The 115343-nt window shown below is 63.5% G+C and carries 100 protein-coding genes and 1 pseudogene (2 of these 101 cut by a window edge); 71 read left to right on the top strand and 30 right to left on the bottom strand.

Annotated features, from left to right (window positions below):
- From AB3X95_RS03555 to AB3X95_RS03535, 5 genes are all read left to right on the top strand, one after another.
- A protein-coding gene (locus AB3X95_RS03555) for a zinc-dependent alcohol dehydrogenase family protein (RefSeq protein ID WP_368620686.1) crosses the window boundary here: on the top strand, positions 1 to 331 show its 3' portion. The gene continues 710 nt to the left of window position 1, outside the view; 331 of the gene's 1041 nt are visible here — the last part of the coding sequence; its start codon lies off the left edge, out of view; its stop codon occupies positions 329 to 331.
- A gap of 164 nt (positions 332 to 495) precedes the next feature.
- A complete protein-coding gene (gene chrA / locus AB3X95_RS03550) occupies positions 496 to 1737 on the top strand; it encodes a chromate efflux transporter (RefSeq protein WP_368620685.1) in 1242 nt (413 codons plus the stop codon).
- Positions 1738 to 1995: 258 nt separating this feature from the next.
- Positions 1996 to 2271 (top strand): DUF1488 domain-containing protein, encoded by a 276-nt coding sequence (locus AB3X95_RS03545; RefSeq protein WP_176108444.1) that lies wholly within the window; start codon positions 1996 to 1998, stop codon positions 2269 to 2271.
- A 394-nt stretch (positions 2272 to 2665) separates the two neighbouring features.
- Positions 2666 to 3766, top strand: coding sequence for an NAD(P)H-dependent flavin oxidoreductase (locus AB3X95_RS03540; RefSeq protein WP_368620684.1), 1101 nt, complete (start codon positions 2666 to 2668; stop codon positions 3764 to 3766).
- A 79-nt stretch (positions 3767 to 3845) separates the two neighbouring features.
- Complete coding sequence (locus AB3X95_RS03535) at positions 3846 to 4799, top strand: LysR family transcriptional regulator (protein WP_176126037.1); 954 nt, start codon at positions 3846 to 3848, stop codon at positions 4797 to 4799.
- A 31-nt stretch (positions 4800 to 4830) separates the two neighbouring features.
- Here the strand turns inward: AB3X95_RS03535 and AB3X95_RS03530 are convergent, their stop codons facing one another.
- A complete protein-coding gene (locus AB3X95_RS03530; protein ID WP_368620683.1) occupies positions 4831 to 5541 on the bottom strand; it encodes an SDR family NAD(P)-dependent oxidoreductase in 711 nt (236 codons plus the stop codon).
- Positions 5542 to 5838: 297 nt separating this feature from the next.
- On the opposite strand from AB3X95_RS03530, the gene AB3X95_RS03525 reads away from it, so the two are divergent.
- The 6 genes from AB3X95_RS03525 to AB3X95_RS03500 all read left to right on the top strand — a co-directional run bounded on the left by AB3X95_RS03525 (position 5839) and on the right by AB3X95_RS03500 (position 11751).
- Entirely contained in the window at positions 5839 to 6276 is a 438-nt protein-coding gene (locus AB3X95_RS03525; protein WP_368620682.1) for a MarR family winged helix-turn-helix transcriptional regulator, read from the top strand.
- Between the two features lie 79 nt (positions 6277 to 6355).
- Positions 6356 to 7918, top strand: coding sequence for a DHA2 family efflux MFS transporter permease subunit (locus AB3X95_RS03520; RefSeq protein WP_368620681.1), 1563 nt, complete (start codon positions 6356 to 6358; stop codon positions 7916 to 7918).
- Between the two features lie 106 nt (positions 7919 to 8024).
- Positions 8025 to 8462: a MarR family winged helix-turn-helix transcriptional regulator gene (locus tag AB3X95_RS03515; protein ID WP_176369334.1), complete on the top strand. Its 438-nt coding sequence runs from the start codon at positions 8025 to 8027 to the stop codon at positions 8460 to 8462.
- A gap of 54 nt (positions 8463 to 8516) precedes the next feature.
- Positions 8517 to 10037, top strand: a complete 1521-nt coding sequence (locus AB3X95_RS03510) for an efflux transporter outer membrane subunit (protein WP_368620680.1) — start codon at positions 8517 to 8519, stop codon at positions 10035 to 10037.
- Between the two features lie 33 nt (positions 10038 to 10070).
- Positions 10071 to 11375 carry an HlyD family efflux transporter periplasmic adaptor subunit gene (locus AB3X95_RS03505; protein ID WP_368620679.1) on the top strand — a complete coding sequence of 435 codons (1305 nt, stop codon included), beginning with the start codon at positions 10071 to 10073 and terminating at the stop codon, positions 11373 to 11375.
- Between the two features lie 187 nt (positions 11376 to 11562).
- Positions 11563 to 11751 (top strand): copper chaperone, encoded by a 189-nt coding sequence (locus AB3X95_RS03500; protein WP_217709927.1) that lies wholly within the window; start codon positions 11563 to 11565, stop codon positions 11749 to 11751.
- A gap of 65 nt (positions 11752 to 11816) precedes the next feature.
- On the opposite strand, the gene AB3X95_RS03495 is transcribed toward AB3X95_RS03500, so the two are convergent.
- The 3 genes from AB3X95_RS03495 to AB3X95_RS03485 all read right to left on the bottom strand — a co-directional run bounded on the left by AB3X95_RS03495 (position 11817) and on the right by AB3X95_RS03485 (position 13513).
- Positions 11817 to 12281, bottom strand: a complete 465-nt coding sequence (locus AB3X95_RS03495; RefSeq protein WP_368620678.1) for a RidA family protein — start codon at positions 12279 to 12281, stop codon at positions 11817 to 11819.
- A gap of 47 nt (positions 12282 to 12328) precedes the next feature.
- Entirely contained in the window at positions 12329 to 12673 is a 345-nt protein-coding gene (locus tag AB3X95_RS03490; RefSeq protein WP_368620677.1) for an SDR family oxidoreductase, read from the bottom strand.
- Between the two features lie 153 nt (positions 12674 to 12826).
- On the bottom strand, positions 12827 to 13513 hold the full coding sequence (locus AB3X95_RS03485) for an NnrU family protein (RefSeq protein WP_184227125.1): 687 nt from the start codon (positions 13511 to 13513) through the stop codon (positions 12827 to 12829).
- A gap of 466 nt (positions 13514 to 13979) precedes the next feature.
- On the opposite strand from AB3X95_RS03485, the gene AB3X95_RS03480 reads away from it, so the two are divergent.
- The 5 genes from AB3X95_RS03480 to AB3X95_RS03460 all read left to right on the top strand — a co-directional run bounded on the left by AB3X95_RS03480 (position 13980) and on the right by AB3X95_RS03460 (position 20179).
- A complete protein-coding gene (locus tag AB3X95_RS03480) occupies positions 13980 to 14699 on the top strand; it encodes a response regulator (protein WP_368620676.1) in 720 nt (239 codons plus the stop codon).
- Between the two features lie 497 nt (positions 14700 to 15196).
- Positions 15197 to 15871: a response regulator gene (locus tag AB3X95_RS03475; RefSeq protein ID WP_368620775.1), complete on the top strand. Its 675-nt coding sequence runs from the start codon at positions 15197 to 15199 to the stop codon at positions 15869 to 15871.
- A gap of 373 nt (positions 15872 to 16244) precedes the next feature.
- Positions 16245 to 17630: a spinster family MFS transporter gene (locus AB3X95_RS03470; protein ID WP_368620675.1), complete on the top strand. Its 1386-nt coding sequence runs from the start codon at positions 16245 to 16247 to the stop codon at positions 17628 to 17630.
- Positions 17631 to 17785: 155 nt separating this feature from the next.
- Positions 17786 to 18508, top strand: coding sequence for a GntR family transcriptional regulator (locus AB3X95_RS03465; protein ID WP_176369315.1), 723 nt, complete (start codon positions 17786 to 17788; stop codon positions 18506 to 18508).
- Between the two features lie 510 nt (positions 18509 to 19018).
- Entirely contained in the window at positions 19019 to 20179 is a 1161-nt protein-coding gene (locus AB3X95_RS03460; protein WP_368620674.1) for a porin, read from the top strand.
- 269 nt (positions 20180 to 20448) lie between these two features.
- Here the strand turns inward: AB3X95_RS03460 and AB3X95_RS03455 are convergent, their stop codons facing one another.
- The 7 genes from AB3X95_RS03455 to AB3X95_RS03425 form a co-directional block, all read right to left on the bottom strand.
- Positions 20449 to 21774, bottom strand: a complete 1326-nt coding sequence (locus tag AB3X95_RS03455) for a 3-hydroxyacyl-CoA dehydrogenase NAD-binding domain-containing protein (RefSeq protein ID WP_368620673.1) — start codon at positions 21772 to 21774, stop codon at positions 20449 to 20451.
- Between the two features lie 7 nt (positions 21775 to 21781).
- Positions 21782 to 22564 (bottom strand): crotonase/enoyl-CoA hydratase family protein, encoded by a 783-nt coding sequence (locus AB3X95_RS03450; RefSeq protein ID WP_176369318.1) that lies wholly within the window; start codon positions 22562 to 22564, stop codon positions 21782 to 21784.
- A gap of 54 nt (positions 22565 to 22618) precedes the next feature.
- On the bottom strand, positions 22619 to 23602 hold the full coding sequence (locus AB3X95_RS03445; RefSeq protein WP_368620672.1) for a 2Fe-2S iron-sulfur cluster-binding protein: 984 nt from the start codon (positions 23600 to 23602) through the stop codon (positions 22619 to 22621).
- An 82-nt stretch (positions 23603 to 23684) separates the two neighbouring features.
- Positions 23685 to 24923: an aromatic ring-hydroxylating dioxygenase subunit alpha gene (locus AB3X95_RS03440; RefSeq protein ID WP_176108463.1), complete on the bottom strand. Its 1239-nt coding sequence runs from the start codon at positions 24921 to 24923 to the stop codon at positions 23685 to 23687.
- 33 nt (positions 24924 to 24956) lie between these two features.
- Complete coding sequence (locus AB3X95_RS03435; RefSeq protein ID WP_176108464.1) at positions 24957 to 25958, bottom strand: amidohydrolase family protein; 1002 nt, start codon at positions 25956 to 25958, stop codon at positions 24957 to 24959.
- Positions 25959 to 26033: 75 nt separating this feature from the next.
- Complete coding sequence (locus tag AB3X95_RS03430; protein WP_368620671.1) at positions 26034 to 26411, bottom strand: RidA family protein; 378 nt, start codon at positions 26409 to 26411, stop codon at positions 26034 to 26036.
- 36 nt (positions 26412 to 26447) lie between these two features.
- Positions 26448 to 27302 (bottom strand): GntR family transcriptional regulator, encoded by an 855-nt coding sequence (locus tag AB3X95_RS03425; protein ID WP_368620670.1) that lies wholly within the window; start codon positions 27300 to 27302, stop codon positions 26448 to 26450.
- Positions 27303 to 27506: 204 nt separating this feature from the next.
- Here AB3X95_RS03425 and AB3X95_RS03420 point away from each other — a divergent pair, with 204 nt between their 5' ends.
- The 14 genes from AB3X95_RS03420 (at position 27507) to AB3X95_RS03355 (ending at position 41280) form a co-directional block, all read left to right on the top strand.
- The gene (locus AB3X95_RS03420; protein WP_368620669.1) at positions 27507 to 29660 is read left to right on the top strand and encodes an acetate--CoA ligase family protein; all 2154 of its coding nucleotides are present in this window, start codon (positions 27507 to 27509) and stop codon (positions 29658 to 29660) included.
- 26 nt (positions 29661 to 29686) lie between these two features.
- Positions 29687 to 30880, top strand: a complete 1194-nt coding sequence (locus tag AB3X95_RS03415; RefSeq protein WP_176377694.1) for an acyl-CoA dehydrogenase family protein — start codon at positions 29687 to 29689, stop codon at positions 30878 to 30880.
- 14 nt (positions 30881 to 30894) lie between these two features.
- Entirely contained in the window at positions 30895 to 32040 is a 1146-nt protein-coding gene (locus AB3X95_RS03410) for an acyl-CoA dehydrogenase family protein (RefSeq protein WP_368620668.1), read from the top strand.
- Positions 32037 to 33200 (top strand): thiolase domain-containing protein, encoded by a 1164-nt coding sequence (locus tag AB3X95_RS03405; protein ID WP_176369325.1) that lies wholly within the window; start codon positions 32037 to 32039, stop codon positions 33198 to 33200. Before AB3X95_RS03410 ends, AB3X95_RS03405 begins: the two co-directional genes overlap by 4 nt.
- Positions 33201 to 33202: 2 nt before the next feature.
- Positions 33203 to 33664: a Zn-ribbon domain-containing OB-fold protein gene (locus AB3X95_RS03400; protein WP_176126015.1), complete on the top strand. Its 462-nt coding sequence runs from the start codon at positions 33203 to 33205 to the stop codon at positions 33662 to 33664.
- Positions 33665 to 33689: 25 nt separating this feature from the next.
- On the top strand, positions 33690 to 34919 hold the full coding sequence (locus AB3X95_RS03395) for a CaiB/BaiF CoA-transferase family protein (RefSeq protein ID WP_184227114.1): 1230 nt from the start codon (positions 33690 to 33692) through the stop codon (positions 34917 to 34919).
- Between the two features lie 38 nt (positions 34920 to 34957).
- Positions 34958 to 35956 carry a protocatechuate 3,4-dioxygenase gene (locus AB3X95_RS03390; RefSeq protein WP_184227113.1) on the top strand — a complete coding sequence of 333 codons (999 nt, stop codon included), beginning with the start codon at positions 34958 to 34960 and terminating at the stop codon, positions 35954 to 35956.
- Between the two features lie 75 nt (positions 35957 to 36031).
- Positions 36032 to 36685 (top strand): RraA family protein, encoded by a 654-nt coding sequence (locus AB3X95_RS03385; protein WP_176369328.1) that lies wholly within the window; start codon positions 36032 to 36034, stop codon positions 36683 to 36685.
- Positions 36686 to 36728: 43 nt separating this feature from the next.
- Complete coding sequence (locus AB3X95_RS03380; protein ID WP_368620667.1) at positions 36729 to 37388, top strand: RraA family protein; 660 nt, start codon at positions 36729 to 36731, stop codon at positions 37386 to 37388.
- The gene (locus AB3X95_RS03375; RefSeq protein WP_368620666.1) at positions 37388 to 38068 is read left to right on the top strand and encodes a 4-carboxy-4-hydroxy-2-oxoadipate aldolase/oxaloacetate decarboxylase; all 681 of its coding nucleotides are present in this window, start codon (positions 37388 to 37390) and stop codon (positions 38066 to 38068) included. The genes AB3X95_RS03380 and AB3X95_RS03375 overlap by 1 nt, the downstream gene beginning before the upstream one ends.
- Positions 38069 to 38092: 24 nt before the next feature.
- Entirely contained in the window at positions 38093 to 38860 is a 768-nt protein-coding gene (locus AB3X95_RS03370; RefSeq protein WP_368620665.1) for an enoyl-CoA hydratase/isomerase family protein, read from the top strand.
- A 31-nt stretch (positions 38861 to 38891) separates the two neighbouring features.
- Entirely contained in the window at positions 38892 to 39347 is a 456-nt protein-coding gene (locus AB3X95_RS03365) for a PaaI family thioesterase (protein ID WP_176126008.1), read from the top strand.
- Positions 39348 to 39551: 204 nt separating this feature from the next.
- Positions 39552 to 40301: an electron transfer flavoprotein subunit beta/FixA family protein gene (locus tag AB3X95_RS03360; protein ID WP_368620664.1), complete on the top strand. Its 750-nt coding sequence runs from the start codon at positions 39552 to 39554 to the stop codon at positions 40299 to 40301.
- Positions 40302 to 40323: 22 nt separating this feature from the next.
- Positions 40324 to 41280: an electron transfer flavoprotein subunit alpha/FixB family protein gene (locus tag AB3X95_RS03355; protein WP_368620774.1), complete on the top strand. Its 957-nt coding sequence runs from the start codon at positions 40324 to 40326 to the stop codon at positions 41278 to 41280.
- A 334-nt stretch (positions 41281 to 41614) separates the two neighbouring features.
- On the opposite strand, the gene AB3X95_RS03350 is transcribed toward AB3X95_RS03355, so the two are convergent.
- On the bottom strand, positions 41615 to 42904 hold the full coding sequence (locus AB3X95_RS03350) for a Rieske 2Fe-2S domain-containing protein (protein WP_368620663.1): 1290 nt from the start codon (positions 42902 to 42904) through the stop codon (positions 41615 to 41617).
- A gap of 39 nt (positions 42905 to 42943) precedes the next feature.
- Entirely contained in the window at positions 42944 to 44527 is a 1584-nt protein-coding gene (locus tag AB3X95_RS03345; RefSeq protein WP_368620662.1) for a spinster family MFS transporter, read from the bottom strand.
- Here AB3X95_RS03345 and AB3X95_RS03340 point away from each other — a divergent pair.
- A pseudogene (locus AB3X95_RS03340) lies at positions 44526 to 44684 on the top strand (helix-turn-helix domain-containing protein); the annotation flags it as partial. The gene AB3X95_RS03345 and the pseudogene AB3X95_RS03340 overlap by 2 nt on opposite strands.
- A gap of 90 nt (positions 44685 to 44774) precedes the next feature.
- Positions 44775 to 45284, top strand: a complete 510-nt coding sequence (locus AB3X95_RS03335; protein WP_368597537.1) for an IclR family transcriptional regulator C-terminal domain-containing protein — start codon at positions 44775 to 44777, stop codon at positions 45282 to 45284.
- 115 nt (positions 45285 to 45399) lie between these two features.
- On the opposite strand, the gene AB3X95_RS03330 is transcribed toward AB3X95_RS03335, so the two are convergent.
- On the bottom strand, positions 45400 to 45873 hold the full coding sequence (locus AB3X95_RS03330) for a hypothetical protein (protein WP_176367246.1): 474 nt from the start codon (positions 45871 to 45873) through the stop codon (positions 45400 to 45402).
- A 778-nt stretch (positions 45874 to 46651) separates the two neighbouring features.
- Here AB3X95_RS03330 and AB3X95_RS03325 point away from each other — a divergent pair.
- The 7 genes from AB3X95_RS03325 to AB3X95_RS03295 all read left to right on the top strand — a co-directional run bounded on the left by AB3X95_RS03325 (position 46652) and on the right by AB3X95_RS03295 (position 61776).
- Positions 46652 to 48214 carry a multicopper oxidase family protein gene (locus AB3X95_RS03325; RefSeq protein ID WP_176367247.1) on the top strand — a complete coding sequence of 521 codons (1563 nt, stop codon included), beginning with the start codon at positions 46652 to 46654 and terminating at the stop codon, positions 48212 to 48214.
- 64 nt (positions 48215 to 48278) lie between these two features.
- Positions 48279 to 49850, top strand: a complete 1572-nt coding sequence (locus tag AB3X95_RS03320; protein WP_176120107.1) for a multicopper oxidase family protein — start codon at positions 48279 to 48281, stop codon at positions 49848 to 49850.
- Positions 49851 to 49867: 17 nt separating this feature from the next.
- Entirely contained in the window at positions 49868 to 57955 is an 8088-nt protein-coding gene (locus tag AB3X95_RS03315) for an Ig-like domain-containing protein (RefSeq protein ID WP_368620661.1), read from the top strand.
- Complete coding sequence (locus AB3X95_RS03310) at positions 57952 to 58455, top strand: hypothetical protein (protein ID WP_176367249.1); 504 nt, start codon at positions 57952 to 57954, stop codon at positions 58453 to 58455. Before AB3X95_RS03315 ends, AB3X95_RS03310 begins: the two co-directional genes overlap by 4 nt.
- 38 nt (positions 58456 to 58493) lie before the next feature.
- Complete coding sequence (locus tag AB3X95_RS03305) at positions 58494 to 59276, top strand: outer membrane lipoprotein-sorting protein (protein ID WP_368620660.1); 783 nt, start codon at positions 58494 to 58496, stop codon at positions 59274 to 59276.
- A 26-nt stretch (positions 59277 to 59302) separates the two neighbouring features.
- Positions 59303 to 60139 (top strand): hypothetical protein, encoded by an 837-nt coding sequence (locus AB3X95_RS03300; protein ID WP_368620659.1) that lies wholly within the window; start codon positions 59303 to 59305, stop codon positions 60137 to 60139.
- A 2-nt stretch (positions 60140 to 60141) separates the two neighbouring features.
- Entirely contained in the window at positions 60142 to 61776 is a 1635-nt protein-coding gene (locus tag AB3X95_RS03295) for a c-type cytochrome (protein ID WP_176367252.1), read from the top strand.
- Positions 61777 to 61815: 39 nt separating this feature from the next.
- Here the strand turns inward: AB3X95_RS03295 and AB3X95_RS03290 are convergent, their stop codons facing one another.
- A complete protein-coding gene (locus tag AB3X95_RS03290) occupies positions 61816 to 62361 on the bottom strand; it encodes a lytic transglycosylase domain-containing protein (RefSeq protein WP_309235070.1) in 546 nt (181 codons plus the stop codon).
- 650 nt (positions 62362 to 63011) lie between these two features.
- On the opposite strand from AB3X95_RS03290, the gene AB3X95_RS03285 reads away from it, so the two are divergent.
- The gene (locus AB3X95_RS03285; RefSeq protein ID WP_176119760.1) at positions 63012 to 63800 is read left to right on the top strand and encodes a response regulator transcription factor; all 789 of its coding nucleotides are present in this window, start codon (positions 63012 to 63014) and stop codon (positions 63798 to 63800) included.
- Between the two features lie 33 nt (positions 63801 to 63833).
- Here the strand turns inward: AB3X95_RS03285 and AB3X95_RS03280 are convergent, their stop codons facing one another.
- The gene (locus AB3X95_RS03280; protein ID WP_368620658.1) at positions 63834 to 64985 is read right to left on the bottom strand and encodes a histidine kinase; all 1152 of its coding nucleotides are present in this window, start codon (positions 64983 to 64985) and stop codon (positions 63834 to 63836) included.
- A gap of 304 nt (positions 64986 to 65289) precedes the next feature.
- Between AB3X95_RS03280 and AB3X95_RS03275 the strand changes: the two genes are divergently transcribed.
- From AB3X95_RS03275 to AB3X95_RS03205, 15 genes are all read left to right on the top strand, one after another.
- Positions 65290 to 65991 (top strand): SCO family protein, encoded by a 702-nt coding sequence (locus AB3X95_RS03275; RefSeq protein ID WP_368620657.1) that lies wholly within the window; start codon positions 65290 to 65292, stop codon positions 65989 to 65991.
- A 28-nt stretch (positions 65992 to 66019) separates the two neighbouring features.
- The gene (locus AB3X95_RS03270) at positions 66020 to 66709 is read left to right on the top strand and encodes a response regulator transcription factor (RefSeq protein WP_176367255.1); all 690 of its coding nucleotides are present in this window, start codon (positions 66020 to 66022) and stop codon (positions 66707 to 66709) included.
- A 170-nt stretch (positions 66710 to 66879) separates the two neighbouring features.
- Positions 66880 to 67329 carry a type II secretion system major pseudopilin GspG gene (gspG, locus tag AB3X95_RS03265; RefSeq protein WP_176120108.1) on the top strand — a complete coding sequence of 150 codons (450 nt, stop codon included), beginning with the start codon at positions 66880 to 66882 and terminating at the stop codon, positions 67327 to 67329.
- Between the two features lie 26 nt (positions 67330 to 67355).
- Positions 67356 to 68555: a type II secretion system F family protein gene (locus tag AB3X95_RS03260; RefSeq protein ID WP_368620656.1), complete on the top strand. Its 1200-nt coding sequence runs from the start codon at positions 67356 to 67358 to the stop codon at positions 68553 to 68555.
- A 20-nt stretch (positions 68556 to 68575) separates the two neighbouring features.
- Entirely contained in the window at positions 68576 to 70288 is a 1713-nt protein-coding gene (locus AB3X95_RS03255) for a GspE/PulE family protein (RefSeq protein ID WP_368620655.1), read from the top strand.
- A gap of 37 nt (positions 70289 to 70325) precedes the next feature.
- Positions 70326 to 71141, top strand: coding sequence for a hypothetical protein (locus tag AB3X95_RS03250; RefSeq protein ID WP_368620654.1), 816 nt, complete (start codon positions 70326 to 70328; stop codon positions 71139 to 71141).
- The gene (locus tag AB3X95_RS03245) at positions 71138 to 71668 is read left to right on the top strand and encodes a PilN domain-containing protein (protein WP_368620653.1); all 531 of its coding nucleotides are present in this window, start codon (positions 71138 to 71140) and stop codon (positions 71666 to 71668) included. Before AB3X95_RS03250 ends, AB3X95_RS03245 begins: the two co-directional genes overlap by 4 nt.
- Positions 71665 to 72237 (top strand): hypothetical protein, encoded by a 573-nt coding sequence (locus tag AB3X95_RS03240; protein ID WP_176119768.1) that lies wholly within the window; start codon positions 71665 to 71667, stop codon positions 72235 to 72237. Before AB3X95_RS03245 ends, AB3X95_RS03240 begins: the two co-directional genes overlap by 4 nt.
- A complete protein-coding gene (locus AB3X95_RS03235; RefSeq protein ID WP_368620652.1) occupies positions 72234 to 72968 on the top strand; it encodes a hypothetical protein in 735 nt (244 codons plus the stop codon). The genes AB3X95_RS03240 and AB3X95_RS03235 overlap by 4 nt, the downstream gene beginning before the upstream one ends.
- Positions 72965 to 75253, top strand: a complete 2289-nt coding sequence (locus AB3X95_RS03230; RefSeq protein WP_368620651.1) for a secretin N-terminal domain-containing protein — start codon at positions 72965 to 72967, stop codon at positions 75251 to 75253. The genes AB3X95_RS03235 and AB3X95_RS03230 overlap by 4 nt, the downstream gene beginning before the upstream one ends.
- Before the next feature lie 3 nt (positions 75254 to 75256).
- Entirely contained in the window at positions 75257 to 75814 is a 558-nt protein-coding gene (locus AB3X95_RS03225; RefSeq protein WP_176108502.1) for a type II secretion system protein, read from the top strand.
- An 8-nt stretch (positions 75815 to 75822) separates the two neighbouring features.
- Entirely contained in the window at positions 75823 to 76212 is a 390-nt protein-coding gene (locus AB3X95_RS03220) for a type IV pilin protein (RefSeq protein WP_176119772.1), read from the top strand.
- The gene (locus tag AB3X95_RS03215; protein WP_368588837.1) at positions 76209 to 76802 is read left to right on the top strand and encodes a type II secretion system protein; all 594 of its coding nucleotides are present in this window, start codon (positions 76209 to 76211) and stop codon (positions 76800 to 76802) included. Before AB3X95_RS03220 ends, AB3X95_RS03215 begins: the two co-directional genes overlap by 4 nt.
- Positions 76803 to 77173: 371 nt before the next feature.
- Complete coding sequence (locus tag AB3X95_RS03210; RefSeq protein ID WP_368620650.1) at positions 77174 to 79051, top strand: sulfatase-like hydrolase/transferase; 1878 nt, start codon at positions 77174 to 77176, stop codon at positions 79049 to 79051.
- Between the two features lie 299 nt (positions 79052 to 79350).
- Entirely contained in the window at positions 79351 to 80643 is a 1293-nt protein-coding gene (locus AB3X95_RS03205; RefSeq protein ID WP_368620649.1) for an acyl-CoA dehydrogenase family protein, read from the top strand.
- A gap of 64 nt (positions 80644 to 80707) precedes the next feature.
- Here the strand turns inward: AB3X95_RS03205 and AB3X95_RS03200 are convergent, their stop codons facing one another.
- Entirely contained in the window at positions 80708 to 81835 is a 1128-nt protein-coding gene (locus tag AB3X95_RS03200) for a sigma-54-dependent Fis family transcriptional regulator (protein ID WP_176108507.1), read from the bottom strand.
- Complete coding sequence (locus AB3X95_RS03195; protein WP_368620648.1) at positions 81832 to 83073, bottom strand: acyl-CoA dehydrogenase family protein; 1242 nt, start codon at positions 83071 to 83073, stop codon at positions 81832 to 81834. The genes AB3X95_RS03200 and AB3X95_RS03195 overlap by 4 nt, the downstream gene beginning before the upstream one ends.
- A gap of 631 nt (positions 83074 to 83704) precedes the next feature.
- On the opposite strand from AB3X95_RS03195, the gene msuE reads away from it, so the two are divergent.
- From msuE to AB3X95_RS03145, 10 genes are all read left to right on the top strand, one after another.
- Complete coding sequence (gene msuE / locus AB3X95_RS03190) at positions 83705 to 84289, top strand: FMN reductase (protein WP_368620773.1); 585 nt, start codon at positions 83705 to 83707, stop codon at positions 84287 to 84289.
- Between the two features lie 45 nt (positions 84290 to 84334).
- Positions 84335 to 85441, top strand: a complete 1107-nt coding sequence (gene sfnG / locus AB3X95_RS03185) for a dimethylsulfone monooxygenase SfnG (RefSeq protein WP_176108509.1) — start codon at positions 84335 to 84337, stop codon at positions 85439 to 85441.
- Entirely contained in the window at positions 85438 to 86250 is an 813-nt protein-coding gene (locus AB3X95_RS03180) for an ABC transporter ATP-binding protein (protein ID WP_368620647.1), read from the top strand. The genes sfnG and AB3X95_RS03180 overlap by 4 nt, the downstream gene beginning before the upstream one ends.
- 11 nt (positions 86251 to 86261) lie before the next feature.
- A complete protein-coding gene (locus tag AB3X95_RS03175; RefSeq protein ID WP_176108511.1) occupies positions 86262 to 87143 on the top strand; it encodes a branched-chain amino acid ABC transporter permease in 882 nt (293 codons plus the stop codon).
- Between the two features lie 10 nt (positions 87144 to 87153).
- Entirely contained in the window at positions 87154 to 88197 is a 1044-nt protein-coding gene (locus tag AB3X95_RS03170) for a branched-chain amino acid ABC transporter permease (RefSeq protein ID WP_176119779.1), read from the top strand.
- Between the two features lie 59 nt (positions 88198 to 88256).
- Positions 88257 to 89621, top strand: coding sequence for an ABC transporter substrate-binding protein (locus AB3X95_RS03165; protein ID WP_176119780.1), 1365 nt, complete (start codon positions 88257 to 88259; stop codon positions 89619 to 89621).
- Positions 89622 to 89624: 3 nt separating this feature from the next.
- Entirely contained in the window at positions 89625 to 90413 is a 789-nt protein-coding gene (locus tag AB3X95_RS03160; RefSeq protein WP_368620646.1) for an ABC transporter ATP-binding protein, read from the top strand.
- 379 nt (positions 90414 to 90792) lie between these two features.
- Complete coding sequence (locus tag AB3X95_RS03155; protein ID WP_368620645.1) at positions 90793 to 91863, top strand: DNA-binding protein; 1071 nt, start codon at positions 90793 to 90795, stop codon at positions 91861 to 91863.
- Positions 91864 to 91979: 116 nt separating this feature from the next.
- Complete coding sequence (locus AB3X95_RS03150; protein ID WP_368620644.1) at positions 91980 to 92663, top strand: FMN-dependent NADH-azoreductase; 684 nt, start codon at positions 91980 to 91982, stop codon at positions 92661 to 92663.
- Positions 92664 to 92667: 4 nt separating this feature from the next.
- Entirely contained in the window at positions 92668 to 93114 is a 447-nt protein-coding gene (locus AB3X95_RS03145; protein WP_368620643.1) for a cupin domain-containing protein, read from the top strand.
- Positions 93115 to 93186: 72 nt separating this feature from the next.
- On the opposite strand, the gene AB3X95_RS03140 is transcribed toward AB3X95_RS03145, so the two are convergent.
- Positions 93187 to 93594, bottom strand: coding sequence for a hypothetical protein (locus tag AB3X95_RS03140; RefSeq protein ID WP_368620642.1), 408 nt, complete (start codon positions 93592 to 93594; stop codon positions 93187 to 93189).
- Between the two features lie 295 nt (positions 93595 to 93889).
- On the opposite strand from AB3X95_RS03140, the gene AB3X95_RS03135 reads away from it, so the two are divergent.
- Positions 93890 to 95242: an MFS transporter gene (locus AB3X95_RS03135; protein WP_368620641.1), complete on the top strand. Its 1353-nt coding sequence runs from the start codon at positions 93890 to 93892 to the stop codon at positions 95240 to 95242.
- A gap of 53 nt (positions 95243 to 95295) precedes the next feature.
- On the opposite strand, the gene AB3X95_RS03130 is transcribed toward AB3X95_RS03135, so the two are convergent.
- Complete coding sequence (locus AB3X95_RS03130; RefSeq protein WP_368620640.1) at positions 95296 to 97827, bottom strand: penicillin-binding protein 1A; 2532 nt, start codon at positions 97825 to 97827, stop codon at positions 95296 to 95298.
- Between the two features lie 134 nt (positions 97828 to 97961).
- On the opposite strand from AB3X95_RS03130, the gene fabV reads away from it, so the two are divergent.
- Positions 97962 to 99158: an enoyl-ACP reductase FabV gene (fabV, locus tag AB3X95_RS03125; protein WP_176367274.1), complete on the top strand. Its 1197-nt coding sequence runs from the start codon at positions 97962 to 97964 to the stop codon at positions 99156 to 99158.
- Between the two features lie 86 nt (positions 99159 to 99244).
- Here fabV and AB3X95_RS03120 read toward each other — a convergent pair whose 3' ends face one another.
- From AB3X95_RS03120 to AB3X95_RS03110, 3 genes are all read right to left on the bottom strand, one after another.
- The gene (locus tag AB3X95_RS03120) at positions 99245 to 99523 is read right to left on the bottom strand and encodes a hypothetical protein (RefSeq protein ID WP_246392042.1); all 279 of its coding nucleotides are present in this window, start codon (positions 99521 to 99523) and stop codon (positions 99245 to 99247) included.
- A gap of 223 nt (positions 99524 to 99746) precedes the next feature.
- Positions 99747 to 100370 (bottom strand): glutathione S-transferase family protein, encoded by a 624-nt coding sequence (locus AB3X95_RS03115; protein WP_368620639.1) that lies wholly within the window; start codon positions 100368 to 100370, stop codon positions 99747 to 99749.
- 84 nt (positions 100371 to 100454) lie between these two features.
- Positions 100455 to 101354 (bottom strand): LysR substrate-binding domain-containing protein, encoded by a 900-nt coding sequence (locus AB3X95_RS03110; RefSeq protein ID WP_368620638.1) that lies wholly within the window; start codon positions 101352 to 101354, stop codon positions 100455 to 100457.
- A gap of 94 nt (positions 101355 to 101448) precedes the next feature.
- Between AB3X95_RS03110 and tam the strand changes: the two genes are divergently transcribed.
- Positions 101449 to 102246: a trans-aconitate 2-methyltransferase gene (tam, locus tag AB3X95_RS03105; protein WP_368620637.1), complete on the top strand. Its 798-nt coding sequence runs from the start codon at positions 101449 to 101451 to the stop codon at positions 102244 to 102246.
- 250 nt (positions 102247 to 102496) lie between these two features.
- On the top strand, positions 102497 to 102862 hold the full coding sequence (locus tag AB3X95_RS03100) for a hypothetical protein (protein WP_176108526.1): 366 nt from the start codon (positions 102497 to 102499) through the stop codon (positions 102860 to 102862).
- 176 nt (positions 102863 to 103038) lie between these two features.
- Here AB3X95_RS03100 and AB3X95_RS03095 read toward each other — a convergent pair whose 3' ends face one another.
- From AB3X95_RS03095 to nirB, 6 genes are all read right to left on the bottom strand, one after another.
- Complete coding sequence (locus AB3X95_RS03095) at positions 103039 to 103404, bottom strand: helix-turn-helix transcriptional regulator (protein WP_176367277.1); 366 nt, start codon at positions 103402 to 103404, stop codon at positions 103039 to 103041.
- Positions 103388 to 103849 (bottom strand): SRPBCC family protein, encoded by a 462-nt coding sequence (locus AB3X95_RS03090; RefSeq protein WP_176367278.1) that lies wholly within the window; start codon positions 103847 to 103849, stop codon positions 103388 to 103390. The genes AB3X95_RS03095 and AB3X95_RS03090 overlap by 17 nt, the downstream gene beginning before the upstream one ends.
- 79 nt (positions 103850 to 103928) lie before the next feature.
- A complete protein-coding gene (locus tag AB3X95_RS03085) occupies positions 103929 to 105296 on the bottom strand; it encodes an MFS transporter (RefSeq protein WP_368620636.1) in 1368 nt (455 codons plus the stop codon).
- Between the two features lie 170 nt (positions 105297 to 105466).
- A complete protein-coding gene (locus AB3X95_RS03080; protein ID WP_368620635.1) occupies positions 105467 to 109648 on the bottom strand; it encodes a molybdopterin-dependent oxidoreductase in 4182 nt (1393 codons plus the stop codon).
- Positions 109649 to 109697: 49 nt separating this feature from the next.
- Positions 109698 to 110063, bottom strand: a complete 366-nt coding sequence (nirD, locus tag AB3X95_RS03075; RefSeq protein WP_176119797.1) for a nitrite reductase small subunit NirD — start codon at positions 110061 to 110063, stop codon at positions 109698 to 109700.
- A 39-nt stretch (positions 110064 to 110102) separates the two neighbouring features.
- Entirely contained in the window at positions 110103 to 112643 is a 2541-nt protein-coding gene (gene nirB / locus AB3X95_RS03070) for a nitrite reductase large subunit NirB (RefSeq protein ID WP_368620634.1), read from the bottom strand.
- Between the two features lie 590 nt (positions 112644 to 113233).
- Here nirB and cobA point away from each other — a divergent pair.
- Positions 113234 to 114037 (top strand): uroporphyrinogen-III C-methyltransferase, encoded by an 804-nt coding sequence (gene cobA, locus AB3X95_RS03065; protein ID WP_368620633.1) that lies wholly within the window; start codon positions 113234 to 113236, stop codon positions 114035 to 114037.
- 38 nt (positions 114038 to 114075) lie between these two features.
- On the opposite strand, the gene AB3X95_RS03060 is transcribed toward cobA, so the two are convergent.
- The gene (locus tag AB3X95_RS03060) at positions 114076 to 114957 is read right to left on the bottom strand and encodes an MOSC domain-containing protein (protein WP_368620632.1); all 882 of its coding nucleotides are present in this window, start codon (positions 114955 to 114957) and stop codon (positions 114076 to 114078) included.
- Positions 114958 to 115217: 260 nt separating this feature from the next.
- Between AB3X95_RS03060 and AB3X95_RS03055 the strand changes: the two genes are divergently transcribed.
- A protein-coding gene (locus AB3X95_RS03055) for a heme-binding protein (protein WP_176108535.1) crosses the window boundary here: on the top strand, positions 115218 to 115343 show its start. Its footprint extends 279 nt past the window's final position; the window shows 126 of its 405 coding nt (coding positions 1-126); its start codon is at positions 115218 to 115220; its stop codon lies beyond the right edge, outside the window.

Raw genomic sequence — 115343 nt, 5'->3', positions numbered from 1 at the left:
CTGCGTGATCGAAGCGGTCGGCATTCCGCCGACGTTCGAGCTTTGCCAGCAACTGGTCGCGCCTGGCGGGACGATCGCGAACATCGGCGTGCACGGCGTAAAGTGCGATCTGCATCTGGAACAGCTGTGGGATCGCAACATCGCGATTACGACGCGTCTCGTCGATACCGTCAGTACCCCGATGCTGATGAAGACGGTCAAGGCGGGGCGGATCGATCCGACGCGTCTGATCACGCATCGGTTCCGGCTCGACGATATTCTTTCGGCTTACGAGACGTTCTCCAGCGCGTCGAGCACGCGCGCGCTGAAGGTGTTGATCGAAGCGTCTTAGGCGGGGCGCGGCGAGCCGGAGCGGTGGTGCGTGGCGCGCGTGCGCCGCGCCGCAGACCTCTATACTGTGCGTCGTCAAAACACGAGGCCCTGTCGCACGACGCCCTGTCGCCGACCCGTGGTTCCGTCACCTCGCTAAATCGGCATCGCTCGACCCGCCCATCCATGGATACTGTTTTGTCGTCGCCGCGCCGCTCGCGGCTCACGCGCGTTATCGAGGTTTTCAGCGCATTTCTGAAGCTCGGGCTGACCAGTTTCGGCGGCCCAATTGCTCATATCGGCTACTTCCGACGCGAGTTCGTCGAGCGGCGCCGCTGGCTCGACGACGAAGCCTTCACCGACCTGATCGGCCTATGCCAGTTTCTGCCGGGACCCGCGAGCAGCCAGGCGGGATTTTCGATCGGGCTGCTGCGCGCCGGGTGGGCCGGAGGCCTAGCCGCCTGGTGCGGCTTCACACTGCCGTCGGTACTCGTGATGCTCGCCTTCGCCGCGATCGCGCCGGACCTGGGCGGCGCGTTCGGCACGGGTGTTATTCACGGGCTGAAACTCGTCGCGGTGGCCGTCGTCGCGCAGGCCGTTTGGGACATGGCGCGGCGTTTGTGTCCCGACCGCCGACGCGCGGCGATCGCGCTCGCATCGCTCGTATTGCTGAGTGTGCTTGGCACCGTCTACGCCCAACTGATCGTGATCGGCGCCGGCGCCGTGCTCGGTGTCGCGCTGTGCCGGACCACGGCGGCGCAAGCGCCACGCGCCACTCCTCTGCGGGCCGGCGATTTTCAGGTGTCGCGCACGGCAGGCATCGCCGCGCTGATGGTGTTTTTCACATTGCTGTTCGCGCTGCCGCTATGGGCGGCAAGCGGAACCTCGCAAGGCCTGCGCGTATTCGACGCGTTCTATCGCTCGGGCGCGCTCGTGTTCGGCGGCGGGCACGTGGTGCTGCCGCTGTTGCAGCGCGAAACCGTCGCGACCGGATGGGTCGCGCCCAACGACTTCCTGGCCGGCTATGGGGCGGCCCAGGCGGTACCCGGACCGCTGTTCACGTTCGCGGCGTTTCTCGGCTGGATGATGGCACTGCCACCCAGACACTGGAGCGGCGCACTGCTCGCGACAGTGGGCATCTTTCTGCCGGGTCTGCTGCTCGTGCTCGCCGCATTGCCGTGGTGGCAGGCGCTGCGCGCGCGTGCGGCGATGGCGGCGGCGCTTGCCGGCGTCAATGCGGCGGTGGTCGGCCTGCTGGCCGCCGCGCTCTATTCGCCGGTGTGGACGAGCGCGGTGTTGTCGGCGACGGATTTCGCCGTCGCGTGTATCGGCTTTTTGCTGTTGCTGCGCTGGAAAGTGCCGCCGCTTGCAGTCGTCGCGCTGTGTGTGGCGGCCGGCGTTGCTCAAACGGTGTGGCACCCGCTCTGACAGCGCTAATCGCGCACGGACGATCACGCGGCCTCGGTGCGTTTGCCGCACCACGACGCGACGCCGCCGCGCGACGCAACGACACCGATGCGGGTTCGGTGACGCGCACGGGCGAATGACCTTCGTACCGACACGGCCGCGGCAAACGACGCCACCGCTGATGACGCGGAACGCTGCCTTGACGTACGTCAAATCCGCGGTGGATTGCGTGATTAAGCTGGAGACGTCGCGGCACTTCATGCGCTTGGGGGCGTCACCATGCATATTTCCTTTCCATCCTGCATGCCCGAATACTGCGCCCGCGATCTGGTGCTGGCGTTTCCGGCGCACGTCGACGATCGGTCCGTGCAGTGCGCGATTACCGCCGAGGCGCTCGAAGATCACTTCGGCGCGCGCTCGCTGCGCGAAGACGATCTGGTCCAGGCGTTCCTCGCGCACCGCTATCAGATCGAGCAGGCCGCCAAACAGCTGCTCGAGGAGGTCGGCGCGAAGCCCGTGCTGCTGCACAGCGGGTTCTTCAGGTTCTCCGCGTGACCGGCGGCAATTATCCGGTGCTCTACGCGATTGGCGCGGTGGCGCTCCTTCTCGCACTCGCCGTCGATCCGTTTGCCGCGCGCAGCGCGAAATGAATGCGACGGTTTCGTCTGTACCGGCGATCGGTATGGTCTGGCGCTGCCGTTGATCGGCGTGGCGCACAATGTTGACGAGCTGGTCGCGCTGGGTCCGATCGCCGGTCTGGTAGGCGGCTATGCATCTGCTCGCCAACCTGTCGATCGAGCCGATCATCACCGTGTATTCTTCGTGACCGGCGCGCGGCTGATCGCCTGCGGTGGCCTCGCGCGCCGGGCGCACGGCCGCGCTGGAGCCTGACAGGCAGGCAAGCCGGCAGGTACATTGAACCTTTTAACGCATCCGGTGGGAAGGGAACATGAGCACTCAAGCGGACAATCGCGCGTTACTGCGCACGCTCGGCATCCACAAGCCGATCATTCAGGCGCCGATGGCCGGCGTCACCACGCCGGCGCTCGCGGCCGCGGTGTCGAACGCGGGCGGTCTGGGCTCGCTCGGCGTTGCCGCGATGAACGCGGAGAACGCGCGCCGCGCGATCCACCAGACCCGCGAGCTAACGACGAAACCGTTCAACATCAACGTGTTCTGCCATCGCCCGGCAACACCCGATGCGGCCGTCGAGCGTGCATGGCTCGCCTGGCTCGAACCGGTGTTCCGGCAATACTCCGCGACGCCGCCGCAAGCGCTCTCGGAGATCTACACGAGCTTCGTCGTCGACACCGCGATGCAGGCGATGCTGCTCGCGGAGAAGCCGGCCGTCGTCAGCTTCCATTTCGGCTTGCCGCCCGATGCGGTGATCGCGCAACTGAAGCACGCGGGCATCCGTTTGCTCGCGAGCGCGACCAATCTCGACGAAGCGGCGGCGGCCGTCGAAGCAGGCGTCGATGCGATCGTCGCGCAGGGCATCGAGGCGGGCGGTCATCGCGGCATATTCGACACGACCTCGCGCGACGAGCGCCTCGGCACGTTCGCATTGACGCGTCTGCTGGCGAGCGAGTTCGACCTGCCCGTGATCGCGGCGGGCGGCATCATGGACGGCGCCGGCATCGCGGCCGCGCTTGCGCTGGGCGCGCAGGCGGCGCAAATGGGCACGGCCTTCGTCGCATGCCCGGAAACCTCGATCGACGACGCCTATCGCAGCGCGTTGCTCAGCGATGCGGCGCGCTCGACGACATTCACGTCGGCCATTTCGGGGCGCCTCGCGCGCTGCATCGTCAATCGCTTCACGGCGCTCGGCGAGGACCCGCAGGCCCCGCAAACGCCTTCCTATCCGATCACCTACGACGCCGGCAAGGCACTCAATGCAGCCGCCAAGGCCAAGGGTGAGTTCGGCTACGGCGCGCAATGGGCGGGGCAGGCCGCGCCGCTTGCGCGTTCGATGCCCGCCGGCGAACTGATCGCGCAACTCGAACGCGAAACGCGTGAAAGTATCGAGCGGCTGCAATCGGTGTGGAACTGAGCAGTCTGATTTTCATGCCTCGCATCGATCGAAAACATCGGCACGCATCCTCGAAACAAAAAAACAAAGGGAGACAGGCATGCAACGCAAATTCGACGATCTGCTGCTGGGCAGCATCGAACTCTTCTGTTTCGCGGCGGAGCTCGGAAGCTTTACGCTCGCGGCCAACGCCGCGAGTGTCACGCCGGCGGCGGTGAGCCGCTCGGTGGCGCGGCTCGAGGAACGGCTCGGCGTGCGCCTGTTCGTGCGCACGACGCGCCAGATCCGTCTGACCGACGCGGGGCGGCGCTACTTCGAGCAGTGCCGTCAGGCGTTGTCGCAACTGATGGACGCCGAGCGCGAAGTGACGGGCGAGCAGACCACACCGGCAGGCGTGCTGCGCATCAGCATGCCGACGCCGTATGGGCACTATCGCGTGTTGCCGCTGCTGCCGGCGTTTCGCGAGCGCTATCCGCAAGTCCAGGTCGAGACGCACCTGAGCAACCGCAACATCGACTTCGCGGACGAAGGTTTCGATCTGGCGATACGTGGACGCGCACCGGCCGATTCAAACCTCGTCGCGCGCAAGCTCGAAGATGCGGAAATGGTCGTGGTGGCGAGCCCCGCCTACCTGAAACGCGCGGGGGTGCCGAACACCGTCGAGGACCTGCAGACCCACGAGTGCATCCAGTTCGAAATGCCGAGCAGCGGGCGTCATCTCGCGTGGACCTTCGAGGGCTCCGCTGAAAATGGCGACGTGCTGACCCGGGGAAGCTATGGAACCTCGGGCGATGCGCTCGCCGGCGTGACGCTCGCGCGTGCCGGCGCGGGTCTCTTTCAGACTTATCGCTTCGTCGTGGCCGACGACCTGCGCGAAGGTCGGCTCGTGGAAGTGCTGCGCGAAGCGGGCGGGCGTACGCGGCCATTCATCCTGCTTTATCCGCACGCGCGCTATCTGACTTCGCGCGTGCGGGTTTTCGTCGAATTTCTGATCGAGCAGTTGGCCACGCCCACGACACCCCCGGTGCCCGCGCCACGCACGCGCGCGCACTGAGCGGCGCGCGCGTCTTCATCGCATGGCCCGCTCAGTGGCCCGCGCTCTGGCCGCCGTCCACATGCAGGATCTCGCCGGTCACGAACGGCGCCGAGTCGAGGTAGAGGATCGCATTCACGATGTCGCTCATCTCGCCCATATGACCCACCGGATGCAATGCGCCGAGCGCCGCATGGGTTTCGGGCGCATGCATCGGTGACTTGATGATGCCGGGCGAAACTGCATTGGCGCGAATGCCGCGCTTCGCATACTCGATCGCGAGCGAGCGGGTCGCGGCGGCGAGGCCGCCCTTGGTCAGCGAGGCCAGCACGGACGGCACACCGTCGATCGCGCGATCGACGAGGGTCGTCGTGATGCTGAGCACATGGCCGCGCTCATGCTTCTCCATCTCGGCGATCGCCAACTGCGTGATGTGGAAGAAGCCCGCGAGATTGATGCCGGTGATCGTCGCGTAATCTTCGGCCGTGTACTGCGTGAACGGCTTGGCCACGAAAATGCCCGCATTGTTCACGAGCGTATCGACACGACCGAAACGTGCCACCGCTGTGTCGATCACGCGTCGGGCGGTGGCCGGATCGGCGATGTCACCAGCTACCGTGACGAGGTTGGGATCGTCGGACGGCTTGATGCTGCGCGATGTCGCGACCACGTTATGGCCAAGGTTGAGAAATGCCTTGACAGTTTCGGCGCCGATGCCTTGCGATGCACCGGTGACCACGATGACTTTGGGAGACTGACTCATAGTGAACCTCGAAGTTGGTTGGATCAGCAATCTGTGATCGGACTGTTGGCTCCGATGGCTACTAATTTATGCAGTCGTGCTGCGCTTTTGCACACAGGGCGCGGACAAACAGTTGTGAGCCGCAGGAACAAGCGGTGAGTGATGACACGTGTCGGCAGTGGTCCTGTCGGTGCCGGTCGCGATTGTCGCCGGTAGATCAATTCAGTTTTGCACCGCGTAGCGCATACGGCGAGGAAGAGCGCTTGCACAAATCTGTACAGTCAAATATATTGAAGTCAGATATCGAAGAGGCGATCGATGGACGATTCGATCAACGAAGACTTCGAGCGGACGCAGAAGCTGGCGTCCGTGCTGGGTCAGGCGCGTCAGCTGATTGCAAGCGAACTCAGGGCAGGGCTCGCGGATGCAGGACTCAATCTGCAGCAGCGCGGCGTTCTGCTCACGCTGGCGCGCGGGAGCGCGAAAACACCGGCCGCCCTGTCGAAATTGGCTGGCGTCCACCCGACCCGGATGACCCGCGTGCTGGACAGGCTCGAAGACAGCGGATTGATCGAGCGCGCCCGCAACGGCAGGGATCGTCGACTCGTCAATGTTTCATTGACGCAGAAAGGGCGGGCCATCGCCGCGCGCCACACACGGGTTGTCCAGCGAGCATGGAGCGAGCGGCTTTCGCATTTCTCGAAGTCGGACTTCGACGCGTTGAGCCTGCTTCTTTCAAGACTGCTCGACCGCTAAGGCGGCTTTTTTTAACCACTTATCTGACAATGCAGATAATCGCCCGGCACTGAAGGGCGCTCCGAACCGAGACGAGGACATGAATCCACCGACCAACCCGGGCGCGCCGGCCCAGCTGACTGGCGCCAAGTTCGCACTCGGCACGTTTGCCGTAGCGCTCGCCACCTTCATGAACGTGCTCGATTCGTCGATCGCCAACGTCGCGATTCCGACGCTGTCGGGCAACCTCGGCGTGTCGATCGACGAAGGCACATGGGTCATTACGCTGTTTGCCGCGGCCAACGCGGTGTCGATTCCGTTGACGGGGTGGCTCACGCAGCGCATCGGCCAGGTCAAGCTGTTTGTCTGGGCGATCCTGCTGTTCGTGCTGTCATCGGCGGCGTGCGGACTCGCTCCGAACCTGCTGGTACTGCTCGTCGCCCGCGTCGTGCAGGGTGCGGTGGCGGGGCCGCTGGTGCCGTTGTCGCAGGCCATGCTGCTCGCGTCGTTTCCGAAGGAAAGAAGTTCGAACGCGCTGGCGTTGTGGGCGATGACCGCGACGGTCGGGCCGATCGCGGGTCCGGCGCTCGGCGGCTGGATCACCGACAGCTACAGCTGGTCGTGGATCTTCTACATCAACGTGCCGGTCGGCCTGTTTGCCGCGGGCGCGATCTGGGCGATCTACCGCGATCGCGAGACGCCGGCCCGCAAACTCCCGATCGACAAGGTCGGCCTGATCTCGCTGATCGCATGGGTCGCACCGCTGCAGATCATGCTCGACAAGGGCCGCGACCTCGACTGGTTCAGCTCGCCGGTGATCTGGGCGCTGATGATCGCCGCCGCGGTCAGCTTCCTGTTCTTCCTGATCTGGGAGTTGACCGAGGAAAAGCCGATCGTCAACCTGCGGCTTTTCGCCAGACGTAACTTCCTCGGCGGCACGATCGCTATTTCGGTTGCCTACGCGATCTTCTTCGCCAACCTCGTGATCCTGCCGCAGTGGATTCAGGGCTTCCTCGGCTACCGGGCCGTCGACGCCGGGCTCGTGACCGCGCCGCTCGGCATCTTTGCCGTGATCCTCGCGCCGGTGATGGGCAAGATCATGCCGCGCTCGGACATGCGGGTGCTCGCCACGCTTGCGTTCGTCGGATTCGCCGGGGTGTTCTTCATGCGTTCCAGCTACACGACCGGCATCGACGCGTGGACGCTCGTGCTGCCCACTTTGCTGCAAGGCATTCCGACCGCGCTGTTCTTCACGCCGCTGACCGCGATCATCCTGTCGGGTCTGAAGCCTGAGGAGATTCCGGCGGCGGCGGGTCTGTCCAACTTCGTGCGCATTTTTGCGGGAGCCGTGGGCACGTCGCTGCTGAGCAACGCATGGAGCGACCGTACGATCCTGCACCATGCGCGACTTGCCGAGCAAAGCAGCGTGGAGGACCCTGGTTTTTCCGGCGCGATCGCGCACCTGCAGGCGGCGCTGGACGCGGGCATTCCCAAGGCCACGGCGTTTTACGAAGCCTCGCTGAACGCGCAGGCGACGATGCTGGGCCTGAACGACATCTTCTGGATCTCGGCGGTGATCTTTGTGGTCATCATCCCGCTGATCTGGGTGACGAAGCCGACCAAAGGTGGTGCCGCGGGCGCGGCAGCCGCCGGCGGACATTGATTCCGATTGGGCAACCCGGTTCGGACGGAAAATGAAACACACAGTCCTCTTCTTGACATTATCTGATAGTGCAGATATTGTGAAAATCAACAAGGAGGACGCCGCGATGGACCACTACACGACGAAGAACTTCATGCTTACAGAGAGTATCGGCTTCAGGCTCGTCAAGGCCCGCAACGTCGTCGTCGCGGAAATGGACGCGGCGCTCAAGGACCTCGACATCAACGGGCAGCAGATGGGCATCCTGCTTTCGCTGAAGCAGGGGGTGGCAACTACGCCTTTCGAGCTGTCGAAGCTGCTCGGAATCGACACCGGCCTGATGACGCGGATGCTCGACAAGCTGGAATCGAAAGGGCTGCTGGAACGTTCGCGCGACCCGCAAGATCGCCGCGTGGTCAATCTGACGTTGACCGCGGAAGGGCAGAAAACCGCCGCGCGGATTCCGGAAGTCGCACCGCATGTGTTGAACGCGCGCTTGCGCAAATTCACGAAGGCTGAGTTTGCCGAGCTGGATCGCCTGCTTCGCAAGTTCACAGGCGATTGAGCGGCGCGGCCGCGGGCCGCGTTTTTTTCACCCATTAATCTGATTTGTCAGAAAATGAATGCGCAGACTTCTAGGGCAAACACCGTCGCCCGTACGCTGAAGCTCGGTGTTTCGGTGATCTCTTTCGCAGTGCTGGCAGCCTGTGCAAACTATGCGGGCATCCACAGCGACAAGCAGATCGAACAACTCCAACAGCTGGAAACGTCGCGGAGCCTCCCGCAAGAGCAGGGGCACTGGCCATCCGCCGACTGGGTCGACCAGTTCGGCGACGCGCAACTAAAGGCTTTGATCGCCGAGGCGCTGCAAGGCAGCCCGACGCTCGAGCAGGCGCGCGCCCGAGTCGCGCAGGCGCAAGCCTATAGCGAAACGGCGAAGGCGGGCACGTTGCCGCGCGTCGACGCGTCCTACACGCTGACGCGCCAGCAATTCAGCAGTACCGCGTTGATTCCGCCGCCGTACGCCGGCTCCTGGCAGACCGAGAACAAGGGGCTGCTCACCGCTTCCTACGATCTCGACCTCTGGGGCAAGAACCGCGAGGCGCTGCGCGCGGCTGTCTCGGAGGCGTCCGCGAGCGAGGCCGACGCGGAAGTCGTCCGGCTCACGCTCGACACCTCGATTGCCCGTACTTACAACGAGCTGGCGCGGCTCTACGCATTGCGCGACATCGCGCAGCAGGAAGTCGCGCGACGCGAGCAGATCGAGCGCATCACCGCCGGCCGCATCGCAAACGGACTCGATACCGAAGTGGAGCGCAAGACCGCCGACGCGAATCTGTCGACGAGCCGTGCCCGCGTCAGCGCGCTCGACGGCAGCATCCTGAGCACTCGCTATCAACTGGCGGCGCTGCTTGGCAAGGGTCCCGACCGCGGACTCGCGATCACGCGGCCGACGCTCGGCGTCGGCGACGACGTGCGTCTGCCTGACAACCTGCCGGCCGATCTGCTGAGCCGGCGGCCCGACATCGTCGCGGCGCGCTGGCGCGTCGACGCGATCACGCACGAAGTGAAGGAAGCGAAGGCCGAGTTCTATCCCGACATCAACCTGAGCGCTGCGATCGGTCTCGACGCGTTCGGCTTCGGCCGCTTCCTGAGCGCCGCGAGCCGCACCGCGTCGGTGGGCCCGGCGATCCACTTGCCGATCTTCGATGCGGGCGAGCTGCGCGCGCAGTTGAAGGGCCGCTACGCCGAGTTCGACTATGCGGTGGCGACCTATAACCAGACGCTGATCGGCGCGCTGAGCGGCGTGGCCACGCAAATCGCGCAGATCCGCTCGAGCGACGCGCAGCTCGGCGATGCGCTGGCCGCGCAGCAGGCCGCGAGCGATGCCGATCGCCTCGCGACCACGCAATACAAGGTCGGCCTGACCAACCAGCTGACCGTGCTCAATGCCGACGTCACCGCGCTGAACGCCGACGAGGCGATCGCCAATCTGAAGATGAACCGTCGCGACCAGCAGATCGAGCTCGCGTCGGCGTTGGGCGGCGGCTATGTCGATACGTCGGCACAAACCGATCATCACGCGGATGTCGCTGCCGCACCCGCCAGTCAAGTCAAATCCGCGGTCGCCGCGCGTTGAACGGCGCGTCGGAAACCTATCAGGAGAACTGCAATGAGCGATTCGATCACGACCGACCGCGAACTGGCGGATCAGGAAGACGAACACAAGCGCGGCGCGCAAGCGCCCGCCACGCCCGAAGGCGACAACAAGGCCACGCCGCCCGCACGCCGCAAGCGCCTGATCGCGCTGCTCGGAGCCGCGGTGTTGCTCGGGAGCGCCGCGTACGGCGCGTACTACTTCACCGAGGGCCGCTATCACGAAGAGACCGACGACGCGTACGTCAGCGGCAATCTCGTGCAACTGACGCCGCAGGTTACCGGCACGGTGATCGCCGTCAACACCGACGACACGCAAATCGTGAAGCAAGGCGACCCCGTCGTCACGCTCGATCCGGCCGATGCAAAACTCGCGCTCGCCGATGCCGAAGCGCAACTCGGCCAGACCGTGCGGCGCGTCTCCGGCCTGTATGTCAACAATGACTTCTACGCGGCGAACGTCGCGCAGCGCCAAGCCGATCTGAGCCGCGCCCGCGACGACCTGCACCGCCGCCAGGCCGTCGCCGATACGGGCGCCGTGTCCGCCGAAGACATCGCGCACGCCCGCGATGCCGTCAGCGTCGCGCAGGCCGCGCTCGACGCCGCGCGCCAGCAGGGCGAAGCCAATCACGCGCTGACCGACCGCACGACGGTCGAGCAGCATCCGGACGTGCAGGCCGCCGCCGCGAAAGTGCGAACCGCGTGGCTCGCCTATGCGCGCGATACCTTGCCGGCGCCGGTGACCGGCTACGTCGCGCAACGCCGGGTTCAGGTCGGCCAGCGCGTCGCGCCGGGCACGCCGCTGATGGCGATCGTGCCGCTCGACGGCGTGTGGGTCGACGCGAACTTCAAGGAAGTGCAGCTCAAGCACATGCGGGTAGGCCAGCAGGTCACGCTGAGCTCGGACGTCTACGGCAGAGGCGCGAGGTATCACGGGCGTATCGAGGGCTTCTCAGCCGGCACGGGCAGCGCGTTCGCGACGCTGCCGGCGCAGAACGCCACCGGCAACTGGATCAAGATCGTGCAGCGGCTGCCGGTGCGCATCGCGCTCGACCCGGCCGAGCTGGCCGCGCATCCGCTGCGTATCGGCCTGTCGATGACGGTCGATGCCGACACGCGCGACGAATCCGGTTCGCAGCTCGGCGCGGCGCGGAACACGCGCTACAGCACCGATGTTTTCGCGCAGTACGATGCGCAGGCCGACGCCGAGATCGACAAGATCATCAAGCAAAACGAAATGGTCTCGCGCGCGATGGCGGCGCAACCTCAACCGCAATTGCAGCGTGTGGCGACGCATCAGCGCAAGGCGAACGCGGGTTGATCCGATTCAGGGCGAGCTTGCCGCGACAGAGCAGGAAACGGCAGGCGGCGCTAGTATCGGCATCGTCATTCGACGGTGCGATCGGTGCGAGGTCAGCGGCTGGTTGATGACACGCCATGTCTGGACGGGCATCGTCCCGTTCGGTATCCAACGTTGCTGACTGAGGAGGGGAAACGTGAAGTTCTCGATGAAAACCGAAATCCGCGCAGACGATGTTTCGATGATCGAGCATGCAATGAAGTCGGTGGACCCCGACGCGAAAGTCGCGGTCGACGTCGGCACGCAAAGCGTGAGCGTCGACTCGTGGCTGATGCCCGAAGAGTTTCTGGTCGCGTTTTACGACGAGGACTACGACGTGGCCATCAAGGAGTGGTGACATGAACGACGCTCGCGCGGATGTGGTCGGCGGGCAGCGCATGCGTCGCGCGTCGCACGCGTCGGTCAGGCGGGCAGGATCTCAGCAATGACGACGACCACGACAGCGGCGTTGGCGGGCCCCTGGCTATGCGAGAACGCCGAGCGCGCATGTCCCGCCTTGTCACCCAGCACGGCGGCGAATAGATCCGAAGCTCCGTCGACCACGGCGGGCTGATCGTAGAAGCCATCGGCGGAACTGACGTGCCCCTCAACGCGAACGATGTGATGCAGGCGCTCGAAGCCGCCGAGATGCTGCGATATCTGCGCGAGCGCGTTGAGAGCGGCGAGTTGGGCCGCCTTGCGGCCCTGTTCGAGCGTCAGGGTCTCGCCGACGCGGCCCGTGTAGATCATTTTGCCGGCGGACAGCGGCACCTGCCCGGAGATGAAGAGCAGGTTGCCGGCTTCGCTGACAGCCGTATAGCTGCCCAGCGGTTGCGGCGGGGTAGGCAGTTCGAGACCGAGTTCGGCGAGTTTCTGCTGGACTGACATGATGGGCTCCTTGAGTGTGGTGGCGAGCATGGGCGGCGCTGGACCATTTACTGGCCTGCGCTCTGGCCGCCGTCCACATGCAGGATTTCGCCGGTCACGAACGGTGCCGAGTCGTGATAGAGGATCGCGTTGACGACGTCGCTCATCTCGCCCATGCGCCCGACCGGATGCATCCCGGCGAGCATCGCGAGCGATTCGGCGGGATGCATCGGCGACTTGACGATGCCGGGCGACACCGCGTTGGCGCGGATACCGGCGTCGGCCTCGACGGCCGGTGCGATGGAACGAGCCGTGGCGACGACGCGATGACCCTGCGCGCGGAAAGCTTTGACGGTTTCAGCGACGACGCCTTGCGAGGCGCCGGTGACGATGACGGCCCTGGAAGTGCTCATGGTTTGTCTCACAGTGTGATTGATTCGGCCTGCTGGCCGTTCGAATCGATGGACCCGATGCAGCGCACTGTAGGCTCATCCGCCGCGAATTCGAACCCACACCGTGGACAAAGAGTCTTGCGCCAGGAGAACAAATCTCGTGGAATCGGCCGGCTAGAGCCAGCGCCAGATGCCCGCGGGCCAGCCGGAGAGCGGGATATGCGCCCAGGTCGCCACGAGCCAGAACACCACGCCGCCAATCAGCGCGTGCATGCCGAACCCGCCCAGCCGCGCGCGGCCGGCGGCGATCGCCGCGAACGGCAGATAGCTCGTTTGCGACTCCCATGCGGGCCACAGATCCGGTTGCAGACGCCGCTTCTTGCGGTCCTGCAACGCGGCACCGACCAGCGCGAGAATGATGATCGCCCCGGCAAGCACGATGTTCCGGGTGACCGGGAGCACGGCGATATGGCACAGCCCCCAAAGCGCGAACGACCACATCATCGGGTGACGTGTCACCGCGTACACGCCGTGCGCCGCGTCGGGAAGAGCGGCAGGGCGGCCAACGGTGGGCAACGCCGGGTTGCGGATCAGCGAGCCCATCAGAAGGATCGATGCGATCAGCATGACCACGGTCACAATCGCCCACAGCACGTTGCCTGCCGGCCATAGCGGCTCGGAGACGGGCGTCCGGTCGTAAGCCATGACCATCCAGCCGAACGTCAGTATCGCGATCAGCGAATAGACGCCCATGGCGGCCCGTTCGCCGATTGCCCGGACCATACCGGCCCGCAGCGGATGGGACAGGAGAAAGTGGCTACCGACAAAAGCGAATGCCGCCACGACAAGTGTGCTTTCCATGGGCTCGGCTCCTCGAGTCAGATGATCGGTCGAACGTGTGCACTGGAGAATACTACTTCGTGTGCCGCAATGAGCGCGGCGGGCGTTTCGCGAGTTCGATTGCCGCGCGCGGGCATCCGGCGCGGGTCACAAGCCTTTACACGGTCCGTCGACGGGACGAGGGCGGCCCCTCGCTAAAGAGAGTAGGTGATCGAACGATCGCCGAAGCCAACTTTGCAAGGCAGAGAGATCATGTTCAGCAAGCGCTGCCTGGCGACCGCGGCAGGTCGCTGGTTGAGGCGCCGGGAAGCGCGCTCCCTGGAGATTTAGACTCGAATACGGGAGTGAACGATGACGAGGATGGACTGCGGCGACCTTCCACGCAATAAATTAAGCGCCTCAGGTGTCTGGCTGCGAAGAAACCAACGATCGCAAAACGTGAAGGTAAACCCGCAGAGCAAACATCCCGCCGCTGACTATCATACAAATGTCCTATCTCGACGATATTGACAATATGGATGCGTTCGCCATTCGGGTCGTCCTTGCCGATGACCACCCCGTCATGCTCAGCGGTATTTCGCATGAGCTCGCAGAGGTGAAGACAATCCAGCTGGTAGGGACAGCGAGGAATTCGACTGAGCTGATCGCGCTTCTAACGAGCACACAGTGCGACGTTCTCGTATCCGATTACGCAATGCCTGCGGGCGACTACGGTGACGGAATCGCGCTGTTCTCTCTCATCAAACGTCGCTATCCCGAGATCAAGATCGTCGTTCTAACCATGCTCGACAACCCGGCGGTGATACGTGCGCTCGTTACACAAGGTGTAACGTGCATCGTCAGCAAATCCGATGCTGGCGCCCACCTTATCCCCGCCGTTCATGCCGTCCATAGCGGCGGCAAATACTATTCGCCAACGATCAATCAGATCGTCCAGTCGATCGACTGGAACCGTCGGGGCAGGGGCTCATCGGACGTGCTGAGTCAGCGCGAGTCCGAAGTTGTGCGTCTTTTTGCATCCGGGCTGACTGTGAACGAGATTGCCGAGAAATTGAGTCGCAGCAAGAAAACCATCAGCACACAGAAATCGAAGGCGATGGAAAAACTCGGCATTGAACGCGAAGTCGATCTCTTTCGGTATGCGATGGAAAATGGACTGGTGACTTCATCGCAGAAGATGCCGGACGGTTCTTCCTCCACAGAATAAATGCAGTAAGCGATTCGCCCTTGCAAATAACATTGAGAAGGTAAAGCCGTGACGGGATGCTTGCATTCTTGCGGATTTGCATTCCGTCGTTGACCGGATAGTCGCACTGAAGAACGCATACGTGGCAAGTGCAGGTCCGCGATCCTGGCTCTCGAAGTGGCATAGGCGCGTCCGTCGTCACGCGTTACATGCGCCATCGGGACGAAAAACTACGCATTGCACGAAACATCTGGATTGAGTCACCGTCACTGCGCGGGAACATGGTCGCGACCGCACGCAGACTGCTCAAGACCGGGAACGTACGCCTGTCCTATTTTCTGATATTTCTCATTTATAAGACTAAGCCTATTACTGATCCGATGCGGCGTAGATAAAGTCTTGCCCGTTCATTGTCAATAGGACACGACACGAGAAGCGTGGAAATGCAACTTGAATTCCGCCCCTCACTTTTAATGGCGTCTCTAACGCCTCAAATTACATTGCGACTGAAGTCGACTATGACCACATCAAGAATTCGCGTAATACTCGCAGACGATCATCCAGTGATTCTCGAAGGCGTGCGATACGAACTCGAAAGAAGCAGCACGATCTCGGTTGTTGGCACGGCGAAAAATTCGACCGAACTGATGGCCGCGCTGACCAACTCGCCTTGCGACGTGGTTGTCTCGGACTACGTGATGCCCGGCGGACGTTATGGCGACGGACTGGCGCTTTTCGCTGCCATTCGCCAGCACTCTCCGAACGTGCGGGTGGTTGTGCTGAGCATGATGGAAAATCCGGCGGTTGTGCGGCTGCTGATGCAGGGAGGCCACTGCTGTATTTTCAGCAAGGCTGATCCGATCAGTAGCCTGACGATCGCGGTACATGCCGCCTACGCGAATGGTCGCTATCTGTCGCCGCGCGTGGCGGCGATCTCAGACACGATCAACCCGGGTGCGCGCGGCAACACGGCCGGAGCCCCATTGACGCGATGTGAACTGGAGGTCGTACGCCTGTTTGTTTCCGGGATGACTGTGACGGAAATTGGCGAGCTTTTGCGTCGCAGTAAAAAAACGATCAGTACGCAAAAGAGCTCGGCAATGCTCAAACTGAGTATCGAGCGAGACGCGGACCTGGTGCGTTATGGAATGGAAAGCGGCTTGGTGCCGTCCGCGGAGCCGGCCAATTCGTAGCAGAGCCCGACGCGTGAGTTTTTGGCCTCAGGCCTGAATCAGCGTGAGCGTGGCCCGGGTGCCGGCTTCCCTGGCGACGCTCCCGATGTTCGACTGCGCGACTGCTGCCGGTGAGGGCGCTCCATACCAGCAAACAATCTGTAGCGCGTGGTCCATTGTGATGGCTGCCCAAAGGCAACGCGTTCGCAAGTTGGGCTAGGTGAAAACGATGACGCTTCAAGGTCATGTTCCGATTGCGCCACCACCAGTTATGCATCAAAATCGATTTGAAATTCCACGATCCGCATCGTGGCATACAAGAAGATTTTGATACGAGGTAGGGTGAGTTGACTTGCTTGGCCGCCCGAGCCCCGAATGAGTGGAGACGCGCAATATGGAAGAACTGACCGCCCAGAATGTGGGCACGAGATCGAGCAGCAGCTGGTATCGCGGATGGTTTTTGCTGATCCTGGTGCTGATCTATGCGTCGAGCTTCGTCGATCGCATCATCGTCGCGGTTGTTGGTCAGGCCGTGAAGTTGGACATGGGCCTCAGTGATTATCAGGTCGGGCTGCTCGGCGGCCTCGCGTTTTCGATTTTCTATTCGGTGCTTGGTCTGCCGATTGCGCGTTTGGCTGACAAATTCAACCGTGTCGTGCTGATCTCGGTCTCGATCGTCGCCTGGTCGGCGATGACCGCGCTTTGCGGCACGGCAGGCAGCTTCTGGCAACTGATGCTGTATCGCCTTGGCGTGGGTATCGGCGAAGCCGGCAGCACGCCGACCTCGCACTCGCTGATCGCCGACGAGTTCGGTCCGCGCCGCCGGGCGAGCGCGCTCGCCGTCTATGCGCTGGGACCGCCGATCGGCGTGCTGGCCGGCGCGTTCGGAGGCGGCTGGCTCGTGGAGCATCTGGGCTGGCGTCCAGTGTTCTTTGTGGTGGGCCTGCCGGGGCTCGTGTTTGGCCTGCTGGCATGGCTGACACTGCGTGAGCCCAAGCGCGGCGGCGCCGATGGTGTCGCAGCAGGCACCAGCGCCAGTGCTCCGCCTCTGAGCGTGGTGTTCAAGCGGCTGACCTCGAGCCGCGCCTTCGTGCAGATGCTGCTCGGCACGGTGATCGGTGCGTTTGGCCAGTACGGTATCAACCTGTTCATCCCGATGTATTTCATCCGCGTCTACAGCATGAGCTTTGCCCAGGCCGGCGTGATTTTCGGTCTGGTGCTCGGCGTCGGCGGCATCATCGGCACTACGCTCGGCGGCGTGTGTGCGGACCGGGTCGGCGTCAACGATCGCCGCTGGTATGCGCGAATCCCGGCGCTGGGTACTGGACTTGGTTTCCCGCTGCTGGCACTAGCCTTCATCGCAGATCAGTGGCAGCTGAGCGTCGCGCTGCTGTTCATGGGCACGATCCTGCTGAACGTGTGGAACGGCCCGACCTTCGCGGTGGTGCAGAGCATCGTCGAGCCGCGCATGCGTGCTACCGCGTCGGCCATTGTGTTCCTGCTGATGAACCTGATCGGTCAGGGCCTCGGTACGCCGACGGTGGGTTTTCTCAGTGATCGTTTCGCATCGCACCTGTTCACCCAAGGTGATTTCCACGCGGTGTGTACCGTGCCGAAAGGGCCGCATGGTGCCGCGGCCGTGTTGCAGGCTCCATTTGCATCGGCATGTCACGACGCCTCGGCCAATGGTGTGCGCTACGCGATGCTGACGGCGAGTGTGGTGCTGATCTGGTCGGCCTTCCATTACCTCCGTGCGACGCGTCATCTGAAGAATTCGTAAGACCTGTTTGGCGAGCATTGTCCCGACGGCGCCGTATGCAAATACGGCGCCGTTTCCCATTATCGCTAGTCGGGAAACGCATATCTGGTATACCTCTGCGGTATCATAGGAATTCATGTTTTCTGCTAAACCTTTTATTCAGTCATTCTCGTTCGATGAGCCAGATCCCAAAAATAAGCCGGTCGGTTGAAATCAAGGCCCTTCTCGAAGCGGAAATCGAGCGAGGTGAGCTGGTCCCGGGCGCAACGTTGGACGAGCGAGCACTGGCGACGCGCTTCAATGTCTCGCGCACGCCGATCCGCGAGGCGCTTCAGCAGCTCGCCGCGCAGCGGTATGTACAGATCGTGCCGCGGCAGGGCGTATTCGTGAGCAAGATGTCGGTGCCGCAACTGCGTGACGTGCTTGAACTGCTCAGCGAGCTTGAGGTGGTGTCGGCCCGCCTCGCCGCGCGGCGAATGAACGACCAACAGCGAGCGGCGCTCCAAAAGGCGATCGACGAAGGCGTCGCCGCCTTGCAGGAAAACGATCCGCGCGGTTTCGCCCGCGCCAATGTGGCATTCCACGAAGTGCTCTGCAACGCCTGCCACAACGATTATCTGGCTGATCAGATTCGTTCCATCCGCCGCCTGATCTCGCGTTACCGGCCCAAGCCATTCCTCGCGCCGAGCCGCCGCGAGAAGGCCATCGCCGATCACAAGAAGCTCGCTCAGGCGTTGCTTTCCGGCGACGAAGCCGCCGCCGAAGCCGCCATGGCCGAGCACTCGCCGGGCTTTTCGGAGTTCCTCGCCACTTTGCCGGAAGAATACTTCGCGAGTGCGCCCACGCCTGGGCGTGACGGTGGTTCTTCCTCAACGGAACCGCCTTACGACGATCGTTGATGCGCCGTATTGGCGTCTTTCGGGATGGTCGAGTCCCGCTCCCCTGCCGTTCGTTGCCCCCTGGTTTTTTGAGCTGAGCTCCCTGGGGGCATTTCTTTTCGTTGCCAAACTGAACTGACGGCCAGACGCAATAGGTATACCTACACTCTGTTGTACGCATACATCGCTGCACCCCGCGATTTACGGCTTCCCATTCTGCAGTTCCCACCTTCATTCCGCCATCCCCTCCAACGCCCAATCTGGCAAGCCTTTGCGCGCTGCGTAGCCTGCTCGCAGGACCGGTGAGGGAAAACGATAGGTCGATATCCTAATTGTATTCTTGCGCGCTGCGACAGGTATGCATCAAAATCGAAATTAGTATTCCACGAATCGGTCAGTGGAATATTAAAGCCGATGGCGAGTGTAGCGGGCGGGGTTTGGTCACCGGAACCGGGATGGTTCGGGCTCCGGTGCGAAGTGACCAGCAAATTTCGTTTGATCTGAAAAAATGAGATAGGTGGAGACGTGGACATGAGGAAGAAACTATTGGCAGGGGCGATTGCAGCGCTGGCTTCGGTAGGTGTGCATGCACAAAGCAGCGTCACGCTGTACGGCATTATCGACAACGGCCTGACCTACGTGAACAACGTAAAAGGCAGCTCGCAGTTCAAGCTCGACGACGGCATCAATCAGGCGTCGCGCTGGGGTCTGCGTGGCGTCGAAGACCTGGGCGGCGGTCTGAAGGCAATCTTCACGCTCGAGAACGGTTTCTCGCTGAATACCGGTACGGCGAGTCACGGCGGCGCGCTGTTCGGCCGCCGCGCTTTTGTCGGTCTGACGAGCGACAGGTTCGGTACCCTGATTGCCGGTTACGACTACGACTTCATCTACGATTACATTTCGTACTACACGAACGTTGCCCAGTTCGCCCCGTCGTATGCGTTCCACGGTTCGTATGACGTCGACCGCCTGGCGGGTGAGCCGGTCAGCAACATGGTGCGCTATGAAACGCCGATCTGGCATGGCTTCGGTGCTGGCGTGATGTATGGTTTCAGCAATACGCCGGGACGTCTCGGCGGAACGTTCAACGGTGCCGCAAGCGTATTCAGTGCTGGCCTGAAGTACAGCCCGACCGGTTCGTTGAAGGCGCCGTACTCGTTGGCCGCAAGCTTTACCCGCACGCAAGGCGGTGCCGTCGGTGCAACTGGTGGACCGGGCGCAGGTACGATGGCGCAATACGCCCTACAGGCCGATGCGATTTACACGGCAGCGTTGGCTGGTCAAGTGCGTCTCGGTGATCGTTTCGCCTTGAACGGTGTCTACACGTACACGAGTGCGAATAGCCGGACGCTTGGCACCGTTGTGTCAAGCGGCTATGAAGCAGGCCTAACCTATGAGGCTTCGCCGTTTATGACATTCGGTGCTGGTTTTACCTATATGGATCAGCGTCGGCTCGGCAAATTCAATCTGTATAGCTTCGGTGCCGACTATCGCCTGTCCAAGCGTACGGACGTGTATGCCTTTGGCACCCTGCAGCATGCATTTGCTGGTCGCCAATTTGCTGACAACTTCCTGATCTCGACGCCGATGTCATACGGCGCCAGCGTCGGTACGAATGCAATCTTTGGGAACGGGCGTTCGAGCACCGCCAACCAGCTCGCCGTGCAAGTCGGTATTCGTCATCTGTTCTGACCGGTCGGGAATAAGCCGTACAGGTATGCATGGGGTTTCCCGGCATGCCATGCCTCGGACGCCACGCTTATGCGTGGCGTTTGCACGGCCTGCAGACCGGATCACGCCCGGTTGCCTCGTTGTGCATGTGCGAGAGCTTTCGCGCCAACAACGCAACACCTGGGTTGTGCTTCGTCAAGAAAGAAGGCCAGATACTCATTCACATGAGGTCTGGCCTTTCTATTCGAGCCATGCTGCCGCGTGAAGGGCAGCATGCTTGATGGCGGAGATCAGAGATCGGCAAACCTGCCGTTGCCGGCCGCGAGCTTTTCGAGCAGCGGCGCAGGCCTCCACCAGTAGCCGTACTCTTCGTACAGGCGCTTGATGTCCTGATAGACATTGGCGAGGCCGATCTGGTCGGCGTAGTACATCGGGCCGCCGAGCTTGGCTGGGAAGCCGTAGCCTGTGACGTACACGACGTCGATATCGCTCGCGCGCAGCGCGATACCCTGTTCAAGCAGCTTCGCGCCTTCGTTGATCATGCCGTACATGCAGCGCTTGATGATCTCTTCCTTCGGGATCGAACGGCGCGTGATACCCAGGCGTGCCGATTCCTCGACGATGTACTGCTCGATCTCCGGGTCGCGATGCGGCGTGCGGTCGCCCGCTTCATAGCGGTACCAGCCCTTGCCGTTCTTCTGCCCGAGGCGGCCCATCTCGACCAGTTTCATGATCAGGTCGTTCCAGCGGCGATCGTTCGGACGCGTGGCCATCTGTGCCTTGCGCGTCTGGTAACCGACATCGTTGCCGGCCATGTCGTGCACCGCGAAAATACCCATCGCATAGCCAAAATCCTTGAGCGCGGCATCGACTTCGTGCGGCAGCGCGCCGTCTTCGACGAGGAAGTGGGCTTCGCGATTGTAGTTGCGGAACAGCGCATTGCCGATGAAACCGGGGTACACGAGCGAGTACACCGCCACCTTGCCCATGCGGCGGCCGAGTTCCATCAGCGTGACGACCGCCTCGTCGGAGGTGTTGTCGGCGCGCACGACCTCGAGCAGACGCATCACGTGCGCCGGGCTGAAGAAGTGCGCGCCCACCACGTCCTGCGCGCGCGTCGTGACAGCCGCGATCTCGTTGATGTCGAGGCCCGACGTGTTGGTGGCGAGGATCGCGCCAGTCTTCGCGTGGCGATCGAGTTCGCGGAAGATGCCTTGCTTGAGGCCGAGATCTTCGAACACCGCCTCGATGACGATGTCCGCGTCCTTGACGTCGGCGATCGCGGTCGAGCCCGTGATCAGCGCGAGCCGGGCATCGCGCGTGGCGTCGTCCAGCTTGCCGCGCTTGATGCTCTGGTTATAGTTGTCGCTGATGCGTGCGAGGCCGCGCTGCAGACCTTCGTCGTTCGCGTCGATCAGCGTGACCGGGATGCCGGCCGCCACGAGCGCCATGGCGATACCGCCGCCCATTGTGCCCGCGCCGATCACGGCTGCGCGCCCGATCTCGCGCGGCTTGACACCGGCGGCAACCGGGATTTGCGCAGCGAGCTTTTCGGCGGCCTTCACATGGGCCAGTGCCGCAGCTTCCAGCGGCGTGAGTTCTGCGGGTGCATTCATCGTTGCTTTACTCCGGCTTGACGAGTTTGGCGTTTCCGTCCACGAAACTCTGCAGACGTGCGGCGGTTTCGGGAGAACGCATCATGTTCGAGCTCATGTACTCGAGGAACAGGCCGTCCTCATGCGAGAGATCGTTCACGCGCGGCAGCAGGTTGGTGATGCGCCAGTTGGTGTCGGGCACGTTCTGCGCGATTTTTGCGGCGATTTCCCTGGCTTTGTCGAGTGCGCCGCCGATCGGCGTCAGATAGGTGATGATGTGCTCGCGCTGGCCTTCCTCGGCGGTCAGCAGACGCCCCGTCAGCATCATGTCGGCCATGACGGTATAGCCGACCACACGCTGGATGCGCACCGTGCCGCCGCCGCCCACGAAAATGCCGCGCTGGCCTTCGGGAAGCCCGAAGAAGCATGAGTTGTCGCCGACGCGCACGTGTGCCGCCGTCGCGAGTTCGAGACCGCCGCCGACCACGGCGCCGTGCAGCGCCGCGACGAACGGAATAGGGCCGCGCGCGATCAGGTCGAACACTTCGTGCCACGAATGACGGCGGCGCTTCTTCGGCGGGACGGTCTGGCCGGTGGCGCGCGACAGCGCCTCGCGCAGGTCGAGACCAGCGGAGAAGTTGCCGCCATGGCCGTAGATCACGCCGCACATGGCTTCGTCGCCGGCGCGGTTGACGGCATCACGCAGTTGCGCAATCACTTCCTCGTTGATCGCGTTGCGCTTCTCGGGACGATTCAGCCCGATCAGCGCAACGGCGCCGTCGAGTTCATAGGTAACCTGGGTTTCGCTCATGCGGCGCTCCGTTGGATGTTTGTCTGGTGATGTTCAGGATGACCGGGCGACAGGTCATAGGTCGAGCACGAGGCGTTCGCTCTTGCAGCGCGACACGCACACCTGCATGACTTTCCCCCCCGCCTTGTCCGTATCGGAGAGGTAGGTGTCGCGATGCTCGATGTCGCCGCTCGCCACAGGGGTCGAGCACAGACCGCAGTAACCGGCACGGCAGTCGTACATGACGTCGACGCCGTTATCGAGCAGGGTGTCGAGCACCGACTTGTCGGCGGGCACGGTCAGCACCTTGCCCGAGGACTTGAGTTCGATTTCAAACGTCCTGTCGCCGTCCTGCGGTGCAACTTCGCTGAACAGTTCGTAATGCAGGTCGCACTCGTGCCAACCGCGCTGGCGTGCCGCCGCGAGCACCGCGTCGATCATGCCGGACGGCCCGCACACGTAGATCGGCTGGTTGACCTCGGCGCCGTCGAGCAGCGCGTCGATCGACAGGCGCGTCGCGTTGTCGTCGTCGGCGTGCAGCACGAGGCGCTTGCCCGCGACGGCACGCAGTTCTTCGACGAACGGCAGCGCATCGCGCGTGCGGCCCGAGAAGTGCAGCGAGTAGTCGCGGTTCTGCCTGCTCAGTTCCGCCGCCATAGCCGCCATCGGCGTGATGCCGATGCCGCCCGCGATCAGGATGACCGAGGGCGGTGCGGCGAGCGGGAAGTGGTTGACGGGTGCGCGCACCGTGAGTGTGGCGCCCGCCTGCAGCGTGTGCATGAAGCGCGAACCGCCGCGGCCTTCGTCCTCGCGCCGGACGCCGAGGCGGTAGGCACGCACACCCGCGCGCGTATCGACTTGCGGATCAGTGTTGATCAGCGAATACGAGCGCCATTGCGCGACGCCGCCATCGGCCGCAGGGATCTCAACCTGAATGTGTGCGCCCGGCTCGTAGCCGGGCAGCAGCGCATCGTCCTCAGCTTCGAGCGTGAGGGACTTGATCAGCGAGGTCGGCGCGCTGACTGACGCGACACGCAGTTTGAGAGTAGGCGCGAGCATGGTGGTCTTTCCGTGGATATTGCATCGGTCTCACCGCGCGGGAACGCCGCGCGGTTTTACTGCAGGGTTTTATTTCGCGGTGCTACTTCGAATCCGCAAGCGAGCGCCAATCGGCGCCGGCCTGAATCACGCCGCCGACCGAGACGGCCTTCGAGTAATCGAGTTCCGGGCTCTCGGCGAGGGTCGGCGTCTTGCCGGCCATGAACTCGCGCGCAGCCTTCAGCAGCAATGCGCGCACGCGCAGCACGGCGCCGTCGGCCGAGCACAGCTGTTCCTGGGTGCGGTCGTAGATCGCGCCCTGGCCGAGGAACATCGCGAAGTCTTCCGTGCCGAGGTGCTGGTAGAAGCCCGTCGCGTGGCCGCGCTTCATGAGGTCGCGGTTCTGGCCGAACGATTCCTCGCGCGTGCCCGGCGGCAGTGGCGGGAAATTCCAGACGTCCGGCGTGGCCGACATGATCGTCATGCCGAGCGGGCGGTGCGGGTTGTACTGCACGAACCAGGCACGGTGCGTCACGTCGTCCACCGGGGTCGAGAAAAACACCGTGGTCGGGCCTTTCGCATCAGGCGGGCAGATGATGCCGTACCACGGCATCACGAAGTTGTTCACGCGTGCGTAGACCTTCTCGTCAGGCATGTCGCGCAGCGCGGCATAGCGATAACCATACGGACGATCTTCGAACTCGAAGCGCGGCGCGAGCGCCTTCGACATGAGCATGCGTTCGTTTCCGCCGCCCGCGGTGATCTGCGTGGTCGATTCGTGCAGTACGCCGACGTGCGACGAATCCATCGAGGCTTCGACGGCCTGCACCCAGTTGGTCGGCACTTCGACGCTCGTCACCGAGCGGTGTTCGGGCGGCAGATCCATGAACGGCAGCTCGGGGAACACCGGTGACGTGTCGCCCTTGCCGAGCCACACCCACACGAGGCCGCCTCGCTCTTGAACCCGGTACTGGCCGGTCTTCACGCGCTTGCAGAACTGCGCCTGATCCCCGACCTGGTTCGGCGCTTCGACGACGGCACCGGTCGCATCGATCTTCCAGCCGTGGAAGATGCAGCGCAGGCCGTTGTCCTCGTTGCGTGCCATCATCAGCGACGTGCGGCGATGCGGGCACAGTTCGTCCACCACGCCGACGTGGCCGTCAGTCGCGCGGAACGCCACGTAGTTCGTGCCGAGCAAGCGCACCAGCACCGGTGCGCCGTCGGCTTCGAGCTTCGCCGACGGCACGGCCGGAATCCAGTAGTGCTGGCGGATCATGTCGCCCATCGGCGCGCCGTTCTCGACGCGCGTCAGCAGCTCATTGTCCTCACGAGTCATTGCCATGATCTCTCCTCTGCGGGCTTCGCGGTTTGCGCGTCAGTCCTTGTAGTGGCGGAAGGCACGCGTGTAGACGCGCGTGCAGTTGCATTCGAAGATGTTCTTGCGCTGCTCGTCGGTCAGCCACTCGATGCTTTCGATCACCGGCTTCATGTCGTCGTAGTCACGGCCCGAGATCGGATCGCGCGCGCTGCCCGTGCCCGGTTTTTCGGTGCCGAACATCACGTTGTCGGTGCCGGCGACCTTCAGCAGCAGTTCGATCGAATCCTTCGAGTAGTTGCAGGTGTCGAAGTAGAGCTTCCTGAGCTGCTCGTCGAAGGTTTGCGGGCTGTTGCGGCGTGCGGCCCACGAACGGAAGCGGCCCATCTGGTAGGGGATTGCGCCGCCGCCGTGCGCGACGATGATCTTCAGGTTCGGATACTTCTCGAACACCGTCGATTCGAGCAGCGAGATCACGGCGATGTTCTCTTCGTTGATGAACTTCAGCGTGTACGACTCGCGCGGGTTGCAGCTGCCTGCGGAGTGGATCAGCGCCGGCACGTCGAGTTCGGTCATCGCGTCATAGAGGGGGTACCAGAACGGATCGCCGAGACCGGCCGGCGCCGGGCCGTGGCCTTCGGTCGGGTCCGGGTTCAGCAGCGTGCCGACGAAGCCGAGTTCGTTCACACAGCGCTTGAGCTCGGCCACGCAATGCTCCGCCGGCGAGTCGTTCATGGACTGCGGCAGGCCGGCCACGCCACGGAAGCGGTCAGGGAACATGTCGACGAAACGCTTGATCAGATCGTTGCAGTGGCGCGTCCACAGCTGCGTCACCCGCGCGGGCTTGATTGAGTGCATCTGCAGGTAGGGGCGCGGCGAAATGAACTGGATGTCGGTGCCGACCGAATCCATGCTGCGCACGAGTTCCTCGGCCTGCTTGCGCACGGCTTCGTCGGGGATGTTCGGCGCGCTCGACGGGTTCGCGCGTCCACCGACCAGTTCGGCCATGTAGCGAAAACTTTGCGGGGGCATGACGACGTGGGCGTGGGAATCGATGATCATGGATGAGCCTCGGTTGGGTTCGGAGTGTTCAGCAAAAGACTGCGATGACTTGGGTACGGCGCGCTTTTGCAGCGCTCAAGCGACTACCGCAAGGGTTTCGAGCTGGATGACCATGCCGTGCTGGAGGTCGTGCACGGTCACATGGCGTGCCGGGCGATGCGCGGCATCGGGCCAGAAGGCCAGCCAGTGCGGGTCGATGTGTGCGCGCACCGAGTCGTCCTTGACGTAGACGGCGAGCTTCACCACCTGGTCCAGCGTGGCGCCGCCCGCGTCGAGGAAGCGCTTGAGGTTTTCGAAGGCGAGGCGAACCTGGTCGGCCGGCGTCTCGGCGAGCTTGCCGGTGCCGGGATCCTTGCCCGCAATCGCCGACGAGCACAGCAGGTTGCCGGCGCGCGCACCGAGCGGGATCGGCACCTTGTGCCCGAGGCCGGGAACGTCGATGGATTGGGGCATGTCTCCTCCGTGTCTAGTCGTGTTGGAGGGCGCGTGTCAGTCCGCGCCCAAATCGAAGAAATGGCGCGGCACCGCCGCGAGGAACTCCGAGAAACCGGTGGTGCCGGCCGGCACGTGTTTCATCATGGCTTCGGCGGCTTTGGTTTCGTCGCCGCTCTGGATCGCACGCGCGATGCCGAAGTGCTCTTGCAGCGAACGCGCGATCTGGCCGCGGCTGCGCAGGTCGGACATGCGATAGCGCGCCGAGCGGCGGCGCGCCGTGCGGATCTGCTCGGCCAGGTATTGGTTGCGGCTGCCTTCGTAGATCAGCTCGTGGAACCGCGCGTTGGCGATCGCGTACTGGTCGGCGTCGTCTTCCACGGCTGCTTGCTGGCATGCCAGAAGCGCATGATCCAGTTGCTCGCGCAGTTCGTCACTCGCACGGCGCGCGGCGAAACGCGCGCACAGTGTCTCGAGCTCGCCGATGTATTCGAGCATGGCGCGCACCTTGCCAATCGACAGGCGGGCCACCGTAATGCCCTGGCGCGGAGAGATCACGACCAGATCGCGCGCGGCCAGATGTTGCAGCGCCTCGCGAACCGGCGTGCGCGACACATTGAAGCGCGTCGCGAGTGCACGCTCGTCGACCAACATGCCCGGTGCGAGCTTGCCCTGTTCGATTTCGGCCTGCAGGGTCGCCCGAATCTCGCTCGCGAGACTGGCCCTACCGCGGGCGGGCGGCTCGGGCGCTTCGCCCGCCGCGCCGCTACGCTCAAGAGTGGGGTCTGCTGCAAGTTTCATTGAGTTGCGATGCTCGGTATGTTGGAAATTGCGAGAAATATACCAACACAAGCTTGTGGCATGCAACACGGGGTTTGCCCCGGCGTGTCCCAGTCGTCCCTTGGCAATCATCGGTGCTGGCCATAAAGTCCTTGTGTTTCAACGGGATGCGTCGATCCGGTGGACGCATTCCGCCGCCGCCTAGGGAAAGTACCAGGGTGGGTTTTGAGTGTCTGGTGTATTGAGAAGGCGGCTCTGGTATGCCAGAATGCACCACATCACAGCCGATTCTGGTATGCCAGATCTGCATTCATTCAACATCACAGGTCAGATCAGATGAGCAAGAGCCTTATAGATGTCGCAGGCGTGCACCCTGTCGAGCGTGTGCTCAAGCCGAAGTCGATCGCGATCGTCGGTGCATCCGCCGATCCGCGCGCTTTCGGTCATTTCGTGTTGCAGAACCTCGAGCGCTTCGGATATGCGGGCGATATCCATCTCGTGTCGCGCAGCAGCCAGGAAATCAATGGTCGCGCCTGTATCAGCAGCGTCGAGGCGCTGCCGCAAGGTATCGATCTGGCCGTGCTGTGCATTCCGGAGTTGGGCGTGCTCGACACGGTGCGCACGCTCGGCACGCTGAAGGCCGGCGCTGCCGTGATCTTTGCGTCGGGTTATGCCGAGGCGGGCGACGAAGGCCGCGCGAAGCAGGAAGAGCTGGCGCGTGTGGCAGCCGATGGCGGCGTGGCGCTGATCGGCCCGAACTGCATGGGTTTCACGAACTTCGAGGCCGGCGTGCCGGTGACCTTCGAAGCCGTGGCGCCGTACCCGAGTGGCGGCCGCCGTGGCGTGGGCGTGGTGGCGCAAAGCGGCGCGATGGCTGCGAACCTGCGCGACGCGTTCATCGGCCGTGGCCAACCGATGACGGCAACCGTTTCGACCGGTAACGAAGCCACCCTCGGTATCGAAGACTACCTGGCCTGGTTCATCGCCGATCCGCAGACGAGCGCAATCGCGGTCTACGCCGAGCAGATCCGTCGTCCGCAGACCTTTCTGCTGCTCGCCCGCGAAGCACGCGCCGCAGGCAAGCCGATCGTGATGCTGATGCCGGGCAAGAGCGCCCGCGCCCGTGAGGCGGCGCAGTCTCACACAGGCGCACTGGCAGGCGATCACGCGACGGCGAGTGTCCTGCTGCAGCGCGAAGGCGTGGTGGTCGTCGATTCGCTCGACGAACTGTTCGATACGACGACGATCCTGGCCCGCTTCCCGGTGCCCCCGGCGGCCGGTACGGCCGTGATGACGGCCTCGGGCGCGGTCAAGAACATCACGCTCGATTTCGCCGAGGACATCGGCCTGACGCTGCCACGCCTGACCGACGCAACCGTCAGGAAGCTGACTGAACTGCTGCCCGACTACGCCGTGGCCGACAACCCGCTCGACTACACGACGATCGGCGTACGCAACCCGGGCCTGATAGGCGAACTGATCGATACGGTGCTGACCGATCCGAACATCGGTTCGCTCATGCTCGCGATCATGGGCGGTCCGTCGATCGCTCAGCGCGACAAGGCCGATTACCTCGTGCCGGCGCTGGCGCGTGCAACGAAGCCCGCCGTGCTCGCGGTAATGGGCGATAACAACCAGCTTGAAGAATTCTTCACGGAAGCGATCGCCGCGAGCGGCGTGCCGTTCTTCCGCTCACCGGATCGTGCGCTGCGTGCTTGCGCCCGCGTGGCTGCATATGGTGAATCGCTAGCGCGCGCCGAGCGTGCCAGGACCGAAGCGCCGAAGGTGATCCCGCTGCCGGGCGCCGTGCCGCCCAACGGCATCTTCGCCGAATACCAGGGCAAGGGCTGGCTTGCCGCGGCCGGTCTGCCCGTGCCGAAGGGAGGTCTCGCGAAGTCGCTCGACGAAGCGCTCGAGATCGCCGATGAAATCGGCTACCCGGTCGTGCTGAAGGCCCAGGCAAGCGAACTGCCGCACAAGAGCGACGTCGGCGGCGTGGCGGTCGGCCTCGCTGATGCCACCGCGCTGCGCGCCGGCTGGGACAAGCTGCATGCGAGCGTGAAGTCGCATCGTCCGGAACTCGTGCTCGACGGCGCGCTGGTCGAAGCGATGGGCCCGCGCGGTCTGGAACTGGTCGTGGGTGCGAAACGCGACGCGGATTGGGGGCCGGTCGTGCTCGTGGGACTCGGCGGTATTTTCATTGAGGTGCTCAAGGATGTGCGTCTCGTGCCGGCCGACCTGTCGGAAGACGACATCGTGGTCGAGCTGGGCCGACTGAAGGGTGCCGCGATGCTCGAAGGCGTGCGCGGCGCGGCAGGCGTCGACGTGCGTGCGGTCGCGAAGGCCGTGGCGGCGATTGCTGACCAGATGCGCGCGAACCCCGACATCACCGAAATCGACGTCAACCCGCTGGTGGCCTACCCGGACCGTGTGCTCGCGCTCGACGCGCTCGTCGTGTGCGGCGCTCAGGGCGCCTCGACCCATCACTGAGCCCTGGATCTGAGGAGACACATCGAATGAAACTGGAATTCTCCGCCGAGGACCAGGCATTTCGCAGCGAAGTGCGCGAGTTCGTGAAGAACAATCTGTCACCGCGTCTGAAGCGCAAGGCCGAGCTCGGCCTGCGCATCGAGCGCGAGGATTATGTCGAGTGGTACACGTTGCTGTACGAGAAGGGCTGGATCGCGCCGTCGTGGAAGAAAGAACATGGTGGACCGGGCTGGACGCACGTGCAGCGCTACATCTTCGACGAAGAAACGCTGCTGGGCGGCGCGCCTCGGATCGTGGCGAGCGGCATCAACATGCTCGGTCCGGTGCTCAACGAATTTGGCACACCCGAGCAAAAAGCGAAGTACATCCCGAAGATCCTGCGCAGCGAAACCTGGTGGGCGCAGGGCTTCTCGGAGCCGGGCGCGGGCTCGGACCTCGCGGCGGTGCGCACCACGGCCGTGCTTGCCACGGACGATGAAGGCGAGCACTTCATCGTCAACGGCCACAAGGTCTGGACCTCGTACGCTCACTGGTGCGACATGATGTTCGCGCTCGTGCGGACCGATCCGAGCGCGAAGCCCCAGGAAGGCATCTCGTTTCTGCTGATCGACATGCATGCGCCGGGCGTCCAGGTTCGCCCGATCAAGATGCTCGAAGGCGGTACCGACCTCAACGAGGTCTACCTCGACAATGTGCGTGTGCCAAAGGAAAACCTCGTCGGCGAACTGAACAAGGGATGGACCTACGGCAAGTTTCTGCTCGGCCATGAGCGCACCGGTATCGCTGGCATCGGCTCGTGCAAGCAGCAGCTGGCCCGAGCCAGGTATCTCGCGAAGCGGATGGGCCTCGAAGACGATCCGCTGCTCCAGTCGCGCATCAGCCGTTTCGAAGTCGAGCTGATGGCGCTCGAATTCACGGGCCTGCGCATGCTGAGCGCGAATCAGTCGAGCCGCGTGCCTACGGTTGAGGCGCCGATGCTCAAGGTTCGCGGCACGGAGCTGCGTCAGGGCATCTACGCACTGCTGACAGAAATCGCCGGTCCTTTTGCAGTGCCGTTCGACGAGCAGGCCATGCTCGATGCAGCCGGCTACGACGGCCCGAGCCCGGACGAACTGATCGCGGTCGCGGCGAACTACTTCGACGCTCGCAAAGCGTCGATCTACGGCGGGACCAACGAAGTGCAGCGCAATCTGATTAGCCGCGCGTTCTTCAATGCTTGAGGCGGAATACGAACATGGATTTTTCTCTGACTGAAGATCACGTCACGCTGCAAGACGCCGTGCGCCGCTTCTGCGATGGCGAATATCCCGCGCATCTGCGTGGCAACGCCGAGGACCGCGAACTTGCCGCCAGGCGTCGCCGTGGGCTGGCCGAGATGGGCGTGACCGGCCTCGTGATCGACGCCGATCATGGCGGCAGCGGATGCGGTGCGGTGGAAACGATGCTGGTCGCGCAGCAATTGGGCCGCGTGCTCGGCGGAGCGGGCTGGTTAGCGAGCGGGCTGCCGGCTGCCACGCTGATCGGCTCGGCCGGCAGCGACGAACAGAAGGTCACATGGCTCGAAGCCGTGGCAAGAGGCGAAGAGGTGCTGGCGTTCGCCGTTAGCGAGGCCGAGTCGCGTTACGACGTCACGCGTCTGGCGGTGCCAGCAACCGAAACTGGCGACGGCTGGAAGATCAACGGCACGAAGACCATTGTGTTCGACGCCGCAATCGCTGGCGCCTTCGTGGTGGCCGTGCGTACCTCGGGCCAGCGCGGCGACAGGCAAGGCCTGACTCTGTTCCTCGTGGACGCGAAGGCGCCCGGCATCAGCCTGCGCAACTTCGAGACAATCGACGCACGTGAAGCCGCGCACGTCACGTTCGCCAATGTGTCGGTGACCAAGGCCGATCTGATCGGTTCGCCCGGTGCGGCCCACGACCTCATCGAAGCTGCCCTCGACCGCGCGAACGCCGCGCTGGTGGCGGAGTCGGTCGGCGTGCTCGAAGCACTGCTCGAACACACGTCCGAACACCTGAGCACACGCACACAGTTCGGCGCGCCACTCGCGAAGTTCCAGGCGCTTCAACACCGGGTGGCCGACATGCTGATCTCGCTCGAACAGAGCAAGTCGATGGCCTGCGCCGCCGCGATGGCCGTGGATGGGAACGATCCTGACCGGCGCCGCCGTTTCGTGTCGGCGGCGAAGGCCTATGTCGGCGACGCATGCCGAACAGCGGGCGAATGGGGCATCCAGCTGCACGGCGGCATGGGCATGACCGAAGAGTGCCGCGTCGGCCATTACGCGAAGCGCATGTTCGCGATCAACATGACCTATGGCGACGCGAGCTGGCATCTGCAGCGCTTCACTTCGCAGCGTCTTGCCCAGGGGGAAGCATGAGCCTGAACGGAGCAGCTTATATCGTCGGGGCTTACGAGCACCCGACGCGCAAGGCCGACGAACTGTCGGTGCTGCGCCTGCACGCCGATGTGGCAAAGGGCGCACTCGACGACGCGGGCCTGACCAAGGACGACATTGACGGCTACTTCTGCGCCGGTGACGCGCCAGGCCTCGGCACCACGACAGTCGCCGAATACCTCGGCCTCAAGCTTCGCCACGTCGATTCGACCGAATGCGGCGGCTCCGCGCCGATCCTTCACGTCGCGCATGCGGCCGAAGCGATCAAGGCCGGCCGTTGCAACGTGGCGCTGATCACGCTAGCGGGCCGGCCGCGCGCAGCAGGCGCCGCGCTGTCGCTGAAGGCGCCGGACCCGGACGCGCCGGAAGTGCAGTTCGAGCTGCCGTTCGGACCGGCTACGCAGAACCTGTACGGCATGGTCGCGAAGCGTCACATGTACGAATTCGGCACCACGAGCGAACAACTTGCATGGATCAAGGTGGCGGCCTCGCACCACGCGCAGCACAACCCGAACGCGATGCTGCGCAATGTCGTGACCGTCGAGGACGTCGTCAATTCGCCGATGGTGTCCGATCCGCTGCATCGACTGGACTGCTGCGTGATGAGCGACGGCGGCGGTGCGTTGATCGTCGCGCGTCCGGAGATCGCGAAGAAGCTCAACCGTCCGCTCGTCAAGGTACGGGGCACGGGCGAGGCGCCCAAGCACGCGGCCGGCGGCAAGATCGACCTGAGCTGGTCGGCGGCGAAGTGGTCGGGCGCGGCCGCGTTCGCCGAGGCTGGCCTCACGCCGGAGGACATTAAGTACGCGTCGCTGTACGACAGCTTCACGATCACAGTGCTCATGCAGCTCGAAGACCTCGGCTTTTGCAAGAAGGGGGAGGGCGGCAAGTTCGTGATGGACGGCAACCTGATTTCGGGCGTCGGCAAGCTGCCGTTCAACACCGATGGCGGTGGTCTGTGCAACAACCATCCCGCGAACCGCGGTGGCGTCACGAAGGTGATCGAGGCCGTGCGCCAACTGCGCGGCGAGGCTCATCCGGCCGTGCAGGTCAAAGATTGCGATATCGCGCTCGCGAACGGTATCGGCGGCGCGCTGGCGTCGCGTCACACCGCGGGCACGCTGATCATGGAACGGGAGTAATCATGAGCACAACCCAATCGACCACCGGCACACCGGCTCAGGGCGCGGCGCCTGCTGCCAGACCCGCCGCGAAGCCCGCTGGCCCGCGCCGCATCCACGCGCCGCGCGTGCTACCCGAGGCCATGCCGTTCTGGGTCGCCGCGAAGGAAGGGCGCCTGCTTATCAAGCGCTGCCAGGACTGCGGTGAAACGCATTACTACCCGCGCGACATCTGCCCGCACTGCATGAGCTCGAACACCGAATGGTTCGATACGAAGGGGCTGGGCGCGGTCTATTCGTTCAGTACGATGGGCAAGGACGAGGCGCGCTACACGCTCGCCTACGTGACGCTCGACGAAGGCGTGACGATGCTGACCAATCTGGTCGACTGCGATCCCGCGGCGCTCTCGGTTGGCCAGCGCGTAAAGCTCGTCTTCAAGCCGAGCGAAGGCGAATATCCAGTGCCGATGTTCACGCCGGCCTGAACGAAATCCAGAGAGGAGACACGGCATGTCAGCCGATTTCAAGGAACAGCACGGCCGCCACGATCCGCACAAAGGTCCGCTGTCGCGTTTCACGATCATCGACGCCTCGCGCGTACGCGCGGGCCCCACGGCCGTGCGCGTGTTCGCGGACATGGGTGCGCGCGTGATCAAGCTGGAGATTCCGCGAGGCGCGCCGGGCGGCGACGACATGATCGGCGGCCGTGACCATAACCGCGCCGACTACGAGAATCTGCACCGCAACAAGGAAAGCCTGACGCTGAACATGAAGGACCCGGCCGGCCTCGAGATTCTTCGCGAGCTGGTCAAGCGTGCGGACGTCTTCATCGAGAACTTCCGCCCCGACGTCAAGGATCGCCTCGGCATCGGCTACGAAACGCTGCGCGCCATCAATCCGCGCCTCGTTTATGCAAGCATTTCGGGCTTCGGTCAGGATGGCCCCTATGCGAAGTGGCCCGGCTTCGACTCCATCGCACAGGGCATGGGCGGCTTGATGAGCCTCACCGGCAAGCCGGGCGAAGGCCCGATGCGCGTCGGCATCCCGATTGCAGACCTGTGCTCGGGGCACTTCTGCGCGCAGGCGATCATGACCGCGCTGCTCGAGCGCGAAGCTTCGGGCGAGGGCCAGTGGGTGCAGACCTCGCTGCTCGAAGCACAGATCGCGATGCTCGACTTCCAGGCCGCGCAGTGGCTGGTGGACAAAAAGGTGCCGCAGCAGGTCGGCAACGAGCATCCGCTCACGGTGCCGACCGGCGTGTTCCCGACCAGCGATGGCTTCCTGAACCTGGCCGCGATCGGCAATGCGATGTTCGGGCGCCTGTGCGAGGCGCTCGGCTTGCAGCAGCTGGTCGGCCAGCCTGGCTACGAATCGGATCCTGCCCGCGTCGAGAACCGCGATGCGGTCAACAAGGCGGTCGGCGATGTGTTCCTCACGCGCACCACGCGGGAGTGGACCGAGCTGCTGATCAAGGTCGGCGTGCCGTGCGGCCCGATCTACAAGGTCAACGAAGTATTCGACGATCCGCAGGTCAAGCATCTGGGCGTCGCGTGGCCGGCCGATGTGCCGGGCAAGGGCGAAGTGTCGTTCGTCGGCACGCCGTTCCGTCTGTCGCGCTACCCGCGCGCGCAGACGCCGCGCCTCGCGCCAGAGCAGGGCGAGCATACGCAGGCGATCCTGAACGAGCTTGGCTACGACGATCAACAGATAGAGCAGTGGCGCTCGGCCTTCGTGGTCTGACGCACGCTCACGGCAGGTATTGAAGAGAGGGAGACGAAATGGCACGACTGGTCGCCGGATTCGGTTCATCGCACAGCATCATGCTGGTTTGCCAGCGCGAAGACTGGCAGCATGGTTTCAAGCAGGTCGATCCGAAGAATCCGCATTACTTCGATCGCCTCGGCAACCCCACGACCTATGAAGCCTTGCTCGAGATCGCCCCGACGGATTCCGAGGCGATGGTGTCGGCCGAGAGGATGGGCGAGCGCTACGATCAGGCCGAAGCCGCCATGGACGAAGTGCGCGATCGTATCCGCGCGGCGAAACTCGACGTGCTGCTCGTGGTCGGCGACGACCAGACCGAGCTGTTTCGCACGACCAACAACCCGGCATTCGCGATCTACTATGGCGAGACGATCCGCAACGCGAAGCGCGAGGTGAGCCCGAACGCGAACTGGTATGCGCGCGCTCGCACGATGCGCCAGGAGCCCGATGCCGACGTGCACTACCCCGTTAAGGCCGACATGGCGCGCTGGCTGATCCGCGAACTGTGCGACCGCGATTTCGACATCGCGGCGATGGACGGTCTCGAGCGCGACCAGTACGAGGGCCACGCGTTCTCATTCATTCACCGCCGCTATTTGCAGGGTCTCGACCTGCCAGTGATTCCGGTGATCATCAACACGTTCGATCCGCCGAACCAGCCCACGCCGCGCCGCTGCATCCAGCTCGGCCGGGCGCTGCGCGAGCTGATCGAAGCCTATCCGGAAGACCTGCGAGTGGGCGTGCTGGCTTCCGGCGGCCTGTCGCACTTCGTCGTGGACGAGGACCTCGACACCGGCATCATCGATGCAATCCGCCGCAAGGACAGTGAATGGCTGGCCGCGCTGGATCCGAAGAAGCTGCAGGCTGGCAGCTCGGAGATCCGTAACTGGATCATCGGCGTAGAGGCACTGAAGTCACTCGAGCTCGAATGGGTCAACTACGTGCCCGGTTACCGCACGCCGGCCCTGACCGGCACGGGCCTCGCTTTCGCGGCCTGGCATACGCTCGACTGAACGCGGCAGTCCGGTCCGTTCAGGACGGGGGCTCGCATGACACTTCAAGTTTCTTTCAGGAAAGTACAACACATCATGGTTGACCAAAACGTACAGCGCCTGCGCCGGCTCGATTGCTGCGCCGTCTCGGACGCGCTCGACAAACTCAAGCTGAGCGGCGTGGTGAGCGGTTTGCCGCAACGCGCCGGTGCGGGCCGCGTCGCGGGCCGCGCGATCACCGTCAAGCTTGGCACGGGCGAAGCGCCCCCGGGGCCGCCGGTGCACCTTGGTTGCACGGCTGTCGAACAGGCCGACGGCGAGAACGTGATCGTCATTGAGCAGAGTAGCGGCGTGGAAGCTGGTTGCTGGGGCGGTCTGCTGTCGCTGGCGGCGAAGGTGCGCGGCGTGGCCGGCGTGGTCGCGGACGGCCCGGTGCGCGACATCGACGAAGCCGTTGCCTACGAACTGCCCGTGTTCAGCCGCTCGACGACGGCTCGCACCGCGCGCGGCCGCGTTGTCGAGAAGGGTACGAATATTCCGGTGCAGATCGGTGACGTTCGCGTGGAAGCCGGCGACTACGTCGTGGCGGACAACAGCGCCGCGATTTTCATTCGCGCAGCCGACATCGAAGCCGTGTTGGAAGTTGCCGAAATGATCGTCAACAAGGAGGCCGCGATGGCCAAGGCGATTCTGGCCGGCACGCCGGTCGGGCGGGTGATGGGCGGCAGCTACGAGCATATGCTCAAGTAAGCGGCATCCGGACAAACGCAGGAAATACGCAGGAATCCATTCCATGACGACTCAGGACAAGAACGTCGAGCGCGCAGCAAAGCTCGACACGGCGACCCTTTCCGACGCACTCGACAAGCTCGGCATCGTGGGCCAGTGCTACAAGATCAAGCCCCGCAGCTCGGATTTTCGCACCACCGGCCGCGCCTACACGATCAAATACGGTCCGCCTTCGAACCCGCCGGGCACAGTGGGCGACTTCATCGACGACGTGCCGGTCGGCAGCATTGTCGTGCTCGACAACAACGGCCGTGAAGACGCCACCGTGTGGGGCGACATCATGACCGAGATCGCGCACCGCCGTGGCATTGCCGGCACCGTGATCAACGGAGTGTGCCGCGACGTCGCGCTGTGCCTGAAGCTCGGCTACCCGGTGTTCAGCCGCGATCACTGGATGCGCACCGGCAAGGACCGCGTGCAGGTCGAAGCCGTGAACGTGCCGGTCAACATCGGTGAGGCGCGTGTCGCGCCGGGAGACCTGCTGCGCGGCGATGCCGACGGTGTGATCGTCATTCCGCGCGAGCATGAGGACGCTGTGCTCGAGGCCGCCGAAACGATTCACAACGCTGAAGAAGCGATCCGCGAGGCCTGCCGTGGCGGCATGCGTCTCGACGAGGCACGCAGGCAGTACAAGTACCACCAGTTGCAGACCAAGGGGAAGTAATGAGCGCCACGAACAACGTCAAGGAACACGATTCGTCTACGACGATTCGCACCGATTTCGAGCGCGTCGACGCGAAGGTCGTCGAAGCCGCGCGCAACGTGCCGGCAGCCGCATTGCACGAGGCTGGCGGCAAGATCGGCGTGCTGCCGACTTCGATCAGGCCGGTCGCGCCGGGCTTCCGGATCTGCGGCACGGCATTCACCGTGCATTCGCCGGGCGGTGACAACCTTTGGCTGCACCGTGCCATCCTCGCGGCCAAGCCGGGCGACGTACTCGTCGTCTACGCGAACGGTGCGTACGATCATGGCTATTGGGGCGAGGTCATGACCACGGCGGCCAAGGTGCGTGGTCTTGCGGGCCTCGTCATCGACGGCTGCGTGCGCGATGCCGACCTGCTGGAACAGATTGGCTTCCCGGTGTTCTCACGCGGTCTGTCGATTCGCGGCACGGGCAAGGACTATGGCGCGATCGGCTGGCTCAATGCGCCGGTGCTGCTCGGCAACACGACGGTCGAGCCCGGCGACCTGATCGTCGGCGACCGCGACGGCGTGGTTGCGGTACCGCGTGCCCGTGCGTCCGAAGTGGTCGCGAAAGCCGCGCAGCGCGAAATCGATGAAGCGACAATCTGCAAGCGCATCGAGGCCGGAGAGACCACGATGCAGATCTACGGCTTTCATTGAATCGAACATACGGGAGAGATGGCAATGAGTGAGATGGCACCGGGCCAGGCGCCGGAATTGGTGGTCAATGGCCGAGAGGCCGTCATCACGCTGCGCCGTCCACAGGTCGCGAACCGCCTTGAGTTCTCCGATCTCGAGACGATTCGCGGCTACCTGCGCGAAGTGAATGCGATGGAGCACGTGCTCGTTCTGCATCTGCGCGCCGAGGGCAGGCATTTCTGCTCGGGCTTCAATATCCACAGCGTCGGCGCCGGCAATATCGGCGAAGCTTTCGAGGCCCTCGCGGGAGAGCTGGAAACCGCGCGGCCGGTGACGATCGCTGCGGTGAACGGCGGCATCTATGGCGGCGCGACGGATCTCGCGCTGGCCTGCGATTTTCGCTATGGCGTCACGCATTCGCAGATGTTCGTGCCGGCCGCGAAGCTCGGTCTGCTGTTCTATCAGGGCGGACTGCACCGCTATGTTTCGCGTCTTGGCGTGAACGTGGCCAAGCGTCTGCTGCTCACGGGCGCGAGCTTCGATGCCGGGCAGATGCGCGATTGCGGCTTCCTCGACGAGGTGGTCGAACCCGCGCGTCTGGAAGAGGTGACCGGCGCATTGGGCGCGCAACTGGGTGGCATGGCGCCGCTCGCGCTGCTCGGCATGAAGAAGCATCTGACGCGCATCGCGGCGGGTCGCTTCGATGCTGTCGATTACGCGCAGGATCTGGCCCGCGCCGATGCCTCCGACGATCTGCGCGAGGGTGCGCTGGCCTGGCAGGAAAAGCGCGCGCCCGCATTCAAGGGGTGCTGAGAGGCGCTGAACGCATTTTTATTGAGGGCGCATGTTGCGCCCGATCTTTTTCGGGGTTCATCTGGCAATGATTGCGGCGATCCATCCGTACATACGCAAGATTATGGACGGCGAACTGGCGGCACCGCCGATCAGCACCACGCTCGGCAACAGGATTGTGCTGGTCGATATCGAGGCGGGCCGCATCGAATGCGAATATCAGGGCTTGCCTGCATTCGCGAATCCTGCCGGGCAGGTTCAGGGCGGAATGCTCGCGGCGATGCTCGACGACGTCACGGCGTTGCTATGCATGGCCTCGCTGCGCGAGGACAAGCATTGCGCGACGCTGAGCCTGAATGTGTCTTTTCTGCGCCCGGGCAAGGCCGGCCTGATTACCGGCCGCGCGAGCCTCGTGCGTCAGGGTTCGCGCGTCGTCAATGTCGAGGGCGAACTCTGGCAGGACGACAAGCTGCTCGCGACGGCAACGGCGGTCAATCTGGTCGCCTGATTTCAGCGCTGCTCGGCTGAGACGTCTGAACCGGTCGCATCGTAGCGCCATTGCGGTTGGGGGAGTGTGCCCGTTACGGTGGTTGCAGATGTTTCTACCTGCGTTCTAGAGGCCGTCATCGTGATGACTGAGCCTGATGGCCTGAGATCCGGCGCCAGCGTTCGGGCAGCTTCGGTTGTCCATTTGATTTCGAAAGGAAAATGAATGAAGGTTTTGGTGTCGGTGAAACGCGTCGTCGATTACAACGTGAAGGTCCGCGTGAAGTCGGACGGTACGGGCGTCGATATTGCGAACGTGAAAATGTCGATGAATCCGTTCGATGAAATCGCGGTTGAAGAGGCGGTGCGGCTGAAGGAAGCGGGCGTCGCGACCGAAGTGATCGCCGTGTCGGCCGGTGTGACGCAGTCGCAGGAAACGCTGCGCACGGCGCTCGCGATCGGTGCGGACCGCGCGATCCTGATCGAATCGAACGAAGACCTGCAGCCGCTGGCCGTTGCCAAGCTGCTCAAGGCGCTGGTCGACAAGGAGCAGCCGCAACTGGTGATCCTCGGCAAGCAGGCCATCGACGACGACTCCAACCAGACCGGCCAGATGCTCGCCGCGCTCGCGAACCTGCCGCAGGCGACGTTCGCGTCGAAGGTGGTCGTGGCGGATGGCAAGGCGACGGTATCGCGTGAAGTGGATGGCGGCGCGGAAACGCTGTCGCTGACGCTGCCGGCCGTGGTCACGACCGATCTGCGCCTGAACGAGCCGCGCTACGTGACGCTGCCGAACATCATGAAGGCCAAGAAAAAGCCGCTGGAAACGGTGAAGCCCGAAGACCTCGGCGTCGATGTCACGCCGCGTCTGAAGACGCTGAAGGTCGCCGAGCCTCCGAAGCGCTCCGCCGGTGTGAAGGTGCCGGACGTGAAGACGCTGGTCGAGAAGCTGAAGACCGAAGCCAAGGTGCTGTGAGGAGACGCAAGAAATGACGAATCTGGTTAACCTGGTAGTAGCAGAACACGACAATGCATCGATCAAGGCCGCGACGCTGAACACGATCGCCGCGGCACAGAAGGTCGGCGGTGATATTCACGTGCTGGTGGCGGGCCACAATGCGCAAGCCGCGGCCGATGCCGCGGCGAAGATCGCCGGCGTCGCCAAGGTACTGCTGGCCGACGCGCCGCAACTCGAAGCGGGTCTCGCGGAAAACGTCGAAGCGACGGTGCTGACGCTTGTGCAAGATGCGGCCAGGAACTACACGCACATCCTCGCGCCGGCTACCGCGTACGGCAAGAACATCGCGCCGCGTATCGCCGCAAAGCTCGACGTCGCGCAGATCAGCGACATCACCGCGGTGGACAGCGCCGACACGTTCGAGCGTCCGATCTACGCGGGCAACGCCATTGCGATCGTGCAATCGGCTGATCCGATCAAGGTCATCACCGTGCGCTCGACCGGTTTCGACGCCGTCGCAGCCGAAGGCGGCAGCGCAGCGGTCGAAAAGATCGAAGCCGCGGCCGACGCAGGCATCTCGCAGTTCGTGAGCCGCGAAGTGACGAAGCTCGATCGTCCGGAACTGACGAGCGCGAAGATCATCGTGTCGGGTGGCCGGGGTCTGGGCAATGGCGAGAACTACACGAAGGTGCTCGAGCCGCTGGCCGACAAGCTCGGCGCGGCGCTGGGCGCATCGCGCGCGGCCGTCGACGCGGGCTTCGTGCCGAACGACTATCAGGTCGGCCAGACCGGCAAGATCGTCGCGCCGCAACTGTATGTCGCGGTCGGCATCTCGGGCGCGATCCAGCATCTCGCCGGCATGAAGGACAGTAAGGTCATCGTAGCGATCAACAAGGACGAAGAAGCGCCGATCTTCAGCGTGGCGGATTACGGCCTCGTCGGTGATCTGTTCACCGTCGTGCCGGAACTTATAAGCAATCTCGAGGCACTGGCGTGATAGCGCACGTTGCGACGACGGCGCCCGAAAAAGTCGTCTCGCGTACTCGCGAACAATGGCTGGGCCATGGAGCCGCGAGCTAGCTGCCGGGGATGGCAGCCGCGCACGGTCACCCGGACCGTGCGCGGTCTCGCGCGTGGGATGGAAATCAGAGCTGCGGATGCGGGCCTGGAGTCTGTGCAACAGAGCAATAAAGATAAGCCCGATTGCCGCGGCGGATCTTCACCTGAGCCCTCATCGCGATAACCTCTCGATCAAAGTGGCGTTCGTCGAACACTGAGTTGCGTTTCAATCTGCCTCGCGACTTCCGGCATACCGGAAGCCGCGACCAACCTCAAACAGCCACAGCCGCGCCGCCAACGTCCTTCATGGCCACGCCGGTGGCAGCTTCGCACGCCTCGCGAACCGCCTGGGGCTGCCCCGGATGGAACAGGAAATGATGCAGTAGCTTGCTCCACTTGGGATGACGCTCATACTCGCCGCGAGGCAGACTGTTCGTGAAGAAATCCCGCCAGTCGCCGCAGGGCAGCGCAATGCCCTGAGGTCCGGCAGACTCCCGCAGGACGCCCTTCGGATCACGCCCCTGCGCTACGGCTTCCATGTCCCGGAAGTACTGACGGCGAATCATCACAATGCCGGCGTCGCTGGCAGCCAGGTTTTCACGGGTACGGTCTGCTATACGCCCCTGTCCGCACCACGCGATGATGTCCTGGTTGATCACATGCGAGCTGATCCATTTGCCGCTCTGCGGATCCGTGACCGGCGCATGCCAGGTTGGAATGCTCTCCTGGACATAGGGCTCGGACTCGCGGGGCACGCGTACGTACGACCACGTCACATTGAGCGTGTTTTCGTCGTCGATGGGCACCCGCCACTCGAAATGGTCCCCGAGAAAAAAGCCATTGGGCCAGAGACAGACACGACCAGCCGTCCAGAGCGGATGCGACTCGTCGGTATCCTCGGTCACACGCCGGTAGATGAAGCCGTGCTCGAACTCCTCGAATGCCATCTTGAGATGCGCCGGCGCATAGTCGCGCTCGCCGCGCTGCCGGCGTCCCCAGTTGGCGTGCATCCACTCGAAATGAAGCGGATCGATCGAATTTTCCTGGGTTTGCAGCCAATTGCAGGGCACGCTTGCGAATGCAACCTGCACGAAGCCGTTGCGCCAGTGGAACGGTTCCCAATCCGGCAACTGAGGAGCCGGTTTGGGCCCGAGATAGGCCCACAGCAAGCCAGCGCACGCACGGACCTCGTAGGCCTTGAGCTTGATCCGCTCACGCATGGTGCCTTGCGGTGCCACCAGATCCTGGTAAGGCTGCGCCACGCACTGCCCGCCATAGTTGTATTGCCAGCCGTGATAGTTGCAGCGCAGGCCATGGTCTTCGACAAAGCCGTAGGCCAGGTCTGCGCCGCGATGCGCGCAGTAGCGCTCCATCAGGCCGTAGTGTCCGCTCAGGTCCTTGTAAAGCACCAGATCTTCGCCAAGCAGACGCACCGGCTTGATCGCCTCTCGCTCGAGTTCGTCGATGCCGGCGATCGGATGCCAGTGTCGCCGCATTAGCTCGCCCATCGGCGTGCCCAGGCCAACCTGAGTCAGTTGGCGATTCTGTTCTTCGGTAAGCATGATGATCGTGTTCGTAGTTGGGAGTCGATGAGGTCAGCGTCAATGCCGTTTGTCGACATGGCGCACGGCGAGGAAGTAGTGGAACGCAGCCCACACGAGGACAATGCTCATCGAGAGCATCGCGTAGCGCAGACCGGCCGACGAAGCGTCCGCACAAGCATGCGTGAGCGGCGAGTCTGCCACCGCCCCAATCGCACCATGAGCGCCATGCGGGGACCGGCAGACTTTCGAGTAGTCGCCGGCCGTGAACAGATGGGCGGCAATGCGGTCGCTAAGGAAACCAATGAACGTCGGACCGCCGCCTTGGCCGATGAAGTTCATCATCAGGAACACGAAGGCCGAGGTCGTGGCGCGCATGCGTGGCGCAACGAGGCCGTGAATCGCCGCGAAAGTCGGTCCGTTCCAGGAGCTCAACAGGATCGTGGCGAGAAACAGCAACGCCGCCGCGAGATGCCAGTCGGACTGCATGAACGCGAGGGACATCGGCACGAAGCCAAGCAGCGTGCCCCAAGCCGGTACCCAGGCATACCAGCGCTTGTCGCTTGATCCGGCCCTGTCGGCAATCCATCCGCCGAGCGTCGTGCCGATCGCTCCACCGACACCGATCGTGAGACCAAACATCATCCCGGCCTGCGCGGCATTGAGGCCGAATTCGCGTGTTAGATACGCCGGAATGAACAGATTGATGCCGTACTGGGCGAACGCGCCGATCACTGTGCCCAGCAGGAGTTGCACGAACAACGGGCTGCGCAAGAGGATGGCCGCGATAGCGCCCAGCGAGGCATTGCGCTGCGCATCAACAGCGGTAATCCGGTCCATGGCGCCGCGTTCGGGCTCGCGCAAGCTCAGGAAAGCAATGACGGCCAGGATGAGGCCCGGTGCGCCGACGACCCAGAAAGCCGGCCGCCAGCCGAAATGTTGTGCAATCATTCCGCCTCCGATCGCGCCCCCGATCGCACCAAGCGGAGGACCGAGCGCATAGATCGCGAGGGCAGTGGCGCGGCGTCCCTCGGGGAACTCGTCCGAGATCAGCGAATGAGCGGTGGGCGTGCTGCCAGCCTCGCCGATACCGACGCCAAGCCGGTACAGAAGCAACTGCGCGAAATTGCCCGCCGTGCCGCACAGCACGGTCATCACCGACCATGCCGCAATCGACAGGGATATCAGCGTGACCCGGCTCATCCGGTCGGCGAGCCGGGCCATCGGGATGCCCAGCGTCGCGTAGAACAGCGAGAATGCGAGGCCGCCGAGCACCCCGATCTGCAGGTCGCTCAGGTTCATGTCGACCTTCATCGACTGCCCCACGACGGCGATGAAAATACGATCGATGAAGCTCGATGCGTAGATCAGGCTGAGCAGCAACAAGAGCCATGCACGATACCGCGAGCTTCTCTTGACCTCGAGCGCGGACAGTACGTTTCCGACGTTTTCCATAAAACTCTGCCTCCTCCTGGCCTTGATGGATCGCGGCAACCGCGCGACCCTGACCTTTTCTGGATGTCTGAGCACCAATGACATTGCTGGTGCGGTGCATTGCACTCGCCGATTGCAGCGAGCTGGCATGCAGCTTAGTCCGCCTATAATCCGTGGAACACAACAATCACATATGTGATTCAAAATCATGGTTATGGACTCCCTTCCTAAGGTCAAATCAGCCCACCGGGTTCTCGAAGTGCTCGAATATTTCGCGGAAACGCGAAGCCCCGCGACGATCAAGGAGATTTCGCAATCGCTTGGCTATCCGCAATCGAGTACCTCGGTCCTAATGAATAGCCTGACGGAAGCGGGCTATTTCGATCACGAAGCGCGCACCGGGCTGTATGTGCCCAATCTGCGGATTGCGCTCGCAACGGCCTGGATTCAGGAGGAGATGTACAGCGCGCAAAGCCTGTTGCGCCTGATGAGGAGCGTGCGCGATCGCTGCGGTCACACGGTCATGATCGGCGCGCAGCACGGAACCCATGTGCGTTATCTGCACGTGCTGCAAGCAACCCGCGCCGGCAGCTTCACGAGTTCGAGCGGTGCGCTGCGTCCCCTGTTTCACAGCGCCGCCGGCAAGATGTTGCTGACCACGAGAACAGATAGGGAGGTCGCGAACCTGCTACGCAAGGTCAACGCGCTCGAGCGCAATCCCGACTTGCACCTTGCACTGGAGGACGTACGCAAAAGCATCGCGCAGACGCTCCGCGACGGCTTTGCTCTTTCCACGGGCGTGTCCATGCCCGGAGCCGCTGCACTGGCAATGCTTCTGCCCATGAAGCGCGGCTACGATGCGATGACACTGAGTTTGGGCGGCCCAATCGATGAAATCAAACGCGATCGCGCCATGCTGCTTGACATGATGAACGAACTCGTCGACCCGTTTCGCATGCGCTCGTAGTCGCGTCGGCTCTCGGGCAAATTTCAGCAGCGCGCAAAAAGTTGGCGCTGTCTGCCGGTCGGGGCAAGCTAGCGCCGACCGTCGAACGGTCATTAACGACAGCGTCCGGCGCCGGCTATTGCCCGCACACCGGGCTAACGGTCACGGTGTCCGAAATCGGCGTCATAGTGGGCGGAGCATAGTAGATATAGGCGCTGGCGACGCAGGCCGGCTGCCCGTCGGTTGCAACGGAACAGGTGTTGCGGATGCTATTGCCGTACGCGTCGGTGGCCGTGAATGCCGGGTCCGGAACCATGTTGTCATAAGGCAGCACTTTGTAGTTCTGGCGCATGTCCCACACGATGGTGTGCCAGGACTGATAGGTTTGGGCGTGGTAGCCGCCGCCGCGCCCCGATGCGCCGCAGCGGGTCCACGCGTAGACCTCGCCGCGGATATACCCGTTCGCGTCGAATCCCGTCACATAGCTGGTCACATTTACACCGCCGCACGAGACCCCGAGCAGCGTCGGGTATGCCTCTGGCAATGGCAGGGTGACCTGAGCCTGCACAGCGGCACTCGCCAGCAGTCCCAGCAAACCAAGCATCTTCATGTCGTTTCTCCGGCTGATTGAAGTGTCGTGGCAGGTGGGTCGAACTGACGGATGGAGCACCTCAGGACTTGTGCCCGAGAGGCTGACGGTGCTTTGCGGAAGGCCAACAGGCAATAGGCAATACGCAATTCGAGAGCCGGTTGAAGCATGTTTGCCACCTGTTCTGTCCTTGTTATAGGTGAATTCAGGTAGTGCAACCGGCAACTTGGCGCCTTGCGCCTAGGACCGGCGCCTGAAAACTGGCGTTGCGCGCCGTTCTAACGCAGGCGCCGGACATCGATACACACGTATTGCGAACAGCAAGGAGTTCGCTGCCGTCCCTTCGGGTGACATCGCGAAACGCTGTGTCGCTTCCGTCACCCCGCAACCCGCATCGCAACCCCATCGAGTTGTTCTACAGATATCTTGTACGAGAAGTCATTTCGCACTGGCGGCGCTTGAACCTTCAAATCTAGCGGGCAACGCGATCAAGGGTCAACCTCATCGTATCCCGGGTGTGTGATCCAACACGAAGGTATCCACTGGGCATCGCAAGCGCCGCTTCGCCTTGTGCGGTCGCAGCTCATGGCGGCTATATGAGCCCCGCTTGCAGCAGACCTTCCCACCCCCCGCTGGGTTCGCCCCTACCGCAAGTGTAGGGAGTTGACCCATCCCAGATGCCTGCACGCATCTGCAGAATCAATCTACGGGTTCAGGTCGTCGGTACCCGGTGAGTGCCCCACCGTAGAGCATGACCTCCAGCGCGGTTCGCGCTGGCTGCCCCCTGGACGGAGGTCATATGTTCAGTATTCCAATCTGTCGGAACGGCTTTGCAGCGCTGCTGTTATTGCTATTCTCGTTGCCGTCATTTGCTCAGTCGTTCCGCGTGCAATGTCCACCGACAACGACGCTTCATCCGACCGCGCTGCGGGCTGGTGCGGGCGAACCGGCCTACGTCGGCCCGTCCGTGACCGGATCGAACTCGACCCCGACGAAGAACGTCAACGGCGCGATCAAGTGCCAGCAGATTTCGGGCGGCGATGGTTACGCGACGATGGGCGACGGCACGCAAACCTACATGTTCTCGTTCGGCCCGTTATCCGGTCTCGCCGATATTCGCAACGGTCTGCCCGGCACCGAGTTCGCCTCGGTGTTCAACGTCGTGGGCGATGCGAAAAACGATCCGAATTACAACGGCGCGGTCGGCCTCGCGCCCGATCCGGATTCGGTGCCAGCCGGTCAGTTGACCGGTCACGTCGACCCGCGGCCGATCATGGACATCGGCGTGATGAACGGCAACATTCCCGCGCCGACCATGGCCATCGACGAGGACGACGAGTTCTTCCTGACCCTCACCAACGTCGGGATGATCATGCGCCCCGACCTGTTCGAGCAGCACACGGTGCACTTTCACGGCTATCCGAACGCGTCCGCGTTCTTCGACGGCGTGCCGGATGCGTCGGTGGCGATCAACATCGGTGCGAGCTTCACGTACTACTACCTCGCACCGGATGCCGGCACCTACTTCTGGCACTGCCACATCACGCCGCCCGAGCATCTGCAGATGGGGATGGTCGGGCAGATCTACGTGCGGCCCAGGCAGAACCGCGTCACGACGGGGACGCTCTACGCCTCGCTGCAGCAGCAACAACTCGATCCGCGCACCGCATGCGGCAGCGACATCCTGTGCTCGACGCCGCTGCCGCCGCAAAACAGCGTGATGCACGTGAAGAACAAGAGCGGCACGCCGACGCTTTACGCCTACAACGACGGTGACGGTTCGACTGCGTACGACGTCGAGTATCCAGTTCAGATTCATGGCTTCGATCCGAACTTCCACTTCATCGGCATGACGTTCAACCCGGAGCCATTCGTCGATATGAAGGACAAGCACTTCATGTTGAACGGCCGCAGCTATCCGGACACGGTCACGCCAGGACCGATGCAGACGCCGGTCGCGGATGGATCGAAGCACTATTCGCAACCGCTGCCCGCGCTGATCAACATTCCGGCCGGCGGCCGCGCGCTGCTCAGAATCTCCGACCTCGACGTCACGGAGTTTCAGACGCTCGCTTCGCTCGGCATTCCAATGCACGTGATTGGCATGAATGCACGGCTGCTTCGTGACCTGGCCGGCAACGACATGACCTACAACACGAACTCCGTCACCCTGGGCGGCGGCGAGTCGATCGACGTGATTCTCGACGCGAGCGATACGACCAAATACGCGCCGGGCTCGGTCTATTACCTGTACACGCCGAACCTCGATCACCTGTCCAACGACGCCGAGAACTTCGGCGGGTTGATGACCGAGGTCCACATCTGCCACTCGGTGGACCCGACCACGAAGTCCTGCTCCTAGGAGAACAACCGTGGGTAACTTCATCAACGCAAGGTGGATCGCCCTGCGTGCGGACCCCGCATGCATCGCGCGTTTGACACGCTTCGCGCGATTCGGCGCCGTGTTGCTGGCGGCACTGTTCTGCCTGCATGCGCAGGCTGCCGCGCCGGGTATCACCGGAACGACATTCGATCTGAGCGCCGAGGCGAACCGTGTCAGCCAGCCGGACGGCGCGAGCATTTACGCGTGGGGTTACGGGTGCCGGACGGCGCCCGCGGGATTTTCGCCAGCGGGCATTGCGGGCGCGAACTGTCCCAGCATGCAGGTTCCGGGGCCGACACTGATCGTCAAGCAGGGCGACGTCGTGACGGTCAAGCTCACCAACAATCTGCCGGCCGCCGCGGGCAATACCTCGATCCTGTTTCCGGGCTTCCAGGTATGCGCGGCGGTGCTGAACCCGGACGGCACCTGTCCGGCGACGCAGACCGGCGTGCCAGGTGTGTTGACACGCGAGGCGACCCACGGCAACACGGTCACCTACAGCTTCGTGGCGGCGACGCCGGGAACGCACAGCTACTACAGCGGCACGCAGGGCGATCTGCAGATCGAAATGGGCTTGTCCGGCGCGCTGATCGTCTTGCCGACTTCCGCGCCCGGGACTCTCGCGGTGCCGACGGGCTGCCGCGCCGTATCCTCGACGCTGCCCGACGGCCAGCCCGATTACCGGAATGCTGCGGCGGCCTATAACCATAGCGCGACCTGCTACGACCGCGAGTATCTGTTCCAGTTTGCCGAAATGGATCCGCGCATCCACTCGCAGGCGGAACAGCAAGCGGCCAAAGCGTGCACCCAGTCCACCGGTTGTATGACCGTCGAAACCGAGCCCTATCACCCGGCCTATTTCCTGATCAACGGGCGCTCCATGCCTGATGACATGGACCCGAACTACGCGCCGCAATATCCGAATCAGCCGTACAACGGCAATCCGCACATGCATCCCGGCGAACTGGTGCTGCTGCGGGTGATCGGCACGGGGCGCTGGCAGCATCCGTTCCACGAACACGGCAATCACGTGCGCGTGCTGGCGCGCGACGGCAACCTGCTGCTCAGCAAGACGGATGCGACCAAGCTCGCCGGTCCCTTGCTGTTCACGACCACGACCACGCCAGGCCTCGCGATGGACGGCATTTTCTACTGGACCGGCAAGGGCCTGAATTGGGACGTGTACGGGCACAAGCCGGGCGACGGCAGCGTCTGTATTCCCGATGCGAACGGCTACTACACCGCTGACCCGAAAGCGCCGAATTACTACGAGTGGTGCGCCGATCACAACAAGGCGCTGGAAGCTCATCCATTTGGCAACGTAGGCAGCGGCGGTCCGGTCACCTTGCCGGATGCGCGTGTGCTGACCAACGGCGCCTGGTTCGGTGGCAGTCCCTACCTCGGGCCCGACGCCACCGTTCGCGCGACCGCTTACAACGGGACGACGCCGCCCAGCGGCACGGTCGTGAATCCACCGTCCGCCGAAGCCGGCTTCGCCTACATGTGGCACTCACACAATGAACGCGAGATCACCACGAACAACATCTTCCCAGGCGGAATGATGATGATGATGCTCGTGGATCCACAAGCTTTCACGATCAACGAAGGAAATTAGAGGCGGGGAGAAACGCGATGAGATCCACCCAGTTCAAAGGGACGCTCCTCGGTCTGATCAAGGCGGGCGTCGCCGCAACGATCCTGCTCACGGCGAGCGGCATGGCCTCGGCCACAAGTGTCAATCTGACGGCGCAGGCCTCGACGGTTGCACTCCCCGACGGACAGGTCGTGCCGATGTGGGGATACACCTGTTCAGCGCCGGCGACGGCGCCCGCTACCTGCGCGGCGACGAATCCGGGCGCGGGCGCGAACTGGTCGCCTGTCTTGATCACGGTACCGCCCGGCCCGCTGACCATCAATCTCAAGAACAGTCTGCCGGGCTCGATACCGACTTCGCTTGTCGTGGTCGGCCAACTCGGTGTCGGCCAAGGCACGACGGCGACGAGCACAACAAGCCCCGTGCATGCGACGCAAACCGCGACCACCTGGCCGATCGCCAGCAGTTCGGCCGGCGCGACTTTCACGCCGCCCGCCCAGCCGCCGCGCGTGCAGTCGTTCGCGAACGAAGTGACGAATGGCCAGACGACCACCCTTGCCTGGAACAATCTCAACCCCGGCACTTACCTGATCGAGTCGGGCACGCATCCGTCCATTCAGGGGCCCATGGGCCTGTATGGCGTGCTGGTGGTCACAACGCCGGCCAACGGCACCACGCGCGCGCTGGCCTATCCGGGCGTCAGCTATGACGCGGACGTACCGCTCGTGCTGAGCGAAATCGATCCGGTGCAGAATGCCGCAGTGGCCTCTGCGGTGACGACATCCGGCTTCAGCGAAACCAGAGTCTGGTCCGGTCAGCCGGGCGGTTGCGGCAATCCGTCGTCGTCTACGTACGGCACCTGCTATCCGCCGGCGGTGAACTACGACCCGCGCTATTACCTGATCAACGGCATCGCGTTCGACCGCACCAACGCGTCCGGTTCGACCTTTGCGGCTGCCGCGCCGGCCTCCACGGGGCTCGTGCTGCTGCGCTTCGTCAATGCCGGGCTGCGCATGCACGTACCGTCCGTCGTGGGCGCGCAAACCGGCAATCCGCCGGTGTCCGGATTCTCGCTGCTGGCGGAGGACGGCAACGTTTTGCCGGGCAATCTGCGGGTTCAGTCGGAGGTGTTCCTCGCTGCCGGCAAAACCTATGACGTGCTGATGAATGCGCCTGCAACGGGCGCACTCGCGTTGCCTGTGTTCGATCGCGAGTTGAGCCTGTCCACCAATAATCAACGCGATGGCGGCATGCAGGGGTATATCAGCGTGAACGGTGGCGCAACGCCGGTGTCGACGGCTGCCAACACCGGCGCCGTAGCCAACCCCGACAAGTATTTCCTCGTGCCCGGCAACACCCTGAGCGTGACCGATCCCGCACGCGGCGTGATCGCCAACGATGTGGGCGTCTCCGGCGTGCAGGTCAAGACCCCGCCGAAAGGCGGCGTGCTCACGCTGAATCAGAACGGCACCTTCACGTATGTGCCGAACAGCGGCACGACGTCGGACAGCTTCGTCTATCAGGCGAACGGCAATCCCGCGCTGACAGCGCTAGTGACGCTGGCGCCCTGCACGGCAAGTGCTCATTGCCTGTCAGGCGCACCCGTTGCCAATGACGGCGCGTACACCAGCAACGTAGCTTCACTTATGCACGTCGGCGCACCTGGCGTGCTCGCCAACGCTAAAGATCCGGCCGGCCTGCCGCTCACCGCAACCTTGTCGGGTACGACAAGCAACGGCACCGTCACGCTGAACGCCGATGGGTCGTTCAACGTCGTACCGTCGAATCCGCCGGCGGGTACCTCGACGGCCACGGTCACGTTCCACTACAAGGCGGTCAATTCACAGAACACGGCTAGCACACCGGCGAAGGTCACCGTGACGTTCAAGGGCGGCAGCGGACTCAAAGTGGCGGTGAAGGACGCGCCGACCGGCATAGCGCTCAACGACTATCGCTGGATCATCGAAGAGGACCGCACGTTCCAGATCGATCCTGCCTGCCAGGTGAACGGCGCCGGGCGTCCGTCTACCTGCCCGCCGCTGCCGGTGCCGAGTCTCGGCACCAGTTTCCACACCAGCTACATGCCGGTCATCGCGTCGGGCTGCGTGGGAACCATAGCGTGCGAGTCGGGGCAGACGGTGTTCGATCCGGCCACCAACTCGCATGTGCCGGCCGTGTGCGACGTCGGCGACGGAGCATGCCGCACGACCGCCGCGCAACAGACTCCGGTCGATCCGTCGCAAGTCGCGCTCGATCCAACGAAGCACTATTACATTTCGATCCTGCCGGGCGACGCGGGCAACACGTTCGCGCAAGGCTCCGGCGCGCCGGTAACGGGGTCGAACGGTAAGCTACGGCAATTCGACATCTCGAAGGACTGCCCGTCCGGCCCGGGCGGCGGGGACTTCGCGCCCGGTTCCGGCAAATGTGGGCACGCGCTGGGCGGCGCGCCGATCGCACCGGCGCAAACGGCGGTGAACGTGCTGCTGCAACAGACCCCGCTGCAGCCCGCGAAAATTTCCGTGTTCGTGTTTGAAGACGACGCGCCGGTCAACGGTGAAGTGGACGTGAGCGGCGGTACGGACGCATTCGGCACGGCGCGTGAACCGGGCCTCGGCGGCTTCGAAGTCAAGCTCTTCGACGACGCGGGCGGCACCGGCGACGCGACCGGGCAGATGAGCTACGACATGTTCAACATGCCGCTGTCCAACTCGCTCGCGGGAATGAAGGACCCGGCCACCGGTCTCGACGCTTGCCCGATCTCGAAGACGACCCATGACGGCATCGTCGGCATGATTCCGACTTGCCCGAAATTCGAGTCTGACGGCAAGACGCTGTCGCCGCTGGTGGGCCAGGCGATCATCGCCAATCTGATGCCGGGGCGCTACGGTGTGGCCGCGTACCCCGCGGCCGACCGCATCGGACGCGGCGAAGAGTGGCTGCAGACCAACACGCTCGACGGCCAGAAAGCGCACGATGCGTTCATCAAGGTCGGCGGCCCGGCGTACTTCCAGGAATTCGGGCCGGCGGGTTTTCACGTGACGATCGGCTTTGCCAATCCGAAGATCATCAATGCGCGACTGCCTGCTCTTTGCAAAGGCGTGACCTGCAACAACGGCATCAAAGGCAAGATTACCAACCTGCACTACAGCCGGCCGCCTAATGAAAACCTCTATGGCGCCGGCTCGCGCGACTCGCTCAGCTTCACGCAGTGTTATGTGAGCGTCGGCGATCCGGACGGCGAGGATGTCGCGTTCACCAAGTGCGCGGCCGACGGCTCGTTCAGCGTGAGCGGCTTGCCCGACGGCACGTACAGAATCACGGTGTTCGATCAGTGGAACGATCAGATCGTCGACGGGCTGGCGACGGCCGTCGCGGTGAAGGGTGGTCAGACGGCGGACGTCCACGAGCTGTCGGTGCTTCAATGGCACACCAATCTGTACACGCGCACCTACCTCGATACCACTGGCAATGGCGTGTCGGATGCCAGCAAGCCCGGTATCGCGCTCGTGCCTACCACGATCCGGTTCCGCGACGGCAGCTATTCGAACTTCAATACCACCGACCTGAACGGCTATGCGTCGTTCAACGAAGTATTCCCGCTGTTCAACTGGTACATCGCGGAGACCGATACGACGCGCTACAAGCAGACCGGCGTCCATGCGGTCTACGATGCGGGCGGCCCGCCGGATGGCACGCCCGGCGGCGGTACCTCGACCATTGCGGCTCACTACGCCAACACGAAGGAATCCGCGACGGCGCACCTGCCAACCAACCTGCGCTTTCCGGGATCGGTGTATTGCAACGACGCGGACTGCAGCGATCGCTCAGGCACCAATCCATCGACGGGACGGATCGATCCGCCGTGGGTGACGACCATGGGCTGGCAAGGCTTCTCCGGTCAGAGCTCGTTCCTCGAATTCGGCAAGACGCCGTTCGGCGCGACCGAAAACGGCGGCATTCGTGGTGAGGTGGTCTATGCGTCGACACGACCGTTCGACGACCCGGCCCAGCTCGTTCACACGAGCTGGACGCCGAACGTGCCGAACGTCACGGTGAACCTCTATCAGGAGACCATTGCCGCGGACGGCACCACGAGCCTCGCGCTCGTGGATACGACCAAAACCAGCAGTTGGGACGACTGGGCGCAGGGCTTCCGCTCGGACGGCGTACCGAACATGAACTGTCCGGGCCAGGAAACCACGGACCCGTTCTTCTTCACGCTGAAAAACTCGACGCAGTGGCTCGATACCCAGCAGCGCGCGTTGCCGGCAAACTCGCAATTCAAGTGCTATGACGGCATGCACGCGTTCAACCAGTTGCAGCCCGCGCCGTATGACGGGATGTACCAGTTCCCGAGCGTGACGGGCCGCAACCCGACCACCGGAAAGCCGACCGGCACGAACTGCTCGATCTGCGTGGCGAATCCGTCCGGCGACGGCACGAAAATGCTGCCCGCAGGCAAGTACGTGGTCGAAGTCATCGTGCCGCCGGGCTATGAACTCGTGAAGGAGGAGGACAAGAACATCCTGATCGGCGATAACTACATCGCGCCGGTGACGCAACAGTTCGGCAGTCTCGGCAACATCTTCATCCTGCCCGACCAGGCGGCGGTGAATTCGAGCTACAACGCCAACAATGCGCAGAACCCGACCACGGATCTCGGCATGCAGCCTCGCAACGAAGAGGTCACCGGCATCATTCAACCTGCCTGGCCGTGCGTGGGTGCGCTGCGGATCGTGCCCGACTACATCAGCCTGTTCCCCGGTTCGCAGGAAGTCGCACCGTTCGCGGGCGCGTCGCGGCACCTGTGCGACCGCAAGGAAGTCACGCTGACCAACCAGATGTCGGCGGTCGCGAAGTTCTGGATATTCAGCTCCACGCACGTCGCCGCTCACTTCACGGGCTTCATGCTGGATGACTTCTCGTCTGAATTCGACCCGTACTCGCCGCAGTTCGGCGAAAAATTCGCGGTGCCGAACGTGCCGGTTTCGCTGAAGGACTTCGCTGGCAACGAAGTGTCCCGAGTGTATGCGGATCAGTGGGGCATCTTCAACGGGCTGCAATATTCGACGTGGGAAGTGAATCCGCCGAACCCGACGGGTTACGCACCGAACATGATGGTGGCCTGCATGAACGATCCCGACATGCCCGATCCGGCGCATCCCGGCCAGACGAAACGCGATCCGCTCTTTAATCCGGCGTACAGCCAGTTCTGCTACGAGATTCCGTTCATGCCCGGCCAGACGCAGTATATGGATACGCCGGTCGTGCCGGTCCAGGCCTTCGCGGATGGCTACAACCAGCCTGACTGTGCCTATCCCGACGGAACCCCGGCCGTCTCGACGGTGACCGGCGACTCGATCGGCGGCAGTGGGGCAGGTCCGTGGGTCAGTGCGGCCGGCCATACGCTGACGATCAAAGCGCTCGGCGATCAGACCGTAGTCAACCATGCCTATACCGGACCGGCTGCGACCACGGCGCCGTTCAACCAGAAGTTCGTCACGCGCCACTATGGCTTCGGGGCCGCGCAGGGCACTGGCACGGTCACGATCGGCGGTGCCGCCGCGACGGTGACCTCGTGGAGCGACATGCAGATCACGGTGACGGTGCCTACGCTGAGCAAGACGCAGTCGAGCTGCACGATCCAGCAGATGGGCGTAACCACGGCGACGAGCTGCGGTGAACTGGTGATCACGGCCGGCAACGGCAAGAAGTCGATCGATACGGTCACAGTCACGATCGGCGGTAAGGCACCTACGTATGTGGCTGGCGAGAACGGCACGAGCAACGCCATCCAGACCGCCATCGACAAAGCAACCCCGGGCGACATGATCATCGTCGGCCCCGGCGTCTACAAGGAGATGCTGTTGATGTGGAAGCCGGTTCGTTTGCAAGGCGTCGGCGCGAGCTCCGTGACGGTCAACGCGAATCCCCACCCGTCCGGCAAGATGGACCCGTGGCGCAGACAGGTCGACTGCCTGTTCGGCGTGGCGCTCAACGGTGGCCTGATCAGTTCCAGTAACCCGTACGACCCGACCGGCAAGTACTCGTGCAGCAGCACGATGCAACGGCAAGTGGATGCGATTCCGCTGGAACCGACGATAGGCTGGGACAACACGCTCAACGGCAATCTCGGTGAACTGCTGATCGAACCCACGCTGATGGGAGCCTACGAAGGCGCCGCCATCACGGTGCTCGCCAAGGGCGTGGCCGACGTGAACGGGCAGGCAGACGCGAACTGCACGGCGAACGGCATCTGCACGCCGCTCACCAGCAGTAAAAAGGATTGCGCTCAGTACCCCAGCAACTTCCTGTGCAATCCGTCGCGGGTGGACGGCATGACCTTCACGAATAGTTCGCAAGGCGGCGGCGGGATCTTCCTGCACGGCTGGAACCACTACACGGAGGTGTCGAACAACCGCGTGTCGAGCAATGCCGGAACGCTCACGGGCGGCATCACGATCGGCCAGGTCGAAGTGCCGGACGGCACGATCGCGGCGAACGGCGTCACGGAGCTGCCGTTCGGGTACAACACATTTGTGAACGTGCACCACAACGCGGTGACCTCGAACGCATCGTATGGCGATGAAATCAACTCGACGACGCCTTCGTCCGCGGCCGGCGTGACGTTCTGCTCGGGCGCCGACAACTATCACTTCAACTACAACTTTGTGTGCGGCAATATCAGCAGCGGCGACGGCGGCGGCATCGCTCACTTCGGGTTCAGCTACAACGGCGACATCTCGCACAACTGGGTGATCTTCAACCAGAGCAACAACCCGACGTTGCCGACGTACGGCGGCGGCATCATCGCCCAGGGCGTGCCGCCGGACGGCACCTTCTGTGAAAACTCGGCGGTCGACATCGACTGCGCGCCGCAGCTTTCCGATGGCGTCGGTCCGGGCCTCGTGATCGACGGCAACCTGATTGTCGGCAATACCGCGGAAAGCGGTAAAGGCGGCGGTCTGCGCTTGCAGAACATCAACGGCACGGACGTGCAGCGCAGTCCGAGCGACAGCAAATCGTGGAACGACGTTACCGTCATCAACAACATCATCGCGAACAACGTGGCGGGCTGGGCGGGCGGAGGCGTGTCGCTGCAGGACGCGGTGGCGGTGAGCTTCATCAATAACACGGTGATTTCGAACGATTCGACTTCCACGGCCGGTGTGCTGTTCAATACGGCGCTGGCTGCGCAGGCGAACGTCGGGCCGCCGAACTGCACGACGGTGGGCGCCGAAACGACCTGCAGCCCGATCACGACGTCGACGTTCCAGCCGGCGGGTCTCGAGGTCGCGCGGCATACGTCGAACTTCATCAGTGCGTTCGCGAATTCGAAGAAAAATCTGAAGTGTCCTGGCAACGTGTCGGACTGCCAGACGTTCTCCGACCCGGTGCTGACGAACAACGTGTTCTGGCAAAACCGCTCCTTCTATATCACCGTGGCCGGACTCGATCCGAACATTCAAGGCCGGCAGAACATGGTCACGCTGAACCCGACGCTGAACCAGGCGGGCCAGAAGACCGGGTATTGCGATCCGCATGCGATGTATTGGGACATCGGCGCGTATGGCGATGTGAAGCCCTCGACTCACGAGTCGGGGGTGACGCTGGCCCCGCAGTATTCGATCCTGACCGATGTTGGCGATTACCCGAACGCGCACAATATCGGCACGAATCCGGGCGTGGTCAGCCAGTACTGCAACGGCTCGCGCGTGCCGCCTGAAGCTGGCGGGATCGGCTTCTCGGTGCCTCCGGGGATTGCCGACACGGTGCTGCCGAATCCGCTCTTCAGCCTGCTGCCGTCGGCCACGCCGGATGAAGGCAACAACTGGATCAACATGTCGTATGGGCCGCTGTCGCTGTCCAACGCCACGATCACGACGGGAGCCGGCTACGGCGTGCCGCTCGGCGACTATGCGATCCAGTCGAATTCGCCGGCCGTCAACGCAGGCGTGGCGGCCGGTGCGCCGAACCACGACTTCTTCGGCACGGCGCGCCCGCAGGCCGGGGGGATCGACATCGGCGCGGTCGAGTTGCCGAGCAATGGTAAAAATGCCGGTCTCGCCGGGCTGGTGACAGGAAGCTTGCTGCCGTTCGGTCCCGGGGGACTCTTGCCATGAAACACCCATCGTCTCCGGCGTGGCGAGCCGCGTTGGTTCTATCGGGTGTCTGTCTGGCCGCGGTCATGCTGGATGCAGCCGCGGCGCAGCAGAACCCGGCGGCGGCAGCGAATTCGCCAAAGGCGTCGCCGTATATGCCGGTGAAAGTGCCGCAGCACGCGCAGCAGCTGTATCAAATGATGCATGGCGTCGACAACCTGAGCGTGCGGCGCACAGCCTCCGGCAATCTGCTGCGCTTCAGCTATCGCGTGACCGACCCGGCGGTCGCGCAGTTGCTCGGCGACAAGAACTCGACACCGTATCTGTATGGCGAGAGAAGTCATGCATTGCTCGAAGTGCCGGTGATGGACACGATCGGCCAGCTTCGGCAGACCGGTCCGCAGGAGGTCGGCCAGCAATACTGGGTGGTGTTCTCCAACAAAGGCAATCTGATCAGGGCAGGCGATCGCGTCAACGTGCTGATCGGCACGTTTCATATCGATGGACTGGTGGTCGAATGATCGCGCCAGCGATCCGCGAACAAAGGGAGGGGTGAGCCATGAAGCGGTTGTTTTCGATGACGGTGCCGATGGCGGCCTTGCTGGCCGCGGCCCTGATGCCGGCCGCGGCGTCGGCGGCCGACCTGAGCGCGGCGCAGATCGTGGAGCGCAACGTCGCTGCGCGCGGCGGTCTGAAGGCGTGGCACGCCGTCAACACGATAACGATGACAGGACAGATCGACGTGGGCGGCACCAAGCCAGTCAAGCTGCCGTTCACGATGACGATGAAGCGGCCGCACAAGAGCCGCTTTGAACTTCGTTTCGACAATCAGACGGCGTATCAGGTCTACGACGGTTCGCAAGGCTGGAAAGTCCGGCCGTTCCTCGGACGCAATGACGCCGAGCCTTATACGTCTGCCGAGGCGAAATCGGCCGCGAACACCGCCGATCTCGACGGCCCGCTGATCGACTACGCGAGCAAGGGCAGCCAGGTCGCGGTGCAGGGCATGGATACCGTGGAGGGCCACCGCGCCTACAGGCTCTTGCTGACGACGAAAGATCGCACCGAGCGTCATGTGTGGATCGACGCGACGAACTTTCTCGAGCTGAAAATGGATGGCGACCCGCGCAAGCTCGACGGGCGCATGCACAACGTCGCCGTCTACTTCCGCGATTACCACGCGGAAAACGGCCTCGTCGTGCCGCATACGCTCGAGACAATGGTCGCGGGCGTGAAGCAGACCCATCAGATGACGATTCAGCACGTGACGGTGAATCAGGCCGCCGACGATTCGCTGTTCGCCAAGCCGCAACTCGCCATGGTCAAGGTGCCGGCTCGCTAGCGACGGCAGCACACCGGGAGAAGGTCATGAAACGGATTGCCTGGTGGTGGGTGCTTGTGGCGATCGCCGCCGCGTTCGTGCTGGCGCAAATGCCGGCCGCGAGGTCGGACGACCGCCTTGGCACGGAGGAAATCGTCGCGAGGAACGCCGAGGCTCGTGGCGGCGCGGATGCCTGGCGCAAGGTCATGTCGATGGAGTGGGTCGGGCACGTGGACAGTCCGAATGCGCCCACGTCGAATCTGCCGTTCATGCTCACGTTGAAACGTCCCGACCTTACTCGCTTCGAGGTCACGGCGGCCAATCAGATGATCGTGCACGTATTCGACGGCAAGGAAGGCTGGAAAGTGCGCCCGTCGGGAAGCGGCGCTCCGGATGTGCGCCCCTATACGAGCGATGAAGTGAAGTTCGCGCGCGACGCGCAGGTCATCGACGGCCCGTTGCTCGATCACGCCGCGAAGGGCATCGACGTCGCACTCGAAGGCACCGACAAGGTCGAAGGACGCGATACCTATCGTCTGTCGCTGCGCTTGCCCTCCGGTGCGACGCGCCACGTGTGGGTCGACGCGCAGAATTTCCTCGATGTGAAGTCCGATCGCGAGGCGCGCGGTCCTTCGGGCCAGCCCGCGATCGTCGAGGTGATGTATCGCGACTTCAGGGACGTGGATGGCGTGCGGATTCCGTTCGTGATCGAAAGCGGCCCGGTCGGGACGGATAGGAAAGACCGGCTGGTGATCGACAAGGTCACGCTCAATCCGCCCCTCGACAGATTGACGTTCGCCAAACCTGTTTGGCAGGGGCGGCACGCTTCCGTCACGATCGGCGCCGATACCTCGCCGGCGAGCGGCTCGCCGGTTCGGCCATAGTCATGCACCGGGCCGGGTTCGTTGGCGTGGCGTGCGCGCTTGCCACGCTGCTGCTGACCGGCGTGCAGCAAGCGAGCGGTGCGCCTCCCATCGATGCCGGCGAGTCGATCTACCAGCGCGGCATTGCCGGCTCCGGGGAAGCGGTTCAAGCGACCCACGATGGCGGCGTGCGCATGCAAGGCGCCGCCGTCGCATGCATGAATTGCCACCGGCGCAGCGGGCTCGGCGCGCGCGAAGGCAACAGCACCATTCCACCGATCAGCGGGCAGTATCTGTTCCACCCGCGGGTTCAGAATCCCGAGGAGCTGGAGATACCCTACGTCGACGGCATGCGGGCCAATCGCGAGCCGTACACGGACGCGACGATCGCCCGTGCGATCCGCGAAGGCGTCGACTCCGAGGGCAAGCCACTCAGCAATCTGATGCCGCAGTTCGCGCTGAACGACGCGGACATGGCGGCGTTGATCGGCTATCTGAAGCGGCTCGACCGGCGCCGCGCGCCGGGCGTCACGGATACCGTGCTGCACTTCGCGACGATCATCACACCGGACGCGGATCCGGTGAAACGGCGCGGCATGCTCGACGTGCTGGAACACTATTTCGCCGACAAGAACGCTTCGCCGCTCGGCGCAACGCCGCCGCTGCGCACCTCGCGCAAGATGATGTTCATGGTCAACCGACGCTGGGAGTTGCATGTGTGGGAACTGCACGGCCCACCCGAGACCTGGCACGAGCAGTTGAAAGCGTATCTGACGCAGCAACCCGTATTTGCGGTGTTGTCGGGAATCGGCGGCAAGAACTGGGCGCCCGTTCACGACTTCTGCGAGCAGGAAGCGGTGCCGTGCCTCTTTCCCAACGTCGACGTGCCAGTCGAGACCGACCAGGACTTTTACTCGATGTATTTCTCGAAGGGCGTTCTGCTCGAAGCCGGGCTGATCGCGAAGCGTATTCTCGACGCGAATAGCGGCTCACCGGCTGGCATGGTGAAGACCGTACGCCAGGTGTATCGCGCGGGCGACAGCGGCGAGGCGGCGGCGCTTGCGCTCGCGAGCGCACTGAAGGACCACGGCGTGAGCGTATCGAGCCACAGGCTCGCGCCGGGCGATAGCGTTGCCGAAGCGCTTCGCGGTGCGCGTGGAACAGATGCGCTGGTGCTGTGGCTGCGGCCACCTGATATCGCGGCGGTCGCAGGCGAGCCGCCCGCTTCGACTCAGGTCTTTGTGTCGGGACTGATGGGTGGCCTGGACCGCATACCCTTGCCGCAAAGGTGGCGCGACGCCGCGCGTATCGCCTATCCGGTCGACCTGCCCGAGGGACGACGCGTGCGTGTCGATTACGCGTTCGGCTGGTTCGCGATCAGGCATATTCAGGTCGTCGACGAGCGCGTTCAGGCGGATACCTATCTCGCGTGCGGGCTGCTCGCCGAGACCCTCAGTCACATGGTCGATGCGTTCGTCAGAGACTACCTGGTGGAACGCGTCGATGACATGCTCGACCATCGGATCCTGACGGGCTACTATCCGCGCCTGACGCTCGCGCCGGGTCAGCGCTTTGCCTCGAAGGGCGGTTATCTCGTTCGCTTTGCGCAACCCGGGAACACGCGTGTCGTTGCCGATAGCGCGTGGATCGTGCCGTAGCAGCCGGGCAGGGCGGCATGACAGCGCCGCCGGCGCGCATCAGCCACTGACCGTCAGCAGACGCCGGTAGCGGTCCAGCACGCGCGGCACGTACTGACGCGTCTCGGGGATCGAAGGGATGCGATAGCCGGCCCGAATCACGGCGTTCTCGCCCGCGTTGTACGCGGCCAGCGCAAGTTCCATGTCGTCCTGGAAGAGATCGAGCAGGAAGCGTAGATAGCGCGCGCCTGCCAGCACGTTGTCGCGCGGATTGAACATGTCGCCGCCCGAAAAGCGCCGCGCGGTGTCGGGCATCAACTGCATGAGACCTTGGGCACCTTTGTCCGATACGGCATTCGGGTTGTAGCGCGACTCGACGTCGATCACCGCGCGCAGCAGTTCGGGCGCCACGCGAAAGGTGCGGCTTGCTTCTTCGATCACGGCGCTGAACGTGCTGTTTGTACGTTTCGCACTTCGCTCGGGCGGCGGGTCTCCCGCGACGATCACGCGCAGTCCCGCCGTGCCCGGTGTATTGGTCAGGACGATCGCACCTTGGCTGTCGACCGCGCCAAAGATGTCCGCATGCGCGAGCCCGGTTGATGTCATGCCGAGGGTCATCATGACCGCCCGAAGCGTACTCGCCGACAGCAAAGAAGAGCGCTTGCGCATGTTCGACATCCCTCCGCGTCGTCATTGTGAGTCGCGCAAAAGGACCTGAGCAATGGGGCACCCTCCTACTTTTGGAGGTGCGCCGGGGAGGGTATTTTCTGATTTGCAGAAATGTTACGTCTGTAACGAATCGTGAGTTCCGTCAGGCTTGGCTCCTGTTCGTCATTCGGCTCAGGGAAGGAAAATAGTTCCGATGGGGGCGGATGACGTAGTTTGTACTACCTCGCATTCGCGAAATACAGGAAGGACGCACTTTATTCCTATTTTTACCAAAATCAGTTTTTCCGTCGAACGTATCTGTTATGAAACGTTTTTCGCCAATTCAGTTAATCAAACTAAAAGTCACGTCGTGCTTCCCGAATCTGGAAAAGGTTCTGGACCAGATGGCGCGAACCTTGCACAGCAAGGCCGAGCGGGCAATCGGATGTGGTCAAAAAATATGTTAAGTCAAAGTAAGGATAGGTTAATTTCTTAGAAAGAAATATCCAAGGAATCAGAAAGAAATATTTGAAAGAAGAAAATCGTCCTGCCACAGGCGCTTACGGTTGATTAATCAACCGTCCATGCTCTAACGAGGAGTGGGGATCGTGAATACCAAATATCGCGTCCTGGTCAGCGAGGATCATGATCTGCTGCGAAAAGGATTGTGCTCGATGCTGTCAGCACAAGGCGAATTCCCTGTTGTCGGAGAGGCGACGGACGGCAAGCAAGCCTGCCAGTTCGCCATGACGCTCAATCCTGATCTGATCCTGATGGATCTGTCGATGCGCGGCATGAACGGCATCGAGGCGAGCGCGGCGATCAAGCGCCGTTCGCCTCACGTGCGTATCCTGGCGCTCACCGTGCATCAAAACGAAGAGTACGTGCGTGAAGCGCTGCGTGCGGGCGTCGACGGTTATGTGCTGAAAGATGTTTCGTTTGACGAACTGATTGTTGCGATGCGCGCGGTGATGCAGGGAAAAAAGCATCTGAGCGCCGATGTGTACGGCTACATGGTCGACTCTTTCATTACCGGCCGCGAAGCAGTGGCGCCGAAGAACGCGTGGGACATTCTCACGGCGCGCGAGCGCAGTGTGCTGAAGCTGATTGCTGAAGGGCGTACCAACCGGCAGGTCGGAGAGTATCTAAACCTCAGCCCGAAGACGATCGAGAAGTATCGGGCGAGCGTGATGCACAAGCTCGCCATCGAGAACCTGACGGAACTCGTGCTGGTCGCGATCAGCATGGGGCTGTTGACTTCGCTCGCGACCAAATGCGCGGAACGCGATTCCGACAAGCCAGTCCATCCGCCGGTTGCGCATCCGGAGCCGCCAGCGGCACCCGGCGATGTCGAGGAACTGCCAGCGTCGAGGCTCACTGGACCAGCAGCCGGATGAGGGCAGCGCGCGCGGGCGAGCCGGCGGTGTCCGTCAAAGCGTCCAACTCGCCGATACGAGTGTGCCGATGGCGTCGGAAGAGTGGATTGAGAGAAAACCACCCTGCGATTCGACACGGTGTTGCATGCCGGCGAGGCCGAGGCCCATCGAACCAATGTCCTCAGGTGACAAGGGGCGCGTATCGTAGCCGGTGCCGTTGTCCTGAACGGTGAGCAGCAGACCGGTGTCGATCCGTTGCAGGGTGAGCCGGATCTCGGTTGCCGCTGCGTGCTTGACGATGTTATTGAGCGCTTCCTGAGCGAGGCGGAAAATGTCCGCCTTCAGGTAGTCGGGCACATCGCGGTCGTCGACGTCGCAGCGGAAGTTCACCGCCAGGCCTTCGGCACTGCGCTCGACGCGCCGGCACAGCGTGCTCAACGCGACGGCGAGACCCAGCCGGTCGAGTGCTAGCGGACGAAGTTCGCCGCAAATCTGTCGCATCTCGCCGATCGTCTCGCGGATTTGCAGGACGGTGGCGTCGAGCTTTTGCGCGGCGTCTTCGGCTTGTCCGCGACGCAGGCGCATGCGCGAGTCCTCGACCATCAGCTTGATCAGCGTGAGCGCCTGGCCTAGACCGTCGTGCAGTTCGGCGGCGAGGCGTTGACGCTCGCGTTGCTGACCGATCATCAGATACTTCAGCCGATCGCGGGCCGCCGCTTTGGGGAGATGGACGCCAGGCGCAAGCGAGGCATCGGCTGCAAGGGGTTCCTCGAAGAGCATCAGTTGCGCGGCTTGCCCATCGGGCGGTTTCTGCTGCGCCTCGTCGGACGCGATCGGTTGGCGGTGCAGTAACAGCAAGGTGGGACGGCCATTGCGCAAGGTCAGCATCGTGGTGATCGGAGCAAAGTCGTGAGCGGGATCGACCGATAGCTGGGCGGCGAGCGCTGCGCGTTCGCCCTCGGGCGCCATGTCCAGCAGCGAGCGGCCGACGAGTTCGCCGTTCGCGTATCCGAGCAACGCCGCGGCGCTGCGGTTCACCGACAGGAACGCGCCATGCGCCGACAGGATCGCAAGCGCGGCGCCGCGCGCGTCAGTGACGTTGTCCAGTCGCGTTTCGTCGAGTCGCGCCGCGATCCCAAGCTTGCGCATCGCATCGACAAGGTCGCGCAACCTCAGTTGCCGTGCAGCGGGCGGAGGTGCCTGCATGGGATCTCCCCAGCGAGTTTGCTTAAGGAAACCTTAAGCATCGGTTATGAATTGTAGGTCCGCGCACGTCGCTCTGCCAACGGGACAACTACGCACGTCACGCGGGGGACACTCCGCTTTATGCGGGGTGGATGTTACCGCTGGTAGACGTACCCTACCGCGCTTTGGGGGACTTTATCCAATGACGTGCGCGGGCGATTTCATGAGACTGAATTGAACGGCCGGGTGCGCCGCTGTGCTTCTTGCATCGCGCCATTGCCATTCCATTGTCTCAGGAGACCCCATGAAGACGAACCGCACATGGATGATCGGCGCGCTGGTGCTGGCCGGCGCAGGGCTGACAGGCGTCGGCGCCGTGGCCGCGACTGCCGAAGACGTCGCCGATGGCGCCGCGATCGAGATGCAACATCATCAGGCGACGGACATGCAGCCGGCGCCTGCCGGGAAGATGGCCCATGAGATGGCCCACGACACCGCGATGCACATGCATCACCACCATGACATGACCACGGGCACAGTGCGCTCGACTGTGCAATACACACTGCCCGCGGTGACGCTGGTTCGCGACGACGGCAAAGCCGTTTCGCTCCCCGACGAGCTGAACGACGGCCGTCCGGTCATCCTGACGTTCATCTACACGAGTTGCACGACGATATGCCCAATGGTCAGTCAAACCTTCGAGGAATTGCAAGCGAGGCTCGGCGCCGACCGTGACAAGGTTCATCTCGTGTCGATCTCGATCGATCCCGAAGAGGACACGACAGCCCGCCTGAAGGCCTACGCCGCCCGCTTCGATGCCGGCCCCGAGTGGCAGCACTACACCGGCACCGTCGAGGCTAGTATCGCGGCTCAACGCGCGTTCAACGTCTATCGTGGCGACAAGATGAATCACACCGCCGTGGTCTTTTTCCGCGCGGCACCCGGCAAGCCGTGGCTGCGTCTGGACGGTCTCGCAACGCCGGCCGAACTGCTGAGTGCTTACCACGACGTCGTCGCCTCGAACTAGTCATGGGGGGCCGCCAGGAGCGAGCAAAGTGGCGACGACTTATCACGTACTGATCGCCGAGGATCAGCATCTGTTGCGCGGCGGTCTCCGTACGATGGTGTCCTCCCTGCCTGACTACACCGTCGCGGGCGAGGCGACCGACGGGATCAACGCGTGCAGTCTCGCCTGGGCCATCCGGCCCGATCTGATCCTGATGGATCTCTCGATGCCAGGCATGAGCGGCATCGAGGCCATTGCCGTGATCAAGTATCGGATGCCGCAGGTGCGTATCATCGCGCTGACGATCCACAGCAGCGACGAACACGTGCAGGAGGCGTTCGCGGCGGGCGCCGATGGCTACGTGATCAAGGACGCCTCGTTCGAAGAACTCGTCGGCGAAATGCGCCTCGTGATGGAGGGCAAACGCAACCCCGCTTTCGAACAGCATGCCGGGAACGGCGTATCGTGCGATCCGCTGCCAGGCGTTTCGCGCCATGCGCAGCTATGGCACACCTTGACCGCTCGCGAACGCGCGGTGCTGAGGCTTGTCGCGGAAGGCTGCACCAATCGGCAGGTCGGCGAGTATCTGCAACTCAGCCCGAAGACCATCGAAAAGCACCGCGCGAGCCTGATGCGCAAGCTCGACGTGACGAACGTCACCGGCCTCGTGCTGATCGCGCTCGACATGGGTGTGCTGCCGTTGTCGAAACCGGCACGCGCGCTCGATCGCTTCCTGTGAACGACGCGGGAACTGGAGGGTCTTTACCCATCCCTTTGGTCTGGTCTCCCTACTTCTTGCCGGTGTCCACCTGAACAAGAATGAGCAAAACGGCGCTGGTGTTATCGGGCCGGTGGGTCGACAGAAAAGGGGGCACCGTGCGCAACGAATCTTTCCCGATCAGGTCCGCCATGCGCAGCAGCGTGACGCTCCCTCCAAGCATTGGCGACGCACGTCGGCGCAACGGCGGTTTCACGCTGCTCGAACTGCTCGTGGTCATGGTCATCATCGGCTTGCTCGCGGGGCTGGTCGCGCCGCGCTATTTCGAACAGGTTGGCAAGTCGAACACCAAGATCGCGCGGGCCCAGATCGACTCGTTGAGCAAGGCGCTCGATCAATACAGGCTCGACATGGGCGTCTATCCGACGACCGAGGAAGGCCTTCAGGCGCTGATGACCAAACCTCAGGACGCAACGAACTGGAGTGGCCCGTATCTGCAGAAAGCGGTGCCGCCGGATCCGTGGGGTCGCCCCTACCATTACCGCTCGCCCGGCGAACATGGCGACTACGACCTGTACTCGCTCGGTAAGGACGGCAAGGTCGGCGGCACCGGTGAGAACACGAACGTCACGTCCTGGTAGTGCGGCTCTCAGCGAGGAGAATCGACGTGAAGTACCTGCTGCGCGGCTTCGATACCAGCGGTTCAGTGCAGACGCTTCGCGTCGACTGCGATTCGTCCGCAGCCGCGATAGCGCTCGCGCGCGCAAGGGGATTGCGCGTGGTGTCGGTACGGGCGCAGGCGCGAGGTCAGCGCCGGTCTGGCTGGAGCGCGATGCCGGGCGCGAAATTCGACGTCGAGCTGTTCGCGCGCGAACTCGCGGCATTGCTCGATGCCGGCGTCGGCGTGATCGACGCATTGCGCACGCTACGCGGCAATGAGCGCCGCGAGGCGTCGGCGGAGGTCTATGGCGATCTGCTGCGGCAGCTCGAAGAAGGGCACTCGCTGTCCGCGGCGCTCGAGCATGCTAGCCGCGTGTTTCCCCCTATCCTCGTGGCGTGCGTGAAAGCGAGTGAACAGACCGGCGGTCTTGCCGACAGTCTGACGCGCTATTCACGCAACAGTGCGCTGCTTCACGAACTGCGCGGCCGCGTGGTGTCGGCCGCGATCTATCCATCCGTGCTACTGCTCGTAGGCGCGGCCGTCGTGCTGTTTCTGCTGGGTTTCGTCGTGCCGCGCTTTGCGACCCTGCTCGAGCATAGCGGACGCGAGCTGCCGCTGCTCTCACAGTTGCTGATGGCCTGGGGCGGCATGGTGCATGCCCACGGAATGGCCATCACTGTGGGCCTCGCCGTGGTGGCGGTGACGGTCGGCGTCGCGCTGCGCCGGGTCGCGGCGCGCAACTGGATCGCGGATCGCCTGCTCGCATTGCCGGGTATTGGTCTGCACTTCCGCGTGTTTCGCCAGTCGCAGTTTTTTCGCACTACAGCGATGCTGGTCGAAGGCGGCATTCCCGCCACGCGTGCCTTCACACTCGCCAGTGGACTGGTGAGCCGGGCCGATCAGACGGCCGTGGAAAGTGCCATGCAGCAGGTACGCAATGGCGCGAGGATCTCCGACGCGTTCCAGCAAGCGGGTCTCGCCAACGCGATTACCTATCGCCTGCTGACCGTCGCTGAGAAGACCGGTGGCCTGGGTCCTGTTCTCGACAGAATCGCCGCATTCCAGGAAGCGCAAGTGTCGCGCACGATCGATCTGATATCGCGACTGATCGAGCCGGCGATGATGATTTTCATCGGCGTGGTGATCGGAGGGATTGTCGTGTTGATGTACATGCCGATCTTTGAAATTGCGTCGAGCATCCAGTAGGCCGTGTCGAGGGGAAACGCATGGATACGATCACCGAGGCACCGCAATCTCAGGACGTTGAATTGCGTGACGCGCTGCGCACGCTCAGCGACAGGCACGGCTCGGGCATTCGCGCACTGGAAGAGTTGATGGCGCAGGCGTCGCTAAGCGCCGACGAAATGGTGGTTCGGCTCGCCGGGCAGTTCCGCATGAAGTCGATCGGCATGCAGGAATTGAACCGGCTGGAAGCGGATTTCGAGGTACTGCCGTTCGTCGAAGCCACCACCCGGCTGTGCGTGTGCTTTCGCGAGCCGGATCAGAACGGCGCGCTGCTGTTCGTGATCGCCGATCCGCTCGACGCCCGCACGCGCGGCGTGATGGAGCACCGGATGCGTGCGCGGCCCACTTCGCGGTATAGCTGGGCGCTGGCGAGCGTCGGTGACCTCACCGCGTGGCTCGCCATGCGCGAAAAAGACGTGCGCGCGATGGATTCGCTCGCCCTCGACGACGAGGTGCAGCACACCGCCGATCCCGCTTCGCTCGCGCTGACGTTGCAGGGCATCAGCAGCGACGACAGCGCCGTGGTGCGTCTGCTCAACTCCACCATCTACGACGCGTTGAAGATGATGGCGAGCGACATCCATCTCGAATGCCGTGCAAACGGGCTGAAGATCAAGTGCCGGGTGGATGGCGTGCTGACCGTGGTCGGCCGTGCCGAGGGACGCGATGTCGCGGACCAGGTGCTGTCGCGCGTGAAGGTCATCTCCGAACTCGACATCGCCGAGCGCCGCGTGCCGCAGGACGGTCGCTTCAAGGCGGTGTACGCGGGCCGCGAGATCGATTTTCGCGTGTCGATCATGCCGAACCAGTTCGGCGAAGATGCGGTCCTGCGCATTCTCGACCGTTATCAGCTTTCGCAGGCGCCGGGCGGATTGACACTCGAAACACTGGGATTTCGTAGCGACGATACGCGCTTCATGCGCTCGGTGGCGTCCATGCCCTACGGAATGCTGCTGGTGACGGGGCCGACGGGCAGCGGCAAAACGACGACGTTGTACGCGATTCTCACCGAGATCAACGACGGCCTGGAAAAGATCGTCACGATCGAGGATCCAGTCGAATATCAACTGGGGGACATCCTGCAGATACCGGTGAATGAAGCGAAGGGACTGACGTTCGCCCGCGGATTGCGATCGATCCTGCGGCACGATCCGGACAAGATCATGGTCGGTGAAATCCGCGATCCTGAAACCGCGCAAATCGCCGTGCAGGCGGCGTTGACCGGACACCAGGTGTTCACGACGGTGCACGCGAACAACGTGTTCGACGTGATAGGCCGCTTCACGAACATGGACGTCGATCCGTACAGCTTCGTGTCGGCCCTGAATGGCGTGATTGCGCAGCGGCTGTTGCGCCAGTGCTGTGCCGACTGCGTGGTGGACGACACGGTTGATCGAGACACATTGGCCCGTTCCGGCATCGATCCGGACAACGTGGGCAGCTACCGCTTTCGCCACGGCGCTGGCTGCGCGGCTTGCCGTGGCAGCGGCTATCGCGGGCGCCGCGCGGTCGCGGAAACGCTGCGCATGAACGACGAGTTGCGGCAATTGTTATCGGAACGCGCGCCACTTGGGCACATCAAGGCAGCCGCACTGCGCTATGGGATGCAGACCATGCGCACGGCCGCGCTCTCGCTCGTGAAGCAGGGCGAAACCACACTCGAGGAGATCAACCGTGTCACCATGGTTGAATAGTCCGCTCGCCATCGGCGTCGGTACACGCGAACTGGTCATGGCGGCGACGGCGCCGCGCTGGAGGGTTGCGCGTCGTCATGCCGCAGCGCTTGCGGAACCCACGAGCGTTGCCATTCCCGATGAGCAGTGCTTCACCGAAAGAGGCGTGCTCGACGCGTTGAATATTGCATTAGCCGCCGACGCCGGGCAGACGGCGCGCACTGTACTGGTCAAACGCCAGGCGCACATCATGCTGGACGATTTCTGGGCGAGCCACGCCATCTTGCGCGGCGACTTCCGCACACTGAGCGCAAGCGAAACCAACCAGATCGTGCTCGCTCACTTCTCTGATCTTTATGGCATCGAGGCGGAGTCCGTGCAGGTGCGCTTTTCGGTGCAGCGCGGGGGCCATGCGGTCTTCGCGAGTGCCATCGCTTGCACGCTGCACGACGGCATCCACGATGCGGGGATGGCGGCGGGCGTCGACGTCCGGTCTCTCAAGCTATGCCTGCCAGAATTGCTCAATCGCGTGCAGGACGCCGCCGCCGGTGCCGGCACGGCGCTGCTGTTGTTCGTCGCGGACACGCTGATGCAGGCTGTGCTGTTCGAGGAAAACCGTTGGGTCGCCTATGACTCGCAGCGTATTTTTCCCGGCGACGCCAGCGACGCCGAGCGGATCGCCGCACGCGCCGAACAGTCGTTCGAGCGTCTCGCCGGACGAACGAGCGGGAAACGCGAGGAATGCAGAATATATCTGTGCGGCGCCGAATTCGATCCCGCGCCATTCGAGGGGCGCTTTTGCGCGACGCAGAGCGTCGCGCAACCGGCGATGGACAAACCGGTTGCGTATCGTTTGATGGAGGCCGTGCGATGATGCCCCGCCTTCACATCGATTTTGGCCGTCGCCGCTTGCAGGGCGCTCCGGCGGGGATGGTGCTGCTATGTGTCGCCAGCCTGTTGTTGCTGGTGAGTGGTGAACGGCTCTGGCACGCCTACGACGAAAGCGACCGCGTGCAAGCGCAACAGGACGCGCAGCGGCGCCGGCTGTTTGCAGAATCGCACTCCGCGAAGACGCCGCCGACGCCGGCCACGCGGCTCACGGAGAACCAGAGCCTCGCGGTGTTGCGCGAGCTGACCGTGCCGTGGCAGGACCTGCTGTCGATCGTCGAGGACTATCCGGACCACGACGTCGCGCTGATAGGCATCGATCAGAGTCCTGCGCAAAGCCAGATCCGTATCACGGCGGAAGCGAAGAACTTCGACGCGATGATCGCGTACCTCCGGTATCTTCAGGACAGTGTGCTGCTGCGCGAAGCCGTGCTCAACGATCACGTTATCGAAACCAATGTGCCTGGCACGCCGGTGCGCTTTCAGATCACCGCCGTCTGGAGAAAGTCATGAACGGCGCTCGGATGAAGGACAGGTTGCTCACGTGGCGTTTCGAGCTGCGGCGCACGCTCGGACTGCCGGGCTTGCTCGGCGCATTGCTGCTGGGGGCGGCAGCAGTGGTCGCCGTAGCGGCTATGCGAGTCGACGCAAACGTCGATTCGCACGAGCTGCGCGACTCCGAGCGCCTTGCGCAGCCCGCCAGGGCGCGTCATGCCGACGCCGAGCGTGCGGCGGTTGTCGACGCGATTTCACTTCATGCGTTACCCGAACTGTTCCCGGGTTTCGCGCAGAGCGCCGACGATATTGCGACGATCCTCGCCCAGGCGCACGACAGCAACCTGACGCTCGGCTCGGCCGAGTATCTCGTGACCAACGATTCAAGCGCGCATTTTGTGCGCTATCAGATGCTGCTGCCGGTCAAGGATCAGTATGGTGCGATCCGGCGTTTTCTGGCGTCGGTGCTGAATAACGTACCGAACGCGGCATTGCGCGAGATCCATGTCGAGCGCCCCGCGGTAGATGGCAACGTACTGGATGCGCGGGTGCGCTTCGAACTCGTCTATCGGGCAGCGCAGCCATGAAGCCCGATCTCGTCGGCCGCGTGTTGCTGATGGTCTGCGCGATCGCTGCGTTAGGGATGGCTTTGCGCGAGCTGAAACCCGTGCTGCGCACGCCGACGGTCGTGACTGCGCTGACAGGCGCGCTTCGCAGCGGGGCTGCGCTGCGGATGGTTGCCATGCATCGCGACGGGGCGGCGCGTACGGCTGGTGCGGTGCCGGCTGCTGCGCCGGCTGTGGCAAGTGCACCGAATGTCGCGAGTGTGGCGAGCACAGTGAACGCAGCGCATCCGGCAAGCATGGCGAATGCGACAAACGCCGCGAGCTCGGCAATTTCAGCAAGTTCGCCGACTCCTGTCAAAACGACCGGGTCAGCGAAATCAGCACCGACAGCGCGCGACAAACTCCGCGCGCTGCGTACGCCACTCTCGCTTGAATCGGCGAACAATCCGTTCGCCGCGTCGTCGTGGCTGCCGCCACCGCCGCCCGTGGTCGTGGCCCCTGCGCCACCGGAGCCCGTTGCGCCGCCCACCGCGCCGCCCGTGCCGTTTACCTACCTCGGCGAACTCGACGCCAAAGCGGCAAAACCACAGGTTTTCCTCAGCAACGGCGATCGGCTGCTGATCGTTTCGCCGGGTGAAGTCATCGACGCGCAGTATCGCATCGAGTCGATTTCGGAGAGTGGCGTCGTGCTGACTTATCTGCCTCTCAATGAGAGACAGATACTAACCACGCAAGCGAAGGACAATAAATGAAAACCGCACGCAACCGGGGTGAGGGCCGCCACGGTGACAGCGGCTCGTGCAAACATCTGTCGGCTGCCAGATCGCCTGGCGACCAGCGTCCCACCGTCAATTGGGCCGCGGGGCGGCTCGCGTTGCTGAGCATCGCAGCCATGCTTGCCTTCAGCGGCTGTATTCATGCGCCGACCCGTGAGAGCGATCCGACCAACGCCGAGTTGCAGCTCAACTATCTGCGCGACCGCGATCATAAGGTCAATGCGCTGCTCGACGAAGCCGACCAGTTGCGTCAGAGCTATCAATTCGATGTGGCGATCCAGAAGCTCTACGCGGCCAGCCAGCTCGATCCGAACAGCGAACGCGGGCGCAATATCGGCGCAGCGATCGATCGGGATCGCCGCGATCTGGTCTCGCTGCAGGAGGCCGACCGGATGATGCGGCGCGGTTCATATACGTTGGCTTCTGAACGCATTCACCGCGTGCTGGCCCAGAATCCAACCAATTCGATGGCGCTGCAGATGGCGAAGGAGATCGACGAAAAACGGCAGCAGCAACGTGCGGCGAAAGACGAGGACATTGCGGCTTCGTCGATCATGCGCACACCGGTGACGCTGCAGTTCCGCGACGCGAATGTACGGATGGTGTTTGAAGCGTTGTCGAGGACCTCGGGCTTGAACGTGATCTTCGATCGGGACGTGCGTGCCGATCTGAAGACCACGATCTTCGTGACCAACGCGTCGCTGCAGGACACGGTCAACATGATCCTGATGCAGAACCAGCTCGACAAGAAACAGCTCAACGCGAACACGCTATTCATCTACCCGGCTACCGCTGCGAAGCAGCTCGAATACCAGGAGCTGAAAGTGCGCACATTCCAGTTGTCGAACGTCGAAGCCAAGCAGGTCCAGTCGCTATTGAAAAGCCTGTTGAAGATCAAGGAGGTCGTCGTCGACGAGCGCGCCAATACCGTCACGATCCGGGGCACGCCCGATACGATTCGCGTCGCCGAGGATATGATCGCGGCGCAGGATCTGCCGGAGCCCGAGGTGATGCTGGAAGTGAAGGTTCTGGAGGTGTCCCACGACCGGCTGACCGACCTCGGTATCGAGTGGCCTAATACATTTACGATGTCGACGCCGTCTACCGTGGACACATGGGGCGCGTTGCGTCATTTGCCGCTCAATGCATATAACGTCAGCGGTCTGTCGGCCACAGCGAACTTCAAGCTTAGCGACGTCGATGCCAACCTGCTGGCGAGTCCGCGCATCCGCGCGCGCAACAAGGAAAAGGCGCGGATTCTGATCGGCGACAAGGTACCGGTGATTTCGAGTTCGAGCACGCCGAGCACGAGCGGGCCGTCTTACGCACAGACCATTCAGTACCTCGATGTCGGCATCAAGCTCGAGGTCGAGCCACAGGTCTACCGTGACGGCGACGTGGGTATGAAGCTGAACCTCGAAGTCAGCAACATCACCAAGACGATTTCCAGCAGTAACTCGTCAACGGGGCTCACTTCGCTCGCCTATCAGATCGGCACGCGCAGTGCGTCGACGAGTCTGCGGGTGCGCGATGGCGAGAGCCAGATTCTCGGCGGCCTGATTCAGGATGAGGACCGCGTGACCGCCGACAAAGTGCCGGGGCTTGGACAGTTGCCTGTGCTCGGGCGCCTGTTCTCGAATCACAACGGCGACCACTTGAAGACGGAAATCGTGCTGCAGATTACGCCGCATATCGTGCGTCCGCAGCAATCCGCCGACGCCGATACGCAAGAGCTGTGGTCGGGGACCGACGTGAACGTGCATGCGGAGCAGTTGCGGCTCGATCCGGTGGGCGCGGAGGCGACTCAACAGGTGCCGGTTCCCGCGGTGCGTGCGCCCGGCAGTGTCGGCGGCGGCACAACAGGGGCGTCACGCGATTCCCAAGCCGCTGCGCAGGGTTCCGGCACGGTGCCGCCGACCAGTTCGTTCGGCCAACTGCCGCCGGCGCCGCGCACCACGCCTCCGCCCGCGCCCTACGGTGGCCGTTTCTTGACACTGCCGAGCGCGCCAGCGGCGCCGCCGGGCCCCGTGGCGGTTCCGGGAGCGGAGCAGAGCGGGGCTGAGAGCGCTGCGGCCCCCGACGCGAATGCGGCACAGGCGGGCACTCAGGCTCCGGCTCAGGCTCCGGCCCCCGCGGCCGCTCCTGCACCCGCTCAAGCGCCGGCTCCGCCGCCCGCGTTTCCGCCGGGGAACGTCGTGATGCCGCCAGGGGATATGCCGAGCGACAACCCGCTGCGTCCGATTCAGAACGGTGGTTACTGAGCCATGAAAGCGCAGGCGGACGCATTGGCTTCGCGTGGCCGGTCTGGCGCCCGCCAGCGCGGTTTCACGCTGATCGAGCTGGTGATTACGCTGGCGCTTGTCGGCATCCTGGCGCTCGCGATCATGCCGTTCTCGGAACTGATCGTGCAGCGTCAGAAGGAGCAGCAACTGAGCGCGGCGCTGCGTGAGATTCGCACCGCACTGGACGCTTACAAGGAAGCGAGCGACACCGGCCTGATCGAGCGGGAGGCGGATGCATCCGGCTATCCGCCCTCGCTGACCGTGATGGTGACGGGCGTGAAGAATGCGAAAGATCCCAAAGGCGGCTTGTTGATGTTTCTTCGCCGCGTGCCCCGCGATCCGTTCTTTACAGGCGACGCGGATATTGCGGCCGAGGACACGTGGAACGTGCGCGCCTTTGGCGAGGCACCGAATCCAGGTGAGGGCGGTGACGCGGACAACGGTTCCGCCGGCAATTCGCGCGCCGGTAAGGACGTGTTCGACGTGACATCGAAATCCGATCGGGTCGGCATCAACGGCATTCCATACAAACAGTGGTGAGCCGCATCATGACAACCGTGCGCGCGCGTAAAGCCAGAGGCTTCACATTGATTGAACTGGTGGTCGTCATGGCGATCATCGGTCTGTTGCTGACGGTTGCATTGCCCCGTTACATGCACAGTATCGAGCGCGGCAAGGAGCAAGTGCGTCAACAGAACCTGGCGGTGATGCGTGACGCCATCGACAAATACTATGGCGACAACGGACAATACCCGGACACGCTCGACGATCTGGTGACAAGGCACTATCTGCGCGCAATTCCGGTCGATCCCGTCAACGGTGACGATAAATGGGCGGCGGTGGCATCGCCTGACGAGAGCAAGACGGGTGTCTACGACGTCATGCCGGCGAGCAGTCCGCAGGGGATGCCGAAAGATCGGGCGGGAGCGGCGCAATGAGCGATGTGAGCCCGCGGGCAATCAGACGTCGCCCTGTCGCTCGCGAAAATGGAATGGTTCTGCTGGCGCTCCTGATTGCGCTGATGCTGATGTCGATCGCATTGATGGGCGCGCTCGACGTGTGGTCGCTTGAGCGGCAGCGCGAACGGGAGCGGCAACTGCTGTTCGTAGGCAATCAGTACCGGCTCGCGATTCTTCGCTACTACCGCGCTGGAAGGGCGCTGCCGGCGTCGATTGACGAACTGCTCGACGACTCGCGTTTTCCGGCGCCGCTGCATCATTTGCGCCGCGCCTATCCGGATCCGGTGACGGGTAAGAACGATTGGGTTTTTATGCAACAGGGCGCGCGCATATACGGCGTGTATAGCAGTTCCACCGACTTGCCGATCAAACGCGCTGGTTTTCCGCTTCTCTATCAGGACTTCGAAAATCAGAAGACCTATGGCGGCTGGCAGTTTTTCTATTTGCCGCCTGTCGTGCGCAACTACACGAACACGCTGAGCGCGCCGCCGAAACCGCCGACCTCCTTCGATCCGCTGAACGGCTCGTTGCCCACTTTCAACGGGCGCAGCGTGGGCGGCTTGCGCTGAGCGGACAGCCGTCCGGTTGGCGCTTATGGCCGAATCCATTGCTTACGCCGGCGAAGCGATCATCACTGGCGGTGCAGGGACGGCAAGAGAACAATGTGCGCTACCGCACATATCTCGACGTTTCCTCTTCCGTCGCCTGCAGAAGAAACTAGCATCAAACGCACAGCCTTCCCCGCATCCTCTCTTTGCCGGCTCAGGTCTGAAAACATCAATTCAGAAAAGCGGACCGCGCGTCCCTTTAACCGGACAATTCAGAGGAGACCGAACAGAGGTCTCTTCATATAAATCAACGCTGATTGAATCGCCTCCACTGCGCTGCAACGCGACAGGGCAGATGCCTTCGTCGTTCTATCTAACATGGAGAAACGATTATGGACCGTCGCGAATTTATCAAGAAGACATCGGCGATAGGCGCTGCACTGACTACGCCAAAGCTCGCGCTTGGCGCATCCGGGGCGTCCACGGGCGACGCCGCGCACAAGGGAACCCCCAACATTCTGTTCATTCTGCTTGACGAGATGCGCTACCCGCGTGTGTTCCCGGCGGGAATCAACAGTCCGGGCGACTTCCTCAGGCATTTCATGCCTCAAACGCATTCCCTCTGGAGAAGGGGCGTTAAGTTCGCCGGACACTACACGGCCGCCTCCGCATGTACGCCAGCACGTGGCACTTTGGTTACTGGTCTTTACTCGCAGCAAACCTGGGTGCTGACGACTATCTTCGATAATCCGTCAAGTAAAGGTTCGCTTCAACCAACGCTCAGCCGGGTGTTTCCGACCTATGGCAAGCTGCTGCGCAACCTCGGTTATTCGACGCCCTACATCGGCAAATGGCATCTGTCGGTCACCGTCCAGGGACAGCGCGAGCTTCAGGAGTACGGATTTCAGGCGATGACTTTCCCTGATCCAACTGGCAGCAACCTGCAGGGCACCGTCGGCGATATTCCCAACCTGTACTACAGCGACGAGTACATCGCCAATCAGGCGGTAGCGTGGCTCGGCCAGCGTAAGCCGAACGAAGCACCCTGGTGTTTGACCGTAGGCCTCGTGAACCCTCACGACAAAGAGTTCTTCCCGGCGGGAACGGAATTCCAGACTTACCATGATTATTTCGCGAACTCGAACTACAACCCCAACGGTTATCAGCAATGGCGGGACTACACGGTAGGGCCGCCGAACTACGATTGGAATACCAATCCACTCAAGAATCCACCGACGCTGGCGTACGCGGCGGTCCCGCCGAACTGGGAGTCGGCCGATCGCATCCAGCGCACCAAGCCGGCAGCGCAGGCGTTCAACAGAATGATCCAGGAGGCTATATGGGGTGGTGTTCAGGATGATCCGGATAGCGCCGACTTCGTCATCACTGAATATCCTGTGCCGATCCAGGGCGTGACGAAAGGGATCGGCAAATCGCCATTCAGTTACTGGAAGCGTAGCCTCGAGTCGTACACGCAGATACTGACAGACGTCGACGAACGGATTGGCGAGATCGTCCACTCGCTGCCTCACGATGTCGCGCGCAACACGCTCATTATCCTGACGTCCGACCACGGCGAATACGCTGGCGCGCACGGTATGGTGTCCGGCAAGACCTCGACATGCTACGAAGAGGCGTACAACATCCCGTTGATCGTGGTTGATCCTACGGGACAGTATGCGGGCGACGTCGACAAGATCCGCGACGGCCTGACTTCTTCAGTCGACATTCTTCCGATGCTGGTGACGATAGGCAACGGCGGTAACCGCAATTGGCTAACGGGCGACTACGCGCAGTTGTACGGCGGCAGGCATGATCTTCTTCCGATGCTGAAAAGCGATTCGGCAGCCGGCCGGCCCTATGTCACCTTCACGACCGACGAAACACTGCCTGAGTCGTACATACCAAACGCGTCCAGTACGCCGACGCATATCATTGGTGTACGCACTCAGGCGAACAAGCTTGGCACCTATTCGTTCTGGGCACCGGAGTCGACGACCATCTCGGGCCGAAGCCAACTCGAGTACTACGACTATGCGACGACGGCAGGACAACTGGAACTTGATAACCGTTACCGCGATCCAGCGGCCCGAGTGCTCTATCACCAGCTGCTGACGGATATTTTGCCTAACGAGTTGAGGGCGCCGCTGCCCGGGAAGTTGGTGGCTGCCCAGACGCTCGCCGAGGCGAGATATGTGAGCTACGTCAGGTTGATTAATGCCGGGGGCGTGAGCGAACCGCAATTGCCACTGTCGATCGGCGATATCTGACGTCGGGGCGAGGCTTGCGCCGGAGGATCGGCGGCTATTTGTGAAAAGGGGGCGTGCTGACGAATTCGAAGATCCTTTGAGCAGACGCACGTGCGACAAAGGCCGTACAGTAGCATCCAATCTGTTGACTGCGGCTCTATCAGCTTACACGCAGCACTTTGCTGTCTGAACAGCACGGTGCTTGCGGGAAAAACTGGGCCGTCGCCGATGTGCTTGGGTCTGGCGAACTGGTACGCAATGTGCAGGTGTTTATGGCATGGCGAGGCTTCATGGAGGCACGCCTTCACTCCGGAGAACACATGGCTACTTTGCATCGATCAGATATAACCGAACCCGTCCTCGCCTTCGCTTCCTTGTCCCGCGGTGCGGACTACGAGCAACTATCCGCGCGTTTCCGGCCGATCTTTCAGAAGATCGCGGATGGCACGCTCGATCGCGAGCAACGACGCGCTTTGCCTTATGACCCAATCAAGTGGCTCAAGGAGGCAGGCTTCGGCGCCGTTCGCGTACCGGTCGAACACGGTGGCGCAGGCGCATCTTTGCCCGACCTGATCCGTTTGCTGATCGAACTGGGCGAGGCGGATTCGAACCTGCCACAGGCGCTTCGCGGGCATTTTGCGTTCGTGGAGGATCGGCTGAATGCTCCAGCTGACGCAAACCGCGAGCGCTGGTTTGCTCGTTTCGTAGCGGGGGAGATCATCGGTAACGCCTGGACCGAAGTCGGGAATGTCTCGATCGGCGAGGTGCAAACCCGCGTCAAACGCGACGGCGAGCGCTGGCTCGTCACAGGAGAGAAGTATTACTCCACAGGGACCATTTTCGCGGACTGGATCGACGTATTCGCTCAGCTCGACGACGATGGGCGCAACGTCATCGCGGCGGTCCGCACCGACCAGCCCGGTGTCACTCGCAGCGACGATTGGGATGGCTTTGGTCAGCGCTCGACAGGCAGCGGCACCACCCGTTTCGACTCGGCACTCGTCGAGGCGGAGAACATCATTGATTTCTCCACCCGCTTCAAGTATCAGACTGCCTTCTATCAGCTCGTGCTGCTGGTGGTGCTGACCGGCGTGGGCCGAGCCGCGCTGCGTGACGTCTCGCACGAGGTCCGCTCACGCCGCCGCATTTTCAGTCACGGCAACGCGCCGTCGGTCGCCCGCGATGCACAGGTGCAGCAGGTCGTCGGCGAGATAGGCGCGCGCGTTTTCGCGGCCGAGGCGGCTACCGTTCAGGCGGCGGAGGCGGCTCAAAGCGCCTACGAAGCACGTTTCGGCGGGAATGCGGAGGCTGAGCACGGAGCTAACATCGCAGCGGAACTCGACTCCGCGCGCGCACAAGTCGTTGTCAGTGAGCTGATTCTCAAAGCTACGACCGATCTGTTCAACGCGCTCAGCGCATCGGGCACCAGCGAGGCCCGCCGTCTCGATCGCCACTGGCGTAATGCCCGAACCGCGGCATCGCACAACCCGCTAATCTACAAAGCGAGGATCGTTGGCGATTGGGAAATCAACCGCACGGAGCCACCCTATGTATGGCAGATCGGGGCGGGGCCGACTACGACGGAATCAGCCGCGAACGAGTCAGTTGCCTAGCGAAGGCCGCGAGAAACGCGAGGGGGAAGCAAGCCGCGCGATGCGCGGCTATGCAGGCTGCCCGTTATTTGAGCGCGGCAATCTCCTTCGCCCGAATCAACCTTGCTCGCAGCACGTTGCGACTGATCCCCAGCAGCCTTGCAGCCTGAATCTGGTTGCGGTGGCTGTACTCATATGCAACCCTGATGACGGTATTCTCGATGTCTTCAAACAGATTTTCGCGTTCGGTCTCGAGAAGGTCTCGCAAAGCGGCTTCGAGGGCCTGTTGTGCGTCCTGTGTCAGTGCGTCAGGACGTGGCAGGCGATCGATTGCGGGTGGGGCGCACGCCGCAAGCTGTACGTCGCTTTCCTGCAAAGTATCGTGGCGGCCCACCAGCAGTGCGTGATGAATGACGTTTTCGAGTTCCCGGATATTGCCGGGCCAGCGATGCGCTAGCAGTCTGCGCTCCGCTTGTGGCGCGATCTCGCGCGGCCCGTAACCGAGACGACCGCGGTAATCGTCGATGAAATAGCGCGCCAGCGGCAGGATATCGCCGGGTCGCTCACAGAGCTTCGGGACGTCCAGCTGGACGACGTTAAGCCGATAGTAAAGGTCGCCCCGAAAATGGCCGGCGGCCACCGCCTGCGGCAGATGGACGTTGGTCGCCGCCACCACGCGCACGTCGATTGGCAGGCTCTGTCTCGAGCCAAGCCGCACGACCTCCCGCTCCTGCAGTACGCGCAACAGTTTGACCTGCATCGACAGCGGCAGGTCGCCGATCTCGTCCAGAAACAGCGTGCCGCCATTCGCTGCTTCAAACCAGCCCGGCTTCGCGCTGAACGCACCGGTGAACGCGCCTTTCTCGTGCCCGAACAGCTCGCTCTCGACCAGCGTCTCGGAGAACGCGCCGCAATTGACGGCGACAAACGGCTTGTCCTTACGTTGACTGAGACCATGCACGTGACGGGCAATCAGTTCCTTGCCGGTACCCGTTTCGCCGGAGATCAGAATGTTTGCGTCACTCGGCGCGACCCTTTGCACCCGTTCAAGCAGAGCCAGCGAGCGCGGATCGACAAACACTTGTGCGCGCCCCCGAATCGACTTGCTCAGCCCGCGCGGATTCGGCAGGCTGTACACATGGGGCAGTGCGCCAGCGGGAGAGACCGGCTCAACGAGGCCGTTGTCCCATACGTCGGTAAGTGAGGCGTTCATGAGTAGAAGCTCGGCGTCGGATAGATTCGTTTGAGGGCCCACTCGCCAATTTCCCGCATCTTGTAGGCAAGAGGATCATGCAACGTATGAGTGCGCAGATTGCGCCAGTAGCGGTCTAGCCTAAGCGAGCCGTGCGTCGCTCGTGCTCCGGCGACATCGAACATCCGCGTACAGATGACGAGTCCTGTCTGCGCGGCAGCGACTTTCGCGGTCGCTATTGCCAGCGCGACTTCGCCGCGTTCGGCCTCGCTCAGCGCGCTGCCCCGGGCCCATGCGCTGTCGAGCCGGTCAGCGGCCCGTGCGGCCAGCGTCCGCACGGCTTCGAGTCCGACCCAGAACTCGCCGTACTGGCCGAGTATGTAGGGATCGTCGCCGACGCTTGCGAGCTTCGACGCCGGCCATGGACGCGCTTCATTCAACGTGTAATGGCGTGCGTCTTCGAAGGCGGCTTCGCTAATGCCGAGATAAACGTGCGCAAGGCTCAACTGCGCGATGAGCGGCCGCAAGCATGCGAACGGCGTTGACAGCGGGCCGGGTTCGATGAGCACTTCATGATGATCGACCCGGACTCTTTCGAAGGTCACGGTTCCGCTGTCAGTCTGACGCTGCCCGATGTTGTCCCAGTCGTCCGCGACCGCGATGCCGCTGCGTTGCGTTGGCACGGCGGCGACCAGAAACGCGTTCGTCAGCGCGTCGCGCGCGGACGCGATCAGCATTTCCGAGTCGAGCGCCCCCGAACAGAAACTCTTCTGGCCGGAGAATTCGAGCCAGTCCTCGCGGCTCCGGCTGATTGTCCGGTCGTCGAGCGGATTGAGTGCATTGCCCCAGAACCAGTCGTGGCGGGCCGTCTTTTCGAACCATGATCCCCACTGCTGCTCGGTTCCGAACAGCCGTACCGTCGCGAGCATCAGATGATGAAACGCGAATACGTGCGCGAGCGAGCCGTCGGCCGCAGCAATGATGCGGACAACGTCAAGGGTCGTCTGCCAGGTAGCGCCTCGTCCGCCATATTCAGATGGAATGCTGAGAGCCAGCAGGCCACTGGCGCGCAGCGCGTCGCGCTCCGGTTTTGGCGTCCCGCCGCGCTGATCCCGTTCGACCGCGGTCAACGAAAAGCGGGCGGCGAGATCCGCGGCGATCTGCTGTGGCGTCGAGCGCGATCGAGCGTTCTCATTCAGGTGCTGCACCGATGGGTGCGGCTCTTCGTGCGTTGCTGGACTGGAGACGAGCTGGGCCATCTGTATGGACTGGACCACCCGCTTTACGACCGAGCCCGGTTGAGGCCCGATCGTGCAACGACGCTGGTCCGGATTGCTGATCGAGCAGCAAGTGTTCCATCTCCGCTGCGGCGCTGGAAACATTGATTTCTCATATTCAAAGTCCAAATGCTGCTTGTGCAGCGGCGCGGTGTTAAAGAGCTCCCATATCCGTCACGGCGTTGCTGACCCAGGAGCAGTTCGCTCACATTCTGCTGGTCCAGCAGTTGACGGTGGGGGAACCCCGACTCCATGCACACGTTGCATGATCCGATCGACTACGAGGTCCGGGACCTGGGCAATTGGGCGCTCAACGAAAGCATTCTCAAACCGTCTTTCTATTCATATCTGAATTGCTGCTGTTCGCCTGGCAGCACACCGCAAGCAGATTGCTCCACAGCGTTCATACGCTCGATGAATATGCTTTGCGTTACTAAGCGAATGACCTGTCGTATTGAATTTTCAAAGGCCGTCCAAGCCTGAGCGCCGGGGTTTGCAGCGGTAGTCGAGAAACACATCGCAATTGGCATATTGCTTGCCTTATATCAACCCGCACCGTCGCCGGATCGAATTCCCGAGAGTACGGTGCGTTTCGAGGATGAGAGGAATTGTTATGACCACACCATTACGTATCGTCGCGGTTTCGGGAAGCTTGCAACAACCTTCGAGAACGCGTGCGCTTACCGTTAGTTTGCTCACGGGGCTCGAGCGTGCGCTCGTAGCCGATAAGCACAACGTGCATTCTCACCTCGTGGATCTCGGTGAAATCTCCGAACCGCTAGCGCGTACGTTTTCGCGCGTGAGTGCCACCCGCGACCTGGAAGCCCATTTGCGCGCGATCGAGACAGCCGACGCGCTGATCGTTGCAAGCCCGGTGTACCGCGCATCCTATACGGGCCTCTTCAAGCATCTTTTCGATCTGGTTCATCACGAAACCTTGTTCGACGTGCCAGTACTGCTTGCTGCCACCGGCGGCAGCGAGCGGCATGCGCTGGTGATCGACCACCAGTTGCGACCACTGCTGAGCTTTTTCCAGGCCCATACGCTTCCTGTCGGCGTGTATGGATCCGAGGCGGATTTCAATGACCACCGCGTCAGCAGTCCGCTGCTGAGCGCGCGCATCGCGCTCGCGATCGAGCGTGCTGCGCCACTCATCGCGCAACGGCCGCGCCGTGCCGACGTCCAGATCGCAGCATGACATCTGCCCTGTAACACCATTCCTATTTCGACGAGATCTGCTTCCATGACACATAACCTGTCCACCTCGCAAGACGCCGTCAAATTTGCTTACTGGGTACCGAATGTAAGCGGCGGCCTGGTAGTCAGCACGATCGAACAACGCACCGACTGGAGCCTTGAATACAACCAGCGTCTCGCCCAGGCCGCCGAACGGGCAGGCTTCGAGTACGCGCTGAGCCAGATCCGCTTTACGGCCGGCTATGGCGCCGAGCATCAGCACGAGTCGGTCTCGTTCAGCCAGGCGTTGCTGCACGCCACGACCCGTCTCAAGGTACTTGCAGCGATTTTGCCCGGACCGTGGCATCCCGCGGTGGTCGCCAAGCAGCTCGCGACGATCGATCACATCTCGAATGGCCGGATCGCGATCAACGTCGTTAGCGGCTGGTTTAAGGGCGAATTCACCGCGATCGGCGAACCCTGGCTCGAGCACGATGAACGGTATCGCCGTTCCAGGGAATTCATTCAGGCGCTCAAGGGGATCTGGACGCAGGACAACTTCACGTTCAAGGGCGACTTCTACCGCTTCAACGACTACACGCTGAGTCCGAAGCCGGTGCAAAAGCCGCACCCCGAAATCTTTCAGGGTGGCAGCTCGCGCGCTGCCCGCGACAACGCAGCGAGTGTGTCCGACTGGTATTTCACGAACGGCAATACGCCCGAAAACCTCAAAGCGCAGATCGATGATATTCGCGCCAAGGCCGCAGCGAACGGCCATCAGGTGCGCATTGGCGTGAACGCGTTCGTGATCGCCCGTGACACGGAAGCCGAAGCGCGTGCCGTGCTCGACGACATCATTGCCAACGCACATGTGGAAGCGGTCCATGCGTTCGGCGACGCGGTCAAGCAGGCCGGTAGCGCATCGCCTGAAGGCGAGGGCAACTGGGCGAAATCCACATTTGAAGATCTGGTCCAGTACAACGACGGCTTCCGCACCAATCTGATCGGTACGCCGCAGCAGATCGCCGAGCGCATCGTCGAACTTAAGGCGATCGGCGTCGATCTGGTACTGACCGGCTTCTTGCATTTCATCGAAGAAGTCGAATACTTCGGCGCCAAAGTGCTTCCGCTGGTTCGCGAACTGGAGAGCCGTCGTCAGCCGGCCCTGGCATGACGCAGGCGACTACCTCGGCAGCGCCGTTGCTCGCCCTTGAACACATCTCGCTATCGTTCAAGGGCGTCAAGGCGATAACCGACATTGGCTTCTCGGTGGCGCGCGGAGAAATCTGCGCGCTCATCGGTCCGAATGGCGCAGGCAAGAGTTCGCTTCTCAACGTGATCAATGGCGTGTATCGGGCACAACAGGGAGTCGTTCGCTTCGACGGCCTCGCGTATCGGCACATCGATCCCTACCGTGCGGCTCACCTCGGTATCGCGCGAACGTTCCAGAACCTCGCGCTGTTCCGCCGCATGAGCGTGCTCGACAACGTGCTGACGGGCCGCAGTTTGCATCGGCGCAGCAGCTGGATCGAGCAGGTTTTGCGCGTCGGGCGCGCGCGCCGGGACGACGCAGAGCAACGCAGGTATGCGAGTGAGGTGATCGATGCACTGAAGCTGGAGCGCTACCGCGACGCCGCCGTGGGCACGCTGCCTTACGGGCTGCAAAAGCGCGTTGAACTGGCGCGTGCAGTCGCCGCCAAGCCGCGCCTTCTGCTGCTCGACGAGCCAATGGCGGGCATGAATGCGGCCGAGAAACAGGAGATGGCTCGCACGATACGCGAGGTGAACTCGCAGTTCGGTGTCACGGTGGTACTGATCGAGCACGACATCGGCGTAGTGATGGGACTGTCCGATCATGTCGTGGTGCTCGACTACGGGAAAAAGATCGCGGACGGCACGCCCGACCAGGTCCGCACGAATGATGACGTGCTAGCGGCCTATCTCGGTACGCGTCACGACGCGAGCACGTCAGTCCACGCCTGAGGGACCAGTCGATGGAATTCTTTGTCGAAGTATTGGTGGGCGGCCTGCTTGCCGGTGCGATGTATTCGGTCGTTGCGATCGGCTTCGTGCTGATCTACAAGGCATCCGGGATCTTTAATTTCGCTCAGGGAGCGCTGGTGCTGTTTGGCGCGCTGACCTATGTGTGCATGGTCGAACGCGGGATAGCCCCGTGGCTCGCGATCCTGATCACGCTGGCGGCGCTGGTCGTCATCGCGGTGCTCACCGGACGGCTGGTGCTGCGGCCGCTCGTCAATCGACCACCGATCACGCTGTTCATGGCGACGCTCGGCCTGAGTCTGATCCTGGAAGGGGCCGCGCAACTGTTATGGGGAGCACAGGTGCACGGGCTCGAGCTGGGTATCGATGACAAGCCGTTGCGCCTGGGCGGCGTCATGATCAGTAAGTTCGACCTCTTCGCGGCGGCTGTCGCCGGCGCACTGGTGATCGGGCTAAGCGCGTTGACCCGCTATTCGCGTCTCGGCCTGAAGCTGCGCGCGGTCGCCGACGATCCGCTGGCCGCGCTCGCGGTCGGGGTGCGGCTTCCACAGGTCTGGGCAATCGTCTGGGCACTGGCCGGCTTCGTGAGCCTCGTCGCGGGACTACTTTGGGGCGCGCGTCTGGGCGTGCAGTTCTCGCTGTCGCTGGTGGTCCTGAAAGCGCTGCCGGTATTGATCATCGGTGGATTTTCTTCGATCACTGGCGCGATCGTCGGCGGACTGCTGGTGGGCGCTAGCGAAAAGCTCGCTGAGGTTTATCTCGGCGCAGTCATTGGCGATGGCATCGAGAACTGGTTCCCCTATGTCATCGCGATGCTATTCCTGCTGGCTCGCCCGGCTGGGCTGTTCGGCGAACCGGCGGTGGAACGCGTTTGATGGAGACAAGATGGAACTGACCCGCACAACCTTCGACGCGCGACGCGCGGATCTCAAGCGCTGGCTGACGCCGTTCTCGCTCGTACTGGTAGCGTTCGTGGCCGTGCCGTTGGTCTCCAACGATTATTGGCTCAACGCGATCCTCGTCCCATTCCTGATTCTTTCACTGGCAGGGTTGGGGTTGAACTTCCTGACCGGCTATGCCGGGCAGTTGTCGCTCGGTTCGGCCGCCTTTATGTCGGTGGGAGCGTACGCGGCTTATAACCTGTTGGTCCGGCTACCCGCGCTGCCGCTGCCTGTTGCACTGCTGCTCGGTGGCTTCATCAGCGCGGCAGTAGGGGTGCTGTTCGGTTTGCCGAGCCTACGCATCCGCGGCTTCTATCTGATTGTTTCGACCCTGGCCGCGCAGTTCTTCGTGGTCTGGATCTTTACTCGCGTCAGCTGGTTCTCCAATAACGATACGTCGGGCGTGCTTAGCGCGCCGCGCCTTGCAATCGGCCACTGGCAAATCGATACACCGGCCGCACGCTATCTGTTCGTGCTCGGCGTCGTGGTGGTGCTGTTCCTGCTCGGCGCGAGTGTCGTGCGCAGCGATCTCGGCCGCCGCTGGATGGCGGTGCGCGACATGGATATCGCCGCACGCGTGATCGGCATTCCGGTCGGACAGAGCAAGCTGCTTGCGTTCGCGCTCAGTTCCTTCGTGCTCGGCATAGCGGGAGCGCTTTGGGCATTCGCCTACCTCGGTACGGTCGAGCCGGACGGCTTCAGTCTGAATCTGTCGTTTCAGGTTCTTTTCATCATCATTATCGGCGGCATGGGCAGTATCAGCGGCAACCTCTACGGCGCCGCATTCATCGTTTTGCTGCCAATCCTGCTGTCGAATGCCGCGACCGCGCTCGCACAGATCGGCATTGGGGCCGACCAGTTGCAGAACCTGCAAAAGATCATCTTTGGCACCTTGATCATTGTGTTTCTCATCAAGGAACCCGATGGTCTCGCCCGGCTCGTTCAGGTTGCGCGCCGCAGCCGAACGAGACGGCCGGAAGGGCGCTAACACAGTCTTTCCTGAATCTTCCCAGCTTTCGACTCATCAATCAGACGGAAAACATCAGTATGGCTACTTACATTACTCGACTCAACGCCGGTGGACCTGGCAAACTTCTGCGCCTGTTCGCCGCGAGCGTGGCACTTGCCGGTGTGGCGATATCGCAGGCGCATGCCGGCGGAACCGAATATTTTCCGTTGCAAAGCTATCGGGTTGGACCGTATGCAGCCGGCGGCACGGGATTCTTCGGCGGCTTTATCGACTACATGAAGTTGATCAATGCTCGCGACGGCGGGGTCAACGGCGTCAAGCTGGTCTGGAAAGAGTGCGAAACGGAGTACGTGGTCGAGAAGGGCGTCGAGTGCTACGAACGTCTGAAGAACAGCGGTCCGGACGGCGCACCGACCGCGGCAACCAATCCGTTGTCTGTCGGCATTGCCTACGCAACACTCGATCGCTCGAGCGCAGACAAGCTGCCGCTGATTACGATCAATCACGGCCGGACCGATTCGACCGACGGCGCGGTCTTTCCATATGTGTTCCCGCTGCAGCTCAATCCGTACAGCGAAGTGTCGGCGATCGTGAACTACATCGGACAACGCTCTGGCGGCCTGGAGCACCTCAAAGGCAGGAAGATCGTCGTGCTTTACCACGGCTCGCCTTACGGACGTGAAACGATTCCGGTGGTCGACCTGCTCGCGAAGAAGTATGGTTTCGAGGTCACGCAGATCGAGGTACCGCATCCGGGCAACGAGCAGGGCTCGCAGTGGCTGAAGATCCGCCAGATCGCACCGGACTGGGTGATCTTGCGGGGTTGGGGTGTGATGAATCCCGTGGCGCTGAAAAGCGCCCAGAAGGTCGGTTATCCGACCGATCACATCATCGGCAATATCTGGAGCAATTCGGAAGAAGACGTTCGACCCGCGGGTGAGGCGGCCAAGGGCTTCATCTCGATCACGACACACCCGTCCGGCACTGAATATCCGGTGCTTCAGGCGATCGACCAGTACGTGATCAAGGCCGGCAACGGTGATCTGAAGGATCCGGCACGCTTCGGCACGGTCTATTACAACCTTGGCGTCGTGAACGGGATCCTGAATGTCGAAGCGCTGCGCACCGCGCAGAAGAAGTTCGGCAACAAACCGTTGAGCGGCGAGCAGGTCCGCTGGGGCTTCGAACATCTGAACCTCGACGACGCACGACTCAAACAGCTGGGCGCGCTTGGCCTCGTCCAGCCTTTGAAGCTGACCTGCGAGGACCACGAAGGCGGCGGGGCGGTGCGCTTCCAGCAATGGGACGGACAACACTGGAAGGTCATCAGCGACTGGGTCCAGGCCGATCGCGCACTGTTGCGGCCGATCATCGAAAAATCGGCGAACGCTTACGCGAAGGAAAAAGGCATCACGCCTCGCGACTGCCAGAAGGAGCTCTAAGCGATGGCCGCTGCCCGATTGCTCGAAGCGACCTCACTCGCCGTGTCATGGCAGCAGATCATTGTGGCTTTGCATGACGTGTCGCTGCACGTCGACGCCGGCGAGATCGTCGCGCTGCTCGGCGGCAACGGTGCCGGCAAGACGACCACGCTGAAAGCAATTTCGCGCCTGCTGCATGCCGAACGCGGCGAGATGACGTCGGGGCGCATTGCGTTCAATGGCGTCGACATCGCCCGCGATGAGCCGTGGCGACTCGTCGAGCGCGGCCTTGTACAGGTCCTCGAAGGGCGCCGCTGCTTCGGCCATCTCAGCGTCGAGGAAAATCTGCGTCTTGGCGGATTCGTGCGGCGTGGCCGGCGCGCGGAGCTCGAAGCGGATCTCGAACGGATCTATGCGACCTTCCCGCGGCTGAAGCTGCGCCGAAGGCTGCCGGCCGGCTACGCGTCCGGCGGCGAGCAGCAGATGCTCGCGATCGGGCGCGCGCTGATGGCCAGACCGACGCTGGTTCTGCTTGACGAACCGTCGATGGGTCTGGCTCCGCAGATCGTCGAGGAGATCTTCGAGATAGTGGCGGCGCTCAATCGCGACGGCGTCAGCTTCCTGCTTGCCGAGCAGAACGCAACGGTGGCGCTGCGCTATGCCCACCGCGGTTACGTGCTTGAGAACGGCACGGTGGCCGCGCAGGGCAGCGCCGCCCAACTGCTGGACCTGGAGACGTTGCGCGATGCTTACCTGGGCCGGTCCGGGCGGCGCCCCGAGCAGTGCTCTTCCACTTCCGCATTGACACTTTGATGAATCCCGACATCTTCTGATTTTTGCCGACATCGGGCGACACGCGCTATCTCGGCGAGTCGTCGAGCGGACGAGCCCCGACCATGGCCTACCTCGGCGAAATCGGTGTCGCTGCCGACCTGCGTGGCTAAGACGGTGTGCCGATTCCCACGGGCAGCGGCCGCCTCGATCCTTGTGGTCGCGGCGAGCGGCGCGCCGCTGACGCGACGTCGGTTCTGGTCGCGTTACGGACTTCGCTCGGTGGTTTCGACCAAGTTCAAATATACCGTGAACACGACATTATAGTACTAATGTCGTTTTTGAGGCACGAATGCGTAGTGTTTCTGGCGTTTTACGTTGTATTATCCACGCAATCCATATTTTCCAGGCCGGTACCACCATGACCCTCGAAGCCGACATCGAAGTCGCCCGCCAAAATGCGTCCGACACGCAGGCGCTTTATCGCGAAGTCTGCGCGTTGCTGTTTTTCCGCTACGGCGAAACGCCGACCGCAAACCGCCTGTATCAATTGGTGCGTAAAGGCAGCATGAGCGCGCCGGCCAAGGCGTTGCGCGATTTCTGGACCGACGTGCGTGACAAAACGCGTGTCGATGTCGGCCGTCCGGATTTGCCGGCTGAGGTTGCAACGGCCGCCGGCGAGTTCGCGGCGCAGCTGTGGCGGCTGTCGAGCGACGCCGCGAACGCTGCGTTAGACGTGTTCAGGCAGGACGCCGACGCCCAAATCTCCGCGGCGCAAAAACAGGCCGAGCAACGGGACAGGCAGCGTCAGGAAGCCGTCGAGCAGGCCGAAAAGTCGGCCAACGACGCCGCGACCCTGCGTGCGCGGCTCGCCGGGCTCGAGGCGCGCATCGTCGAACTGCAGACCGCCAACGACATGCTGACGGCGCAACTGACGGCATCGAAGGAAGAAATCGCGGCAGGCGCCGCCGCGCTCGCCGATGCCCGCCGGGATTTCGCCGACGAACTCGCGAAGCTGCGCCGTTCGCACGAGCAGAACGAGCAGCGGCTCGCCGCTGCGGAAAAGCGCGCATTGCTCGAAATCGACGGTGAACGGGCCGCAGCGCAACGTCTGCGCAAGGAGCTTCAGGCGAGTCACGAGCGGGCGGCGACGCTCGAAGCCGAATCGCGAACCGAGCGCGACGCGCTGCGCAACGAGTTGGCCGCAATAAAGGCGGAACTGGCTGCCTCGGCTGCGCGGCATGCCGAGACCCGCGGACAGCTTGCGGAAAAGGACGCGTTGCTGGCTGAACGCGTGGCCGCGACCGACCTGTTACGCCAGCGTATCGACACGCTGTCGCGGCAGATCGAGACGGCGCGAACAGAAAAAACGTCCGCGCGCCCTGCCCGCCGCGCCCGCGAAAAATCATCCGCGCAAGGCCGCGCAACGGCGGGTTTCTCAGGCGGACCGTTCGTCAAACGCTCGACCAACGTCAAATCACGCGAGTCGTAACAGCGCGCATAAACGGCATAAGTGGCTACCTCTAATTCCACAAAACCGGTTATTCCACCAAGCCAGTCGACCGTCTAACCTGAGCTAACGTTAAACCCACCGCAAGGACGGCCCCCATGAAGATCATGCACGTCGACGCCAGCGCGAAACGCGAGCGATCCAATTCCCGCGCGCTCGCCCGCTATTTTCTCGAGCGTTTGCGCGAAGAGCGCGTCGAGTTCGACGTCGACTATCTGGACGTGACAGTCGACACACCACCGCACGTCTGCGAAGCGTTCGCGATCGCCACCTACACGGCCGCGCAAGAGCGCACAGCGGCGATGAAAGCGACGCTGGCGTCATCGGATGCGCTATGCGCGCGCCTGCTCGCCGCCGACGCGCTGGTGTTCGCCATGCCGATGTACAACTGGTCGATGCCGTCGGCGTTCAAGGCGTTCATCGATAGCATCACGCGGACCGGCGTGACCTACCTGCACGCGGAAGACGGTCGCATCGTCGGGCAGCTCGGCCGGCACAAGGTGTTGTTCATCACGAGCCGCGGCGGGGATCTGCGCGCGGGCTCGCCGTATGAATCGATGGATGCGCTGACGCCGGCGCTGAAGGCTGCATTCGGTTTTCTTGGCGTCGCCGCGCCGACTTTCGTCGATGCGCAGCCGCTGCAGTTCGCCAATCCCGAAGCGCGGGCCGCGGCGCTCGAACGCGCGCGTGGACAATTGGCCACGGTTGCGGCGCAGTGGGCGCAAGGCGAACGCGTGGCAAACCGGCAGGCCGAGGCGTTGTGCCAGGCTGACGCGGAGTGAAGCTATGAATACGATCCGCACTCTATTCGCGTCGGCGCTGTTCGCCGGTGCCGCGATCACGGGCACTTTGCAGTCCGCCTATGCCGCCGACACCGCCGAGGCGAGCGCAGCCCCTCACGAAACCATCGCCCCCGCCTTCGCCGTCCCGATCGCGAACGTGCCGGGCAAGACGATGACGGCGCTCGTCGTCGACTATGCGCCGGGCGGCAAGTCGGCGCCGCATCGGCATGGTCAGGCGTTCGTGGTGGGCTATGTGCTGTCGGGCGCGATCCGCAGCCGTGTCGATAGCGGCGGGGAGCGCGTCTACCACGCGGGCGAATCGTGGACCGAGAAGCCCGGCGCGCATCACATGGTCAGCGGGAACGCGAGCACGACCGAGCCGGCAAAACTGCTCGCGATTTTCGTCGCGGATACGAACGACCAGCACCTGGTGATGTTCGATAAAAAGTAATCGCCATCGGGCGGCGGCACTCGCCGCCCGCGCGCATCGATGCAGGTGCAACGAGCTGCGCGCAACGCGGCATCAGAAGCGCGGATGACACTCGAAGCTGACCGACGACGCGTGCTCGGTCATCGCGCTGACACCGCTGACCGTCTCCCTGTTCACGCTGCTTTGCATGCCGCGACGATCGCAGTAGTCGCGCGCCTCGTTCATCGCGAGTTCGTGCGCGCGCGCCCAGGCCATGCGTCCTCCGGTCGCGCTCGCGGCGACCGTGTAGCTGCCGGGCTTGTCGCTCGCGACCACATCCGTGCTCGACGCGCAGCCGACGAGACTCGCGCACGCGAGCGCCACCGCGACCGCTCCGCGCACACGCAGGAGCAGCGCCGCCCTCTTCCTTTCTGCGCTCGCCACTCGCGCGACGCCCTCGGCTTCGCATACCCGCACCGTTGCGCACGCTTCGGCAAGACTGTCCGAACCCTGATTCGACATCGTGAACCACCTGCATTTTTAACTGATTAGTCAGGCAGTCATTATCCGGAATCGTTCGCGTAAGATCAGCCGATACAACCGAAAACACTGTTGCGCGGCTCTTAACAATGGACATGACCACAATGCCGTGACCACATCGGCAATGAGCGGACCATGTGGTTCACAAAAGACTTCCGGAATCCCTTGTGAGCGTTTAGTCTGTAGCGATGCCTGCTCGACAGACAGGCATATCGAACCGCGGACGGACCCCACCACATAGCGGCATACACCGGTCGCCGAACCGGAGGAGACATATATGGATCTCGAATCACGTACCCTTCATCGCGTCACGATGCGGCTCATACCGTTTCTGATGCTGTGCTACTTCATCGCTTATCTGGATCGCGTGAACGTCGGCTTCGCGGCCTTGCAGATGAACAAGGCGCTCGATCTGTCCGCGAGCGCGTTCGGCTTCGGCGCGGGCGTGTTCTTTCTCGCGTACTTCTTTTTCGAAGTGCCGTCGAACCTGCTGCTCGAACGATTCGGCGCACGCCGCTGGATCGCGCGGATCATGTTCTCGTGGGGCATACTCGCGGGCGCGATGGCCTTCATCCCGGACATCTCTCGCTTCACCGGACTCTCGCCCGCCCACGTGTTTTACGGCCTGCGCATTCTGCTTGGTATTGCCGAGGCCGGCTTTTTCCCGGGCATCATTTTTCTGCTGACCTTGTGGTTTCCGGCCGCGTATCGCGGGCGCGTGGTCGGCTATTTCATGGCGGCGATTCCGCTGTCGACTGTAATCGGCGGCCCGATCTCCGGCGCACTGCTGTCGCTCGACGGCATTGGTGGACTCGGCGGCTGGCAGTGGCTGTATCTGATCGAGGCGGCGCCCGCGGTATTCCTGTCGGTCGCAGTGCTGCTCTATTTGACCGACAAGCCCGCCGACGCCACCTGGCTCAGCACCGAGGAGCGCGAATGGCTGATCGCACGCCAGAAGCAGGAGCGCGAGCATCGCGAGGCGGTGCGCCACTTCAGCGTGAAGGAGGCGCTGATCAATCCGCGCGTGCTCGCCATCGCGCTGATCTATTTTGGCGCGAATGCGACCAACTATGGCCTGAGCTTCTTCCTGCCGCAGATCGTGAAGGCCTTCGGTCTGACCAATCTGCAGACGGGTTTCGTCACGTCGCTGCCGTACGTGGTCGGGCTCATCGGCATGATCGTGTGGGGGCGGCATTCGGATCGCCACCTCGAGCGCCGCTGGCACGTCGCGATTGCGCTGTTCATTGCGGCGGGCGGCATCGCGGTCTCGGCCGGACTGGACAATCCGGTGCTTAAGATGATTGCGCTATCGATTGCCGGCTTCGGCATCTTCGGTTGCCTGCCGGTGATCTGGACCTTGCCGGCCGCGTTCCTGTCGGGCGCCGCGGCCGCGGGCGGCATCGCCGCGATCAATTCGCTCGGCAATCTGGCGGGTTTCTTCGGCCCGTTCGCGATGGGCTGGATCAAGGACAGCACCGGCGACTTCGGCGCCGGGCTGCTATGCCTCGCGGGCGCGGGGCTGATCGGTGTGGCGGCGGTGTTGCTGCTGCATCACGACACGTCGCTCGAGACGGCGCATGGCAATCCGCATGCGCGGCGGCCGGGTGAAACGGGCGTCGCGAGGCCTTAGCCTTCTGGCTCCCCCGCTTCGATTCGCACCCGGGCAGCGCGCCCGGGTCACATTCAGTTCGCCCCGCTGCCGTTGTTCGACCCTGCGCCGCCCTGACCGCCCGCGTCGGGCGGTACGACGTCGTCTGGCGTCGGGGTCGGCGCGAGCGCGGCCGTACCGCCGCCATGCGTTTCACCGTCGACGGCATTACCGGGCGGCGTCGTGGGAGCCCCTTCCGACCCCGACCCAGGCGCCGGCAGCAACGGCGGCAACTCGCGCACCTCGCCCTGCACCGCGGACGCGCCCGCTGCCTCTGACGCCGCCGGAGCAGCCACGGTGGACGCCGATGGCTGCACCGGCGCCACCGGCGCGCGCCGCGCCGGAGCACGCGCCACGACCTGCTTGTCCGGCTGCGCCGGCGTGCGCGTGAACAGACTCTCGATCCAGTTGCGCAAGCGTTCGGCGCGCTCCGCGAACCAGCCGGGCTGCTGCGCGGTATCGAACTTCATGTGGCTGTCGACGAGCCGCGAGCGCTGCGCGCGCTGGAAGAAATCGCCTACGATCGGCAGCGCGCTATGCGCGCCCTGCCCCCAGTAGTCACTGCGCAACGTCACGCGACTGTCGTTGAAGCCGACCCACGCCCCCGCCACCAATTGCGGCTGCATCAGGATGAACCAGCCATCCGCGTTGCCCTGAGTCGTGCCGGTCTTGCCCGCGACGTCGCCGCGCACGCCAAAGCGCGTGCGGATGCTCGCGCCGGTGCCGCGGCTGACCACGTCGCGCATCACGTCGACGAGCGTGCGCGCCGCGTCGGCGGGAATCTCGCGCCTCGGCGTGGCCGGGCTGAATTCGGCGAGCAGGTTGCCGTTGCGATCCTCGATGCGCGTGACCATCAGCGGCTCGACATAGCCGCCGAGGTTCGCGATCGTGCTGTACGCCGACACCATTTCCTTCAGCGTGACCGGGCTCGTGCCGAGCGCGAGCGACGGCACCGGGTCGAGCTGGCTGTCGCGCACGCCCATCGCGCGCGCGAGCTTCGCGACCCGGTTCGGACCGACCGACTCCATCACCTGCGCGGTGATGCGGTTGCGCGAATACGCCAGCGCATCGCGCAGGCTGATCATGCGGCCGCTCGGCTCGTCCTCGTCGTTCGGCTTCCAGAGTTCGCCGCCGGCGAGTTCGATCTGGACCGGATTGTCCGGCAGTTTGTCGTCGGGCTTCGCGCCGGCCTCGAAGGCCGCCGCGTAGACGAACGGCTTGAACGTCGAGCCCGGCTGACGGCGCGCCTGCTGCACGTGATCGAACGGATCAACCCCAAAGTCGCGGCTGCCGACCCACGCCTTGATCTCGCCGGTGCGCGGGTCCATCGCCAGGAAGTCGGCCTGCACGCGCGTCTTCGTATCGCACACGCTTTGCACGAGCTTGCGATCGGCGAGCAGGTGTTTGAGCGCGTCGTCGTCGGACAGGCCCGTGTCTTTGGCCGCGCGGAAGTCGGGCGTCTCGCGCAGGAACGTGCGCAGCAGGTCTTTGTCGGCCGAGCAGCCGGCGCGCGTGCCCCACGCCGAGTTCGCGATGTTCTGCAACTGGTTGCCCTGCAGCGTGACCGCCTGGGTCGCCATCGCCTGGAGGCGCGAGTCGATCGTCGTGCGCACGACGAGCCCATCGGAATAGATGTTGTAGTCGTTGCGATCGGCCCACGCGACCAGCCATTTGCGCAGTTGCTGCGTGAAGTGCGGCGCGGGTCCGGGCGGCTCGATCTGGCGCTCGAAGTCCAGACGCAGCGGCTTGCGGGCGAGCCCGTCGTACTGCGCGGGCGTCAGCTTGCCGTACTTGACCAGCTGCGCGAGCACCGTATTGCGCCGCTGCAACGCGCGCTCGGGGTTCAGCACCGGGTTGTAGTACGCGTTGCCCTTCAGCATGCCGGTCAGCGTCGCCGCTTCGAGCACGTTCAGCTCGGACGCGGACTTGTCGAAATAGGTGCGCGCGGCCATTTCGATGCCGTACGCGTTGTACAGGAACGGCACCGTGTTCAGGTAGGTTTCGAGGATCTCGTCCTTCGTGTAGAACGCCTCGATCTTCAGTGCGGTGATCGCTTCCTTCAGCTTGCGCGTCAGAGTCGGCGCGCGGCCGATTTCGTCGGGATACAGATTGCGCGCGAGCTGCTGTGTGATCGTCGAGCCGCCCTGGCGGTCGCCGGAGAACGTGTGCAGCGCCGCCGAAGCGGTGCGCCGCCAGTCGAGCCCGAAATGCTGATAGAAGCGGTGATCCTCGGTCGCGATCAGCGCGTTGACGACGTTCGGCGAGATGTCCGTCAGCTTGACCCACTCGCGGTTCGACGGCTTGAACTCGGCGAGCAGCTTGCCGTCCGCCGACAGGATCTGCGCGGGCTGCTCGATCTTCGCCTTGCGGATGTCGCCGATGCTCGGCGTGAACGGAATCAGCAGCAGCACGTACAGCACGAACAGCAGCGGCAGCGCGGCGAGCCCCCACGCGAACGTGCGGCGGGTCGGGTGGCGCAGATGCCATGCGGCCTTCGCGAATAGCGGGTTCGCGAGGGTCAGCCCTTTGTCGAGGGCCGCCAGAAAGGAGGAAAAGAGGCGCTTCACGTGCTGTCGTCGGCTGGGAAAGGCGCAATCGTACCAAGATGTAGGGAGTGCGCTGATTTTTGCCCCATTCGCGGTATGGCGTGCGGCTCCGGCGGGGCCACTATAATGTCGCCAATTCCGACAAGAGGTGCTTCATGATCATCAAACCGCGTGTGCGTGGCTTCATCTGTGTATCGACCCATCCGACCGGCTGCGAAGCCAACGTCAAGGAACAGATCGAGTATGTGAAGGCACGCGGCCCCATCGCCAACGGGCCGAAGAAGGTACTCGTGATCGGCGCGTCTACCGGCTATGGCCTCGCCGCGCGCATCAGCGCCGCGTTCGGCTCGGGCGCGGCGACCCTCGGCGTGTTCTTCGAGCGCGCCGGCAGCGAAACCAAGGCGGGCACGGCCGGCTGGTACAACACCGCGGCGTTCGAGAAGTTCGCCAACGCCGAAGGCCTGTACGCGACCAGCATCAACGGCGACGCGTTCTCCGACGAAGTGAAGGCGCGCACCATCGAAGTGATCAAGCGCGATCTCGGCGAGGTCGATCTGGTCGTCTACAGCCTCGCGGCGCCGAAGCGCCAGCATCCGAAAACCGGTGAGGTGTTCAGCTCGGTGCTGAAGCCAATCGGCAAGGCAGTCAACCTGCGCGGCATCGACACCGACAAGGAAGTGATCAAGGAAACCGTGCTCGAACCGGCGACGCCGGAAGAAATCGCGCACACGGTCGCGGTGATGGGCGGCGAGGACTGGCAGATGTGGATGGACGCGCTGGGCGAAGCTGGCGTGCTCGCCGACGGCGCGAAGACCACCGCATTCACCTACCTCGGCGAAAAGATCACGCACGACATCTACTGGAACGGCTCGATCGGCGCGGCCAAGAAGGATCTCGACCAGAAGGTGCTCGGCATCCGCGCAAAGCTCGCGGCCAACGGCGGCGACGCGCGCGTCGCGGTGCTGAAGGCGGTCGTCACGCAGGCAAGCTCGGCGATTCCGATGATGCCGCTGTATCTGTCGCTGCTCTTCAAGGTGATGAAGGAAAAAGGTACGCACGAAGGCTGCATCGAACAGGTCTACGGCCTGTACAAGGACAGCCTCTATGGCAGCCAGCCGCATCTGGACGACGAAGGCCGTCTGCGCGCGGACTACAAGGAACTCGATCCACAGGTGCAAGGCCGCGTGCAGGAGCTGTGGAACCAGGTGAGCAACGACAACATCTACGAACTCACCGATTTCGCCGGCTACAAGACCGATTTCCTGCGTCTGTTCGGCTTTGAAATGAAGGGCGTCGACTACGATGCGGACGTCAATCCGGACGTGCAGATTCCGAATCTCGTTCAGGTTTGATCCCCCGAGGGGCGGCCCCGCTTCGCGAGTTCGCCCCTGCTGTTACACCCGCTCGACTCCCTCCCCTCACTTCTTCCACCCACACGTCAGCACGGATACGCGCCCTGCAACGAGCGCAGAATCGCGAGCCCGATCGGAAAATCGTCGGAAATGCCCGGGTGGTTCGCGAAGAACGCATCGAGCAGCGGATAAACCGTCTGGTTGCCGATCGCGAGCGTTTCTGGCGGACAGAACAGCTGCCTCTGTTTGCGCGAGACCAGGTCGCCGTTCGCCCAGCCGAACGCGTTGATCGTGCCGGTGATGTACGCCGCATAGATCGAGTTGTTGTCGGCGTGCGCCCATTTCTTGTACTGGGCGGCAGTCATCTCGGCACTCGCATTCAGAGTGAAACACGCCGTCAGCGCAGCCAGCGCGAATTTCGTTACCCGCATCGTTGGACCTTCAATGTCGCTAAATGGGCGCCATTGTAGGCGACGCGGGGTGCACCGCGCAGAAGCCGTCGAGCACGGCAACGAAAGCAATACGTAAGCATTGAAGGCGGCATCTGCCAGCATCGGCGGGTTTGCCGACGCGCGCGTGAATCAACGATTACGGCGTGCCGTTACGGCAATACCTGCGATACCCGTCGCGCTGGGCGAGGCGCGCCATATACGCGGCCAGCGCCGGCAAATCGTCGTGCTGCTGCGGCGTTTCGAGCCAGCGGTTCGCGGACAGCGCGATCGGAATATCGGCGAGCGAGAACGCGTCGCCCGCGATATACGCGCCGGTGCGCGCGAGTTGCTGCTCGACGATCGCCATATGCTTCGACCAGTTCGCACACGACGCGGCGATCTGCCGCGGGTCCTGATGCTCGGGCGAGTGCCGCACGAGTGCGAGAAACGCGTAGCTCCACGAGCGGTTCAATTCGCTCGCCTGCCAGTCGATCCATTGATCGCAGCGCGCGCGCTCGACCGGATCGGCCGAATACAGGGCGTCACCGCGATAACGGTTCGCGAGGTAACGGATGATCGAGTTCGATTCCCACAGCACGAAGTCGCCGTCGCGAATCACGGGGACCATCGCGTTCGGATTGAGCGCGCGGAATTCGGCGACATCGGTCGAGCGAAAGCCCGAGCCCCAGTCTTGCTGGTCGAACGCAAGCCCGAGTTCCGCGCAGGTCCACAGCACCTTGCGCACGTTGATCGAGGTGGTCTTGCCGAGTATCTGCAGCATCAGTGGTTGTATGTCGCGTCGGTAGAGCAGGTTGAAGGGATCAAACTCAGCAGCCCATGAGTTTGCCTCGCGCGCGGCGCGGCGTCATCCGGTTTTCAGAGTCGCCTGTTCGCGGATCATGTCGTACAGCGCCTGCGCCGCCGGCGACAACTGCGCGGTCTTGCGCGCGACCAGCACCAGCGTGCGCGACACGGTCGGCTGCGTGAGCTCGACGGTGCGCACGCTCGGATACGCACCCTTCTGCAGCGCGAGCGCGGGCACCACGGCCGCGCCGACACGCTGCGCGACGAGCCCGAGCGCGGTCGAACTGCGCTGCACCTCGTAGAACGACCGCAGCGCGAGTTCGCTCGACGCCAACGCGACGTCGAGCAGCGCGCGATTGCCGCTGACCTCGCCGGCGAAAATCAGCGGGAACGGCTGCAACTGCCGCCATGCGATGCGCCGCCGCTTCGCGAGCGGATGGTCTTCGTGGCAGATCAGCACATAGCGGTCTTCGGTGAGCGGCACGGTGGCGAGATCCGGATGATGCTCGCGCGCGATGTTGATACCGAACTCGACCTCCCTGCGCAACACGGCCTCCTCGACCGCCGACGACGCATGATCGAGAATCTTGATGCGATTGTGCGGATAGCGCGCCGAATACGCGTGCAAGATGCGCGGCAGATACTGCACGCCGACGGTCGGCACGCACGCGATCGACACGTCGCCGCGTCGCGCGATCCCCGTTTCGCGGATTTCGACGAGCGCGTCGGCCAGTTCGCCGAGCAGCCGGCGCGCCTGCGGCAGAAAACTGCGGCCGATTTCGGTGAGCGCCATCGACCGCGTGGTGCGCTCGATCAGCGTGACGCCGAGATAGGTTTCGAGCTTGCGCAGCCGCTGGGTGATCGCGGTTTGCGTCACGTGCAGCGAATCCGCCGCACTCTGGAAGCTGCCGCGATCGGCAATCGCGACGAATGCCTGCACGCCGAGCGTGTCGATTTTCATTAGAAAAATGAAGTAATCGGAATCATAAATTCATTTTACTCGGGGCTGATCGCGGTCGAGAATGGCCACAACGAACCCGCGAAAGGAGCAGAAGATGACCGAGAAAACCACGAACGAGCACAGCGACTGGCACGCGAAGCAGTACACGCTGTTCGAGAACGAGCGCACGCGGCCGGTGCGCGATCTGCTTGCGGCGGTGCCGTTGGACGGTGCGCGGCTCGCGGTCGATATCGGCTGCGGACCGGGCAACTCGACCGAGGTGCTGGCCGAGCGGGTGCCGGGCGCGTCGGTCAGCGGCATCGACAGCTCGGCCGACATGATCGCGGCGGCCCGTCGACGGTTGCCGCAATTGCGCTTCGACGTCGGCGACGTGTCGACGTGGGACGCGCGCGGCCCCTTCGATGTGATCCTCGCGAACGCGGTGCTCCAATGGGTGCCCGACCACGAGCGGCTGTTCCCCGCGCTGGTGGCAAAACTCGCCACGGGCGGCAGCCTCGCCGTGCAGATGCCCGTCAATCTCGACGAACCGGCGCACCGGCTGCTGCGCGAAATCGCCGCCGACGGGCCTTGGGCGCCCAGGCTGACGGGTGTCGAGCGCACCGTGCGCCACGACGCGAACTGGTACTACGCGCTGCTCAAGCCGCTGTGCGAGCGCGTCGACGTGTGGCGCACGGTCTATCACCACCCGCTCGCGGGCCCCGACACAGTGGTCGAATGGTTCAAGGGCAGCGCGCTGCGGCCGTTTCTGGCCGCGCTCGACGACGCCGAACGCGGCGCGTTTCTGCAACGCTATCGCGACGAAATCGCCAAAGCCTACCCTGCGCTCGCCGATGGCACGGTGCTGCTGCCGTTTCCGCGGCTTTTCATCGTCGCGACGCGCGGCCAACGCTGAGGCCGCGCCCCGGAACCGCCGCAAGCCGCTGAACGCTGCGCGGCGGGGCTCCGGCGGATGCTCCGAGCTCGATCGGGGCGGCCCGCGCACGTCGCGGATGCATCGCCCGAAAGCCCGTCTGTTGCGGTGCCGCACGCTAGGGTTGGTCAGGAATTGCCGCCCGGGAATTCCGCATGCTAATGTTTATAAAAAGCGGAGGACGGCGCCCGCCGGCCTCACCGGGAAGCCATTTACTGCAGCGAGCGTCGCCATGAGTGATGTACGCCAACATCTGAGTCCCCGTGACCGCCTGGAGCTGTTGTGCTGGCTCACATGCGGAAGCCTCGGCGCTTATTATCTGAACGAAGACTGGCCCGACGCGGCGTTTCACGTGCAGTCCGCGCACAAGTGGCTCGACCGCCGCGCGCGCGAAGCCGACTGGCTGTGCATTGCGAAGCTGTCCGCCACCGCCGTCGAAATCGCGCGGCGCCACGCGCGCTTCGTCGATGCCGATTGGGCGCGCGACGCGGTCGAGGAAATTCTCGATACCGACGAACTCGACCCACAAGCCCGGCTCGTCCGGCAGGTGATAGCCGACTGCCAGAGCGCGCTAGCCGACAAGCGGATCGCCGATTAGCCGCGGGCTGGTTTTCTTCCTTTTTTGCGGTGGTTTGGGGCCAATGGTTGGCCCCTTTTGCGTTGTTCCGCCCTTGCCGGGCAGGATGCGCCGCTTGCGGTCGGTAAAAAATGCGGTACGCGCCGTCGCGCGTCATCTTGGTTCGGTTCGCGCAATCGCCGCGACCGCCCCGCCCTTTACTCCTCGACCATCGTCTTCAACTTCAGCAGCGCCTGATCCCATTGCCGCGAAATCGCGTCGAGCGCGCGGCGCGCCGCGTCGAGATGCGCGGGTTCGAACGCCCACAGGCGCTCGCGTCCAACCTTTACATCGTGTACGAGCCCCGCGTCGGCCAGCACCTGCAGATGCTGCGTGACCGACTGCCGCGTGATGTCGGTGCCGGCCGTCAGCTGCGCGATCGACATCGCGCTGCCCGCACACAATGCCGCGACGAGACGCAGGCGCGTCTCGTCACCGAGCGCGGCGAACACCGCCGCCGAACTGCGCAGCGTCGCCGCCTTGAGACCCGCCTTCGCGGAGCCCGCTTTAACCCGCGCCGACATATCGTTCGATATTGACCATCTGCTGTCCCCAGCCGCCGTCGTTCAGCCTGAACGCTTCCGCGCGGCGCCCGACCGGCAACTGGTCGAAGCCCGATTCGACGACGCGCAGCAGCGTGCCGGACTCGACCTCGCTCAGATCGAATTCGACGAGCGTGGTCGGCTCCGGCGTGTAGTCGATCGTGATGTCGATCGCGGCCGGATGCCAGCGCCACGACAGATGATGCTCGGGCTCGACACGCTCGACCAGCACGTCCATCACCAGGTGCTCGTAGCCCGGATAGGTGATGTGCCCCTGCGTGGATTGCCCGGCGACGAACTGCTTGCCGGCGAGGTTCACGCCGAACCATTTGCCGAATTCCTCGGCGTTCGCCAGCGCGCGCCAGACGCGCGTGCGCGGTGCCTTCAACAGAATCTGCTTTTCGATGCGATCGGTCGATGAGTTCATATGCAGCCTCCTGGCTGCATATTAGAAACGCCGCGACCGATATGCAAGCATTCGACTGCGCTTTTGTCAGCGCCGTGCCTCACTCCGTCGCATGCGCATGCATGACGCCGGTCTGCATCGACCACGCCATCCACGGCCGGCGCAGCGCGACGATCGCAAGGAACGCGCACGCCGACAGCGTGCCGAACGTCGCGAAGCCCATTTGATAGCTGCCGGTGCTCTCCTTCGCGATGCCCATCACGACCGGCAGATAAAAGCCGCCGATGCCGCCCGCCGCGCCGACGATGCCGGACATCAGACCGGTGCGGCCGGCCCAGCGATGCGGCACGAGCTGGAACGTCGCGCCATTGCCGAGGCCGAACGCGACGTACATGCACAGCAGCAATGCGATGCCGCCCGCGAACGACGGCATCGCCGTCGCGAACAGGAAGTCGCAAATCGCGATGATCGCGAGCAGCACGGTCAGCACGCGCACGCCCGACACGCGGTCGGCAATCAGGCCGCCGAGCGGACGCACCATCGCGCCGGTCGCGGCGAGCAGCGCCATGAACAGACCTGCGTCGATCTTCGACAGTTGATACAGGTTGGTCAGCAGCAGCGACACATATGAGGACATGCCGACGAAACCGCCGAACGTGATGCTATAGACGAGCATGATGACCCACGTATCGCGCTCGGCGAGCACCGAGCGGTAGCGTTGTGGCAGCACCGCGATCGCGAGCAGCGCTCCGACCACAGGCAACAGCAGCACGCCGGTCTTGCCCGCGCCGAACAGCCCCGCTTCGACGAGCAGCACGAGCACGATCAGGCCGGCGAGCGTCGTCGTGAAGCTGCCGAACGCGCGCAGCACGCTGCCGGTTTTGACGCCCGCGTCGTTGGCCCAGAAGTACAGCGTGATCGCGGCGATCGCGAGCAGCGGCAAGGCGCCGCCCGCGGCGAGTTGCCAACCATAGCGCGTCGCCAGTTGCGGGAACAGGAAGCCATCGAGCACCGCGCCGATGTTGCCGGCCGCGGCCAGCCCCAATACGAGGCCCTGCACTTTCGGCGGATAGTTGCTGCCGGCCATCGGCAGCGCGACCGCGAAGCTGGCGCCGCCGACGCCGAGGAACACGCCGAGCACCAGCAGCATTTCGTACGACGGCACCGATTGCAGCAACGGCAGCACGATCGTCGGTACCGCCGATAGCAACACGCCCATCAACGCAATGCGTTTGCCATGCGCGGACTGATACAGATTGCCGAGCGTCACGCGCAGAATCGCCGCGGACAACACCGGCACCGCGACCAGCAGACCCTGCTGCGCGGGCGTCATCGCGATGCTCTTGCTGATGAACGGCGCGAGCGGCCCATACAGCACCCAGACGGTGAAGCCCGTGTCGAAATACAGAAAGCAGGCGACCAGTGCGCGCCAATCGCCGCTTCGCAGGGAGTGCATCACGTTTTTCATTAGAGATCCTCGGTAAATAAAATGCCTGGTAGTCCGGTTGCTGCGTTACTTCTGTTTTGCACCGGCATATCGCCCGGAGTTTTAACCGGGACTCGATATGCAAGCGTCATGCCATCATGCTGTGTGTTTTGAGGCCTTTTTTGGGGCCTTTTTCGAAACGCGTCGGCGGCTCAATACACGTCGCGTGCATAGCGCTTTTCGCGCGTCAGACGGCTCACGTATTCGAGTGCTTTCTCTTCGCTCATGCCACCGTGCGTCGCGATAATGCCCTTCAGCGCCGCATCGACATCGCGTGCCATCCGGTTCGCGTCGCCGCATACATAGAAATGCGCACCGTCTTCGAGCCATGCCCACAGTTGCGCACCGTGCTCGCGCATGCGGTCCTGCACATAGATCTTGTCGGCCTGGTCGCGCGAGAACGCGACGTCGAGCCGGGTCAAGAGACCGCTCGCGCGCATCGCTTCGAGCTCGTCGCGATAGTAGAAATCGGTCGCGGCATGTTGTTCGCCGAAGAACAGCCAGTTGCGTCCGCGTTCGCCGCGTGCCTGCCGTTCGTGCAGAAAGCCGCGAAACGGTGCGATGCCGGTGCCGGGACCGACCATGATCATCGGCGTGTCCGACTGATGAGGAGGACGAAAGTGCGCGGACTTCTGCACGAACACGGGGACGTCGGTGTCGCTTGCGCGATCCGCGAGAAACGTCGACGACACACCCTTGCGGTGCCGCCGCCCGTTGCTGTAACGCACCGCCGATACCGTCAGATGCACCTCGCCCGGATGCGCCTTCGGGCTCGATGCGATCGAATACAGGCGCGGCTGCAGGCGCTTCAGCATGCCGGTGAGTTCGGCGGCCGAGAGGCTCACCGGAAACTCGTGCAATACGTCGGCGAGCTGCTGTCCCCATAGCCATTGCTTCAGATCCGCCTTGCGTTCGGGCGCGAGCAGATCGGCAAGCGCGCCGTTGCGGCTGCGCGCGGCGACCAGCGCAAGCGCTTCGGCGCTCGGCCGCGCGATCTCGTAGTGTTTGGTGAGCGCATCAGCGAGGCGCATGTCGCCGATTCCCGTGACGTGCACCGATGCTTCAGCGTGCAGACCGCTCAGCGTGATCAATTCGTCGACGAGTTCGGGGCAGTTGCTCGGCCACACGCCGAGCGCATCACCCGCTTCATATTCGAGGTTGGAATCGCCCGTTTGCAGCGACACGTAGCGCGTATCCTTCACGGCGCCCTGCCGGTTCAGTCGCAAATTGCCGACGATGCGCGACGCGGCCGGCCGCGCCTTGGTCGGCACCGCGCCCACCACCGCGTTGATCATGCCGCCCGACGGCACCGCATGCAGCGCGGCATCCGCCTGCTTGATACAGACGATCACGCGTTCGAGCCATGCATCTGCGCTTGACTGATACTCGATGTCGCAATCGACGCGCTCGGTGAGACGCAGCGCGCCCTGCGCGGCGAGCCGTTCATCGAGCCGACGGCCGTGACCGCAAAACTGATCGTAGTTGCGATCGCCGAGCGCGAGCACCGCGAAGCGCACGCCGTCGAGGCGCGGCGCCGTGGCGGCGTTCAGATGCGTCCAGAAGTCCTGCGCGTTGTCGGGCGCATCGCCGTCGCCGAACGTACTGGTCATCAGCAACACGTACTGTGCCTTCGCGAGCGCCGCGAACGGATAGTCGGCCATGCACGCGGTGCGAATCTCGAAGCCCGATTCCATCAGACGCGTCGCGTAACGCTCGGTCAGCGATTCGGTGTTGCCGGTTTGCGAGGCCCACAACAGCGTGACCTTCGGCCGGGTGCGCACGATACGCACGCCCGATTCGCGGGCCTCTTCCTGCGCGGCATTCGGCGGCGATGCAGCGCCTGAAGCCCGGGCCGTCGTCGCGCTGCGGCTATACAGTCCGGCAAGCAGACCATCGACATAGAGCCGCTTCACCGCATCGAACGGTGCGCTGTACGGCAGCACTGGCACGTTGTCGAGGCCTTGCGCTTCGGACGAACGCAGGCCGCTGACGAACCCGGCCAGATACGCGCGCTCCGCATCGCTGAGCGCGGGCATCGGTACGGGCTCGGGCGGCAATTGCAGCAAAGTCGTGAGGGCTTCGATACGAGGCATGGGTTGATCCTTGGCGCTGGGCGCAAAAGCCGCTGCGTCGGCGGGAGTAGAGAGCGCGTCGTCGTTGCGTGTGTCCGCGATGCGCTCGGCCGTTACCGGACTCAGCGCGACCGCGCAGACTTTCAGTTCGGGCTGCAATGAAACCGGATCGACCGCGTCGTTGGTCACCGCGTTGATGCAAAGCTCGTCGCCGAACACGTCGTTCCAGTGCATCGGCGCGAAGCACTGCCCCGCGCTCACCCGATCGGTGACGACGGCGGCCAGCACTGCGCGGCCGCGCCGTGAACGGATCTCGACCGCGTCTTTCGCGCGAATGCCGAGTTCGGCCGCATCGTGCGGATGAATCTCGACGAAGGGTCCCGGGTTCAGCTTGTTCAGCATCGCGACCTTGCCGGTCTTGGTCATCGTGTGCCATTGATGCTGCACGCGACCCGTGTTCAACACGATCGGAAACTCGCGATCGGGCAACTCGGCCGCGGGCTGATACGCGCGCGCGAAAAACTTCGCCCTGCCGCTCGCAGTCGGAAAAGCAATGCGCGGGCGGCTGCCATCTTCAGCCTCCCTAAGTGTCTGGCTCACGCCGTCATTCAGATAGCGAAGCGGATTGCGCTCGGACGAATCCGCCGACGCGATCGGCCACTGCAGCGGTGCGTCCTTCAAGCGGCGATGACTCGCGCCGCGCAGATCGTAGCCGGTCGCCGGGTTCGCCGCGCGTGTGAGTTCGGCGAACACTTGGTCGGCGCTCGCATAGCTGAACGCATCGGCAAAGCCCATTTCACAAGCGATGCGCGCGATGATCTGCCAGTCGGGCAACGCCGCGCCGGGCGGTTCGATGGCCTGCTGCATCAGCGTCAGATTGCGCTCCGAGTTGACCATCACGCCTTCGGCTTCGGCCCACAAAGCGCCGGGCAACAGCACGTCGGCGTAGCGATTCGTTTCGGTGTCGAGGAACGCGTCCTGCGCGATCACGAGTTCGGCCGCGCGCAATCCGGCGATCGCGGTCTGCCGGTTGGCGACGGTCGCGACCGGATTCGTGCAGATGATCCAGCACGCCTTGATGTCGCCCGCGGCCATGCGCGCGAACAGGTCGATCGTGCCGTTGCCCCCATCCGCTTTGAGCGTGCCCGGTGCGATGCCCCACAGCGCTTCGATGAATGCGCGATCTTCAGCGACCAGCGCCGAACGCTGACCCGGCAAACCGGGGCCCATGTAGCCCATTTCGCGGCCGCCCATCGCGTTCGGCTGGCCCGTCAGCGAGAACGGTCCACTGCCGCGCCGGCAGATACGGCCCGTCGCCAGATGCAGATTGCACAGCGCATTGGTGTGCCACGTGCCGTGCGTGCTCTGGTTCAGGCCCATCGTCCAGCAGCTCATCCAGTCTTTGGCCGACGCGATCATCCGCGCGGCGCGACGGATGTCGCCGACAGCAAGGCCCGTGATGCGGGCGACGTTCTCCGGCGTGTACTCGGCCAGAAACGCGGGCATCGCGTCCCAGCCTTCGGTGTGTTCGGCGATAAACGCCGCATCCGTTGCGCCGCTTTCGTGCAGCAGATGCAGCAGACCGTTCAGCAACGCGAGGTCGGTGCCGGGTTTGATCTGCAGGAACAGATCGGCTTTCTCGGCGGTCGTGTTGCGGCGCGGATCGACGACGATCAGCTTCGCGCCCGCCTTCACCCGATCCATCATGCGCAGGAACAGGATCGGATGACAGTCGGCCATATTCGCGCCGCTGACGAAAAACAGATCCGCGTGATCGAAGTCTTCATACGAGCCGGGCGGACCGTCCGCACCGAGCGACAGCTTGTAGCCGCTCGCCGCGCTCGCCATGCACAGGCGCGAATTCGCTTCGATATTGTTCGTGCCGATAAAGCCCTTCGCGAGCTTGTTGACCAGATACTGCGCTTCGAGCGACATCTGCCCCGACACGTAAAACGACACCGCATCGGGACCATGCTCGTCGATCACACGCCGCAGACGCGCTGCGGTGTCGCTCAACGCCTGCGCCATCGGCAGCGGCGCGGGGTCTTCATCGCGCGCATGACGCACGAACGCGCCTTCGAGACGCCCCGACTTGCGCAGCGCGACGTGAGCCGACTGCCCCTTGGTGCAGAGCCGGCCAAAGTTGGCCGGATGCTCCTTGTCGCCGGCGATCTTCACGACCTGGCCGTCCTCGACGTGCAGCACCATGCCGCAACCGACGCCGCAATAAGGACACACGCTCTTTACGCTGGTATCAGACATGCGCGAATGATCTGGTTAGAACTCTGAACGATTAAGCGAGGCCGTTACCTCAAACCGCGACCCACACCTGGCCGTTTTCGACGCGCGTGGCAAACGCGCTGACCGAATACGACGGCGTTTCGAGGCATTCGCCGGTGCGCAGATCGAAGTGATGCTTGTAGATCGGCGACGCGACCACGATGCGCTCGCCGAGGCTGCCGACGAGTCCGCGCGACAGCACCGCCGCGTGCGAACCCGGATCGAAGTTTTCGATCGCGTAGACCGTGGGCTCGGCGGGCGACTCCGCTTCACCGCCTTCGACGTGAAACACGGCCACCTGCTCGCCGTTGACGAGCGCGCAAACGCCGGTGTTCGGCACGATGTCGTCGAGTGCGCAGATCGCGGTCCAGGCGCGGGGCAAGCGTTCGTTCTTCATGACTGGGCTCCTTTTGAGTTAAGCGGGAATCGGTTGAGGTCAAACCGTCTCGACGACAATGGGAATCTCGATGCGCGGCGCCTGCCGCTCGGCGGGCGTGGCCGGCCGGATCTGTCCGCGCTCCTCGACGAACGCGACGTTGCTATCGGACTCGTCGCTGTTGACGAAATGGCGGAAGCGCTTGCGCGTTTCGGGATCGGTGACGGCCTTCTTCCATTCGCACTCGTACGTGTCGACCACGTGCTGCATCTCCGCTTCGAGTTCGGTGGCAACGCCAAGGCGATCGTTGACGACCACGTCGATCAGATAGTCGAGACCGCCTTCGAGGTTGTCGCGCCACACGCTGGTGCGTTGCAGCCGGTCGGCGGTGCGCACGTAGAACATCAGGAAGCGGTCGATGTAGCGCACCAGCGTTTCCTGATCGAGGTCCGCGGCGAGCAGTTCCGCGTGACGCGGCTTCATGCCGCCGTTGCCGCACACGTACAGATTCCAGCCCTTCTCGGTGGCGATCACCCCGACATCCTTGCCCTGCGCTTCCGCGCATTCGCGGGTGCAGCCCGACACGCCGAACTTGATCTTGTGCGGCGTGCGCAGCCCCTTGTAGCGATTCTCGAGTTCGACCGCGAGGCCGACCGAATCGCCGACGCCATAGCGGCACCACGTCGAACCGACGCACGACTTCACGGTACGCAGCGATTTGCCATACGCGTGGCCCGATTCGAAGCCGGCCGCGATCAGCTCTTCCCAGATCGACGGCAATTGCTCGACACGCGCGCCGAACAGATCGACCCGCTGACCGCCGGTGAGCTTCGTGTAGAGGCCGTATTTCTTCGCGACCTGCGCGACCGCGATCAGTCCATCGGGCGTCACTTCGCCGCCCGGCATGCGCGGCACGACCGAATAGGTGCCGTCGCGCTGGATGTTCGCGAGGTAGTAGTCGTTGGTGTCCTGTAGCGACGCGTGCTCCTTCTTCAGCACGAATTCGTTCCAGCACGACGCGAGAATGCTGGCGACCGCCGGCTTGCAGATGTCGCAGCCGAGGCCGCGGCCATGTTTCGCGAGCAGCGCGCCGAAACTGCGCAGCCCCTCGACGCGCACGAGGTGGTAAAGCTCCTGGCGCGAATACGGGAAGTGCTCGCAGACGTGATTGTTCACCGCGAGGCCCTGCTTCTTCATCTCGGCCTTCATCACTTGCGTGACGAGCGGCACGCAGCCGCCGCACGAGGTGCCCGCGCCGGTCGCGCTCTTCAATGCGCCGATGTCGGTCGCGCCGGCGCAGACGGCCGCGCACAGCTCGCCCTTCGACACGTTGTTGCACGAGCAGATCTGCGCGGCCGCGGGCAGCGCCTCGACGCCGAGCGCGGGCTTCGCGCTGCCGTCCGCTTGCGGCAGGATCAGGAATTCGGGCGACGCGGGCAGCTCGATGCGGTTCAGCATCATCTGCAGCAGCGTGCCGTATTCGCTCGCGTCGCCGACCATCACGCCACCGAGCAGATACTTGCCGCAATCGGACACGACGAGCTTCTTGTAGATCTGCTTGCGCTCGTCGCTGAACTGGTAGCTGCGGCTGCCCGGCGTATTGCCGTGCGCGTCGCCGATGCTGGCCACATCGACGCCCATCAGCTTCAGCGTGGTGCTCATGTCGGCACCCGCGAATTCGGCCGAGTCGCCCAGCAACTGCTTCCCGACTACGCGCGCCATCTCGTAGCCGGGCGCGACGAGCCCGAACAGCTGACCACCCCATAGCGCGCATTCGCCGATCGCGTAGATGTGCGGATCGCTGGTGCGGCACGCGTCGTCGATGACGATGCCGCCGCGCGCGCCCAGTTCGAGGCCGCATGCGCGGGCCAGATCGTCGCGCGGACGGATGCCCGCGGAGAACACGATCATGTCGGTGTCGAGATGGCTGCCGTCGGCGAACTGCATGCGGTGCGTGCCCGCTTCGCCGTCGACGATCGCCGTCGTGTTCTTGTGCGTGTGCACGGTGACGCCCAGTTCTTCGATCCGGCCGCGCAATACGCGGCCGCCGCCGTCGTCGACCTGCACCGCCATCAGGCGCGGCGCGAATTCGACCACATGCGTTTGCAGGCCCATATCGCGCAGCGCCTTCGCGCATTCGAGACCGAGCAGCCCGCCGCCGACCACCGTGCCCGTTTTCGAGCGAGCGCCGCATTCGCGCATCGCTTCGAGATCGTCGATCGTCCGGTAGACGAAGCAGTCGCCGCGCTCACGGCCCGGCACCGGCGGCACGAACGGATAGGAGCCGGTCGCGAACACGAGGCGGTCGTACGTCAGCGTTTCGCCGCTCGCGACCGTCACCGTGCGCGCGTCGCGATCGACCGCGACGGCCCGCGCGTTCAGCTTCAGTTGCACGCCGTGGCGCTCGAAAAAACCGGGCTCGACGAGCGACAGGTCATCGGCGGTCTTGCCCGAGAAGAACTCGGACAGATGCACGCGATCGTAGGCCGGTCGCGATTCTTCCCCCAGCACCGTGATGTCGAGATCGTGCGCGTCCTGAAGCGCCAGGCATTCGACCAGTTTGTGGCCGACCATCCCGTGACCGATAACGATGATTTTCATGAGCGCGCTGTCCTCTGGTGTCTGGCGAAAGCGATTGCGGAAATAAAAACGGCGTCCCGCGAATCCAGCCGAGGCTGAATCCGGGGGACGCCGTTGTCCTGTTGGGGTGCTGCGGAGCGCTGCTTTCTGCTGCAAGCGCGACGAACCCACGTTGGTTCGATGGCTACGCTTATCGCAAAGGCTGTGCCAATTTAGATCGATGCGCCGCAAAGCACGGTGTGGCGTGGGTTTACCGCAAATCGCGCGGCTCCGAAAAGCACCCCGAGCGCGACGCGTTTTGATGCGGCAAGGCACAGGGATGGTGCGACGCAGCACTGTGGACGTGCGGAACCAAGGTGCACGCAGGTGCGATCGTGACGCTCTTTTCCGCGTGAATCGCAGCGTGTGGCAACGTCTTGCGTGCCGCTATTCGATCGATGGCGTGGTCCTTGCATTGGTCCTCCGCAACGTCGTCGCGGCAACGTCGTCGCGATGCGAAGACTCAACCGTCAACCGGCAATGCAATGGACAACGGCGTCCCCTCGTGATCTTCACGGGCGGACGCCGTTTTCGTTTCGAGCCACGAGAAACCCACGGCACAAGGACACAACATGAACACCAACACCGGCAAGGTCACGCTGCTGAGCGCGGGCCCAGGCGACCTCGACTTGCTGACGCTGAAGGCCGTCAAGGCGCTCGCGGCCGCCGACGTCGTGCTGCTCGACGACCTCGCGAATCCAGACATCGTGACGCTCGCGCCGCGGGCGCGCGTGATCCGCGTCGGCAAACGCGGCGGCTGCCGCTCGACGCCGCAAGCGTTCATCGAGCGGCTGATGCGGCGTTATGCGCTGAAGGGGCTGCACGTGGTGCGCGTCAAAGGCGGCGAAGCGCTGCTGTTCGGCCGTGCGGGCGAGGAGCTCGCGGTGCTGCGCGACGCGGGCCTCGCGGTCGAAATCGTCAACGGCATCTCTTCGGGCTTTGCAGCCGCGGCGGGGCTCGGCATGTCGCTCACGCATCGGCGGCACTGCCACGGCGTGAGCTTCATCACCGCGCACACCGAAGATCACGGCGAGCCGGACTGGGCCGCGCTCGCCGCGACGCGCACGACGCTGGCGATCTATATGGGCATGCGGCGCATCGACGGCATCGCCGCTGCCTTGCTCGCGCACCTGCCGGCCGACACGCCGGCCGCGGTCGTGCAGTGGGCCGGCGGCCGCGACGAGCGGCGCCTGTTGACGCGGCTCGATCGGCTCGCCGCCGATGCGCTCGGCGCGGGCTTCGGCAGTCCGGCGGTGATTCTGGTGGGCGATGCGGTTGGCGAGAGCGCCGAAGCGCCTTGCTGGGAACGCGAAGCTCGCGCCGGACAAGGTGGAGAAACGACGCTGCCCGCGCCGGCGATTGCGCGGGCGGCCTGAGATCCGATCGAAGCGGGCCTCGCCCGCCTTTCATCCAATCAATCGCCGAATCCGAGCTCCGCGTCGACCTGCTGCCCGACCCGCAGCCAGGCCCCCGCCCCGCTCGCGATCAGCGCGTTGTTGCCGAACGTGACCGCGCCGTCGAAGCGTTCGCTGACGCGATAACCGAGCATCGTGTCGGTCGGCTCGTTCGGCCAGTCGGGATCGGGCGCGCCGCGCGCCTGATCGATGGTCGGCATCGGACAGCGCGAGCACAGCTTGACGAGACGCAACTCGACGCGCGCGCTCGAGTCCGGATCCGCACCGACGGCGAGCGTCTCGACATAGTCCTCTTCATAGGCATCTAAGCCCGTGAGCACGATGTTGGGTCGAAAGCGATCGATTCCAATCGACGGCGCGCCTTTGCGGTTCAGGCGCGCGTTCAGATCGTCGAGCGAGGCCTGGCCCGCCACCAGCAGCGGAAAACCATCGGCGAAAAAGGTCGTCGCACCGCCGGTGCTGTCCGTGTAGTCCGGATCGACGATGCGTTCGCGCTCCGGATCGAAGCGCAGCAAGCGCGCCGGCAGACCGAGGAACTCCGTGAACCACGCCGCCGTTGCTTCGCCGGTATCGAGCCCGTAGGCGGCGTCGCTCCACACCGCGGTATCGACCCGGGCCGCGCCGGCCAGGCGCGCGGCATCGAGCGGCGTGCGCAGCTCACGCATACCCGGCGCGTTGACGATCAGATCCTCGGCGCCGAGTTCGACCTTGATCAGGGCCATGCGCGGATACGCGCGCTGCGTGAACATCGCGCCTTCGGGATCGACGATCATCCAGTTGCGGTCGTATTCGAGGCCGGTCGCCAGCAGGCGCGCCGCATCGAGCGGGATGCCGGCGCAGGATTTGATCGGATAGACGAACAGCTCGCTGATGGTTGGCATGGTCTGAGATCTCGTGGGAAGCGCGGTTTTTGGGTGGAGACGCGATTGTAAAGCGCTGCGCGTGTATCGGTGATGGCGACCAGGGAAGCTGCCGTTCCGCGCTGGGGCGGCGGGAAGTAGAATCTTCAGATCAGGCAGGCGCCGGCGCGCGGCATGCGGCATGCGACAGAGCTGCGAAACGCGCGCGCAGCCGCCGCATCGACCCGTTACCGAAAGAAGCCGAAGACGCCACCTTCCCTCACCGAGACAGGACATTCATTATGCTGACCAAACCCGTGTTGACCGTCGCCGAGACGACCCGCATCGTCGATGCCGCGCGCGCGGAAGCCGAGAAGAACAGGTGGCCCGTCGCGATCGTGGTCGTGGACGACGGCGGCCATCCGCTC

It is taken from the genome of Paraburkholderia sp. BR13444 (assembly GCF_040948755.1).
GTDB classification, from domain to species: Bacteria; Pseudomonadota; Gammaproteobacteria; order Burkholderiales; family Burkholderiaceae; genus Paraburkholderia; species Paraburkholderia youngii.
Note: the sequence above shows the minus strand (reverse complement) of the source record. Positions and strands in the feature narration are given on the sequence as shown.

Excerpts from the sequence above, each read along its gene's own strand:
- AB3X95_RS03380 (WP_368620667.1), top strand. The coding sequence starts at position 36,729 with ATGACGACTCAGGACAAGAACGTCGAGCGCGCAGCAAAGCTCGACACG.
- AB3X95_RS03510 (WP_368620680.1), top strand. The coding sequence starts at position 8,517 with ATGAATGCGCAGACTTCTAGGGCAAACACCGTCGCCCGTACGCTGAAG.
- AB3X95_RS03220 (WP_176119772.1), top strand. The coding sequence starts at position 75,823 with ATGACAACCGTGCGCGCGCGTAAAGCCAGAGGCTTCACATTGATTGAA.
- AB3X95_RS03390 (WP_184227113.1), top strand. The coding sequence starts at position 34,958 with ATGGCACGACTGGTCGCCGGATTCGGTTCATCGCACAGCATCATGCTG.
- AB3X95_RS03100 (WP_176108526.1), top strand. The coding sequence starts at position 102,497 with ATGAGTGATGTACGCCAACATCTGAGTCCCCGTGACCGCCTGGAGCTG.
- AB3X95_RS03535 (WP_176126037.1), top strand. The coding sequence starts at position 3,846 with ATGCAACGCAAATTCGACGATCTGCTGCTGGGCAGCATCGAACTCTTC.
- AB3X95_RS03485 (WP_184227125.1), bottom strand. The coding sequence starts at position 13,513 with ATGGAAAGCACACTTGTCGTGGCGGCATTCGCTTTTGTCGGTAGCCAC.
- AB3X95_RS03420 (WP_368620669.1), top strand. The coding sequence starts at position 27,507 with ATGAGCAAGAGCCTTATAGATGTCGCAGGCGTGCACCCTGTCGAGCGT.
- AB3X95_RS03235 (WP_368620652.1), top strand. The coding sequence starts at position 72,234 with ATGAAGCCCGATCTCGTCGGCCGCGTGTTGCTGATGGTCTGCGCGATC.
- AB3X95_RS03110 (WP_368620638.1), bottom strand. The coding sequence starts at position 101,354 with ATGAAAATCGACACGCTCGGCGTGCAGGCATTCGTCGCGATTGCCGAT.
- AB3X95_RS03205 (WP_368620649.1), top strand. The coding sequence starts at position 79,351 with ATGGCTACTTTGCATCGATCAGATATAACCGAACCCGTCCTCGCCTTC.
- AB3X95_RS03460 (WP_368620674.1), top strand. The coding sequence starts at position 19,019 with ATGAGGAAGAAACTATTGGCAGGGGCGATTGCAGCGCTGGCTTCGGTA.
- AB3X95_RS03440 (WP_176108463.1), bottom strand. The coding sequence starts at position 24,923 with ATGGCAATGACTCGTGAGGACAATGAGCTGCTGACGCGCGTCGAGAAC.
- tam (WP_368620637.1), top strand. The coding sequence starts at position 101,449 with ATGACCGAGAAAACCACGAACGAGCACAGCGACTGGCACGCGAAGCAG.
- AB3X95_RS03280 (WP_368620658.1), bottom strand. The coding sequence starts at position 64,985 with ATGCAGGCACCTCCGCCCGCTGCACGGCAACTGAGGTTGCGCGACCTT.
- AB3X95_RS03335 (WP_368597537.1), top strand. The coding sequence starts at position 44,775 with ATGTACAGCGCGCAAAGCCTGTTGCGCCTGATGAGGAGCGTGCGCGAT.
- gspG (WP_176120108.1), top strand. The coding sequence starts at position 66,880 with ATGCGCAGCAGCGTGACGCTCCCTCCAAGCATTGGCGACGCACGTCGG.
- AB3X95_RS03250 (WP_368620654.1), top strand. The coding sequence starts at position 70,326 with ATGGCGGCGACGGCGCCGCGCTGGAGGGTTGCGCGTCGTCATGCCGCA.
- AB3X95_RS03140 (WP_368620642.1), bottom strand. The coding sequence starts at position 93,594 with ATGTCGAATCAGGGTTCGGACAGTCTTGCCGAAGCGTGCGCAACGGTG.
- AB3X95_RS03170 (WP_176119779.1), top strand. The coding sequence starts at position 87,154 with ATGGAACTGACCCGCACAACCTTCGACGCGCGACGCGCGGATCTCAAG.
- AB3X95_RS03405 (WP_176369325.1), top strand. The coding sequence starts at position 32,037 with ATGAGCCTGAACGGAGCAGCTTATATCGTCGGGGCTTACGAGCACCCG.
- AB3X95_RS03445 (WP_368620672.1), bottom strand. The coding sequence starts at position 23,602 with ATGCTCGCGCCTACTCTCAAACTGCGTGTCGCGTCAGTCAGCGCGCCG.
- nirB (WP_368620634.1), bottom strand. The coding sequence starts at position 112,643 with ATGAAAATCATCGTTATCGGTCACGGGATGGTCGGCCACAAACTGGTC.
- AB3X95_RS03325 (WP_176367247.1), top strand. The coding sequence starts at position 46,652 with ATGTTCAGTATTCCAATCTGTCGGAACGGCTTTGCAGCGCTGCTGTTA.
- AB3X95_RS03160 (WP_368620646.1), top strand. The coding sequence starts at position 89,625 with ATGGCCGCTGCCCGATTGCTCGAAGCGACCTCACTCGCCGTGTCATGG.
- AB3X95_RS03470 (WP_368620675.1), top strand. The coding sequence starts at position 16,245 with ATGGAAGAACTGACCGCCCAGAATGTGGGCACGAGATCGAGCAGCAGC.
- AB3X95_RS03455 (WP_368620673.1), bottom strand. The coding sequence starts at position 21,774 with ATGAATGCACCCGCAGAACTCACGCCGCTGGAAGCTGCGGCACTGGCC.
- AB3X95_RS03145 (WP_368620643.1), top strand. The coding sequence starts at position 92,668 with ATGAATACGATCCGCACTCTATTCGCGTCGGCGCTGTTCGCCGGTGCC.
- AB3X95_RS03495 (WP_368620678.1), bottom strand. The coding sequence starts at position 12,281 with ATGTCAGTCCAGCAGAAACTCGCCGAACTCGGTCTCGAACTGCCTACC.
- AB3X95_RS03300 (WP_368620659.1), top strand. The coding sequence starts at position 59,303 with ATGAAACGGATTGCCTGGTGGTGGGTGCTTGTGGCGATCGCCGCCGCG.
- AB3X95_RS03200 (WP_176108507.1), bottom strand. The coding sequence starts at position 81,835 with ATGAACGCCTCACTTACCGACGTATGGGACAACGGCCTCGTTGAGCCG.
- AB3X95_RS03490 (WP_368620677.1), bottom strand. The coding sequence starts at position 12,673 with ATGAGCACTTCCAGGGCCGTCATCGTCACCGGCGCCTCGCAAGGCGTC.
- AB3X95_RS03525 (WP_368620682.1), top strand. The coding sequence starts at position 5,839 with ATGGACGATTCGATCAACGAAGACTTCGAGCGGACGCAGAAGCTGGCG.
- AB3X95_RS03540 (WP_368620684.1), top strand. The coding sequence starts at position 2,666 with ATGAGCACTCAAGCGGACAATCGCGCGTTACTGCGCACGCTCGGCATC.
- AB3X95_RS03165 (WP_176119780.1), top strand. The coding sequence starts at position 88,257 with ATGGCTACTTACATTACTCGACTCAACGCCGGTGGACCTGGCAAACTT.
- AB3X95_RS03360 (WP_368620664.1), top strand. The coding sequence starts at position 39,552 with ATGAAGGTTTTGGTGTCGGTGAAACGCGTCGTCGATTACAACGTGAAG.
- AB3X95_RS03435 (WP_176108464.1), bottom strand. The coding sequence starts at position 25,958 with ATGATCATCGATTCCCACGCCCACGTCGTCATGCCCCCGCAAAGTTTT.
- AB3X95_RS03500 (WP_217709927.1), top strand. The coding sequence starts at position 11,563 with ATGAAAACCGAAATCCGCGCAGACGATGTTTCGATGATCGAGCATGCA.
- AB3X95_RS03315 (WP_368620661.1), top strand. The coding sequence starts at position 49,868 with ATGAGATCCACCCAGTTCAAAGGGACGCTCCTCGGTCTGATCAAGGCG.
- AB3X95_RS03505 (WP_368620679.1), top strand. The coding sequence starts at position 10,071 with ATGAGCGATTCGATCACGACCGACCGCGAACTGGCGGATCAGGAAGAC.
- AB3X95_RS03215 (WP_368588837.1), top strand. The coding sequence starts at position 76,209 with ATGAGCGATGTGAGCCCGCGGGCAATCAGACGTCGCCCTGTCGCTCGC.
- AB3X95_RS03330 (WP_176367246.1), bottom strand. The coding sequence starts at position 45,873 with ATGAAGATGCTTGGTTTGCTGGGACTGCTGGCGAGTGCCGCTGTGCAG.
- sfnG (WP_176108509.1), top strand. The coding sequence starts at position 84,335 with ATGACACATAACCTGTCCACCTCGCAAGACGCCGTCAAATTTGCTTAC.
- AB3X95_RS03135 (WP_368620641.1), top strand. The coding sequence starts at position 93,890 with ATGGATCTCGAATCACGTACCCTTCATCGCGTCACGATGCGGCTCATA.
- AB3X95_RS03060 (WP_368620632.1), bottom strand. The coding sequence starts at position 114,957 with ATGCCAACCATCAGCGAGCTGTTCGTCTATCCGATCAAATCCTGCGCC.
- AB3X95_RS03290 (WP_309235070.1), bottom strand. The coding sequence starts at position 62,361 with ATGACATCAACCGGGCTCGCGCATGCGGACATCTTTGGCGCGGTCGAC.
- AB3X95_RS03400 (WP_176126015.1), top strand. The coding sequence starts at position 33,203 with ATGAGCACAACCCAATCGACCACCGGCACACCGGCTCAGGGCGCGGCG.
- AB3X95_RS03090 (WP_176367278.1), bottom strand. The coding sequence starts at position 103,849 with ATGAACTCATCGACCGATCGCATCGAAAAGCAGATTCTGTTGAAGGCA.
- AB3X95_RS03240 (WP_176119768.1), top strand. The coding sequence starts at position 71,665 with ATGAACGGCGCTCGGATGAAGGACAGGTTGCTCACGTGGCGTTTCGAG.
- AB3X95_RS03415 (WP_176377694.1), top strand. The coding sequence starts at position 29,687 with ATGAAACTGGAATTCTCCGCCGAGGACCAGGCATTTCGCAGCGAAGTG.
- AB3X95_RS03515 (WP_176369334.1), top strand. The coding sequence starts at position 8,025 with ATGGACCACTACACGACGAAGAACTTCATGCTTACAGAGAGTATCGGC.
- AB3X95_RS03195 (WP_368620648.1), bottom strand. The coding sequence starts at position 83,073 with ATGGCCCAGCTCGTCTCCAGTCCAGCAACGCACGAAGAGCCGCACCCA.
- AB3X95_RS03310 (WP_176367249.1), top strand. The coding sequence starts at position 57,952 with ATGAAACACCCATCGTCTCCGGCGTGGCGAGCCGCGTTGGTTCTATCG.
- AB3X95_RS03375 (WP_368620666.1), top strand. The coding sequence starts at position 37,388 with ATGAGCGCCACGAACAACGTCAAGGAACACGATTCGTCTACGACGATT.
- AB3X95_RS03305 (WP_368620660.1), top strand. The coding sequence starts at position 58,494 with ATGAAGCGGTTGTTTTCGATGACGGTGCCGATGGCGGCCTTGCTGGCC.
- AB3X95_RS03480 (WP_368620676.1), top strand. The coding sequence starts at position 13,980 with ATGTCCTATCTCGACGATATTGACAATATGGATGCGTTCGCCATTCGG.
- AB3X95_RS03175 (WP_176108511.1), top strand. The coding sequence starts at position 86,262 with ATGGAATTCTTTGTCGAAGTATTGGTGGGCGGCCTGCTTGCCGGTGCG.
- AB3X95_RS03450 (WP_176369318.1), bottom strand. The coding sequence starts at position 22,564 with ATGAGCGAAACCCAGGTTACCTATGAACTCGACGGCGCCGTTGCGCTG.
- AB3X95_RS03295 (WP_176367252.1), top strand. The coding sequence starts at position 60,142 with ATGCACCGGGCCGGGTTCGTTGGCGTGGCGTGCGCGCTTGCCACGCTG.
- AB3X95_RS03465 (WP_176369315.1), top strand. The coding sequence starts at position 17,786 with ATGAGCCAGATCCCAAAAATAAGCCGGTCGGTTGAAATCAAGGCCCTT.
- AB3X95_RS03180 (WP_368620647.1), top strand. The coding sequence starts at position 85,438 with ATGACGCAGGCGACTACCTCGGCAGCGCCGTTGCTCGCCCTTGAACAC.
- AB3X95_RS03395 (WP_184227114.1), top strand. The coding sequence starts at position 33,690 with ATGTCAGCCGATTTCAAGGAACAGCACGGCCGCCACGATCCGCACAAA.
- msuE (WP_368620773.1), top strand. The coding sequence starts at position 83,705 with ATGACCACACCATTACGTATCGTCGCGGTTTCGGGAAGCTTGCAACAA.
- nirD (WP_176119797.1), bottom strand. The coding sequence starts at position 110,063 with ATGAAGAACGAACGCTTGCCCCGCGCCTGGACCGCGATCTGCGCACTC.
- fabV (WP_176367274.1), top strand. The coding sequence starts at position 97,962 with ATGATCATCAAACCGCGTGTGCGTGGCTTCATCTGTGTATCGACCCAT.
- AB3X95_RS03425 (WP_368620670.1), bottom strand. The coding sequence starts at position 27,302 with ATGATTGCCAAGGGACGACTGGGACACGCCGGGGCAAACCCCGTGTTG.
- AB3X95_RS03370 (WP_368620665.1), top strand. The coding sequence starts at position 38,093 with ATGAGTGAGATGGCACCGGGCCAGGCGCCGGAATTGGTGGTCAATGGC.
- AB3X95_RS03255 (WP_368620655.1), top strand. The coding sequence starts at position 68,576 with ATGGATACGATCACCGAGGCACCGCAATCTCAGGACGTTGAATTGCGT.
- chrA (WP_368620685.1), top strand. The coding sequence starts at position 496 with ATGGATACTGTTTTGTCGTCGCCGCGCCGCTCGCGGCTCACGCGCGTT.
- AB3X95_RS03430 (WP_368620671.1), bottom strand. The coding sequence starts at position 26,411 with ATGCCCCAATCCATCGACGTTCCCGGCCTCGGGCACAAGGTGCCGATC.
- AB3X95_RS03350 (WP_368620663.1), bottom strand. The coding sequence starts at position 42,904 with ATGCTTACCGAAGAACAGAATCGCCAACTGACTCAGGTTGGCCTGGGC.
- AB3X95_RS03545 (WP_176108444.1), top strand. The coding sequence starts at position 1,996 with ATGCATATTTCCTTTCCATCCTGCATGCCCGAATACTGCGCCCGCGAT.
- AB3X95_RS03225 (WP_176108502.1), top strand. The coding sequence starts at position 75,257 with ATGAAAGCGCAGGCGGACGCATTGGCTTCGCGTGGCCGGTCTGGCGCC.
- AB3X95_RS03245 (WP_368620653.1), top strand. The coding sequence starts at position 71,138 with ATGATGCCCCGCCTTCACATCGATTTTGGCCGTCGCCGCTTGCAGGGC.
- AB3X95_RS03120 (WP_246392042.1), bottom strand. The coding sequence starts at position 99,523 with ATGACTGCCGCCCAGTACAAGAAATGGGCGCACGCCGACAACAACTCG.
- AB3X95_RS03410 (WP_368620668.1), top strand. The coding sequence starts at position 30,895 with ATGGATTTTTCTCTGACTGAAGATCACGTCACGCTGCAAGACGCCGTG.
- AB3X95_RS03150 (WP_368620644.1), top strand. The coding sequence starts at position 91,980 with ATGAAGATCATGCACGTCGACGCCAGCGCGAAACGCGAGCGATCCAAT.
- AB3X95_RS03115 (WP_368620639.1), bottom strand. The coding sequence starts at position 100,370 with ATGCTGCAGATACTCGGCAAGACCACCTCGATCAACGTGCGCAAGGTG.
- AB3X95_RS03210 (WP_368620650.1), top strand. The coding sequence starts at position 77,174 with ATGGACCGTCGCGAATTTATCAAGAAGACATCGGCGATAGGCGCTGCA.
- AB3X95_RS03345 (WP_368620662.1), bottom strand. The coding sequence starts at position 44,527 with ATGATTTTGAATCACATATGTGATTGTTGTGTTCCACGGATTATAGGC.
- AB3X95_RS03520 (WP_368620681.1), top strand. The coding sequence starts at position 6,356 with ATGAATCCACCGACCAACCCGGGCGCGCCGGCCCAGCTGACTGGCGCC.
- AB3X95_RS03365 (WP_176126008.1), top strand. The coding sequence starts at position 38,892 with ATGTTGCGCCCGATCTTTTTCGGGGTTCATCTGGCAATGATTGCGGCG.
- AB3X95_RS03095 (WP_176367277.1), bottom strand. The coding sequence starts at position 103,404 with ATGTCGGCGCGGGTTAAAGCGGGCTCCGCGAAGGCGGGTCTCAAGGCG.
- AB3X95_RS03530 (WP_368620683.1), bottom strand. The coding sequence starts at position 5,541 with ATGAGTCAGTCTCCCAAAGTCATCGTGGTCACCGGTGCATCGCAAGGC.
- AB3X95_RS03085 (WP_368620636.1), bottom strand. The coding sequence starts at position 105,296 with ATGAAAAACGTGATGCACTCCCTGCGAAGCGGCGATTGGCGCGCACTG.
- AB3X95_RS03155 (WP_368620645.1), top strand. The coding sequence starts at position 90,793 with ATGACCCTCGAAGCCGACATCGAAGTCGCCCGCCAAAATGCGTCCGAC.
- AB3X95_RS03080 (WP_368620635.1), bottom strand. The coding sequence starts at position 109,648 with ATGTCTGATACCAGCGTAAAGAGCGTGTGTCCTTATTGCGGCGTCGGT.
- AB3X95_RS03475 (WP_368620775.1), top strand. The coding sequence starts at position 15,197 with ATGACCACATCAAGAATTCGCGTAATACTCGCAGACGATCATCCAGTG.
- AB3X95_RS03275 (WP_368620657.1), top strand. The coding sequence starts at position 65,290 with ATGATCGGCGCGCTGGTGCTGGCCGGCGCAGGGCTGACAGGCGTCGGC.
- cobA (WP_368620633.1), top strand. The coding sequence starts at position 113,234 with ATGAACACCAACACCGGCAAGGTCACGCTGCTGAGCGCGGGCCCAGGC.
- AB3X95_RS03230 (WP_368620651.1), top strand. The coding sequence starts at position 72,965 with ATGAAAACCGCACGCAACCGGGGTGAGGGCCGCCACGGTGACAGCGGC.
- AB3X95_RS03385 (WP_176369328.1), top strand. The coding sequence starts at position 36,032 with ATGGTTGACCAAAACGTACAGCGCCTGCGCCGGCTCGATTGCTGCGCC.